This is a genomic window from Amycolatopsis lurida (genome assembly GCF_900105055.1).
GTDB classification, from domain to species: domain Bacteria; phylum Actinomycetota; class Actinomycetes; order Mycobacteriales; family Pseudonocardiaceae; genus Amycolatopsis; species Amycolatopsis lurida.
In genome coordinates, this window is sequence record NZ_FNTA01000004.1 from 7,735,297 (window position 1) to 7,823,100 (window position 87,804).

Annotated in this window: 72 protein-coding genes and 2 pseudogenes (1 of these 74 only partly in view); 47 read left to right on the top strand and 27 right to left on the bottom strand. The window is 69.3% G+C overall.

All coding sequences use genetic code 11. From position 1 onward, the window contains the following. The 4 genes from BLW75_RS41700 to BLW75_RS41715 form a co-directional block, all read left to right on the top strand. Positions 1–496 carry the 3' end of an aldehyde dehydrogenase (NADP(+)) gene (locus BLW75_RS41700; RefSeq protein WP_034322377.1) on the top strand. Its footprint begins 962 nt before the window's first position, so the window shows 496 of its 1,458 coding nt (coding positions 963–1,458); the start codon falls outside the window, past its left edge; the stop codon is at positions 494–496. Positions 497–603: 107 nt separating this feature from the next. After that, complete coding sequence (locus tag BLW75_RS41705) at positions 604–2,946, top strand: polysaccharide lyase 8 family protein (RefSeq protein WP_034322379.1); 2,343 nt, start codon at positions 604–606, stop codon at positions 2,944–2,946. A gap of 152 nt (positions 2,947–3,098) precedes the next feature. Further along, positions 3,099–4,247, top strand: a complete 1,149-nt coding sequence (locus BLW75_RS41710) for an epoxide hydrolase family protein (protein WP_034322382.1) — start codon at positions 3,099–3,101, stop codon at positions 4,245–4,247. 57 nt (positions 4,248–4,304) lie between these two features. Next, positions 4,305–5,114 carry an alpha/beta fold hydrolase gene (locus BLW75_RS41715; protein ID WP_034322385.1) on the top strand — a complete coding sequence of 270 codons (810 nt, stop codon included), beginning with the start codon at positions 4,305–4,307 and terminating at the stop codon, positions 5,112–5,114. On the opposite strand, the gene BLW75_RS41720 is transcribed toward BLW75_RS41715, so the two are convergent. Continuing rightward, positions 5,107–7,812, bottom strand: coding sequence for an AfsR/SARP family transcriptional regulator (locus BLW75_RS41720; RefSeq protein ID WP_091599533.1), 2,706 nt, complete (start codon positions 7,810–7,812; stop codon positions 5,107–5,109). The two genes, BLW75_RS41715 and BLW75_RS41720, sit on opposite strands and share 8 nt — an antisense overlap. 123 nt (positions 7,813–7,935) lie before the next feature. On the opposite strand from BLW75_RS41720, the gene BLW75_RS41725 reads away from it, so the two are divergent. The 5 genes and pseudogenes from BLW75_RS41725 to BLW75_RS41745 all read left to right on the top strand — a co-directional run bounded on the left by BLW75_RS41725 (position 7,936) and on the right by BLW75_RS41745 (position 14,711). Further along, the gene (locus tag BLW75_RS41725) at positions 7,936–8,424 is read left to right on the top strand and encodes a hypothetical protein (RefSeq protein WP_034323592.1); all 489 of its coding nucleotides are present in this window, start codon (positions 7,936–7,938) and stop codon (positions 8,422–8,424) included. A gap of 59 nt (positions 8,425–8,483) precedes the next feature. After that, positions 8,484–8,969 (top strand): annotated as a pseudogene (locus BLW75_RS41730) (alpha/beta hydrolase); the annotation flags it as partial. 105 nt (positions 8,970–9,074) lie between these two features. Further along, complete coding sequence (locus BLW75_RS41735) at positions 9,075–11,189, top strand: EAL domain-containing protein (protein WP_034323595.1); 2,115 nt, start codon at positions 9,075–9,077, stop codon at positions 11,187–11,189. Positions 11,190–11,385: 196 nt separating this feature from the next. After that, entirely contained in the window at positions 11,386–12,957 is a 1,572-nt protein-coding gene (locus tag BLW75_RS41740; protein WP_034323598.1) for a substrate-binding and VWA domain-containing protein, read from the top strand. An 8-nt stretch (positions 12,958–12,965) separates the two neighbouring features. After that, on the top strand, positions 12,966–14,711 hold the full coding sequence (locus BLW75_RS41745) for a hypothetical protein (protein WP_091599536.1): 1,746 nt from the start codon (positions 12,966–12,968) through the stop codon (positions 14,709–14,711). On the opposite strand, the gene BLW75_RS41750 is transcribed toward BLW75_RS41745, so the two are convergent. Further along, on the bottom strand, positions 14,705–15,409 hold the full coding sequence (locus BLW75_RS41750) for a class I SAM-dependent methyltransferase (RefSeq protein ID WP_034323601.1): 705 nt from the start codon (positions 15,407–15,409) through the stop codon (positions 14,705–14,707). The two genes, BLW75_RS41745 and BLW75_RS41750, sit on opposite strands and share 7 nt — an antisense overlap. 40 nt (positions 15,410–15,449) lie before the next feature. Here BLW75_RS41750 and BLW75_RS41755 point away from each other — a divergent pair, with 40 nt between their 5' ends. The 3 genes from BLW75_RS41755 (at position 15,450) to BLW75_RS41765 (ending at position 20,972) form a co-directional block, all read left to right on the top strand. Beyond that, on the top strand, positions 15,450–19,388 hold the full coding sequence (locus BLW75_RS41755) for an alpha-(1->3)-arabinofuranosyltransferase (protein ID WP_034323603.1): 3,939 nt from the start codon (positions 15,450–15,452) through the stop codon (positions 19,386–19,388). A gap of 229 nt (positions 19,389–19,617) precedes the next feature. Next, positions 19,618–20,112, top strand: a complete 495-nt coding sequence (locus BLW75_RS41760) for a SigE family RNA polymerase sigma factor (RefSeq protein ID WP_034323606.1) — start codon at positions 19,618–19,620, stop codon at positions 20,110–20,112. An 11-nt stretch (positions 20,113–20,123) separates the two neighbouring features. Next, complete coding sequence (locus BLW75_RS41765; protein WP_034323608.1) at positions 20,124–20,972, top strand: hypothetical protein; 849 nt, start codon at positions 20,124–20,126, stop codon at positions 20,970–20,972. A gap of 75 nt (positions 20,973–21,047) precedes the next feature. On the opposite strand, the pseudogene BLW75_RS44125 reads toward BLW75_RS41765, so the two are convergent. Continuing rightward, positions 21,048–21,386, bottom strand: a pseudogene (locus BLW75_RS44125) (alpha/beta fold hydrolase); the annotation flags it as partial. A gap of 86 nt (positions 21,387–21,472) precedes the next feature. Continuing rightward, entirely contained in the window at positions 21,473–22,672 is a 1,200-nt protein-coding gene (locus tag BLW75_RS41770) for a lipopolysaccharide biosynthesis protein (RefSeq protein ID WP_034323670.1), read from the bottom strand. A 68-nt stretch (positions 22,673–22,740) separates the two neighbouring features. On the opposite strand from BLW75_RS41770, the gene BLW75_RS41775 reads away from it, so the two are divergent. From BLW75_RS41775 to BLW75_RS41785, 3 genes are read left to right on the top strand one after another with little or no spacing between them, the layout of a single operon-like run. After that, a complete protein-coding gene (locus BLW75_RS41775) occupies positions 22,741–24,432 on the top strand; it encodes an MmpA family trehalose lipid delivery protein (RefSeq protein WP_034323611.1) in 1,692 nt (563 codons plus the stop codon). Positions 24,433–24,435: 3 nt separating this feature from the next. Then, a complete protein-coding gene (locus BLW75_RS41780) occupies positions 24,436–24,615 on the top strand; it encodes a hypothetical protein (RefSeq protein ID WP_016335312.1) in 180 nt (59 codons plus the stop codon). 4 nt (positions 24,616–24,619) lie between these two features. Further along, positions 24,620–25,684, top strand: a complete 1,065-nt coding sequence (locus BLW75_RS41785; RefSeq protein ID WP_034323616.1) for a hypothetical protein — start codon at positions 24,620–24,622, stop codon at positions 25,682–25,684. A 43-nt stretch (positions 25,685–25,727) separates the two neighbouring features. Here BLW75_RS41785 and BLW75_RS41790 read toward each other — a convergent pair whose 3' ends face one another. Beyond that, positions 25,728–26,945: a glycosyltransferase family 4 protein gene (locus tag BLW75_RS41790; protein WP_338400017.1), complete on the bottom strand. Its 1,218-nt coding sequence runs from the start codon at positions 26,943–26,945 to the stop codon at positions 25,728–25,730. A gap of 163 nt (positions 26,946–27,108) precedes the next feature. On the opposite strand from BLW75_RS41790, the gene BLW75_RS41795 reads away from it, so the two are divergent. Further along, a complete protein-coding gene (locus BLW75_RS41795) occupies positions 27,109–27,807 on the top strand; it encodes a class I SAM-dependent methyltransferase (RefSeq protein ID WP_034323619.1) in 699 nt (232 codons plus the stop codon). Here the strand turns inward: BLW75_RS41795 and pgfA are convergent. Beyond that, complete coding sequence (pgfA, locus tag BLW75_RS41800) at positions 27,801–28,835, bottom strand: cell envelope lipid trafficking protein PgfA (protein ID WP_158005447.1); 1,035 nt, start codon at positions 28,833–28,835, stop codon at positions 27,801–27,803. The two genes, BLW75_RS41795 and pgfA, sit on opposite strands and share 7 nt — an antisense overlap. Positions 28,836–29,060: 225 nt before the next feature. Between pgfA and BLW75_RS41805 the strand changes: the two genes are divergently transcribed. Next, on the top strand, positions 29,061–29,444 hold the full coding sequence (locus BLW75_RS41805) for a hypothetical protein (RefSeq protein ID WP_034323624.1): 384 nt from the start codon (positions 29,061–29,063) through the stop codon (positions 29,442–29,444). Here the strand turns inward: BLW75_RS41805 and BLW75_RS41810 are convergent. Beyond that, positions 29,441–30,616, bottom strand: coding sequence for a PucR family transcriptional regulator (locus BLW75_RS41810; RefSeq protein ID WP_034323626.1), 1,176 nt, complete (start codon positions 30,614–30,616; stop codon positions 29,441–29,443). The genes BLW75_RS41805 and BLW75_RS41810 overlap by 4 nt on opposite strands. Positions 30,617–30,676: 60 nt before the next feature. Next, positions 30,677–31,114: a MarR family winged helix-turn-helix transcriptional regulator gene (locus BLW75_RS41815; RefSeq protein ID WP_034323629.1), complete on the bottom strand. Its 438-nt coding sequence runs from the start codon at positions 31,112–31,114 to the stop codon at positions 30,677–30,679. Between the two features lie 38 nt (positions 31,115–31,152). Here BLW75_RS41815 and BLW75_RS41820 point away from each other — a divergent pair, with 38 nt between their 5' ends. After that, positions 31,153–31,674, top strand: a complete 522-nt coding sequence (locus BLW75_RS41820) for a hypothetical protein (protein WP_034323632.1) — start codon at positions 31,153–31,155, stop codon at positions 31,672–31,674. On the opposite strand, the gene BLW75_RS41825 is transcribed toward BLW75_RS41820, so the two are convergent. From BLW75_RS41825 to BLW75_RS41835, 3 genes are all read right to left on the bottom strand, one after another. After that, positions 31,664–32,434 (bottom strand): SH3 domain-containing protein, encoded by a 771-nt coding sequence (locus tag BLW75_RS41825; RefSeq protein WP_034323635.1) that lies wholly within the window; start codon positions 32,432–32,434, stop codon positions 31,664–31,666. The two genes, BLW75_RS41820 and BLW75_RS41825, sit on opposite strands and share 11 nt — an antisense overlap. A gap of 95 nt (positions 32,435–32,529) precedes the next feature. Then, positions 32,530–33,219, bottom strand: a complete 690-nt coding sequence (locus BLW75_RS41830) for a sigma-70 family RNA polymerase sigma factor (RefSeq protein WP_034323638.1) — start codon at positions 33,217–33,219, stop codon at positions 32,530–32,532. A 137-nt stretch (positions 33,220–33,356) separates the two neighbouring features. Beyond that, positions 33,357–33,860, bottom strand: a complete 504-nt coding sequence (locus BLW75_RS41835; RefSeq protein WP_034323641.1) for a hypothetical protein — start codon at positions 33,858–33,860, stop codon at positions 33,357–33,359. A gap of 177 nt (positions 33,861–34,037) precedes the next feature. On the opposite strand from BLW75_RS41835, the gene BLW75_RS41840 reads away from it, so the two are divergent. The 3 genes from BLW75_RS41840 (at position 34,038) to BLW75_RS41850 (ending at position 36,653) form a co-directional block, all read left to right on the top strand. Continuing rightward, positions 34,038–35,069, top strand: a complete 1,032-nt coding sequence (locus BLW75_RS41840; RefSeq protein WP_034323643.1) for a hypothetical protein — start codon at positions 34,038–34,040, stop codon at positions 35,067–35,069. A gap of 175 nt (positions 35,070–35,244) precedes the next feature. After that, entirely contained in the window at positions 35,245–35,721 is a 477-nt protein-coding gene (locus BLW75_RS41845) for a glycine-rich domain-containing protein (protein WP_034323646.1), read from the top strand. Between the two features lie 203 nt (positions 35,722–35,924). Beyond that, the gene (locus BLW75_RS41850) at positions 35,925–36,653 is read left to right on the top strand and encodes a hypothetical protein (protein ID WP_241784132.1); all 729 of its coding nucleotides are present in this window, start codon (positions 35,925–35,927) and stop codon (positions 36,651–36,653) included. On the opposite strand, the gene BLW75_RS41855 is transcribed toward BLW75_RS41850, so the two are convergent. Beyond that, positions 36,592–37,461 carry an alpha/beta fold hydrolase gene (locus BLW75_RS41855; protein ID WP_034323648.1) on the bottom strand — a complete coding sequence of 290 codons (870 nt, stop codon included), beginning with the start codon at positions 37,459–37,461 and terminating at the stop codon, positions 36,592–36,594. The two genes, BLW75_RS41850 and BLW75_RS41855, sit on opposite strands and share 62 nt — an antisense overlap. 121 nt (positions 37,462–37,582) lie before the next feature. Here BLW75_RS41855 and BLW75_RS41860 point away from each other — a divergent pair, with 121 nt between their 5' ends. Further along, complete coding sequence (locus tag BLW75_RS41860) at positions 37,583–40,666, top strand: ATP-binding protein (RefSeq protein WP_034323649.1); 3,084 nt, start codon at positions 37,583–37,585, stop codon at positions 40,664–40,666. A 1-nt stretch (position 40,667) separates the two neighbouring features. Here BLW75_RS41860 and BLW75_RS41865 read toward each other — a convergent pair whose 3' ends face one another. From BLW75_RS41865 to BLW75_RS41875, 3 genes are read right to left on the bottom strand one after another with little or no spacing between them, the layout of a single operon-like run. Beyond that, positions 40,668–40,958 carry a hypothetical protein gene (locus BLW75_RS41865; protein ID WP_034323652.1) on the bottom strand — a complete coding sequence of 97 codons (291 nt, stop codon included), beginning with the start codon at positions 40,956–40,958 and terminating at the stop codon, positions 40,668–40,670. Continuing rightward, entirely contained in the window at positions 40,955–44,350 is a 3,396-nt protein-coding gene (locus BLW75_RS41870) for a TM0106 family RecB-like putative nuclease (protein ID WP_034323653.1), read from the bottom strand. Before BLW75_RS41870 ends, BLW75_RS41865 begins: the two co-directional genes overlap by 4 nt. Before the next feature lie 52 nt (positions 44,351–44,402). Beyond that, the gene (locus tag BLW75_RS41875; protein ID WP_034323656.1) at positions 44,403–45,113 is read right to left on the bottom strand and encodes a GntR family transcriptional regulator; all 711 of its coding nucleotides are present in this window, start codon (positions 45,111–45,113) and stop codon (positions 44,403–44,405) included. Positions 45,114–45,234: 121 nt separating this feature from the next. On the opposite strand from BLW75_RS41875, the gene BLW75_RS41880 reads away from it, so the two are divergent. The 3 genes from BLW75_RS41880 (at position 45,235) to BLW75_RS41890 (ending at position 48,494) form a co-directional block, all read left to right on the top strand. Next, a complete protein-coding gene (locus BLW75_RS41880; RefSeq protein ID WP_034323659.1) occupies positions 45,235–46,149 on the top strand; it encodes a glycoside hydrolase family 16 protein in 915 nt (304 codons plus the stop codon). Positions 46,150–46,158: 9 nt separating this feature from the next. After that, entirely contained in the window at positions 46,159–47,022 is an 864-nt protein-coding gene (locus BLW75_RS41885; protein WP_034323661.1) for a sigma-70 family RNA polymerase sigma factor, read from the top strand. A 125-nt stretch (positions 47,023–47,147) separates the two neighbouring features. Further along, positions 47,148–48,494, top strand: a complete 1,347-nt coding sequence (locus BLW75_RS41890; protein WP_034323677.1) for a deoxyguanosinetriphosphate triphosphohydrolase family protein — start codon at positions 47,148–47,150, stop codon at positions 48,492–48,494. 54 nt (positions 48,495–48,548) lie between these two features. On the opposite strand, the gene BLW75_RS41895 is transcribed toward BLW75_RS41890, so the two are convergent. Beyond that, positions 48,549–49,793 (bottom strand): HNH endonuclease signature motif containing protein, encoded by a 1,245-nt coding sequence (locus BLW75_RS41895; RefSeq protein ID WP_091599545.1) that lies wholly within the window; start codon positions 49,791–49,793, stop codon positions 48,549–48,551. 470 nt (positions 49,794–50,263) lie between these two features. Here BLW75_RS41895 and BLW75_RS41905 point away from each other — a divergent pair, with 470 nt between their 5' ends. Beyond that, complete coding sequence (locus BLW75_RS41905; protein WP_034316900.1) at positions 50,264–51,040, top strand: cyclase family protein; 777 nt, start codon at positions 50,264–50,266, stop codon at positions 51,038–51,040. Beyond that, positions 51,037–52,647, top strand: a complete 1,611-nt coding sequence (locus BLW75_RS41910) for a thiamine pyrophosphate-binding protein (protein WP_034316898.1) — start codon at positions 51,037–51,039, stop codon at positions 52,645–52,647. Before BLW75_RS41905 ends, BLW75_RS41910 begins: the two co-directional genes overlap by 4 nt. Positions 52,648–52,652: 5 nt before the next feature. Here the strand turns inward: BLW75_RS41910 and BLW75_RS41915 are convergent, their stop codons facing one another. Genes BLW75_RS41915 through BLW75_RS41925 form a run of 3 tightly spaced genes read right to left on the bottom strand, consistent with a single transcriptional unit; the run spans position 52,653 to position 56,587 of the window. Beyond that, entirely contained in the window at positions 52,653–53,915 is a 1,263-nt protein-coding gene (locus BLW75_RS41915) for a class I SAM-dependent methyltransferase (protein ID WP_034316894.1), read from the bottom strand. A gap of 26 nt (positions 53,916–53,941) precedes the next feature. Further along, positions 53,942–55,327, bottom strand: a complete 1,386-nt coding sequence (locus BLW75_RS41920; RefSeq protein ID WP_034316891.1) for an FAD-binding oxidoreductase — start codon at positions 55,325–55,327, stop codon at positions 53,942–53,944. Positions 55,328–55,378: 51 nt separating this feature from the next. After that, on the bottom strand, positions 55,379–56,587 hold the full coding sequence (locus BLW75_RS41925; protein WP_034316889.1) for an SGNH/GDSL hydrolase family protein: 1,209 nt from the start codon (positions 56,585–56,587) through the stop codon (positions 55,379–55,381). A gap of 110 nt (positions 56,588–56,697) precedes the next feature. On the opposite strand from BLW75_RS41925, the gene BLW75_RS41930 reads away from it, so the two are divergent. The 4 genes from BLW75_RS41930 (at position 56,698) to BLW75_RS41945 (ending at position 61,917) form a co-directional block, all read left to right on the top strand. Beyond that, the gene (locus BLW75_RS41930) at positions 56,698–57,069 is read left to right on the top strand and encodes an MmcQ/YjbR family DNA-binding protein (protein WP_034316886.1); all 372 of its coding nucleotides are present in this window, start codon (positions 56,698–56,700) and stop codon (positions 57,067–57,069) included. A 119-nt stretch (positions 57,070–57,188) separates the two neighbouring features. Continuing rightward, a complete protein-coding gene (locus tag BLW75_RS41935) occupies positions 57,189–58,355 on the top strand; it encodes a sensor histidine kinase (protein ID WP_034316883.1) in 1,167 nt (388 codons plus the stop codon). Beyond that, positions 58,352–59,014 carry a response regulator gene (locus tag BLW75_RS41940; protein ID WP_034316880.1) on the top strand — a complete coding sequence of 221 codons (663 nt, stop codon included), beginning with the start codon at positions 58,352–58,354 and terminating at the stop codon, positions 59,012–59,014. Before BLW75_RS41935 ends, BLW75_RS41940 begins: the two co-directional genes overlap by 4 nt. Beyond that, positions 59,014–61,917: an AfsR/SARP family transcriptional regulator gene (locus BLW75_RS41945; protein WP_034316877.1), complete on the top strand. Its 2,904-nt coding sequence runs from the start codon at positions 59,014–59,016 to the stop codon at positions 61,915–61,917. Before BLW75_RS41940 ends, BLW75_RS41945 begins: the two co-directional genes overlap by 1 nt. On the opposite strand, the gene BLW75_RS41950 is transcribed toward BLW75_RS41945, so the two are convergent. Together BLW75_RS41950 and BLW75_RS41955 are read right to left on the bottom strand one after the other, a co-directional pair. Beyond that, on the bottom strand, positions 61,889–62,329 hold the full coding sequence (locus BLW75_RS41950; RefSeq protein WP_034316874.1) for a hypothetical protein: 441 nt from the start codon (positions 62,327–62,329) through the stop codon (positions 61,889–61,891). The two genes, BLW75_RS41945 and BLW75_RS41950, sit on opposite strands and share 29 nt — an antisense overlap. Before the next feature lie 646 nt (positions 62,330–62,975). Next, positions 62,976–63,629 (bottom strand): TetR/AcrR family transcriptional regulator, encoded by a 654-nt coding sequence (locus tag BLW75_RS41955; RefSeq protein WP_034316871.1) that lies wholly within the window; start codon positions 63,627–63,629, stop codon positions 62,976–62,978. A 116-nt stretch (positions 63,630–63,745) separates the two neighbouring features. Between BLW75_RS41955 and BLW75_RS41960 the strand changes: the two genes are divergently transcribed. The 8 genes from BLW75_RS41960 to BLW75_RS41995 all read left to right on the top strand — a co-directional run bounded on the left by BLW75_RS41960 (position 63,746) and on the right by BLW75_RS41995 (position 74,149). Continuing rightward, entirely contained in the window at positions 63,746–66,439 is a 2,694-nt protein-coding gene (locus BLW75_RS41960; protein ID WP_034316868.1) for an MMPL family transporter, read from the top strand. After that, complete coding sequence (locus BLW75_RS41965; RefSeq protein WP_034316865.1) at positions 66,439–68,499, top strand: YhgE/Pip domain-containing protein; 2,061 nt, start codon at positions 66,439–66,441, stop codon at positions 68,497–68,499. Before BLW75_RS41960 ends, BLW75_RS41965 begins: the two co-directional genes overlap by 1 nt. Positions 68,500–68,674: 175 nt before the next feature. Then, entirely contained in the window at positions 68,675–68,881 is a 207-nt protein-coding gene (locus BLW75_RS41970) for a heavy-metal-associated domain-containing protein (RefSeq protein WP_034316862.1), read from the top strand. Positions 68,882–68,926: 45 nt separating this feature from the next. Further along, entirely contained in the window at positions 68,927–69,835 is a 909-nt protein-coding gene (locus tag BLW75_RS41975) for a hypothetical protein (RefSeq protein ID WP_034316859.1), read from the top strand. Then, positions 69,835–72,078 (top strand): heavy metal translocating P-type ATPase, encoded by a 2,244-nt coding sequence (locus BLW75_RS41980; protein WP_034316856.1) that lies wholly within the window; start codon positions 69,835–69,837, stop codon positions 72,076–72,078. Before BLW75_RS41975 ends, BLW75_RS41980 begins: the two co-directional genes overlap by 1 nt. A 72-nt stretch (positions 72,079–72,150) precedes the next feature. After that, the gene (locus tag BLW75_RS41985) at positions 72,151–72,984 is read left to right on the top strand and encodes a class I SAM-dependent methyltransferase (protein WP_034316855.1); all 834 of its coding nucleotides are present in this window, start codon (positions 72,151–72,153) and stop codon (positions 72,982–72,984) included. Beyond that, positions 72,984–73,595: a TetR/AcrR family transcriptional regulator gene (locus BLW75_RS41990; protein WP_034316850.1), complete on the top strand. Its 612-nt coding sequence runs from the start codon at positions 72,984–72,986 to the stop codon at positions 73,593–73,595. Before BLW75_RS41985 ends, BLW75_RS41990 begins: the two co-directional genes overlap by 1 nt. A 92-nt stretch (positions 73,596–73,687) precedes the next feature. After that, the gene (locus tag BLW75_RS41995) at positions 73,688–74,149 is read left to right on the top strand and encodes an ATP-binding protein (protein ID WP_034316847.1); all 462 of its coding nucleotides are present in this window, start codon (positions 73,688–73,690) and stop codon (positions 74,147–74,149) included. A 6-nt stretch (positions 74,150–74,155) separates the two neighbouring features. On the opposite strand, the gene BLW75_RS42000 is transcribed toward BLW75_RS41995, so the two are convergent. Further along, positions 74,156–75,511 (bottom strand): MFS transporter, encoded by a 1,356-nt coding sequence (locus tag BLW75_RS42000; RefSeq protein ID WP_034316949.1) that lies wholly within the window; start codon positions 75,509–75,511, stop codon positions 74,156–74,158. Positions 75,512–75,600: 89 nt separating this feature from the next. Next, entirely contained in the window at positions 75,601–76,203 is a 603-nt protein-coding gene (locus BLW75_RS42005) for a TetR/AcrR family transcriptional regulator (RefSeq protein WP_034316844.1), read from the bottom strand. Between the two features lie 88 nt (positions 76,204–76,291). Between BLW75_RS42005 and BLW75_RS42010 the strand changes: the two genes are divergently transcribed. Continuing rightward, the gene (locus BLW75_RS42010; RefSeq protein WP_034316841.1) at positions 76,292–77,341 is read left to right on the top strand and encodes an NAD(P)-dependent alcohol dehydrogenase; all 1,050 of its coding nucleotides are present in this window, start codon (positions 76,292–76,294) and stop codon (positions 77,339–77,341) included. A gap of 79 nt (positions 77,342–77,420) precedes the next feature. Here the strand turns inward: BLW75_RS42010 and BLW75_RS42015 are convergent, their stop codons facing one another. Together BLW75_RS42015 and BLW75_RS42020 are read right to left on the bottom strand one after the other, a co-directional pair. Further along, complete coding sequence (locus BLW75_RS42015) at positions 77,421–78,290, bottom strand: CPBP family intramembrane glutamic endopeptidase (RefSeq protein ID WP_034316838.1); 870 nt, start codon at positions 78,288–78,290, stop codon at positions 77,421–77,423. 52 nt (positions 78,291–78,342) lie between these two features. Beyond that, positions 78,343–78,912 (bottom strand): TetR/AcrR family transcriptional regulator, encoded by a 570-nt coding sequence (locus tag BLW75_RS42020; RefSeq protein ID WP_034316835.1) that lies wholly within the window; start codon positions 78,910–78,912, stop codon positions 78,343–78,345. A 74-nt stretch (positions 78,913–78,986) separates the two neighbouring features. Between BLW75_RS42020 and BLW75_RS42025 the strand changes: the two genes are divergently transcribed. Then, positions 78,987–80,726 (top strand): ABC transporter ATP-binding protein, encoded by a 1,740-nt coding sequence (locus tag BLW75_RS42025; RefSeq protein WP_241783847.1) that lies wholly within the window; start codon positions 78,987–78,989, stop codon positions 80,724–80,726. A 4-nt stretch (positions 80,727–80,730) separates the two neighbouring features. Here BLW75_RS42025 and BLW75_RS42030 read toward each other — a convergent pair whose 3' ends face one another. Beyond that, on the bottom strand, positions 80,731–81,486 hold the full coding sequence (locus BLW75_RS42030; RefSeq protein ID WP_034316829.1) for a zf-HC2 domain-containing protein: 756 nt from the start codon (positions 81,484–81,486) through the stop codon (positions 80,731–80,733). An 88-nt stretch (positions 81,487–81,574) separates the two neighbouring features. Here BLW75_RS42030 and BLW75_RS42035 point away from each other — a divergent pair, with 88 nt between their 5' ends. The 6 genes from BLW75_RS42035 (at position 81,575) to BLW75_RS42060 (ending at position 87,230) form a co-directional block, all read left to right on the top strand. Further along, positions 81,575–82,258: a TetR/AcrR family transcriptional regulator gene (locus tag BLW75_RS42035; RefSeq protein WP_034316826.1), complete on the top strand. Its 684-nt coding sequence runs from the start codon at positions 81,575–81,577 to the stop codon at positions 82,256–82,258. A gap of 55 nt (positions 82,259–82,313) precedes the next feature. Continuing rightward, positions 82,314–82,994: a GNAT family N-acetyltransferase gene (locus BLW75_RS42040; protein WP_034316822.1), complete on the top strand. Its 681-nt coding sequence runs from the start codon at positions 82,314–82,316 to the stop codon at positions 82,992–82,994. Positions 82,995–83,064: 70 nt separating this feature from the next. Next, positions 83,065–84,096, top strand: a complete 1,032-nt coding sequence (gene tdh / locus BLW75_RS42045; protein WP_034316818.1) for an L-threonine 3-dehydrogenase — start codon at positions 83,065–83,067, stop codon at positions 84,094–84,096. Next, the gene (locus tag BLW75_RS42050; RefSeq protein ID WP_034316815.1) at positions 84,096–85,277 is read left to right on the top strand and encodes a glycine C-acetyltransferase; all 1,182 of its coding nucleotides are present in this window, start codon (positions 84,096–84,098) and stop codon (positions 85,275–85,277) included. The genes tdh and BLW75_RS42050 overlap by 1 nt, the downstream gene beginning before the upstream one ends. Then, positions 85,274–86,188, top strand: a complete 915-nt coding sequence (locus BLW75_RS42055) for a LysR family transcriptional regulator (RefSeq protein WP_034316813.1) — start codon at positions 85,274–85,276, stop codon at positions 86,186–86,188. The genes BLW75_RS42050 and BLW75_RS42055 overlap by 4 nt, the downstream gene beginning before the upstream one ends. 40 nt (positions 86,189–86,228) lie before the next feature. Continuing rightward, positions 86,229–87,230: a TerC/Alx family metal homeostasis membrane protein gene (locus BLW75_RS42060; RefSeq protein ID WP_034316947.1), complete on the top strand. Its 1,002-nt coding sequence runs from the start codon at positions 86,229–86,231 to the stop codon at positions 87,228–87,230. Here the strand turns inward: BLW75_RS42060 and BLW75_RS42065 are convergent. After that, positions 87,227–87,790: a TetR/AcrR family transcriptional regulator gene (locus BLW75_RS42065; RefSeq protein ID WP_034316810.1), complete on the bottom strand. Its 564-nt coding sequence runs from the start codon at positions 87,788–87,790 to the stop codon at positions 87,227–87,229. The two genes, BLW75_RS42060 and BLW75_RS42065, sit on opposite strands and share 4 nt — an antisense overlap. Positions 87,791–87,804 lie beyond the last annotated feature (14 nt).

Consider the following 87,804-nt stretch of genomic DNA (forward strand, 5'->3'; position numbering starts at 1 on the left):
GCTGTCGGAATCCGGTGGCGCGGAAGGGATCTCGCACGGCGCGACGCTGCTCGCCACCACCGCCAAGGCCTTCCTGGCCGACGCCGACACCGTCCGCGAGGAATGCTTCGGTCCGGCGTCACTGATCGTCACCTACGCGGACCAGGACGAACTGATCAGCCTGCTCGGCGTGATGGAACCCGGCCTCACCGCGACCATCCAGGGTGAAGAGTCCGATGTGGACTGGATCCGCCCGGTGCTCCCGTCGCTGACCCGGGTCGCCGGCCGTCTGCTGTGGAACGACTGGCCGACCGGCGTCACGGTCACCTGGGCACAGGAACACGGTGGTCCCTACCCGGCGACCACTGCGCCGACCAGCACCTCGGTCGGCACCGCCGCGATCGAACGCTTCCTGCGACCGATCGCCTGGCAGGGCTTCCCCGACGCGCTGCTGCCGGAACCGTTGCAGGAGAACAACCCGTGGGACCTGCCCCGCAGGACCGACGGGAAACGCTAGAAACCTCGTGAGTGGTAAGGACGGTTCTAACCGTCCTTACCACTCACGAGCCCCACCACCCGCCGCCGCCCTTGATCCCGTCTCTGACCCCCTTGGGAGGCACCGTCATGTCCGGATTCGGTCACTTCGACAGGAGAACGGCTTTGCGGGGAGGCGCGGCCGCGGCCGCTTCGGTGGCGCTCACGACCGCACTCGCGAGCCCTTCGTCAGCGCGGCCCGCGGCGCCGGGTGCGTCGTCCATCGTCACCGGCTATCGCGAACTGCAGACCGGGATCGACCGGCCGTCGACCGAACGCGCCGCCGCCCTGGCGAACCTGGACCGGGTCGCGAAGTCCTACCACGACAGCATGACGGTCGGCGGCGGTCCACTGTGGAAGGACCTCCCGCTCGGCCCCGGCAGCGAGTTCACGACGTCGATGTACGCCCGGCTCCGCGCGATCGCGGTCAACTGGGGCACCCCCGGTGGCGCGCTCGCGGGCGATCCCGCCGTCCTCGCCCGGATCAAGGGCGCGCTGGAACTGCTGTACACCAGCGACCAGTACAGCGAGAAGACCGCCGAGATCGGCAATTGGTACACCTACGAGATCGGCATCCCGCTCTACCTGCTGCACATCCTCGCGACGGTCGCCGACGAGCTCACCCAGGACGAACTCGCCAAGTACCTCAAGCCGGTGCTGAAGTTCTCCGGCGATCCGAACCGCCGCACCAACAACCCGAGCGTCGTCGAGACCGGCGCCAACCGCGCGGACAAGTCGATGATCTCCGTCGTGTCCGGCGCGATGCTCGGCGACGTCGAACGGATCAAACGGGGCGTCGGCGCGTTCACCGACGTCGAAGGCGGGGGAGCGGCGAGTGTCATCGCCAAACTCCACCGCGCGGCGGGCGACGGCTTCCACACCGACGGCTCCTTCCTGCAGCACGACTCGGTGCCGTATCCCGGGCACTACGGGATCATCCTGCTCACTGCCGTCGCGTCCGCTATCCACGTCACCCAGGGCACGGAGTTCGCACTGCCCGCCGACGTGCGCGACGCGACGTACGCGTTGGTCTCCGACACGTTCGCACCGTTCGTCTACGCGGGCGCACTGATGGAGTCGGTCCGCGGCCGGTTCCTTTCGCGGCAGGGGGAATCCGCGCACGACATCGGGCACCAGCTCACCGGCGCCGTGGTCCTGCTGGCGCGGTCGGCGAGCGGGAAGCGCAAGGACGAACTCGGCGGTCTCGCCGCGAAGTGGATCACCGAAGACACTTTCGCGCCGTACCTGGAGATCCCCGATCCCGAACGGTTCGCGCCGGGGCCGGACCTCGTCGGCATCCCCGGCATCGAGTTCGCGCAGGAGCTGCTGGCGACGAAGATCCGGCCTGCGCGGACGGTCGCGACGCATCGCGTGTTCGGCCAGCAGGATCGGATGGTGCACATCACCGAAGGCTGGTCGGCCTCGCTCGGCGTCGCCTCGACCCGGATTTCGCGGTACGAGTCGATCAACTCCATGAACCTGCACGGCTGGTACGTCGGCGACGGTTCGCTGTATCTGTTCCTGCCCAAGGCGAAGGGACACTTCACCGACGCCTACTGGCCGACGGTGGACCCGCTTCTGCTGCCGGGCACGACCGCCAAGACCGGCCCCACCCCGAAACTGGAGTCGGTGCCGCTGACCAGCAAGGATCACTGCGGTGGGGTCCGCTGGGACGCGCGGCACGGCGCGCACGCCCTCGACTTCGTTTCCCAGGATGGCACCCTGACCGCGAAGAAGTCGTGGTTCTTCACGCCGACGGGTGTGCTGTGCCTCGGCGCCGGGATCACCGACTCGTCCGGTGAGCGTGTCCGCACCACGATCGAGAACCGCAACCTCGGGGAGAACGGCTCCGGTGTCCTGCTGGCCGACGGCCGTCTCGTCGGCGGCTCGGAGTCCTTGCGGCGCAAGCGATGGCTGCACCTGGAGAAGGTCGGCGGGTACATCCTGCTCGACGACGCGGAGGTCACCGCGCTGCGCGAGGACCGGACGGGCACCTGGCGCGACATCGACAAGGGCGCCAACACCAAGGGCACGACCGTGCCGTACACCCGGCGCTATCAGAAGCTGGTCATCGAACACGGAGCCAAGCCCTCGAACGCGAGCTACGCCTACGCCGTCCTTCCCACCGCGTCGGTGCTGGAGACGATCGCCTCGGCCTGGTCGTGGCGCGTGCGGTCCAACACCGCGACCGTGCAGGCCGTCCGGCTGTGGGACGCGACCCTGCTGGCGAACTTCTTCGCCGCCGGATCCGTCGACGAGGTGTCGGTGTCCGGTCCGGCGTCGGTGGCGCTCGGCCGGGCCCGCGACGGCTGGCGGCTGGCCGTTTCGGACCCGACGCAGCGGCAGGAGGTCCTGCGCGTGACCGTGCGGCGCAAGACCGTCGAGGTGCCGGTGAAGGACACCTTCGGCGCCACGCAGGTCGTCCGCATTTAGGTGACGGATTGCGGGGCCGGAGGGATCGCCGAGTGTCGACGGGGTCGTGAGTGATAAGTGTCGTTCTAACGCTACTTATCACTCACGACCCACGGGACCGGCTCGGCCATTCAGGTCAGGATCTGGCCTGAATGGCCTTTACGGTCACCCTCATGACCGACATCGAGCAGTTCCGCATCGACATCCCGCAGTCCGAGCTGGACGACCTGACCGACCGGCTGGCGCGCACCCGCTGGCCGTCGGCACTGCCCGGTGCCAAGTGGAGCAGAGGCGTTCCGGTCGTGTACCTCAAGGAGCTGGCCGAATACTGGCGAGACGGCTACGACTGGCGCGCGTACGAGAAGCGGCTCAACGACTTTCCGCAGTACACCACCGAGATCGACGGACAGCTGATCCATTTCCTCCACGTCCGGTCGCCGGAACCGGACGCGATCCCGCTGATCATGACGCACAGCTGGCCGAATTCGATCGCCGAGTTCCTCGACGTCCTGGGGCCGCTCACCGATCCGCGGGCCCACGGCCTCGACCCGTCGTGCGCCTTCCATGTCGTCGCGCCTTCCTTGCCGGGCTTCGGCTTCTCCCCGTTCCCCGAGCCTGCCGACAAGCGGCCGTGGGACATCGCGCGGGTGGCGCGGACCTGGGCGGAACTGATGAGCCGTCTCGGTTACGAACGCTATGGCGCGCACGGGAACGACGCCGGAGCGCTGGTGACGCCCTGTCTCGCGGTGTACGCGCCCGAGCATGTCATCGGCTCGCACATCACGTCCGGGCTCGGCGTGCCGACCGGCGATCCGGCCGAGTTCGAAGGGCTCACCGAACGGGATCAGGCGGAGCTCGCGAGTCTGCTGGAGCGCTTCGCGGGCGGCAGCGGATACGCGCCGTACCTGACGAACCGGCCGCAGACGCTCAGTTTCGGCTTCCTCGATTCGCCGGTCGCGCAGCTGGCGTACCTGGTCGAACGGTTCAAGGAGTTCGACGGCTGGCCCGAAGGCGCGGCGCCCGCCGAGCCGATCGACCGCGACCTGCTGCTCACGAACGCGACGTTGTACTGGCTGACCGGGACCGGCGGCACGTCGCTGTGGCCTTATTACGAGGGAGCGGCCGCGATGCCGATCGACCAGACCGCGGTGCCGACCGGCGTCTCCCACGGCGGGCCGTCCGCGCTGCGCACGATCGCCTCCCGCAAGAACGACGTCGTGCGCTGGGCGGAGCACGAGAGCCCGAGCCATATGGTCGCGATGGCCGTCCCGGACGACGTGGTGGCCGAGCTCCGGGAATTCTTCGGAAATCTCCGGAAGTGATGTCGAGCGGTGGTCGTCGGCTCCGACCCAGGGACGAAGCTAAAGTACGAGCGACCCATGGAGGACCTGATGACCACCTCGTTCGAGACCGTCACCTCGGCCGACGGCACCTCGATCGCCTTCGATCGCACCGGGCAGGGCGCGCCGGTGATCCTGATCGGCGGCGCGTTCAACGACCGGACGACCGTCGCCGGGCTGGCCGCGACCCTGTCGCCGGAGTACACCGCGATCGCCTACGACCGTCGCGGCCGGGGCGACAGCGGCGCCGGCGCGGTCTATTCGGTCGAGCGTGAGGTCGAGGATCTCGCCGCGTTGATCGAGCACGTGGGCGGTTCGGCGGCGGTGTTCGGGCACTCGTCGGGTGCGGTGCTGGGGCTGGAGGCCGCGGCCAGAGGCGTCGCCATGACCACCCTCGCCGTGTACGAGCCGCCGTATGTCGTCGACGACAGCCGTACGCGGCCCGCGGCCGACCTCTTCGATCGTGTCCGGGCGTTGATCGCCGACGGCGACCGCGACGGCGCGGCCGAGCTCTTCCTGGTCGAAGGGACGGCCACCCCGGCCGAGGTCGTGAAGGGCATGCGGGACGACGCGTTCTGGGCCTGGTTCACCGGACTCGCCCACACCTTGCCCTACGACCTCGCGCTCTGCGGTCCCGGCAACGTGCTGCCCGCGGACCGGCTGGCCAAGATCGCGATCCCGACGCTCGTCATCGACGGCGGGGACAGCGACGCCTGGATGCGGGCAGGTGCCCGCGCGGTCGCCGACACGATTTCCGGTGCCCGCTACGCCACCGTCGAGGGGCAGGACCACGGCATCCTCCACCAGCCGGACACCCTGCGCGACCTGCTCACCGGATTCCTCAGGTGACGACCTTCAGCGGTTCGGGGGACAGGCCCATCGCGGCGTAGTGGTCCCGTGCGGCGCGGGTCTGTCCCAATCCGGCCAGCGCACGGGCCTCCTGCAGCCGGTAGCCGATCCGCCTCGCCGTTTCCAGCGCGAGCCGGTGATGTCCGAGGCCCGTCGTCGTCTCGCCGAGAGCGAGGCAGGCGGTGCCGAGGCTGTTCGCCGCCATGGCCAGCAGCAACGGATGGTTGAGCCGGGCGAGGATCGCGCACGCGCGCTCGGCCTGCTCGCGCGCGGCGCCCGGCCGGTGGGCGAGCAGCAGGGCTTCGGCGAGGTCGATCCGGCTCCACGCCTCGCCGAACGGGTAGCCGAGGTCCCGCGAGGCGGCGATCGAACGTTCGATGGTCTCGAAGGCTTCGTCGAAGTGACCGAGCCTCGCGAGGACGAGGCCGAGCTGGGCCGAACTCAGAATCGTGCCGCGGCCGTCCTCGCGCAGCGCCACCGATCGGCGGGCCGACGTCAGCGCGTCGTCCAGGTTGCCGAGGACTTCTTGGGTGTTGCTGAGGTTGGTCCACAGCGTCGCGGCGGCGTCGGTGCTGCCGTCCGCGACGGCCAGGCCGTCCCGATAGAACCGGATCGCTACGGCGTAGTGGCCGAGCATGCTGTGCAGGGCGCCCACCCGGGACAGCGCGATCGCTTCGGCCCCGCGATCGCCGGACGCCCGGATGACGTCCAGCCGCTCCATGGCGCAGTCCATCCCCTCGGTGAGCCGCCCGTTCTCCCAGAACGCCAGGGTGAGGTTCGCCAGGCTCAACTGGAGCGCGTGCGGATCCCCGATCCGGCGGGCGGCGGCGACCCCGGTCCGCGCCACGGCGAGCAACTCGTCGAGATGTCCGCTCTCCCGAAGGTGTTCCGTGGTGTCCTCGGCGATCCGCCAGGCGTGCTCGTCGAGACCGGCGTCGAGCGCGTGGCGTGTCACCGCGACCAGGTTCGCCCGCTCCTCGCGGTACCAGCCGGCGCCGCCGCCGTCGCGGTAGTGATCGAGCAGCCTGGTCGTCGCCGGACCCGATTCCTCGTCGCACGCGAGGGTGCGGGCGTGTTCGGCGATCAGGTCGTGGAACGCGTAGCGGCCGAGCGCGGGCTGCCTGAGCAGGTGGGCGTCGAGCAGGTCTTCCAGCAGCCGTTCGGCCTCGTGTTCGCCGGTGCCTGCCAGCGCGGCCGCCGCGGGTATCCCGATGTCGGTGCCGGGATTCCGCCCCAGCAAACGGAACATGCGCTGCTGTGCGGCGTCGAGTTCCCGATAGGACAGTGCGAAGGCCGCTGCCACGTCGCGTCCGGCGACCTTCAGCTCGGCCAGCCTGTCGTGTTCGGAGCCCAGTCGTTCGGCCAGGTGCGCCACGGTCCACTGTGGACGATTCTGCAATCGTGCCGCCGCGATCCGGATCGCCAGCGGCAGGTTCCCGCACAACGCGGCCACGCCCGAGTCGGGTCGTCCGGACGCCGCCGCGAACAGGGCGCCCGCCTGTTCGTCCGGCAGGACTTCGAGACTGATCGACGCGGCACCGTCGACCGCGGCCAGGCGGCGCCTGCCGGTGATCACGAGTGCGACCGTGGCGGAACCCGGCACCAACGGCCTCAGCTGTTCGGCGGTCGCGGCGTTGTCGAGCACCACGAGCAGTGACCGGCCCGCCGTTCTGGCGCGCCAGAGCTCGGCCCGCCGATCCACGCCGCCGGGAAGCCTGCTCGCCGGGATGTCCAGCTGGCCGAGCAAGGCTTCGAGCGCGGCCTCGGGCGAGAGCGGTTCTCGGGCGGGGGAATGCCCGTGCAGATCCACGAACAGCTGCCCGTCGGGGAAATCGGCGGCGAGCCGGTGCGCGACATGGACGGCGAGCGCGGTCTTGCCGACCCCGGCCATCCCGTCGACGGTCACCGGGCGGCCGAGCCGGACGGCGTCGAGCAGGCGGCCGATCTCGGCTTCCCTGCCGGTGAAATCCGGGACGTCGTAAGGGAGGAAGCACCGGGTCTTGCCGTACTCCGGTTCGTCGCGGAGGATCCGTTCGTAGAGTTCGCGGAGCTTCGGCCCGGGTTCGATCCCGAGTTCCTCCACCAGCCGCGTCCTCGCCTGGCGGTAGACGTTCAGCGCGTCGGCCTGTCTGCCCTGCTGGTGCAGCGCGCGCATGAGCAGCCCGGCGAACGGTTCCCGGAGCGGGTGTTCGGCGACCAGTGCCGTCAGTTCCGCGACGGTGTCCTCCCCGGCGGAGATCTCCTCGTCGAGGCAACGCTCCACAACGGACAGACGACGCTCGTCGAGTTCTTCGGCCTCGCCACGCAGCGCCATACTGTCCACACCGGACAGAGCCGGTCCGCGCCAGCATCCGAGCGCTTCACGGAACTCACCGCGCGAGACGAGCTCCTCGAACGTGTGCAGATCGAAGGCGCGTGGGCGCAGGACGAAACCGGGCCCTTCGGCGGTCAGGATGTCGCCGGCGGCGCCCTCGGCGACGAGTGCGCGTTTCAGCGCGGTGGTGAGATTGCGGATCTGCCGGGTGGCCGTGGCGGGTGGGTCCTCGTCCCAGACGACGTCCACCAGCCGGGAGACCGAGACGACGCGATCGGCGCCGAGCAGCAGCGCGGCCAGGATCCGCTCCTGCCGCGAGCCCGCCAGCTTCAGCGCCCGCGCGCCGCTGCGGCACTGCACCGGACCCAGTATCCGAAACTCCATCACACCCCCTCCCGCGAGGTTAACCGCCCGCTCGCCCGCCCCGGTGCGGAAGTGATGCAGCTGTGATGCGCCGCCGGGCGAACCTGCTGGGGACGGAATACGGGACGTGATGAGGAGAACCCCATGCGCAAGCGGTATTACGCGGCGTTGGCCGGGCTGGTCGTGGCCGCGGCGGGAATCGGCGTGCCCGCCGCGGCGGCGGCCGGCGAGCAGCAGGCCGAGGCGGAGCGGCAGGCCTGTCAGCGCGCGTTCGACCGCGCGGTCTGGGAGGACATGGACAGCTTCAACAAACGCGACGCGGCCCGCTACCGGGCGATCATCCACCAGAACATGGTGACCATCGGCCGCAAGGGCCAGACGATCATCGGCTACGCCGCCAACGTGGATCCGGTGGTCGACGTGCAGTTCAAGCTCCCGTACGAGTGGAGCATGCCGTGGACGGTGACGCACACCGTCGTCGAGGACTGCAAGATGGGCTACGCGATCCTCGACGCCTACTACAAGGCTCCGTCGCAGAACATCGACCGGCACTACACGATCAGCCTGACCCTGGTGCGTGAGCACGGCAAGTGGCTGGTCATCAAGGACACCGTGACCGACGTACTGCCCTGAGGGGGTCGTGAGTGGTAAGGACGGTTCTAACCGTCCTTACCACTCACGAGGACTGCCTCAAGGGGGTGCTTTTCGGCCTGCAACCCGCGTTCACGGACGGCACGCTCGGTTCGCTCGGTAGCGATCCGCTGTATTTCACGACGAAACCGGGAGCACGTGCCGGACTGTTCTACGCGACGGAAAATACCGACCCACGGGTCATCGAAGCCGACGAGGCGACCAAGGATCAGGTTTCGGTCCCGGGAATGGGAACGGTCGCCGTGTTCGGGATCGTGCTGCCCGCCACGAAAGCGATCCGCGTGCCGGTTCTCCAAGCGGTCGGATCGAAGGACGTCCTGTTCTGCGGCCTTTTCGCTCTTCGGGACTGTTCGAGCGGCGAGACGTTGCGTCCGGCGGAAGCGCCGTTCTACCGGCCCGAGGCCCGGCTTTCCACGTATGTTCTGTCCGGTGCCGGACATTCGCTGGCCTTACACCGCAACGCGTCCGAATATCGGGACGCCACCCGCGTTTGGCTGAGGGAGAAGGTGGGAGTTGCAGTACCGTAGGGTGACCACCCGATTGGATGATCGGTGAACCGTGAGTACGGTTAGAGAATCGTGGAAGATGGTTCTCCACCCCGAAATACGAAAGCGACCCCAGGACCGGCGGACGTGACTGCCCCACTTCCGGACGGCGATGAGTTCCCCGTATCGCCGGACGCCCCGAAGAGAACTTCATCCTCCGCATCCCCGAAGCGGAAGAACACCGCGCCGACCCGTGCCACGCTGGCCCGCAAGTGGGCCTACCTGGTCACCGGTACGGCGTATCTTCCGTATACCCACGCCCAGATCGAAGAGCATTTCGCCGCTCTCCTGGACGAGGTCTTCGCGGCGGTGCTGAGTGAAGACGCCGAGCCCGCGCAGGCCTCCGAAGCCGGCGCGCGGCTCGTCGCGCTGAGGTGCGTCGGCCCGGACAGCCTCCGCCGCACGATGGAGGTCCTCGGCAAGGGACTCTTGCACGAACCGGAGTTGCGGAGCCTGAAGTCGCTCCCCGAACGGGTGTTGCAGGTGCTCGGCGCGCTCGCGGCCGGCTATGGCGAGGCGTTGCGCGAGAGCATCCAGACACAGCAGGAGGATCTGAGCCGCACCCTGGTCACGCTCGAACGCGAGACCCGGCGTGAACTGGCGCTGACCCAGGCACGTTTCGAGCAGCTTTTCACCGGTTCGGCCACCGGCGTGGCCGTCACCAGGGTCGACGGCCGCGTCCAGCGGGTGAACCCCGCGTTCGCCGAAATGCTGAACCGGCCCGTGGCGGACCTGGTCGGGCTCAACTTCTACGACCTCTTGCACCCGGACGACGCCGAGGAACTGCGCGAGGGCTATCGGAAGCTGCTCGAAGGCGAGAGCCAGCGGCTCGAGCTGTCGCGAAGACTCGTGGCCGAGGACGAGGAACCGACGTGGGCGGCTTTCACCGGCGCCGTCATCCGCGACCCGGCCGGCGAGGCCCAGCAGCTGATCACCCTGGTCGCCGGCGACACGGACGTCTCGTTGCTGCAGCGGCAGCTGAGCCGTCAGGCCCTGCACGACCCGCTGACCGGCCTGCCGAACCGGCAGTGCTTCGGCACCCGGCTGGAACGGGCGCTGCGGCACGCCGACCCGTCGTTCGGCGTCACCGTCTACCACCTCGACCTGGACGGTTTCTCTCTGATCGCGGGCGGGCTCGGCCAGAAACAGAGCGACGACCTGCTGAAGAACGTCGCCGCGAAACTGCGGGCGGTCGTCGGCGGCGAGGACGCGCTCGTCGCCAGGATCGGTGGCGACGAATTCGGCATCCTCATCCAGAACACCGCCGCCAGCCCGGACGTCGCCACCGTCATCGGCATGATCAACCAGGAGCTCTCCGAACCGGTCTACCTCGAAAGCGGCAGCGGGGTGGCGGTCTCGGCCTGCATCGGCGTCGTGCACCGGCCACCGAGGGACATCGCGCCGAACGAGCTGCTGCGCGTCTCGGGTATGACACTGCGCCGGGCGCAGGCCAACGGCTACCGCCAGTGGGCGCTGTCCGACTCCGTGCTCGACACCAGGGAACGGCACGAGTTCGGCCTGGCCGTTTCCATGGCGGGCGCCTGGGAGACGGGCCAGATCGAGGTCGGCTTCCGGCCGCTGACGTGGCTGGCGGACAGCAGGCCGGCGGGTATCGAGGCGAGGCTCGCGTGGAACCACCCGCGCCACGGCCGGATCGGTCACGACACCTGCGTGCGCTTCGCCGACGAGACCGGTCTCATCGCGCCGCTGGGCGAATGGCTCATCCGCGCCGCCTGCGAGGAGGCGGACGACAGGCTCCCGATGGTCGTGGGGCTGACCCCGCACCAGGCCGCGGACCCCGATCTCGTCGGGTCGGTGCGGAACATCCTGACCGCGACCGGAATCGGGCCGTCACGGCTGCGGCTCGGCTTCCCCGCCGGAGCCGTGCTCGCCGAACTCGGCGAGACCGTCGACAACCTGCATCTCCTCGCCGAGATCGGGGTGGACGCGGAACTGCAGGACTTCGGCGCCGCCGGTGACGTCGTCTGTCTCGTCGACGTCCCCGTGCGGACGGTCCGGATCGCGCCCCGGCTGGCGGAGCGGCGGACGGAACCACTGGCGGAACGTTCGCTGCGGAATCTCATCGACACCGCGACCATGGCTGGCGCGACGGTGATCGCCGACGGGATCGACTCCACCGGCGACGCCGGATGGTGGCGGACCGCCGGTGCCCACATCGGTGCCGGACGCTACTTCGGTTAGGCCGTTCTCGCGTGCTCAGAGACGTAACTCGCGTGATTGGAGCCGTAACTCGCGAGTTACGCCTTTGATCACGCGAGTTACGGGTTCGGTTAGGCCGTTTGCCGTAGCGGAGCGCGCTAAGTTACCCGAGGGTTGACGTTCGCGGGCGGATTGGGCAACATCCCAGGTCCTCACCCCGCACCTCGGAGGCATGCACATGCAGTTAGGCCCGAGGCGTGGCGGGCGTTTCAACGCGCCCGTCGTCGTCTTGAGCCTGTTGCTGGTGATCGCGCTCGGCGCCTGGTGGGGCGTGGACTATCTGCGGGCCCGGTTGGCGGGCAACGGTTGTGACGCGCTGACGCCGGTCGAGATCACCGCGGCGCCCGACGTGGCGCCGGTGCTCACGCGACTCGCGAAGACCGTGCCGCAGGAAGAATGCTTCAGTGTCAACGTGACCGCGCGCGAGTCGGCCGAGGTCGCCGATCTGCTCGGGACCACCGCTTCCGGCGGGCCCGACGTCTGGGTTCCCGAGTCGAGCACGATGTTGTCGCAGGCCAGGGACGCCGGGGCGTGGAACCTGCCGGAATCCGGTCAGTCGGTGGCGAATTCCCCGGTGGTGCTGGGACTTCCCGACGAAACCGCGCGGCGGTACGGCTGGCCGGGGAAGGCTCCGTCCTGGCAGGAGATCCTCGACGGCTCCCAGGTCGGGATCCCGGACCCGGCGCGCGATCCGCTCGGCGTCGCCACCCTGCTCGCCCTGCGGAAGCTGACCGAGAAGGAGCCCGATCCGGCCGCGGCCTTCACCGCCGTCATGCGAAAACTGAACCCCGCGTCGGGTCAGGCCCCGGCGACCGAACAAGCGGTACTCGCACGGAACCTGGTGGCCGCGTACCCCGGTGTCCCGGTGCAAGGGTTCGACTACCCGTATGTCGTGCTGCCCAAGGCATCCGAAGCGTCGAGGACGGCGGCGGAACGTTTTCTGCGGCTGCTGCTCGATCCGCTCGCCGGGAGCATCTTCGCCGACGAGGGATTCCGGGCCCCCAACGGTCAGTTCGCCGTGCCGCGGGCGCAGGACAGCCGGACCGATCCGGCGCCGCATCCGCCGGGGCCTCCGCCGGTGACGGACCTGTACGCCGCGCTCCAGGCTTGGGCGGGGACGAACCTGAGCGCCCGGGTCCAGGTGCTGCTCGACGTTTCCGGATCGATGGCCGCCGCCGTGCCGGGCACGGGGAAGAGCCGGATGGAGCTCACGCTGCAGGCCGCGACGCAGGGGCTCGGGCTCTTCAAACCCTCCACGGAGCTGGGGTTGTGGCTGTTCTCGACCAAATTGGACGGTGACAAGGACCATCGGGTCCTGTTGCCGATGAAGACGATCGCCGAGCAGAAGTCGTCGGGCGGGGTCGAGCGGCTTCAGGCCGTGCGGCCCAAAGCCGGCGGCGCGACCGGGCTCTACGATTCGATCCTCGCCGCCTACCAGAACGCCAGGCAGAACTGGAAACCCGGCCGGATCAACCTGGTCGTCGTCCTCACCGACGGGCGCAACGAGGACGGCGACACGATCGGGTTGCCGAGGCTTTCGGAGGAACTGGGTAAACTCCAGGACCCGAGGAAACCGTTGCCCGTCATCGGAATCGGCATCGGGCCGGATATCGACGCCTCCGAACTGCGGCAGGTTTCCACCGCCACCGGCGGGGATTCGTTCACCACCCCCGATCCGAGGAAGATCTCGGACGTCTTCTACCAAGCGCTGAGCAAGATCATGTGCCAGCCGCCGACCTGCAAGAATTGAGGCGACCCTTGGCTCTCCGGGGGAAAAGACCTTCGCCGGTCACGTCGGCCGCGTTCGCCGCCGGTGTGATCCCGTTCGTGCTGCACGCGTGGGCGGCACTACGCGGCAGCCTCGCGCAGGACGATTTCGTCATCACCTACCACGCCGCGAAGTCGGGGCCGTTCGACTTCGGCTACTTCTTCCAGGACTACCACGGTCATTTCGCGCCGGGCGGATTCCTGCTCGCCGACGTGCTGACCGCGTGGGCGCCGCTGAACTTCGCCGTGCTGATGGCACCGGTCCTGGTGATGCAGGCGGCGTCGTCCGTGCTGTTGTGGGCGGTACTGGTGCGCTGTTTCGGGCGCCGGTGGGGGATTCTCGTCCCGTTCGCGATGTTCACGACGTCGACCTTGCTGCTCGTCCCGACGTTGTGGTGGGCGTACGCCATCCAGATCGCGCCCGTGCTGCTGGCCGCCACCGCCGCCCTCCACGCGCACGTGCGGTATCTCGCCGACGGCGGGCGCTGGGCGATCGCCACCGTGGCTTGGACCGTGTTCGGGCTGGCCTTCTACGAAAAGGCCGTGTTCATCCCGGTGCTGATCGCCGGGATCACCGTGCTGCTCGGGATTTCCTTGCGCCGCCACCTCGTGCTGATGGGGGTCCTCGCCGCTGTCGTGGCGGGCTACGCCGTCGTTTTCCTGGCCTTGACCACGAGCCAGGTCGGGCAGGGCGGCGGTGCGGTCACCGTCGGCACGGTCGCGGACATGACGGGCCGGATGCTCGGCGACACCCTGATCCCCGGACTCGTGGGCGGGCCTTGGTCGGGCCCGGGCCCCGGTGCGACGTTCGCCGCTTCGCCCGTGGCCGTGCGGATTCCGCTGCTGCTCCTGGCCGTCGTGGTGCTGGTCGCCGGGATCCGCGTGGGCGGGCTCCGGGCCAGGAAGGCGTGGCTGCTGCTGGGGCTGGTGTTCGTGGCGGACATCGGGCTTTCGGCGGCCACCCGGCTGACCGAGGTCGGCCCGGAACTGGGCAGCGATCCCCGCTACGTCGCCGACCTGGCGCTCGTCGTCGCGCTGTGCCTCGCTTTCGCCTTCCTGGAACCCAGACCGCTCGACCGGCCTTCGGATACTGTGCCATCCACGGCGAAACGTCCGGTCGCCCTGGCGTTGTGCCTTGCCCTGATCGCGAGCTCCGCCGTGGGATTCTCCCGGCTGGCGCCCGGGCTGCGGTTCGACCACTCCCGGGAGTTCCTCGCCAACGCGCGGGCCTCGATCGAACGGGAGCCCGATCTCGTCCTGTTCGACACGACGGTACCGAACGACGTGCTGCACGGCTGGTTCGGTGAAAACGCCCGCACGTCCAGGGTGGTCGGCCTGATCCCAGGCTTCCAGTTCGATCAGCCGACGAGCCAGATGTCCCTTTTGGACGATACGGGCACCGCGCGGACGATCACCGGGGTGGAGCCGGTTTCCCGTGGCGTTCCCGGCCCCGTGGCAGGCTGCGGGTACACCGTCGGGGAGCACCTGGTCCGCGTGCCGTTGGACACGCCCGTTCTCGGCCGCTACCTGCTGCGGATCGACTACTTCACCTCGGACGGCGGCGAGGGGTTCGTGGACCGCGACGGGACCCGCGTGCCGGTGTGGTTCCAACCCGGCCTGCACACCATGTACCTGCCGATCGAGGGCTTGTTCGACAAGATCGGCTTTCAGTTGTCCGCGAAGGGGGCTCCCGTCTGTCTCGCGAAGGTCGACGTCGGCAAGCCGCTCACTCAGTAGGGGTCGTACGGGCTGTCGTGGCCGAAAACCCTCGCGACGGGCGCCAGCCGGAGCCGCAGCAGGATCTTGATCCCGACGTTGCGCAGGAACCACGGCATCTGGGCGAGCACGCGCAGTCTGTCCTTGAACGACGGTGGGGAGAGCCGGAACCGCGCCAGCGACGTCGCGCGGTCGAGATAGGTGTAGCGCCGTCCGAAGAGGACCTTCGCGATCGTGCCGAGGGTGACGCCGATCGACGAAAAACAGTCGTGGACCAGGATTTCCCGGCCTTCGGTCAGGTTGGCCGACCAGCGCAGGTCGTCGGTGTAGGTCCAGTAGTCGTGTTTGCCGTCGATGTAGAGCAGCTGGATCGGACGGTCCCAGCTCGGCCGCAGCTTCGTGCTGTACTCCGCCACGAGCTCCACGACGTCTTCGACGCCCGCCTTCCGCAAGTTCGCCTCGAACCGTTGGCGTGTCGGAGATCCGCCGAACAAGCGGCCGTCGACGAACGGGTCGACGGCGACCACCCGTGCGCCGACCGTGCGGGCGGCACTGGCGAGCACGATCGTCGAACGGCCCTGGTGGCTGCCGATTTCGACGATGAGGTCGCCCTTGTCCAGGCGGCACGCCGCGTTCCACAAGGACAGGCCCTGCTCCCGCGTCATCCAGCCCTTGACGGGTTCGGCGAGCGACCACGCATCTTCGAAACCGTCTGCCATAGGGCGCATAGTAGCCACGTTTCCGCCTAGTATCTACCGGATGGTAACCCCCGGGGCGCTTGTGAAACGGCCGAGCACGTGGATCGTGCTGGTGCTCACCGTGCTGTCCTTTGTGCAGCGTCCCGGCAGGACTACGTTCGACACGAAACTCGATCTCGCCGTGGATCCGCTCGCCTTCCTCGGCAGGGCGCTGCACCTGTGGAATCCCCAGGCGACGGCGGGGGAGCTGCAGAACCAGGCGTACGGCTACCTCTTCCCGATGGGGCCGTTCTTCGCGCTGTGCCAGGCAGTCGGGATCCCGGTGTGGATCGCGCAGCGGTTGTGGTGCGCGATCCTGCTCTCGGTCGCCTTCGGTGGCGCGCTGCTGGTGGCCCGCGCGCTGAAAATAGGGAACGAACGGACTCGGCTGATCGGAGCAGTCGGTTACGCCCTCGCGCCGAGGATGGTCACCGAAATCGGTTCGCTGTCGTCGGAAATGCTGCCCGCCGTCCTGCTGCCTTGGGTGCTGCTGCCGTTGATCCTCGCCGATCGCATCGGCTCACCGCGTCGTGCCGCCGGGTTGTCCGCGCTCGCCGTGCTGTGCATGGGCGGGATCAACGGCGCGATGGTCGTGATGGCGCTCGTGCTCCCGGGGTTGTGGTTGCTGACCCGGAAGTGGCGGAGCACGCACGTCACGCTGGTCATCTGGTGGTTCGTCTTCGTCGTCGGCGTGGTGCTGTGGTGGTTCCTGCCGCTGGTGCTGCTCGGCCAGTACAGCCTGCCGTTCCTCGACTACATCGAATCCGCGACCAACACCACGGCGCCGATGTCGTTGTTCGAGGTGCTACGCGGCACGAACCAGTGGGTCGCCTACGTCGTGCAGGGCACGCCGTGGTGGCCGTCGGGCTGGGCGCTGATCGACAACCCCGTGCTCATGGCGGCCACCGGGCTGGTGGCCGCGGTGGGACTGCTCGGCCTCGCGCGGCGGGGCCTGCCCGAACGGCGTTTCCTGGTGCTCGGCGTCCTGACCGGGCTGACGCTGCTGACCGTCGGCTATGTCGGGACGCTCGACAGCCCACTGGCGGAACCGGTGCGGCAGCTGCTCGACGGACCGCTCGCGCCGCTGCGGAACGTGCACAAATTCGAACCGGTGCTGCGGCTGCCGTTGATGCTGGCGTTCGTGCACGGCATCACGAGCGCCGCGCCCGCGCTCCGGCGGAATCTGCGTCCGGCGCTGGGTGCCTTGCTGGTGGTGGCGATGGCCGCGCCGGTATGGCTGCTGACGTTGCGGCCCGGGCCGGGCTGGGACGAAGTGCCGGGATATTGGTACGACGCGATGGGTCACGTCGCCAAGACCGACGCGACCGCACGTACGCTGCTGCTGCCCGCGACAGGCTTCGGTGAGTACGACTGGGGCCGCACGGTGGACGAACCGGCGCAGGCCATCGCGGACAGTCCGTGGGCGGTGCGCAACCAGGTCCCGTTGGGCTCGGAAGGCAACACCCGCCTGATGGACTCCATTGACGCGGCATTGGCCGATGGCCGAGGGGATCCCGGGCTCGCGGCGCTGCTCGCGCGATCGGGGTACCGGTTCCTGGTGCTGCGCGGCGACATCGACCGCGCCAAGGTCGGTGCTCCCGATTTCACGACGCTGCGCGCCGGGCTGGCCGGATCGCCGGGGATCGAGAAGTCCGCCCAGTTCGGGCCGCTGGAGATCTTCGAGGTGAAACAGCCGGTGCCGCTCGTCACCGCGACATCCGCGAAGGACGTCCCGACGGTGAGCGGCGGTCCGGAGAACTTGCTGCCGCTGATGAACTCCGGGCAACTCGACCCCGGCACGCCGACGGTGCTGACCGGGGACGGCGGTTCGCCGTCCGGGCCGAGACTGGTCACCGACGGGCTGCGTCGTGCCGAACGCAACGTCGGCGGCGTGCGGGACAACCTGAGCCAGACCCTGACCGCCGGGGAATCCGCGCGGCAGCAACGAGCCGCGCTGGACGTCTTGCCGTTTCCCGGTGAGCAGCACCAGACCGTGGCCGCCTACCGGGGGATCCGTTCGGTCGACGCGTCGACGGCGGCTTCGTTCGCGGACGCGTTCGGCGGCTCGGACCCGAGCCATCAGCCGTTCGCCGCGCTGGACGGGGATCCGCGCACCGCTTGGCATTCGTCGAGTTTCACCGGTCCGATCGGCGAGTGGCTCGAAGTCGAACTCGATACGCCGAGGCTGGTGAACTCGGTCGATCTCGCGATGGTCGACGACATCCGCGTCGGCTGGCCGCCGACCCGGATCCGGATCACCACCGACAACGGTTCCGTCGATCACCAGGTCGTCCGGGGTGCGGGAGCGCACACCTACCCGGCACCCGCGGGGGTGACCCGCAAGGTGCGGATCACGTTGCTGTCGCTCGTGGTGGGCAGACAGGACGGCAACGTCGGGATCTCGGAGCTGAAGATTCCCGGCGTCGACCCGCAACGCGCGCTCGAAGTCCCCGCCGATCTCGGTCCTGGCCCGGCGCCGGGCTTCGCGTTCACGCGGGGTGCGCAGCCGCGTTACGCGTGCGTGCCCGACGGCGGGCACATCCGCTGTGATGCCAACGCGGGTCGCGATGGTGAAGAGCCGGACGGCATCCGGCGGCTGTTCTCGACGACGTCGCCGAGCGCCTACGAGTTCGGCGGCACCGTGCTGCCCGCCGGCGGCGGCCGGTTCCCGGTGACCCTGCCCGGCGTGCAGGTGTCGGCGACTTCGCAACTGGGCGGGGATCCGTCGGCGAGCGGATTCGCCGCGGTGGACGGGAATCCCGCGACCACCTGGCTGCCCGACGTCACCGACCTGCGGCCGACGTTAACCCTGGACTGGGCGAAACCCCAGACGATCTCCGGGATCCGCGTCGCCGCCGACCCGGGCGCGCCCGCGCGGTTGGAACTGACCACACCGACGTCGAGCCGCTCCGTCGAACTCGACGCTTCCGGCGCGGCGACGTTCCCGCCCCTGGACACCTCGCAGCTGAAGATCGCGTTCGCCGGCCTCGACGACGACCAGCGGACCCGGAACTCGCTGGGTATCGGGAGCCTGTCCCTGACCGGCGCCGAACTTCCCGCACCCGCTGCGGAATTCACGCTGCCCTGCGGATCCGGTCCGAACGTCCGCCTGGACGGCTTCGACTACGACACGTCCGTCCGCGGCACAGTCGCCGACTTCGTCGCGCACCGGCCGCTGACGCTCTCCGCGTGCCCCGATTCGGCGGGCGGCGTCGACCTGGCGGCGGGCGGGCACGAACTGCGGACCGACCGGTCCGAGTCCTTTGTGGTCCAAGACCTGTGGCTGAAACCCGCCGGACAGGCCGTTTCACCCGCTGCGCATCGCGCCGTCACTGTGGACTCCTGGGACGCGACATCCCGCTCGGTCACCGTTGCGGGCGGCGACGAGTCCATTCTGGCCGTTCCGGAGAACGCGAACGCGGGCTGGACCGCTTCGCTGAACGGGACTCCGCTGGAGAAGACGCGTGTCGACGGCTGGCAGCAGGCGTGGATCCTGCCCGCCGGCTCCGGTGGCGTCGTGAAGCTGGAGTTCACCCCGGACTGGAAGTACCGATCGGGCCTGCTGATCGGAGCGGTCGCGATCCTGCTGGTGCTGATCGGCGCCCTGTGGCCGGTCCGTCGGCGGCGCGTTTCGGTGGAGGCGGGCTCCGGGCGAGTGGTGCCGGTGGTGCTCATCGGACTGCTGGCCGTCCTGGGCGGCATGCTGCCGATCGTGCTGCTGATCGCCGTCCTGCTCGCCCGCCAGTTCAGCGAACGCGCGCCACGGTACCTCGCTTTCGGCGGCATGGTCGTGGGAACGGTCGCCGCGGTGGTCGGGCGGCTGCTGGGGCACGGTCAGGAGTGGGCCTATGGTCCGGTGACCCAGGCATCGCTGCTGCTGGCGGCCGCGGCGATGGTGGCGACGTGTGTGCCTTGGTTCGCCGGACGTTCACCTGAGACGGATGTCGGGCCGAGGTCGTAGGCGGGCACTGTCCAGCGCCGCTCGGAGTTCGGCCGCCGGGCGAGGCTGTCCCGAAAGCCCGCCGCTCCCACGCGCCACCAAGTCTCACGATCTCACGCTGGTCGCCGCGTCCGGCTTCCCGGAGATGCTCCGCACCGGGATCTGAGTCATGAAGTGCTCGCGGCCGGGCAACCCGGGCGCGCGTTCTCCCGGTTGTAGGAGTTGTGAGCGAAAACCACGGGAGGCCTGGGTGAAACGGTCCGACGAAACGGAGTACCGGGAGTACGTCACGTCCCGGATGGAGACGTTGCGGCGGACGGGCTATCTGCTCTGCCACGACTGGCATCTCGCGGACGACCTGGTGTCGATCACGATCGCCAAGCTCTACCGGCATTGGAGGCGGGCGAGTGGCGTCGAGCATCTGGACGCGTATGTGCGCCGGATCTTGGTGCGCACCTGGCTCGACGAGCGCGGCAGATCATGGCGGCGTGAGGAGCTGTCGGGTGACCTGCCCGAACCGGCGGTGGAGCTGAACCCGAGGGTGCTCGACAGGGCACAGCTGTTCGCCCTGCTCGAAGCCCTGCCGCCGCGGCGCCGGGCCGCCGTCGTGCTGCGTATCTACTGCGACCTCTCGGTCGAGGAGACGGCCGCGATTCTCGGCTGTTCGGCGGGAACGGTGAAGAGCCAGACCGCCCGGGGCCTCGACACGTTGCGTGCGCGGCTGGCCGAAACCACCCTGAGCTGAAGGAGACTGGGATGACCAAGGAACGGATCGACGAGATCATCGGCGCGGCCCCGCTGTCCACTGTGGACGTCGAGGCGATCGTGGCGCGGGAACGGAAGACGGCCTGGCTCCGGCCGAACCCCTGGGTGGCGACGGCCGCGGGCGTGGCGGCGGTCGCCGTCGGGGCGGCCTTCGTCCTCGCGCCTGGAACGCCCGGGGCGGTGAGTCCGGCGGCGGCCACGTCCTCGGCGCCGGAGCTGCCGGAGCCCTGCAAGATTCCCACGTTGATGGGCCCGGTGCCGACGGAGAAGCCGGTCGATGCGGCGACGCGGCTCACCGGTGTGCTGACCACCGCGGTGACCACCCGGCTCGCGACGGGCACGACCTTGACCCCCAACGCGGCGAACTACCCCACCGGAGATCCCGGGCGCGGGCCGCTCCAGGTCGTCCATTCGGCAAGGCCGGTGACCAACGATGGTGGGACGTGCAGTGGCGGCGAAGACGAATTCGTGGCGGGGGCGGCCACGGTCCGGTCGGGTAAGAAGGGGAGCGTCCAAGCGACCCTGGGGCGGATGGGCGGCCGCCTGAACATGCCCGCCGACTGCGTGGACCAGACCCCGGTAGGGATGGAACAGGTGTGTCACCGGTCGTTCGGCCCGAAGGGGGAGGTCATCGTGGCGACCACCTTGACCGGCAAAGGCGGGGGACCGTCGATCCATCGGGTCGAGGTAGCCCGCGCCGACAGGATCGGCGTGATTCTCGAGGCCTCGAACGCCGTCGACGCGAAGCATGACCGGAAACCGGACAGCCCGGTACCGCCTCTGACCCTGGAGCAGCTGGCCGAGATCGCCCTCGATCCCGGGATGACGCTCTATCCGTGAGCTGCCACGAGTTCCGTTCGGCGCCGGTGAAGCCCGCCGCCCAGATGGGGCGGCGGGCTTCACCGTGCGGGGGTGTCAGCGTTCGGTCGCTGTGATGATGAGACGGGCGATGGTTTCGGGCGCGCCGAGCATGGCCAGGTGGCCGGTGGGAACCTCGACCATGTCCGCGTTCATCCGTTCGGCCATGAAGCGTTGCCCGGCAACGGGAATCATCTGATCCTCGGTGGCGACCACGTAGTAGCGAGGGTGCCGCTTCCACGCCGGCGCACCGGCCGGTTCGAGCATCGCGGCCAGCGCGAGCGGGCGCTGGCCGGCGGCGAGCGCGGCTGCTCGACCTACGGTGGACTTTCGAGGGTGGCCTGGTCTGCTCCGGGCAGGGGGCGTGCGGTGGTGACCTGCTGGGCCACCCCGCCGAAACGCTGGTCGAGTTCGCCGGCGGCCTCGTCTCTACGCGCCGGGTCAGCATGGAGCGGATGACCGGAAATCCGCACAGTTCCCGGTCACCTCCGCCGCGACCGCCACTCCAACACAGCGCCGGACAGAGCCAAACCCCCGGCGCAGCAAGCGGCGACGGTCACCACCTGAACAGCCGACGAATGCAGCCAAGCGGTCACCAGCACCGTTTCCACCACGACGGTCGCCCACATCAGCACGGTCACCCGCCGGTCACCGGCGGCGAGGCGCGAGAACAGCAGGATCTGCACCAGCGCGAGCATCGACCCGGCGAGGGCGAACGGCCAGACCGGCATGGTGCTGGCGGCGTAGCCGGAGCCGCCGATGAACGAGAGCAGACGGGGGCCGGCGACCACGGAGACAAGAAGGACGAAGGCGTCGAGAGCGGCGCAGACGGCCAAGGCGGCGGGCAGGATGCGGCGCCGGTCGTCGCCGTTCGCGAAGCGGGGGAGCACCAGGACACCGACGGCTTGGGGGAGCCAGTAGGCGATCTTCGTGACGATCGCGCCGAGCGCGTACTCGCCGGCTTCGGTCGCGGGGAGGGTGTGGCGCGCCAGCACCAGGTCGAGGTTCACCAGCAGGACCAGCGCCAGCATCGCCTGTGCCGCGTGCAGGACTTCGCCCGCGTGCCAGCCCGCCTTCCGCGGGCGCTGCCGTCCACAGAGGACCCAGCCGCAGAAGATCACCAGGTACGAGCCGATCGCGGTCCCGGCGAGCGCGCCGGTGGCGTCGCCGCCGATCAGCAGGCCGACCAGCGAGCCGCCGACCTTGCCCGCGCCTTCGAGCGCCATGAGGCCGGCCAAGCGGGCGAAGCGGCCGCTGCCCTGCAACAGGCCGTGGAAGAGGCCGAGCAGCGTCAACGGGCCGAGCGTGACGGCGAGCAGCAGCGCGGGCACGACGGAATCCAGGTGCAGCACGAAGACCAGCACCGGCGCCAGGAGCAGCCCGATGGCCGCGACGATGGCACTCGTCGTGAGGCCCAGCGCGAGGAGTGTCCCACTGTCCTGCGGCTTGCGGGCCACCCGCAGCGCGACCACGGTCTGCAGCCCCATCGCGGGGACGACGCCGATCACCAGCACCGCCAGCAGCGAGCTCAGCTCACCGAACGCGCTCGGCGCGAGCAGCCGGGCGGCGATGATGCTCAGCACGTAGGCGCCGGCGTTGTTGGCCGCCAGCACGAGGGAAATGAGGATCGCCGCGACACGCTTGTCGGTCCTGGTCTCCTCGACCTCGACGTCTACGCTCAACGGTGCTCCCATTACCGGCGAGTAATCGAGCGACCATAACCGTGATCGCGGCGGAAAGGAAAGGGCAGTTGGACGCACGGCGCGAACGTCTCGTCCTGGCCGCGGTGTCGGCCGGGCTGGCTTCGCTGGTGTTCCTGCCCGTGCTCGGACGCGGCTTCGTCCTGAGCTACGACATGGTGTTCGCCCAGCGTCAGTCGCTGATCCCGGACGCGCTCGGGCTCGGTTCCGCCCTGCCGCGATCGGTTCCCGCCGACGCCGTGATCGCGCTCGCGACGGCGCTCGTGCCCGGCGACGTCGTCCAGAAAATCGTTCTGCTGCTCTCACTGTTCTTTGCGGCATACGGCGCAGGGCGGCTGGTCCCGACGGAGCAACTCGGTACGCGGATCGTCGCGGCCACCGGGTACGCGTGGACGGCCTATTTCGCGGAGCGGTTGTTCATCGGGCATTGGCCGCTCCTGCTCACTTACGCCTGCCTCCCTTGGATCGTGCGCGCCGCGCTTTCCCTGCGCCGGAACGCACCGAGGGCGCTCGCGGCGCTGGTCCTCGCCTGCGCCCCCGCCGTGCTCACGCCACCCGGCGGGGTGCTGGCCGCGCTCACCGCGATCGCGCTGGCCGGACCGCGGAAACTCGGCCACACCCTCGGTCTCGCCGTCGTGCTCAACCTGCCGTGGCTCGTCCCGACACTCCTGCACGACGGTGGCACGTTGTCCGATCCCGCCGGGGTGGCCGCCTTCAGCGCCCGCGCGGAAAGCTGGGGTCCGGCGATCCTGAGCGTGCTCGGGCTGGGCGGGATCTGGAACGGCGACGTCGTCCCCGGCAGCCGGGGCGCGCCGATGGCCCCGGTGCTGATCCTCGTCACGGTCGCCGTGGCGCTGTCCGGGCTCCGTCCTCTCGCGCGAAGGTGGGGGACGCCGCCAGCGAGAGCGTTGCTGCTGCTGGGAGTTCTCGGTGTCGTGCTCGCCGTCCTGGCGACGCTGCCCTACGGCGAACCCCTGCTCTCCTGGGCGATGGGGCACGTTCCCGGCGCGGGACTGCTGCGGGACGCGCAGAAATGGGTGGCCTGGTGGGCGCTTCCGGTCGCGCTCGGGTTCGCGCTGGCGGTCGAAGCCGCCGCCGCGCGCCTGCGGACCGGGGCGGCACGCAGGGCGCTCCTCGTGGCTTCCGCGCTCTTTCCCTTGCTCACCATGCCCGATCTGGCCTGGGGCGGCTGGGGAAGACTCGAAGCGGTCCGTTATCCGGATGACTGGAACGCGGTCCACCGCGTGCTGGCGGACGACGACCGTCCCGGCGACGTCGTCACGCTGCCGCTGTCCACGTTCCGGAGTTTCGCCTGGAACGACCACCGGACTCAGCTGGACCCGGCGCCGCGTGCGCTGCCCGAGACCGTATTCGTCGACGACACCCTGCGCGTCGGCGGCGAAGAGATCGCGGGCGAGGATTCCGGAATGGACCGTGTCCGCGCCGCGAAGTCGCCGGAAGACCTGTCGGCGGCGGGAATCGGCTGGATCCTGGTCGAACACGGGACGCCGGGGCGGGTCGACCCGCGGTTGCTGACCGGCGCGGAACGGGTGTGGTCCGGTGATTGGCTCACGCTTTACCGCACTCCCGGTGAGCCCGCCGTGACCGGGACGCGATCATCGATTCCCGTGGTGCTGGCAAACGGAGTAGCGCTGCTCTCGATCGCCGCCGCACTGTTGTGCCTCAAGTTACCGGTGCGTACATTGAGCCGACGCAGGAATTCCCTGTCTCGGAAGGAGTAGGTCTTGGGCACCCTCATCGGCGCGGCAGCCGCCGTCATCATCGGGCTCGCGACGGCCGCGGGCGGGAGTTACGCGCTGACGAACACCGCGGACCCGGACGCCGCACCCCAGGTGCAGGCGAAGATCAAGGAGCAGTTCAACCCGAACTCGAGCCCCGAGCACGTCATTTACGGCAACCGCTGAGCCGGTGTCCGAGCTCGCTTCCGACCACGCCGTCCGGGTCGTCGGGCTCTACGGCGACCCCACCGTTTCCTGGAGCATCCTCCTGGAAGCGAAGCTGTCTTCGTTGCTGACGCCGGAAAAGGCGCGGATGCGGCTGGCGGTCGCGGTCGAAGAACGGCCGTGGCTCGGAGCCGCTCCCGAAGTCGTGGCCGTCTCCGGCGAAGAACTTCCGGCCGTTCGCGATCGGTTCGCCGAGACGTCGTACGAACGCGGCGCGCCGTTGCTCCGGGTCGCGGTTGGCGTCGACGAACCCGTCGTGCTGATCGCCGCGCACCACGGCGCCCTCGACGGTCTCGGCCTGCTCGCCGTCCTCGGGCTGGCCCTCGACATCCCGATCTCTTCCGCCGCCAAGGGAATCGGTGCGCGCACGGCCGATCGGTCGTTTCTCGTGTCCGCCTTCCAGCGTCTCGCTGAAGCGCTTTTCGCGCCTCCGGCGAGAATCACCCCGGAACGGGCCGAAAGTCGCTCAGGAGACGTGTTCAGCGCGCGGATTCTCCCCCGCTCACGGTTCGGTTCTTCGGCCTTCGCGGCGGCCGCCGCCAACCTGACCGAGACGTGGAACGCCCGGCACGGTGAGGAAGCCGCCAGGGTGGTGGCCGCGGTCGGCGCGTCCTGGCGAAGTGGGGCCGCGCCCGAACCCTTGCACGACAGCGCATTCTTCCGGTTGCGGCTCGGCGGGAAACCCACGGTCGCCGAAGTGGGCGCGCTGCTGGCCGCTCAGCCACCGGAACCCGATTTTCCCGCCCGCAGCAGCAGGATCGCCCGGCTGGGCACCCGGCTGCTGGCGAGCAGGCTCGGTTCGACCTATCTGGTTTCCAATCTCGGCGTCGTTTCGGCGGCGGACGCGGTCACGTCGATCGCGTTCTATCCCGCCGCCAGCGGCCGCTCAGGCGTGGCGTTCGGCGCGGTGACCGTCGGCGAGACGAGCACCGTCACCGTGCGCGCACGCCGCAAGGACTTCGACGACGCCGCCACGGCCGACCTGGCCGACGGGCTCGTGGATGCCCTGTGGCGTCTTGTTCTTAGGTGAACCCGCGTCCGCGATCGACGTCGGCAGGGCGCGAGCTGGCCTTTCAGGTCGCGAGATCGTGAAGGCGCCCTGCCACCGCGATGGCGGGGCCTTCGGCCGGGGCGGGTTCACGCCTATGGTCACTTTGCGGACGAACCTCAGCTCCGCCAACAGGCGTCAGTACCCTGGGATGGGGGATGGCCACCCCGGCCACGTCGCGCACGAGTGATTCGAAGCGGTTCACGCTGTGCTCCCAGTCGAACAGGCTCGCCCAAGTGATACCGGCCTTGCCCATTTCCGTCCGCCGTACCCGGTCGGCGAGCAGCCCTTCCACCTGCACGGTGAAATCGGCGAAATCGTCGGCCAGTAGGCCGGTCTTGCCCTCCACGATGGACTCGGCCACCCCGCCCGCCGCCCGGTAGGCCACCGACGGAACACCGTGCGCGGCGGCCTCCATGATGACGATTCCCCAGCCTTCCTTGACCGACGGGCAAAGGTGCAGCCAGGAGCGTTCCAGGATCTCGTGCTTCTCGGCTTCGTCCACCCAGCCGTGCAGCCGCACCCGGTCTTCGACGCCCCGGTCGCGGGCGTGCTTGCGCAAGACCTCTTCCCATGGGCCCTGGCCCACGATCTCCAGCTTCAGCGTCGGCCAGCGCCGGCTCAGTTCCGCGACGACGTCGATCGCGTGCTCGATCCGCTTGTGCGGCACCAGCCTGCTGACCGCGACCAGCGTCGGCTCGGTTTCGCGGACCGCCTTGCCACGCGGGGGAGTGTCCAAGCCGTTGGGGACCACGGTGATCCGTGAGCCTTCGATGCCGAGTCCGGCCAGTTCGCCCTTGGTGATCTCGGAAACCGTGGCGTAGCGGCAGTGCCGGAACAGCCACGGCGCCAGCCGCGACTCGATCCACCAGCCGACGCGGCCCAGTGTCTCGCCGAGCGCGCTGATCCACTGTTCCTTGTGGACGTGGTGCACCAGCACGAGAACCGGACAGGCCGCGACGAGCCTGGCGAAGAACGGCATCCCGTTCTGGACGTCGACGACGAGGTCGGCGTGCGCCTTCCGGATCGCCCGCAGCGCGTGGAGATAGACACCGAACTTGTTGCCACGGCGGCGATAGCGGACACCGTCGCGCCATTCCCCGGCGTTCGCGCCCGGGTACGCGGCGCACTGGATTTCGACCCGGTATCCGGCTTTGGCGAGCCCCTCGGCCATCCGCTCGACGTACCGCTCGGAGCCGCCGCCCTCCGGATGCCCGGTGTCGCGCCAGTTGACGAGCAGCACACGTGGCCTTTCCATCGTGGTTCTCCCAACCTGTTAGCGACAATGCTAGGTTACCGGTGCGTACACGGTAGAGGAATCATTCTCGGAAAGCGATGGTTCGATGGTCGGTAATCGGTCGGTGACCCCAGAAACGATGCCTCATCGCGCCACTTTGCGCAGATCGGTGACGTTGTTCCGGGCCTTTCTCACCGAACAGACGGATCCGGACGGTTTCTACTCGGTGCTCGCCGAAGACTCGGTCCGGCAAGTGGCGCAGCACACTCCGTTGAACGGCCGAACCATCGTCGACGTCGGTGGTGGGCCCGGCTATTTCTCCGACGCGTTCCGTGCCGCCGGAGCCACGTATCTCGGCATAGATCCCGACGTCGGAGAGCTGACGGCGCGGGGAGAGGCCGGTGAGAACATGGTCCGCGGCAGCGGCACGAAACTGCCGGTGCGCACCGCGTCCGTGGACGTCTGCTATTCGTCGAACGTCCTCGAGCATGTTTCCGAACCCGAGGTCATGCTCGCCGAGATGTGCCGGGTGGCCAAACCCGGCGGCACGATTTTCGCCTCGTTCACGCCGTGGTATTCGCCGTGGGGCGGTCACGAGACGGCACCATGGCATTTCCTCGGCGGTCACTACGCCCGGCGCCGGTATCTCGAAAAGAACGGCAAGGAGCCGAAGAACAAATTCGGGGAGAGCCTTTTCGCCTTTTCGGCGGGCGCGGCCATCCGGTGGGGGAAGGCCGCGCCGTACGCCGATCTGCAGGAGGTCTACCCGCGCTACCACCCCTCCTGGGCCCAGTGGATCGCGCACGTCCCCGGTATCCGGGAAGTCGCGTCGTGGAACCTCGTGATGGTGTTGCGCAAGCGTCAGTGACGCGAGGGGGCGGGGCGCCGCTTCACCAGCAGGAAGACCCCGAGCGCCAGGAAGGCCGCACCGCCGATCCCGAGCACGATCGGCCCCGTGCTCCCGATGAAGTCCAGCTTGCCCTTGTTCTCGTCGACCTGCTTGACCATCGCGTCGACGGTCGCGTCGGTGAAGGCGAGCGTGCCGTCGAAGACGACGGTGGGCGTGGGATTCGCGGCCGACCGCAGTTCCTGGTGCGACCGCTGTTCCTGCTTGACCTGGATCCCCGTCACCGGCTCGATCCAGCTAGTGATGGTGCCCTGGTAGAACTGCCCCGCCTCGACGGAGTCGCCGGTGGCGCCGATGAGCGAGCCCGGCACCTTCTTCGTCGAGATCTTCGTGGCGGGGATCTCCTGGACGAACTTGTAGACCTCGACGCCCTTGATCTCCTCGACACCCTTGAACCGGGCCTGGACGGCGCGGCCGGTGTTGTCGTCGTAGACCTGGTAGTCCTTCTGTTCGGTGCCGAAGGGGAACTTGAAGTTCAGGCCGGGCTGCGGCTTGTACTCTTGGACCTCCTCGGGCTTCTCGCCCTCTTTTTCGGGCTTCTCCTTGAGTTTGGTGACGAAGCTGCTGTTGGCCGAGCACTTCGCCTCCTGGTCGCCGCCCGGCGGGACGTAGCCCTCCGCGGTGCGGCGGTCGAAGCAGACCTGGCGTTTGCTCGCGCTGACCACGGTCTGATCACGGGTGTCGACCACCGAGACGGCCATCAGCCATACGGCGACGTCCGTGCCCTCCCGCATCTCCGGTGGCGAGAAGTTCGCCACCACGCGGGCGGTCGCCTTCAGCTTGGCGTTGTCACGGATCTCCGTGACGGTCTTGCCGCCTTCGGTCTTCACCGCGAGCACCTTGGACGCCGTGCCTTCGAGGACGGACGTCGATTCCTGGTTCAGTGGCACCTTGGCGAGTTCGGGCTTCACGTAGGTCGGCAGCAACACCGCGCCGGCGACGGCGAACACCCCTAGTGCCAAGAAGATCAGGCTCAACGCTCGACGCAACGGTCCTCCTGGTCAGTACACATTACCCATCGGTAATCAGTCGCCAGATACTGGCTCCTCGGCAGGGCAGCGTCAAAGGTGTGACCGACGGTCACAGGCACCACGTGCGACCGGAAGGCGGTACGCGTGCCGCCATTCGGCCCAGGCAGCCAAACATGTTTGTTCCCGGGAACAACGTGAGCGGGACCACCATCGGACGACTTCCGGTGCGTGGAAAGGAACTTTGTGCCGCAGGACCCGAACGATCCCCGCGCGCTGGACATCGGCGCGTACTCGGATTCGATCACCGACGTCGAGCTCCGCGACGCCGTCGCCGACGTCGCCGCGCTGCTTTCGTCGCACGGCAACGTGATCCGTGATCTCGACGCCAGGAGATCACGGTGGCGCCCCGGACGGCGGTCCCCGCATCCCGACATCGTCCTGTCTGCGGCCGGAAGACGTCCACAGTGGACGAGATCCGCGAACCCCGAGGTGACCCTGCCGGTCGCCACGACCGCGCGTGGCCGGACCCTCGCGGTGCGGCTCACCGCGCGTCCCGGTCTCGGGCACACGCTGCTGGACCTCGCGAGGATCATCGACGCCGACATGGCGCCGGAACGGAAAAGTTAGGCGTCGTCCGCCAGCCGGACCGCCTCCAGCGCGACATAGAGCTCGCCGACGTCGACCGGGTCGGACAGGTCGCGTCTGGTCAGTTCCTGGACGCGGCGCAGCCGGTACCGGACCGTGTTCGGGTGGACGATCAGACGGTCCGCGGCCTCCTTGGCCGAGCCGTGTCCGGCGAACCACGCGACCAGCGTGTCGAGCAGGACCTGCCGCTCCGGCTTGGGCAGCACCATGAGCCCGGCCAGTACCGAGCGCAGGACGTCCCGCGACGTCTCCGGCGCGCTCGCGACCAGTGTGGTGACCGGGGAGTCGCCGAAGACGGCGACCCCGGCGGCGCCGGTGGTCAGCGAGCGGCGGGCGATCCGGGCCCGGTGGACCGCGTCCGGTACTTCGAGGAACCCGTTGAACGGTCTGCTCATGCCCACCGCCAGCGGCAGAGTGCCCAGCACGTCGCGCAGGCGCCGGACGTCCTCGACGCGGTCGATCACGACGAGGCCGACCTCGGCGCCGGGCCGCCAGGCCGACTTCCAGCGCCGGGCTCGCAGCAGGGCTTCGACGCCGGGCCGTTCATCCGGCTCGATGGGTTCGGTCACGACGGCGACGAAGGTGCCCGCAGTCGGAAGGTCGAGTTCTTTGGCGGCGTTCTCCAGCTCGGCCTGGGTGGCGAACCGGCCGTGCAGCAGACCGTCCAGCAGGGCGAGCTTCTCGTGGGAGAGTTCGGCGGCGACCTCGCTGTACGCGGTGGTCAGCGCGTCGGAGTAGAGGTCGATGGTCTTCCACACGTTGGAGTTGATCTCGACCGTGCGGGCGGGATTGATGAAGCCGGGGCCCGCCAGCTCCAGCAGACGCTCGTAGACGAAGATCCCGCCGATGCGGAACGCGCGGAGCACGGACGGCAGCGGGATACCCCGCCTGGCCTGGGCCAGCCCGGTCTTGCGGGCCGCGTCGAGTGGTAGCCCCCGTCCCTCGACGAGCGCGGTCAGCGCACGTTCGAGATTGGCCCGGCAGACCTTGCGCAACTCGTCCGGCGCGGTGCTGTCCACCTGGTGGTAGAACTCGTCCTCGTCGCTGAGGAGCTGTGCCAGACGGTCACTGAACTCGGGCAGCCGGGTGAGCATCGCCTGCATGAGCACACGCTGCTCCCGGGGTGCGGGAGTAGCGAGAGCTTCGGTGCCCATCCGTCAACTCTAACCCGCATCCGTGGCCGCTTTTTATCACGATGCGACGAAAGGGCGGTTTCAGGAGCTGAGCGCGGTTGACAACCTGCGGAGCGTGTCCCGGGCCTGCCGCAGCTCATCGGGGGTGACACCGCTGTCGTCGAGCACGTCGCGACGCCGGGATTCACTCACGTCCCACAGCCGCTCCAGCAGTCGTGAACCCTCGGGCGTGATGGCGTACAGGGGCGAGCGGCGATGGGCGGGATTCGGCTCCGCGCGAAGCTGGCCCGCCTCGGTGAGGTCGTCCGCGACGCGTTGCACGGCCTGGCGGACCTGGCCGAGCCGTCGCGCGATGGCGGGGACGGCGAGCGGTTCTTCGGACACCGTGCTGAGCACGTGCCAGCGGGCGACGGTCGTGCCCTGCCCGGCGGCCTCCCGCTCGCTGATCCGGCGGCTCAGTCCCGCCAATTCGTAGACGTCGGCGATCAGCAGCCGGTAGTCGCGGACGAGGTCGGTCATATTTGACAGCATACTGTCAAATAGTCATCCTGGCCCGTATGGACGTCACGGAACGGCTCGCCGCTGTCTTCACCGCACCGGGGCCGCGCCCCGAACTCGCCGGACGGCTGGGCGTGTTCGAGCCGCTGATCGGCAGCTGGGATCTCGTGGTGCACAACTACGCCGAGGACGGGACCGTCCGGACCGTCGACGGGGAATGGCATTTCGGCTGGGCGCTCGACGGCCGCGCGCTGGCCGACGTGTGGATCAGCCCCGCCCGGACGAGCAGGGGCGGCGGGGTGGACGGGGAGTGGGGAATGAGCCTGCGCTTCTACGACGAGAAGATCGGCGCGTTCCGGTCGACCTGGCTCGGCCCCGGCAATGGCTGGGTGATCCCGTTCCTCGGCAAGCGGACAAAGGACGGCTTCGAGATCGAGGCCGACACCGGGGGTGTCCGGCGCCGGTGGATCTTCTCCGAGCTGACCCGCGAGAGTTTCTCCTGGCGGGCGGAGGAAACGCTGCCGGACGAGGACCCCTTCGTCCGGCAGCGTTTCGAGGCCACTCGCGCGGTCAGTGGTTGATCTTGAACCACGGCTGCGACCAGCCGAGATAGGTGTAGCCCCACGCGTTCTTGATCTCCGCGATCGTGGTCTCGGTGAAGCTGCCGGGGCCGTGGATGTCGTTCGACAGGAACTTGCCGCCGCCGATGGAGAACATCGCGTGCCCGGTACCGCCGTTGCTGAAGAAGGCGAGCCCGCCCGCGGGGACCTGGGTGTCACCGGGGTGTTTGAACGAACCGGGGATCTGGGTCCAGTGGACGTAGGCCGTTTCCGAGCCGCTCGCGTTCCAGCCGTAGGCCCACGCGTTGATCCGGTCGCACCAGCGGTAGTAGTCGGGGTCGTTGTGGGTGTGCACGTGCGCCTTCGCCCACGCGATGGCTTCGGCGCAGGTCCGCGGGTTGCCCGTACCGGCGGTGGAACAGGAGAGGGTGCTGCCGGCGCAGTCCGGGGCGACCCGGCCGTCCGAACCGGTGTAGACGTAGGCGTCGCTGATGTAGCCGCCCTTGGACGGCACGTAGTCCCAGATGTCGGTGGTGCCGTACTTCCCGGTCACCGTCGAGCCGTTCGTCTGGCAGTCGATCGTGACGGCGGTGCCGCTCGCGACGGTGCCGACCGAACTCGCGCTGGTGCTCGGGCTCGACCGCACGGTCACCGCCGTCCCCGAGTCGGTGTTCACCGTGCCCGTCGCCGCGAGCGCCTCACCCGCGCCGCCGAGCATGATCGCCCCGGCCAGGGCGATCGTGCCCATCGCGCCTCTGGCGATCCTCGATCGGATCTTCATCTCTGTCCTCCAGTGGGTTCCCCGAATAGGGGGACAGGATGGTGGATCCCCGTACAAGGCGCGTACAAGAAGACGATCGTCCGAAGTGGACGGTTCTATACCGGGACCAGCTCCGGTTCGGCGACTGGTCCGATGATCGGGACATCGCTCGCGTACCGGGCGTTCCGCTCGGTGAGGAGCGTCCGAAGTCGCGCCAGCGCGCGGAACTGGGCCGCGCGGACCGCTCCCGCGCTCGGCAGGCCGAGCCGTTCGGCGGTCTCCTCGGCCGAAAGCCCGAACACGAACCGGAGCGCGAGCACCTGCCGGTGCGGCATCGGCACTTTTGCCAGCAGGACGCCTGCCTGCAGCCGGTGTTCCAGGCGTTCGATCTCGTCCGGGTCGCGGCGGGCCCAGAGCGGCAGCCCGTCGCCGATCTCCGGGACGGAGGTGACCGGTTCGCGGGAGCGGCGCCGATGCAGATCGGCCACCTTGTGCCCGGCGATCCCGAGGACGAAGGCGAGGAACCGGTCCGGGCGGTACCGGTAGCGGGGCAAGGCGATCAGGACCGCCTGCAGCACCTCCTGCGCGCAGTCCTGTGCGTCGCAAGCACCCGTTCCGCCGCTCCCGAGCCTGCTCGCGCAGTAGCGGAACACGTGCGGGGAAAGGAAACGGCTCAACTCGCGGATCGCGTCCGGATCACCGGCCACGGCCGCCCGGACCACTCGGCTGTCCGGGTTGGGCAGCCGTCCCGCCGTCGCCGCGGCACGGGAATCCGCGGGGACCGTCGATGGCGCTACCTCGTCCAAGTCTGCACTCCTGGTTCAGGGGAACTGGTCACCAAGGTGCGCCCGTCATCAGGGGCCGGGACTTCGTGCGCGGTTGTCCAGCTTGCCGTTACCCGCTGGGGATGTCCACACGACGGGCCGGAAGTCATCCGAACCGCTCAATGTCTACTGTGGACACCGGCGGAAGCGACCTTGAAGCAGGACAGCACCGGGGGATAGGCGGTGGTGTCGGTGCTGAGGAGATCCGACGTCCAGACCAGGCAGTGCGCGAGAACCCGGATCCGCTGGTCGAGATCGGCGTTCTCGCAGGCCTCGCCGATCTGATCGGCGCAGGTGTCCCGGTCGTCGCGGACGCTGGCGGCGATGGCGCGGACGATCGCGGCCACGCCGGGATCGAGCCGGTCCGGCCGCACCGTCCTGCCCGCGTGATCCCGCAGGCGCAGGGTGAACGGTTCACCTATCCGCAGCGATCGGCGACGATCCTTGGCGGCCAAGGAGAACGTGTCGACCAGTCGTCCGACGACGTCGCCGAGCGCCGGTGCCCGCCGGGTGGACGAAGCGGTGGACACCAGCGCGGTGGCGAGCTGGTCGGCTTCACCCGATCTGGTGAGTGACAAGAGATCGCGGGCGACGGTGTGCGCGCGTTTGGCAGTGGGTGTCATGGCGGGCCCCTCGTTCGTCGTGCCGACTCCCGATACCCCGGGTAACGAGCGTTAAACCCGGATTGACGCGGGTAGCGCTCCGGATTGCGCCGTTCGGCTCAGGCCAATGGGTTTCTGTAACGGCGAGCGACCGGAAGACGACGCCTGGTGCGACCGGTCGTCGGCGGGCGGAGGGCCATGCTGTCGAGTCTTCTCCCCGGGCTGCGGGAGCTCCGGGCACCGCTCGCCGCGGGGTACGTCTGGCTTCTCGGCCTCTGGCTCGCCCTGCGGCCGGGCCTGCCTCCACCGGGTCAGGCGTCCGGCGTCTACCGGGACCTGCTGGACCTCGGCACCTGGGCGGGAAAGGCCGCGGTCTTCGCGGCCGCCACCTTCGCCGCCTACCTGCTCGGCACCATGTCGCTCGCCGTGACGCACTGGCTGGACACCGTCGTGACCCCGCTGTTCCGCGCGCCGAGACTCCAGAGCGTCGCCTGGCTGGAGCCCAAGTACCGTGGCAGACGCCGGATCCTGCGCGCCCTGCGGGATGCGGTGGTCAACAAGCTGTCCGACCGGTTCCTCACGGACGAGGACTTCCGCGACAAGGTGCTGACCCACATCCGAGGTCTTCAGGAGTTCGCCCGCCGGGTGGGTCAAGAACCGCCGCGGATCATCGCCGGTGCCCGGAGTGACGAACACCGGCGCCGGGCCATGGACGACTACCTTCATCGGTGGCATCTCCTCGGAACGGTCGTGCGGACCGACGTCTACGTCGAGTCGGTCAAGGAAGATCTGGATTACGTCGGGCCCAGGCTGCTGGGGAAAGAGGACCAGCTCTACGGCGAATACGACCGGCAGAACGCCGAAGGCTCACTGCGCATCGGCCTCTTCCTGCCGCTGGTGTTCCTCATCGCTGTCCTGGCGTGGCGAGTCGGCCCTTGGTGCCTGGCGGCGTTGGCCGTGCCGGTGAAGCTCCTCTACCTCGGCTCGTCGTCCTGGGCGGCGGCCGAGCAGAACCTCGCCGTGGCGCTTGCCGCAGAACGAGTCGACAGCCCGACGCTGGAGCGGCTCAAGTCGGCCGACGTGGAGTTCGTGCCCTTCGAAGAGCTGATGGTGGGGCGGGTTGTGCCTGGCTACTACGCCGGTTACCCGAACGCTCGGGCACCGAGGGAGACGCAAGGGCGGATCGCTACGGTGGCGCCGAGCAAGTCCATGCCGAAGCCCAAGTTCTAGCCGGTGGTCCGACCTCGCCTTATAACGACATGGCCATCTGACGGGGCCACCCAGGTGGAGTTGCCTGCCGGGCGGCCGACCGGGCCGACGATGTGCGGCAGCCTGATCTCGACGGACTCGTTCCGCGCCCTGACCGCGGGCTTGGCAATGACCACAGAGCCGAAGAGGAGTGGGCATGACAATCGCCGTTGAGGATCTTGCGGGCCGAAGCCTCGTCCCTGACGAGCTGTTCGAGCGGCTCGTGAACCGCATCGCCAAGGAGAACGACCTGCCGCATGAGTTCGCAGCGCGCATCATGGACCAAACGCTGGCGTTTCTGCGTGCTTGCGGCGAAGATCGCCGCGCGCCGCTCGCCCCATCGGAGCCGGTGGACATCGGGTGGCACACCTTCCTCCTCTACACCCGTGAGTACGCGTCCTTCTGCGAACGGGCGGCGGGCCGGTTCATCCACCACGTCCCCAACGACGACGGCGAAGGTCCGGCCGATCCGCAAGACCTGATCGCCCGGACCACCGAGGCTGTTCGCGATCTAGGTTTCGCGGTCGACACCGACCTTTGGTTGACTTCCAAGGTCAAGTGCAGCGACGGCGACGACGGTTGCCGGGCGTCGGGCAAGGACGGCAACGAGAACACCGACACCAACGGCAAATAGCGCCAGGACGGGACGATCAAGTGAAGCGGTACGGCTGGGGCGAGCTCCCGGAACCCGTCAGGCGAGCCATTCAGGAGCATGCCGGTGTTGTCGACAGGGTCGGGGAGATCGGGGTCGGTCAGAGCAGTAATTTCGCCGCGGTCGTCCATCGTGACGAAGGGACGCCCTTGTTCGTCAAGGGGGTGGAGGGGGTATCGCCTGCGATGCGCTGGCTTCGGAACGAGGCCGAACTCGGCACACTCGCGGCCGGGATCGCTCCAGCCGTGCACTTCGCCGCCGACATCGACGACTGGCTGGTCGTCGGATTCGAATACGTGCCCGGCCGGCGAGCCTCGCTCCGGCCGGGCTCGCCGGATCTCAGACGAGTCGCGGACACGCTCGACAGTATCGGCGAGATCGCGGCGCCCGGCCTCAAACCGCTGGAACAGCGCTGGAAGTCGGCGTGGTGGCCCAGACTCGCCCGGGAGCGGCCGGAGATCGTCGGTGCTTGGGACATCGACGAGTTGACGGCGTGGGAGAAGAAGGCCCCGGCGCTCACTGCCGGGGTCTCCCTGCTCCATACAGATCTTCACGCCGACCAGTTCCTCATCTCCGGGAACGGCGACGTCCGCGTCGTCGATTGGGGATGGCCCGCTCAAGGCGCGGCCTGGGTCGATCCCGCCTTCATGGTGCTTCGCCTGATCAGCGCGGGCCATCGGGTGGCGGACGCCGAAGCCTGGGCGTCGGCGAACACACGCTGGCAGGAGGCCGCGGAGGAAGAGGTCACCGCGTTCGCCGTGTACGTCGCTGGGCTTTGGAACTACAAGGCCGCCACGACCACCAGGCTGGCGCGGATCGCACGTGACTACGTCGGATGGCGGCTGCGGCTGCCTAGCGCGCGAGCAGGTCTCGCAGCGCCTTCACCACCTCCGCCGGTGACTCCTCCGCCATGAAGTGCCCCGCCGTGACCGTCCGGTGGTCCAGGTCCGTCGCCCACGCCTGCCAGAGCGCGACGGCGTCGTAGCCCAGCGCGGCGCCCCAGTCCTGCTGGAGCACGGTGAGCGGCATCGTGAGCCGGTTGCCCGCCGCACGGTCCGCCTGGTCGTGCTCGACGTCGACGCCGGCCGACGCGCGGTAGTCGGCGACGATCGAGGTCACCGCGTTCCGTGACGCCTCCAGGTACGCGGCCCGGACGTCGGCGGGGATCGTGTCGCCGCGCTGCGTCCACGCGTCGAGGAAGTGCCCGAAGAACGCGTCGGGCGCGGCGCCGATCAGCTGTTCGGGCAGGCCGGGCGGCTGGGCCATCAGGTAGAGGTGGAAGCCGACCGCGGCGGTGGTGCCGTGCAGGACGTCCCACATGTCCAGCGTCGGCAGCACGTCGAGGATCGCGAGATGGCTGACCTTGTCCGGGTGGTCGAGGCCCGCGCGCAGCGCCACCAGCGCGCCCCGGTCGTGCCCGGCGAGGGCGAACCGGTCGTGGCCGAAGGCCTTCGCGACGGCGACGATGTCGGCCGCCATCGACCGCTTCGAGTAGGTCTCGCCGGTGTCGGCGGGCTTGTCGCTCCCGCCGTATCCTCGCAGGTCAGGGCAGAGGACGGTGTGGTCGGCCGCCAGATCCGCCGCGACGTGCCGCCACATGAGGTGGGTCTCGGGGAAGCCGTGCAGCAGCACGATCGGGCTGCCCGTCCCGGCGACGGCGACGTTGAGGGCCACGTCGTCCGCGACGGGCACACGCTGGTAGTCGAATCCGGTGATGCGCATGGGTACCTTCCTGGTCGTTCAGTGACGACCGTCAGCGTCCCCGGCCCGAATCAGCACCCGGTCAGCGGCGACCGAGCGGCCGGGGCACGATGATCACCGTCCGTGAAGCGAGGAGGTGACGATGCGGTTCGGGGTGCTCGGCCCGCTCGTGGCCGAGGACGCGCGCGGCGAAGTCGGGCTCAAGGGCCCGCGGCATCGCGCGGTGCTGGCCAGGTTGCTGATCGCCCGTGGCCGGGTCGTGCCGGTGGAACGCCTGGTCGACGACCTGTGGGAACGCCCGCCCCAGGGCGCGGTCGGCGCGGTCCAGACGTTCGTCGGGGCCTTGCGCCGCGCCCTCGAGCCGGACCGCGCTCCCCGTGAGCCCGCGCGGCTGCTGGTCACGGTCGCCCGTGGCTATGCCCTGCGCGCCGATTCCGTCGACGCGTGGGACTTCGAGGCCGCCGTCGCCGCGGCTCGTGAACTGCTCGACGCCCACCGGGCGGACGCGGCACTGTCGCAAGTGGACACCGCGCTCGGGCTCTGGCGCGGTCCCGCGTACGCCGAATTCGCCGAAGAGGGCTGGGCCGTCGGCGAAGTCTCCCGCTTGACCGAACTCCGTTCACTGGCGGGAGAACTGCGTGCCGAAGCGCTCCTCGCGCTCGGGCGCGCCGCCGAGGTGATCCCGGAACTGGAACCGCTGGTCCGCGAGCATCCGTTGCGGGAGAACGGTTCCCGGCTGCTGGCGCTCGCGCTTTATCGCTCCGGGAGGCAGGGTGACGCGCTGGCAGTGCTGCGCACGACGCGTGAACATCTCGCCGACGAACTCGGCATCGATCCGAGCGCGGGCCTGCGGGACCTGGAGGCCGGCATCCTGGCGCAAGCTCCCAGCCTGGAGCCGTCCGCGCCCAAGATGGCCGAGCGGCCACTGATCGGGCGCGACGCGGAGCTGGCCGAGCTCGAAGAAGCCGTGACGCGGTCGCGGCTGGTGCTCGTTTCCGGCGACGCCGGGGTGGGGAAGACGGCGCTCGCTGAAGCGTTCTCCGCCCGTCTCGCCGCGAGGGGCTGGACCACGGCCTGGGGAAGCGATCCCGACGACGAGGGCGCGCCGCCCGCCTACGCCTGGACCCGGATCCTGGCCACGCTCGCCGAAGCCGGGTACGGCCCGGCGCCGGCGGCGGAGCCAGGAACCGAAGACCCACTGGCCGCGCGCTGGCGCTGGCATCGCGCCGTCGCGGCTCATCTGTCCGGTGCCGCGCCGCTCCTGCTCGTCCTCGACGACCTGCACTGGGCGGGCGAAGAGACCTTGGCGCTGCTGACCTCGGTGCTGGCCGAGCCGGTGTCGATCATCGCGACCTATCGCGGGACCGATCCGCCCGCCCGGCTGACCGACTTCCTCGCCAGGGCCGCTCGCCACGAGCCGGCGCGGATCTATCTCGGCGGCCTGCCCCAGACCGAAGTCGCCGGACTGGTCCGGGCCACGACCGGAGAAGAGATCGATCCGGAAACCGCCGCGGTGCTCCATCGGCGCACCGGTGGGAACGCGTTCTTCGTCCGTGAACTCGCCCGCCTCCTCGCAGCCGAAGGCGTGGGAGCCTTGACCGCGGTGCCGCCGGGTGTCCGCGACGTCGTCCGCCATCGGGTGGACGCGCTGCCGGACGACGTCGGCGGCGTGGTGCGGCGGGCGGCGGTGCTCGGGACGGACGTCGATCTGGACGTTCTCGAAGCCCTGGTGGGGAAAACCGCGCTCGACGCCGCCGAGACCGCGGTCCGGCGCGGATTCCTGACCGAGCAGGCGCCGCGCCGGTTCCGGTTCGCGCACGCGCTCGTGCGGGAGACGCTCTACCACGATCTCTCCCGTTCGCGGCGGGCCCGCGAGCACGGCGAGATCGCCGAGGCGCTGGAACATCTCCGCCCGGACGACGTCGATGCCCTGGCGCACCATTTCCTCCTGTCCGAGGAGCACGACGACCGTGCCGCGCGGTACGCGCAGGCCGCCGCCGAACGGGCCGAAAGTCGTTTCGCGTCAACGGAAGCGGCGCGTCTCTGGGACGCCGCACTCACCGCGTACGACCGCTCCGGCGCCTCCGGCACGGCGAAGCGGCTGGAGCTGATCATGGGCAAGGCCCGGGCTTCGGCCGTCGCCGGCGGGCTCGACCGGTCACGGCGGCATCGCGCCGAAGCGTTGGAACTGGCGGAAAAACTGGACGATCCCCTGCTGACCGCGCGGGTGATCGGTGCCTTCGACGTCCCCGCCAGCTGGACCGAAAGCGATGACCGGGAACTCGCTTCCCGGATCGCGGAAGCCGTCGAGCGCACCCTCGCCGCCTTGCCCGCCGAACACGTGGCCGAGCGGTGCCGCCTGCTGGCCACCCTCGCCGTCGAAGTGCGGAACGCGGGCGGGCAGCGGGCACGCGAGGCTGCCCGAGAAGCCGAAGCGATCGCGCGGACGCTGGAAGATCCGGCTTTGCTGGCGTTCGCGCTCAACGCCCGGTTCCTGCAGTCCTTCGACCGCGCCGGTCTCGCCCCCGAGCGGGCCGGGATCGGCGCCGAACTGGTCGACCTCGCCGCGCGGCACGGGCTCGTGACGTTCGAGGTGCTCGGGCACCTCGTGCTCCTGCAGGCGAAGAGCGCGCTCGCGGATTTCGCCGCCGCGGATCGGCATGCGGTGGCCGCGGACGAACTCGGCGACCGATACGGCCTTCCGCTCGTCGGCGTCTTCACCCGGTGGTATCGCGCGATGCGGACCGCGATGACCGGTCCCGGTGGGGAAGCCGCCTATCGCGCCGCCGCGGCGGGTCTCGCGGGAACCGCCATGTCCGGTGTGGACAACGGGATCCTCGCGCTCGCCCTGTACTGCGACCGGCTCCAGCGTGGTTTGCCGCCCGAAGCACTGGAGGACCACTACGGCGCTTACGAAAGCTGGTGCCGCCCGGTGCTCCCTATCCCGGATTCGCCACGGGATCTGCTGTTCGAGGCTCGCACCTGTCTGCACGCCGTCGTCGCGATCGAACTCGGTGACCGGACGACGATGGAACGCCTCTACGCCGAGCTCCTACCTGCGGAAGGAGAGATCGCCGGTGCCGGGAGCGGGATGCTCACCCTCCGCCCGGTCGCGTACTACCTCGGCGAGCTGGCCACCGCCCTCGACCGCCGAGATGCGGCCGCCGGGCACCATCGGAAGGCGCGGGCCATCGCGGTGAAGGCCGGTTCACCGCACTGGAATTAGCTCACTGCTCCCGCATCGCGCGGCGGATCTCGGCCAGCTTGTCCTTGGCTGCCTTGTCCCGGTCGGCGATCTTCTTGTCGAGCGAGGCGACGTCTTCCTTGCCACCGAGCCCGGCGAGCTCGGTCGAGCCCAGCGACGTCGTGTACCGCTGCTCGATGCGGTCCCGCACGTGGTCGAACGAGGGCACGCCGCCCTCGCTGTAATCCGGCTCCGGGACCTCGACGGGCGCCGTCGGGGACTCTTCGACGATCTCGGCGTCGAGGATTTCCTTGTCCGGGTTGTTCTCGGTCATCGTCCACTCCGTCCTGCGTGCCACGGCACGGCTTCGGTCATCAACCCGAGCATGCCCGAAACCAGCCGCATCTGGTCGACCGTGCGGATGTCGGCTTCGACCAGCCGCGGCGAGCAGACCACGATCGCGAGCGCCTGTGCCCGCGAGAGCGCCACGTTCAGCCGGTTGCGGGAGAGCAGGAAGTCCAGGCCACGCGGCAGATCGACCGCCGAGGACGAGGTCATCGTGGTGATCACCACCGGCGCCTCTTGCCCCTGGAACCGGTCCACGGTGCCCACCCGGACACCGGGGTGCCCGGCCTGCTCCAGCGCGCGGGCCACGACCCGGGCCTGCAGGTTGTACGGCGCCACGACCAGGATGTCCTCGTCGCCGAGCGGCCGGGGTTCGCCGTGATCGGTCCAGGCGCGGCCGTGGAGTTCGGTGACCAGGGCGGTGACCGCCTCGGCCTCCTCGACCGACCTGGTCGTGTTGCCGTGGTGGTCGACCTCGGCGAGGTACAGGCCCGCCTCGATCCCGTCGATCGCCCGCTCGGCGGCCGAGGGATGCGAGTGCAGGCGGCCCGCGTAGGACAGCCGCGACACCGGCGCGCAGACGGCCGGATGCATCCGGCGGGTCTCGTCGAGGAAGTACCCGAGCTCGGCCGGGATGATGTCCGCCTCGCCGATCAGATGCCCGAGCGCGGAGGCTTCGGCGCCCGCGGGATGCGTTCCCTGCACGACCTGCGGCAGCTGCTGCGGATCGCCCAGCAGCAGGAGATTCTTGGCGCACATCGACACCGCGAGCGCGTCGGCTAGGGCGAACTGGCCCGCCTCGTCGATGATCAGCAGGTCGAAGGGCTCTTCCCGGATGGCGGCATTCGCGAACGTCCAGGCCGTCCCGCCGACCAGATGGCCGGTGTCGTGCTCTTCGCGCCATTTCACCAGCGCGGGATTGGTCTTCGGCTGCTCCCACGGCGCCGCCGGATCCGGGGTCCGCTTGGCGCGTTTGGCACACGGCAGATCCGGCGCGTTCTTGAGCGCGGCGGACAGCACGTTCTCCACGGCCTTGTGGCTGGTCGAGGTGACGGCGATCGTCTTGCCCGCGCGCACGAGTTTCGCGATGAGCCTGCCCGCGAGGTACGTCTTGCCCGCGCCGGGCGGGCCCTGGACGGCGAGCGTGGAGCCGTCGAGCGCCTCGACGGCCTCGATCACCGTGCTCACCAGATCCGACCCGGCTTCGGGCAGGCTCCGGTCGTCGCGCAGCCGCGGCGTCGTACGCCGGAGGAGATCGACGCCGGGATGGGCGGGCAGCACCGGCAGCGTGTCGACGACGAGGCGCGCGAGATCCGCGACCGCGTCGTCCTTGGGCGAGGGGCGGACCGGGCTCCCCGGCAGCACCGCCACCGGCCGGTCGGCGGTGGTCTCGTCGGGCGGGCAGCTTTCTTCCAGGGTCAGCTCGACGGCGGTCGCCGAGACGACCTTCGCGTCCCGTGCGGCCGCTCCATACCGCAGGCGGACGTCGTCGCCGGGGGCGAAGGGATGCGGCCGGTCCGGGTCGCAGCGGAGCATCAGCGAGCGTTTCGCCTTGCGGACCCGGCCCGACGGCGGCACCCATTCCCCGGCCTCCAGCGAGACCGGGACGGTGCAGGCGTTGTCGGTCTCCAGATCGCCGAGCGGGGCGGCCAGCTGGCGGAAGTACTCCCACCACGCCGGATTCGTCTCGCGGCGGTGGTAGCCGACGGACGCGGCCAGCAGCGCGCGGGCGCGATCCTCGCCGGTGAACTCGCCAGGGTCGTCGGGAAGCCCGTCCAGCAGCGGATCGACCAGCGCGGCCAGCTGCGCGGCGCGTTCGGCGCGTTTCTGCGCGGCGACGTCCTCCTCGGTCTGGCGGAGTAGAGCGTCCACATCGGACTCTTCAGGTGGCTCGGCGAGCGCGATTCCTTCGTCCACGCGGACTTTGTGGAGGAATTCGAAAAGCCGCAGCGTTGAGACGCAGTCGTATTCGTTGTAGTCGCTGATCCCGCGCAGCACCTCGTCCGCGTGTTCGGTCTCGCCGGAGGCCGTTAGCGTCAAGTACTCCTCGTAGGCCTCGATGCTCGAAACCGCCGTCTTGACGTCGCCATCGCGGGCTTCGGGCATGTAGAGCGGTTCGAGGTACTTGATGGAGTACGACCGCTGGGAGACCCGGAGTGCCTTGCGCACCACGGAATACAGGTCCACCAGGCCGCCGCTGCGCAGCAGATGGTCGACGGCGTCCTCGCGGGTCCCGTGCACGGCGGCGAGCCGCTTGATCGCGGTGACCTCGTACGGGGCGTAGTGGTAGACGTGCGAGCCGGGATGCTCCGCGAGCCTCGCCGTGGCGAAGTCGACGAACTCCTCGAAGGCCCGTTTCTCCTGCGACCGGTTGTGCGCCCAGAACGGCGTGAACTTCGTCCCCTCTTCGGCGGTCACGGCGCCGAAGAGGTATTCGAGCCCTTCGCCCGCCAAGGCGTACGGGTCGCCTTCCATGTCGAAGAAGACGTCGCCGGGCGCGGGCGGCGGGAGTTCGGCCAGCGCGTCCGGATCGATGACCTCGTAGGCGACCTGCCCGGTGGCGTCCTGCCGGACCTGGATCGCGGCCTGGGCTCGCAGCGTGGTGAACGACATCGTCGAGATGTCACGCGGCCGGTCTTCGGGTGCGGCGGCCGCGAGCGCGTCGATCGTGCCGAGACCCGCGGCGACGAGTTTGCGCCGCTGGTCGCCGCGCATTCCCGCGACCAGCGAAAGATCGCGATCGGCCTCGCGGGCGCTCGCGCAGTGCGCGGCATAGGAGCAGCCGCCGCACGCGGGCCGCTCGTCGGCCCACAGCGGAACCGGCAGTGTCGGCGGCCGGTTCCGCAGCCGGGCGCGGAGCCGGTCCACCAGCGGGAGGAAGTCGTCGACGCGGAACGACCGCGTGCTGTGATCACCCAGCAGCAGATGCATCTGCGGCCCGGCGGGCCAGCCCGCCCGGCGCAGCGCGTCGGCGTACGCGGTCAGCTGGACGACCGCGGCGGGCTTCGCGTGCCTGGCCAGCTTTGTGTCGTAGACCTCGTAGCGGCCTTCGTCGTCCCGCATCAGGAAGTCGGCGCGGCCGGAGAACTCACCGTCGTGGAAGACCGCCTGGTAGATCACCGGCGCACCGGCCCGTAGCGCCTCTTCGGTGGCCTTCGCGGCGACGACCGGGTCGCGTTCGTCGATCTCGACGACGGTGCTCCGTTCACCGCGCAGCTTGTCCAGCGTCGCGGCCTCGTGCGCGCGCCCGTGCGTGACCGCCAGCTGATCCGGCCCGGAGCCCGGCCGCGGCGCTCCCGGCAGGCCGGCGGCCAGCGCCTGGTTCAGGAGGCTGCGGTGCTCGCATTCGAGCAGGTCGGCGAGATCGGACGGGGTGTACATCGCCCGGGAGTCTCGCACGGACTCCCGGATGGACGGTCCCGGCGCGCCGGAGTCAGCCGGAGGTGTGGTCGAACTTCAGATGCGAGGTGATCCGGTAGCGGTCGCCCCGGTAGATCGAGCGGGTGTACTCGATCACGCGGCCGCTCGCGTCGCGGGTGGTGCGTTCGAACAGCAGCGCGGGCGAGTGCTGCGGGACGCCGAGCAGGCCGGATTCGTCGGCGTCGGTGACGGTCGGCTCGATGATCTGCACAGCCGTCGCGGGTAGGACCTCGTACCGCGTGCGGAGCAGTTCGTAGAAGGAACCGGACTCGAAGCCCGCGGCCGTGATGTCCGGCACGAGGTCGCGGGGGACCAGGATCCGTTCGATCGCCATCGGCGCGTCTTCGACCACGCGGACGCGGGTGACCGCCACCAGCGTGTGGCCGGGCGAGACCTCGAGCCGCTTGCCGAGCCGGGCGCCCGCCGTCGTGGTGGCGAAGTCGATCACCCGGCTGGTCCAGTGCCCCTCGGCGGGCGGGGCGAACTGCTCGCCGCCGGTCGCGGGAACGAGGTCCTGGGAGATCTTGCGCGGTGCGGTGAACGTGCCGCGGCCGTGCTCGCGGACCACGAGTCCGTCGCGCTCCAGCTCGTCGATCGCGGCCCGCAGGGTGGGGCGCGAGACGCCGATTTCACTGCTCAGCGCGCGTTCCGAAGGCAGGACCTCGCCCGGCTGCCGCCGCTCGATGAGCTGGCGTAGCCGGTCCTTGACCTCTGTTCGCCGCATGACCACAGCCTACCCAGTGGTCAGGGTGAATTGGCTGGTGGACAAGTTGTCTAGACCTATTGACTTTACCACTTCGCGGGGAGACGGTGGAAGAAACTGACCAGTGGTAAAGGAGACGACGATGTCGACCTCAGGGAAGTTTCGCGTCGCCGCCATCGCGGCGTTGTCGGTCGCCGCGCTGGCGGTGGCGCCGGGTGCCGTGGCCGGAGCGGCCGCTTGCGGGGCACTGTTCGACGATTTCCACTACGGCTCGCACGCCGACGGACTCCTCGCCCAGCACGGCTGGCAGGTGCGATCCGGAGCCGGCGGCCCCGGGGTCGCCGGCGCGCGCTGGGCTCCGGAGGGCATCACCTTCCCGACGTCCGGCGGGGACAAGGTGCTGCAACTCGCCTCCACCACCGACGGCACGCCCACGGGCACGACGCAAACCGAGATCATGCAACCCGACCGGCGCTTCTTCGAAGGGACCTACGCCGCCCGGATCCGCTTCTCCGACGCGCCGGTGTCCGGCCCGGACGGTGACCGGATCAACCAGACCTTCTTCACCATCAGCCCGCTCCGATACGACAACGACCCGATCTACAGCGAGCTGGACTTCTCGGAGTACCTGCCCAACGGCGGCTGGGGCGAGGCGGGACCGGTGAACTTCCAGACCAGCTGGCATACGTACACGCCGGATCCGTGGTACGCCGAGAACGAGAGCGACAGCCAGCGCCGCAGCATCGACGGCTGGCGTTCCGTCGGGGCGACCGTGTCCGGCGGCCATGTGCGGTACTACATCGACGGCGCGCTGGTGGCCGACCACGACCGGAGCGGCCCGCTCGACGTGTACCCGCGGCAGAACATGTCCCTGAACTTCAACCAGTGGTTCATCGACCTCACGCAGCACAACGGTGGTACGAGCACCTACCTCGAACAGGTCGACTGGGTCTACTACGCGAAGAACGAGGTCCTGACGCCGCAGGCCGCCGCCGGACGGGCCGCGTCGTACCGGTCTTCGGGCGTGCGGTTCGCCGACGATCTCGGTGGCTGTTAGACATAAGCAGTGGATCGGCTGACTGAGCGTTTCGAGGAGCACCGGACCAGGTTGCGTGCGGTGGCGTACCGGATGCTGGGTTCGGCCAGTGAGGCCGAAGACGCCGTCCAGGAGACCTGGCTGCGGCTCGACCGCACCGATGCGGGGGAGATCGAGAACCTCGGCGGCTGGCTGACCACGGTGGTGGCGCGGGTGTGCCTGAACGTGCTGCGCTCGCGCGGCCATCGTCGGGAAGAACCGCTCGACGACCAGCTCGCCGAATCGGCCGACTCGTCGGCCGATCCCGCCGCCGACGCGGTGCTCGCCGACTCGGTCGGGCTGGCGATGCTGGTCGTCCTGGACACGCTCGCGCCGGCCGAACGGCTCGCGTTCGTCCTGCACGACATGTTCGCGGTGCCGTTCGACGAGATCGCTCCGCTGATCGACCGCACCCCGGCCGCCGCCCGGCAACTCGCGAGCCGCGCCCGGCGCCGTGTCCAGGGCCGATCCGCCGCAGCGGAACCGGACGTCGCACGACGACGCCAAGTCGTCGACGCCTACCTGGCCGCGGCCCGCGGCGGCGACTTCGACGCGCTCCTCCAGCTCCTGCACCCCGACGTCGTCCTCCGTGCCGACAAGGCGGCAGGCCCCTCGCGCGCGCCGATCTTCCTGCGGGGCGCAGGCAAAGTGGCTCGTGGTGCGGCCGCTGCTTCGGTGCGGGCGGCGGTCACTCAGCTCGCGCTGGTGAACGGCGGTATCGGTCTCGTGATGGCCGACGAGGGACGGCCTTCGGTGGTGCTCGCGTTCGCCTTCGTGGACGGGAAGATCAGCGAGATCGACGTCATCGCGGATCGGGAACGCTTGCGGGGGCTGGATCTGGTGATGGTGGACTGACCCGGGTTGCGGTTCGGTCGCGAACGAGTACCGATGGCCCCGTCCCTTCGCCGGATTCGTTAACGGTCTTCTGACGTGGTCCGCCTTCTTTTCGAAGCTCTTTGAGCCACGACGAGGAGGAGACCATGTCGGAAGGAACTGCCCGGCGCCATCCGGTGAAAGAACAGGACACCGCGTATCGGGACGACTATCAGCGGGATCGGGACCGGGTTCTCTATTCGTCCGCGTTCCGGCGGCTCGCCGGGGTTGCGCAGGTCGCCGCGGTCAACGAGCAACTGGTGTTGCACAACCGGCTCACCCATAGTTTGAAGGTCGCGCAGATGGGGCGAAGACTTGTGCAGCACCTGCGCTATCAATTGGACGATCCGAAGCGTGGCTTCCCGGAAGGGTCGCATCTGAACGAGGACGTCGTCGAGACGGCGGGACTCGTGCACGACATCGGACATCCACCGTTCGGTCATATCGCGGAGGAGGTACTCGACCAGCGGCTGGCTCAGATCGAAGGGCTGGAAGGCTTCGAAGGGAACGCGCAGTCCTTCCGGGTGGTGACCAAGCTCGCCCGGCGGAAGATGGAGCACCCGGGCCTCAACCTGACCCAGGCGACGTTGAACGCGATCCTCAAGTATCCGCGTCTCAAGTCGGGTGATTCGCCCGCGGCCTTGTGGACCGCCCGCGGCTACGGGGACAAATGGGGCGCGTATCAGACCGAAAAGGTGGACTTCGACTGGGCGAGGGAAGGCAGCCGCCGTGACTTGAGGTCCGCGAACGCGGTCTTGATGGACTGGGCGGACGACATCAGTTACGCGACGCATGATCTGGAGGACTACTTTCGTGCCGGTCTTATCCCACTGCACAGTTTGTCGGTGGACAAGGAGCGCATACTCAAGCATGGCCTCCGCCGACTGAAGCAGCAGAGGGGATTCGACGAGTTCCGATTTCGGAACGAGCTCGAAACGATCATCGCCGAGTTCGGGGGACGCCTGCATTCCCAGTGTTGGGAGACCCGTAAGAACCGGGTGCAGATGAACAAGATCAGCAGCGGCCACCTCACCCGGTTCGTGAAGGCGGTCCGGCTACTCGGCGAACCACCCTATGTCGAGATCGAGCAGGGCAGTCAGTACCGGGTCGCCGCGCTGAAGGAACTCACGTGGTTCTACGTGATCAACAGGCCTCCGCTTGCCATCCAGCAGGAAGGTCAGAAGCGGATCATCGGTTCGCTCTTCGATCGGTTGATGGTGTGCTTGGAGAAGTCTCCGAATAGTCCGAAAATCCCCATCCAACTCCGGGGGATCTATCGCGATATCACGCATGACGACACGGCGGAATCGATGTCGGAGAGCGGCAAGAGAGCCGGATGTGCCCGGGCTGTCACCGACTACATCTGTCTGCTCACCGAAGCGCAAGCGGTCGATCTTGGCGAGCGGCTGGCGGGGCGGTCGCAGAGCTCGATGTTCGGAACCTGGTTCAACTGAACGTGGGCATGCCGAAGGGCCCGTCGCCGGTGATGGTCGGCGGGCTCTTCGGCGTCAGCGGTGGTTATGGCGGGGTGTTTGTAGTGGGTCGAGGTATTGGGGCGGAATGAATTCGGGTCGTCCGTTGGTCATCTGGACTTTCCAGCCGGATTGGCCGTGGATGACCATGTGGTGGTAGCGGCAGAGCAGACAGAGATTGTCGAGGTCGGTATCGCCGAGTCGGCCCCACGGCAATATGTGGTGGGCTTCGCAGTGTTTGGGTCGTCGATGACATCCCGGAAAGGCGCAGCCGTGGTCACGGAGGTTCAGCGCTCGTCGTTGTGCGGGACTGATGGACCGGGTGGCGCGGCCGATGTCGAGGGGTTCGCTCTCGGAGCCAAGGACTGCGGGGATGATCTTCGCGTCGCAGGCCAGCATCCGCGCATGCCGTGCGGTGATCTGGGTGACCTCGTCGATGCAGGCGGATCCCAGTCCGGAGGTCAGAGACTCCAGGGGGATGGTGACGACGATGGTGGTGCGGTCCCCGGACAGGGTCGGGGCTTTGTCGTTGGTCATGGCGTAATGGATGGCGTCGAACAACGCGTCACCATGACGTTCGCCGGGAGTGCGGGGGTCGCGGTTGCCGTCCTCGTCGACGGGTCTTCGTTGTCCCCAGGTTTCGAACAACGCGTTGGCGCGGGCTCCGAATTCGGGGTCCAGCAGGCCGTTGAGGCGCCACCAGCCGTCGTCGCGTTTGCGTAGATGGACCTCGCGTGAGGGTGGTTTGAGTTCTTCGTCTTTCGGTTCGTTCCCGTCGGGGTCCAGGTGTGCGAGGAGATCGGCGCCGACGTTGGTGATCTCTTGTGGCCCGGCGTGGCGGGCGAGGTTGACCAGGATTCGTTCCGCGCCGGAGCGGTCCTCGGCGGAGACCTCGGCGGGGATTTTCTTCAGTACGGTGAGGATGGGGTCGAGTTGCTGGTGCCCGAGGTCGCCTTCCGCCGCGGCGGCTCCGGCGATGGGTGCGAAGGCGGGTGCGGGCGTGCCGTCGAGGTTGCGGCTCTCGTTCACCGCCAGCGCGCGTGTCACGGTGTCACGGGCTTCATTCGGGCTGATGCGGGCGGTTTCGGCGAACCACCCCGCGGTCGAACCATGCCCGAACAACTCCATCGGGCCGCGGGACTCGATCTCGACCAGGAACTGCCCGACCTCCGCCAAAGCCTGACGTGCCACCGACAACCGCTCGACCACGCCGTGCGCGAGCTCGCGCGCACCGGCGCGCCACAGCTCGTGCGGTGGTTCGAGGATGCGTTGGCCGGACACCCCACAAGAATACCAGGAATCGAACAAGTGTACGAATGTGAAAAGTGCTCCGGAATTGGCTTCGCATTCTGTTGATGGGCGAGATGGGACACCTGGATATTGTTGAGCAGTAAGGGAAACGTGAAGGCCGGCAGCGCGAGATCGTGAGTCGGAAAGCGACCCGATGTCAAGGCCGTCCACGAAGAAACCTGCCGATGGAATCGCCCGTCACCGCGCGCACGATGAGATCCGGAGAAGTCCTCAACCTCACCATGTGGAGGTCGAACGCTTCGCGAGGTCCCTGGCGACGAACGCGGCCATCCGGTCCGACTCGGGGTCACGCATCAGCTCGAACGAGGCCACGATCCTCGACCGGTCACCGCCCCACCTCGACCCTCGATTTCCTCCTCACCGTACCGGTGACGTCGCCGCAGCCCTCGAAACCCGCCTAAGGTGACCGAGGACGCCGCAGTCACTCCCGGGAGGCACGCATGTCGTTGTTGGCCCAGCTGAACGCCGCGATCACCACGGGCACGATCGAGGTCGTCGACCTCACCGCCCCGTTGAGCGCGAGCACCCCGATCCTCCAGCTGCCCGAGCCGTTCGCGAACACGATCCCGTTCGGTCTGGAGGAGATCAGCCGCTACGACGAACGCGGGCCGCGCTGGTACTGGAACAACATCCACACCGGCGAGCACACCGGGACCCATCTCGACGTTCCCGTGCACTGGGTGTCGGGAAAGGACGGACACGACGTCTCCGAGGTGCCGCTGCGCACGCTGGTCGCCCCGGCCGTGGTGCTCGACGCGACGGCCCGTGCGGCCGAGGACCCGGACTTCCTGCTTTCCAGAGAAGACATCCGTGAGTGGGAACGCGTGAACGGGCCGCTGCCCGACGGTGGCTGGCTGCTCTACCGCACGGGCTGGGACGCCCGGTCGCATGATCAGGAGACCTTCCTCAACAACGACGAGAACGGTCCGCATTCGCCGGGCGTCTCGGCGGAGTGTGCCCGCTGGCTGGCGGAGGAGGCGCCGATCACCGGGTTCGGGGTGGAGACCGTGGGCACCGACGCGGGGCAGGCGCTGGCACTCGAACCGGCCTTCCCTTGCCACGAACTTCTTCTGGGCGCCGGAAAGCACGGCCTGACCCAGTTGCGAAACCTCGCGAGCCTGCCGCCCACCGGATCGCTGCTCGTCGTCAGCCCGCTGCCGATCGTCGGCGGTTCCGGCAGCCCCGCCAGGGTGTACGCGCTGGTCGAACGGGCATGAACGTCGCGGAGCTGGTCGGCCGCACGCTGGCGGAGCTCGGGGTGGGCGCGGCGTTCGGGGTGGTGGGCAGCGGCAATTTCGAGGCCACCAACGGATTGCGCTCCGGCGGGGTGCGGTTCGTCGCCGCACGGCACGAGGGCGGCGCGGCGAGTATGGCCGACGCGTACGCGCGGATGAGCGGCCGTGTGCCGGTGCTGAGTGTCCATCAGGGCTGTGGGCTGACCAACGCGCTCACCGGGATCACCGAGGCCGCCAAGAGCCGGACCCCGATGATCGTCCTGGCCGGGGACACCGCGGCGTCGTCGGTGCTGTCGAACTTCCGGGTGGACCAGGACGCGCTCGCGTCCGCCGTCGGTGTCGTGCCGGAGCGCGCGCACGGTGCGGCCACCGCGATCGCCGATACCGTCCGCGCTTATCGGACGGCGGTGCAGCAGCGCCGCACCGTCCTGCTCAATCTGCCGCTCGACGTCCAAGCCCAGAAGGCGCACGAAGCGGTCCCGGTTCCGGAAATCACCGGCCCGGCGCCGATTCGGCCGGACGGCGACGCGGTCGCGAAACTGGCGGATCTCCTCGTCGAAGCACGGCGGCCGGTGTTCATCGCCGGTCGCGGTGCCCGGGCGAGCGCCACGTCCCTCAAGGCGCTCGCGGAAGTGTCCGGCGCGCTGCTGGCGACTTCGGCGGTGGCGCACGGACTCTTCCACGACGATCCTTTCTCGATCGGGATCGCGGGCGGCTTTTCTTCACCCCGGACGGCGGAACTCATCAGGGACGCCGACCTCGTGATCGGCTGGGGCTGCGCGCTGAACAGGTGGACCACCCGGCACGGCACGCTCCTCGGCCCGGACGCCAGGCTGGTCCAGGTCGACGTCGAGCAGGCCGCACTCGGCGCGCACCGGCCGATCGACCTCGGCGTCGTCGGCGACGCCGCCGGCACGGCCGTGGACGTGCGCGCCGAACTCGAAAAACGCGGCCACCGGAGGAGCCGCGAAGCCCTCGAAAGCACACAATGGAACGACGTGCCGTATAACGACCTATCCGGCGACGGCAGGATCGATCCGCGCACGCTCAGCCGCCGTCTCGACGAGATCCTGCCCGCCGAACGCGTGGTCTCGATCGACTCCGGCAACTTCATGGGCTACCCGAGCGCGTACCTGTCCGTCCCCGACGAGAACGGCTTCTGCTTCACCCAGGCGTTCCAAAGTATCGGGCTCGGTCTCGGCACGGCGATCGGCGCGGCGCTGGCCCGGCCGGACAGGCTGCCGGTGCTCGGAGTCGGTGACGGCGGCTTCCACATGGCCATCTCCGAGCTGGAAACCGCCGTGCGGCTACGGATCCCGCTCGTCGTCATCGTGTACGACGACGCGGCGTACGGCGCCGAGATCCACCATTTCGGCGACGCGGACATGACGACGGTCCGGTTCCCCGACACCGATATCGCGGCGATCGGGCGCGGTTTCGGATGCGCCGGGATCACCGTGCGGACGGTCGAGGATCTGGCCGCCGTCACGGAATGGCTCGGCGGGCCACGGGACGCACCGCTCGTCGTCGACGCCAAGATCGCCGACGACGGCGGCTCGTGGTGGCTCGCCGAAGCCTTCCGGCATTGAGTCCGCTAAACGCCCCAGTCCGGCCTCAGCGGCATGCCCGAGTCACCGTCCGGACCGACCTTCACCCCGAGCACCTGGTGCAGTTCGATCTCCCGCCGTTCGAAGGCGAGTCGGCACGCGGCCATGTACAGCGCCCAGACGCGGCTCCGCCCGGCGCCCGCTTCGGCGACGGCCGCGTCCCAGTTCGCGTCGAGGTTGGCGCACCACGCGCCGAGGGTGGTGGCGTAGTGCTCGCGGAGATTCTCCGAATGCCGCACCTCCAGCCCGCTGTCGTGCATCGCGGTGGCGATCTCTCCGACGGATTCCAGCTCGCCGTCGGGGAAGACGTACCGGTCGATGAACCCGCGTGACCGGTGCGCGACGGAGGTGTCCGGGTTGGTGATGCAGTGGTTCAGCAAACGCCCGTGCGGCTTCAGTTTCCCGGCGAGGAAACGGAAGTACGACGGCAGGTTGCGGGCGCCGATATGCTCCGTGAGCCCGATGGACGACACCGCGTCGAACCCCGTTTCGGTGACGTCGCGGTAGTCGAGGTGCCGTACTTCGGCCTTGTCCGCGAGCCCCTTGGTCACGATGTCCTTCTGCGCCCATTGCGCCTGTTCACGCGAAAGGGTCACGCCCAGCGCCTCGACGCCGTAGTTCGCGACGGCGTGCTCCACCATCCCGCCCCAGCCGCAGCCGACGTCCAGCAGCCGCATCCCCGGCCGGAGGCCGAGTTTCCGGCATACCAGGTCGAATTTGTGCGCCTGTGCCTCTTCCAGAGAGGCGTCGGCGGACGGATACGCGGCGCAGGTGTAGGCCATCGACGGCCCGAGCACCAGCTCGTAGAACCGGTTCGAAACGTCGTAGTGGTTGGAGATCGCGCTGCTGTCACGTGCTTTCGAGTGCCGCAGCCCGTCGACGGTGCGCTTGAGGCGGCTCGGCAGCTCCTCTGCGGGCGGGGCGACGCGGCGCAGGTGCGTGGGGCCGAGTTTCCGCAGCAGCCACAACCGGTCGGCGGCGCTGAGCTGGTCGACCTGGGAAACGAGCGCACGCAACGCCGTGTAGAGGTCACCGTCGACGTCGAGCGCGCCGGCGACGTAGGCCCGTGCGAGACCGAGGTCTCCTGGGGAGGACATCAGATACGTCAAGGCCAGCGGTGATCGCACCTCGATCGACACGGGTGCGTCCGCGGGCCCGCTCGTGCTGCCGTCATAGGCGGTGATGGACACTTCGGCGCTCGGGCCGAGCAACCGCTCGAAGATCTTGCCGACGGTCGTCGTCTCAGCCATGGTCGTCTCTCTTCTTCCGGCCCGGGTCACCGCCGCCGCACGCATTTCGCGTACAGGTCGAGCAGTCGGCCGTCGGGGTCGTAGGCCGTCTTGAGTTTCCGGTAGGCGTCGCCGTTGTACAGCCGCCAGAACTCGTCTTCGGTATAGAAACTGTCGGAATACAGCGACTTCCGCCCGCCGAGCCGGGTCACTTCGGCCTCGATCAGCCGATTGTGCGTATCCGGCTCCTCGCCGGGGTCCAGCGGGACCGCGGACCAGAACCCGAAGTTGACGTACAGCGTTTCGGGGTCCAGTTCGTACAGCGGCGAGTTCACGCCACCCGGCCGCTGCTTCAGCGGGCAGATCCACACCGGGCTGATCGGGATCTCCCGGCGGAAGAAGTCCAGGAACTCCGCTGCCCGCGACAGCGGTACCTCGATGTCCTGGACGATGGTCTCTTCCGGGGGAAGCCTGCGCAGCTTGAGCAGTTTCGCGGCGATCCCGAACCGGCGGTCGAGCGCCACGACCTTCCAATAGACCGACGATCGCAGCAGCCGCCTGCCCAGCAGCAGCCGGGGGAGCCGGTGCTGCACGCCGAACGCCCGCGAGCACCAGAACCAGTCCGTGTCCCAGCGCCACAGGTAATCGCGGACGCTCAGATGATCCGTCTCGCGCGAGCGGATCGACTTGTAGTAGATGTCGAGCCAGGTGTAGTCGCTGGTCGCGGGCGCCGAGGCGGTGAACGTGCCCAGCGTCAGGTACTGCTCGCCCGGCCCGAAGACCGTGCCGTCCACGAAGTCGGCCGACCCGTTACGGCAGGCTTCACCCAGCGCCGCGAAGTACTCCTCGGTGTCGTCGTAGCGGACGTGCTCGAGCCGCACGTACGGTTTGACCGGTTCCAGCTCGATCTTCAGCCGCAGCGCGTAGCCGAGCGTCCCGTACGAGTTCGGGAAGCCGTGGAACAGGTCGCTGTGCTCGTTGTCCGGCCGCGCGACGACGATCCTGCCGTCGCCGGTGAGCAACTCCATCTCCAGCACCGACTCGTGCACGAGCCCGCTGCGGAACGAGGACGACTCGATGCCGAGACCGGTGACCGCGCCACCGAGCGTGATCGTCTTGAGCTGCGGTACGACCAGCGGCATCAACCCGTGAGGCAGGGTCGCGTCCACCAACTGCTCGTAGGTGACCATGCCTTCGACGTCGGCCGTGCGCGCCAGGGGATCGACGTCGAGGACATGCGTGAATCCCGAGACGTCCAGACCCGGTGTGGTGGTCGCCGTCCGTGCCCGGAACAGGTTCGACGTCCGCTTCGCCAGCCGGATCGTCCCGTGGAGATCCGCGAGCTGTGCGCGGAGCGTTTCGGCGCGCGCTTCGTGTTCGGCGAACCGGACCAGCCGCGCCGTCGTTCGGGTACCGCTGTCTCCGCTAGTCATTCCTGATCGCCATCAGTTCATCGTGCCCCACGGAACCGCCTGGCGCAGCCCTTATTCGTGCCGGAGTCCGGGCAGCGGGACGGCGTTCGCCATGGCGGTGAAGCCCTTGTCACCGGGATGGAGGTGATCGCCGGAGTCGAATTCGGGTTTCAGCCGCTGCGGGTCGGCGGGATCGCGGACCACCGCGTCGAAGTCGATGTAGCCGTCGAAGAGCCTGCTGGTCCGGATGAACCGGTTCACCGCCTGCCGCGTTTCCTCGAGCTGCGGAGTGTACGAACCCCAGCCCTTCCACGGCGTGATCGTCGCGCCCAGTACCCGCAGGCCGCGGTCGTGCGCCCTCGTCGCGATCTGCTTCAACGCCGAGATGATCTTGTTCGGATCGGCCTGGTGCGGGGTCTGCTGGATGTCGTTGATGCCTTCGAACACGATCGCCGTCCGCACACCGGACTGGTTCAGGACGTCCCGGTCGAGCCTGGCCAGCGCGTTGACCCCGTAGTTGCCACCGTCGAGCAGCAGGCGGTTCCCGCTGATCCCGGCGTTGAGCACGCCGAGGCGTGCGCTGATCTTGTCGGCGAGCTGATCGGGCCAGCGCACGTTCGCGCCCCAGGTCGAATTCGCCCCGTCGGTGATCGAGTCGCCGATCGCGACGACGCTGCCCCGCAACCCGGTCCCGCGGACGTCCACTCCGGACACGTAGTGCCAGACCGCGGTCTTCTCCGGGAACGCGGCCGCCGACTCGTCGGCCGCCTTGTCGCCGTTCCGGGTGAAGTACGAGTTCTGCAGCGCGAGCGGGTGGTAGGTGACCGGTCCCGACGGCGTCGGGGTGTACGTGGTGACCAGCAGGTCGCCGTCCCTCGGCACGGTCAGCGCCGCGCCGTCGCTGACGATGTCGGCGCCCGCCGGCACGGTGACCTCGCGATCCCCGCCGAAGGTCAGCGTGCGCATCGTGTCGGGCACGGCCTGCGGGGTGTCCGGGCCCGCGGCGACCGCGACGGTCACTCGGCCGAACAGCACCGGAGCGCGGCCGAAGGCGTTGGACAGCCGTACGCGGACCTCGTGCCCGCCGGCGCTGGTGTGCACGATGTTGCGGATCGAGAAGTTCGGGTAGCCGTTGTCGGTCCCGGCCACCCCGGCCGCGGGCGCCGCCGCCCAGGTGCCCACCCAGCCGCTGGTGGCGGAGCCCTCCATCGGGGCGGCCGCGGCACTCGGCATCGAGCCCAGCGCCAGGATTCCCGCTACGGCGAGATACTTCACGCGCATGTCGGTTCACCTCCAACCGGTCGGCTCCACTCATCGTCAAGGAATCACCGGCAACCGGTCAACGCCCTGGACAGGACAGGTTTCTGTCGGGGGCCGTTAGCCTGAACGCCATGAAACCTGCTGCTCTCCGGAAGATCTGCCTCGGCTTCCCCGGTGCCCGCGAGGAGTTCCCGTTCGGGGAGGACAACAGCGTGTTCAAGGTTGCGGGCAAGGTGTTCGCGCTCAGCCCGCTCAAGGCGAAGCCGCTGCGGATCAGCCTCAAATGCGAGCCCGACCTGGCCGTCCGGTTGCGCGCCGAGCATCCGGCGATCATTCCCGGCTACCACCTGAACAAAAGACACTGGAACACCGTCGAACTGGACGGCTCGCTGACCGACGCCTTCGTCCGGGAGATGATCGAAGACTCCTACGACCTGGTCGTCGCGGGCCTGCCGAAACGGGAACAGGAGAAGTTGGACTGGGTCGCGCTCAGCCAGGAGTGAGCGCCTGGGTTTCATCCGGATTTCATCCGACCATGCTCGTCCGGCCTCCTACCGTGGGCGGAGACGGGTGCCGCCCGCCGCACGATGACGCACTCAGCGGGACTTCCTAGGCTGATGCCGTGCTGAGGATCTTGCGGGACCGGTTCCGGGCACGGGTGCAGGCCAGTCTCACCCGTGCCGGGCTGACCCTGCCGTGGTGGGGGGCGTTGTGTGCCAGCGCGGTGAGCTTCGTGTTCACGGTGGTCGCGTTGGTGCAGCGGGACGCGCTGCTACCGCCCGAGCCGATCGCGCTGGCAGGCCTGATCGTGATCGCGCCGTCGGTGATCTGGACGATCACGAACTGGATCATGCCGTGGGTGCGGATGACGGCGCTGATCATCGCCGCCTCGGTGCTGCTCATCGAGCCGGTGCTCCCGGATTTCGCGCCGTTGCTGCTGTTGGTCGCGGCCACCGAAGCGGGCAGTGTCCTGCGGACGACGTGGGGTATCGCCATCGTCACCATCGCGGGCGAGGCCGTTCTGGTCGCGGCGGGGATCTGGGGCGGGCTGATCGGCGGGCCGGTGTACATGGTCGCGATCCTGCTCGGCCTCAGCGGCGGGCTCATGGTCCGCTGGTACACCAGGGTGCTGGACGCCGAACGCGGCAACCGGGACGCCTCCCGCGACAAGGCCCTGCTCGCCGAACGCCAGCGCATCGCGCGTGAGGTGCATGACGTCGTCGGCCATTCGCTCAGCATCACGCTGCTGCACCTGACCGGTGCCCGGCACGCGCTGCAGCAGGACCGCGACGTCGACGAGGCGATCGAAGCGCTCACCGAAGCCGAGCAGGTGGGACGGGCCGCGATGGCCGACATCCGCCGCACGGTCGGCCTGCTCGCCGACTCCCCGTCGGGCAGCGCCCCGCTGCCGGGGGTGGAGGACATCGCGACGCTGGTGGAACGCACTCGCAGCGCCGGGCTGGCGGTGCGCTATACACAGGAAGGCGACCTCGGCCGGGTAGGCGCCTCGGACGGATTGGGCCTCTACCGGATCGTGCAGGAATCATTGGTCAACGTCGTCAAGCATGCCCCCGGAGCGACCGCCGAGGTCCGGCTGAACGCCGGCCGCTCGGGGTTGAAGCTCATCGTCAGCAACACCCTTCCCGCGACCGTCCGGCGCGCGGCGGAGGACGGTTCGGGACTGGCGGGGATGGCCGTCCGCGCGGCCCAGCTCGGCGCCGATCTCAGCGCCGGTCCCAGCGGCAGGCAGTGGGTCGTGCAGGTCACCGTGCCGGGGGCCAAGCCATGATCGCCGCCGAGATCCCGGTGCTGCTGGTCGACGACCAGGAGCTGGTCCGGTCCGGGCTGCGGCGCATCCTGCGGCGCCGCGACGGGTTCGTCATCGCGGGGGAATGCGGTGACGGTTCGGAAGTGCCGGCGGCGCTGGCCGCGCACGAGGTCGACGTCATCGTGATGGACCTGCGGATGAAGAACGTCGGCGGGGTCGAGGCGACCAGGCGGCTGCGGCGGTCCGGTGGGCATCCGCCGGTGCTCGCGCTGACCACCTTCGACGACGACAACCTCTTGGCCGACGCGCTGCGTGCGGGCGCGGCCGGGTACGTCCTCAAGGATTCCCCGGCCGAGGACCTGATCCGGGCCGTGCGGGCGGTCGCCGCGGGCGACGCGTGGCTCGACCCCGGCGTCACCGGGCGGGTGCTCGCCGCGTACCGGCAGGCCGCCGGGAACGGCAGCGGCGGACGCTCGCCGGAACTGCTGACCCCGAGGGAACAGGATGTGCTCAGGGCGATCGGCCGCGGGCTGACCAACGCGGAGATCGCCGCGTCCCTCGTCATTTCGGAGGTGACCGTGAAAAGCCATATCGGCCGGATCTTCACCAAACTCCAGTTGCGGGACCGGGCGGCGGCGATCGTGTACGCGTTCGACCACGGGATCGTGGTGCCGGGCTGATGCTCAACGATGGGGGGAACATGCCGGACTCGCGACTTCGCTTCGAACTACTCGGTCCGTTGCGGGCCTGGCACGGGGAGACTCGGCTGGACCTGGGGCCGGTCCGGCAGCAGGCCGTGCTGGCCGCGCTGCTGCTGCGCCCGGACGTGACCGTCAGCCACTACGAACTCACCGATGGGCTCTGGGAAAAGCCGCCGGAGTCCAACGTGTTGCCGGTGTACGTCCGGCGGCTGCGGCAATGCCTGGACACCTCGGGCCAGAAACCCCGGGACTCGGTGATCGTGTCCGATCGCGGTGGCTACCGGTTCGCCAGCGGCGAGGTCCGGCTGGACGTGGTACGGCTGGAGGAGATCGCCGCCGTCGCGGGCGCCGCCGAGGAGTCGGGCGACCTCGTCGCCGCGGTGGACACCTTCGCCGACGCCCTCCGGCTTTTCCACGGCGAGCCGTTGACCGGGCTGCCCGGCGCGTTCGTCCAGGGAGAGCGGCGACGGCTGGAGGAACGCAGGCTTCTGTTGCTGCGCCGGAAACTGCGGGCCCAGCTGAAACTCGGGCGGTTCGACGAGGTGATCGGCGAGCTGTCGGCGCTGGTGTCCGCCGATCCGCCGAGCGAGCCGCTGGCCGCGTTGCTGATGCGGGCGCTCTACGGCGGCGGGCGGCAGGCGGAGGCGCTGGAGGTGTTCACCGACGTCCGCGAGCGGCTGATCGAGCAGCTCGGCGTCGAACCGGGTGAGGAACTGCGGCAGGTGCAGGAAGCGGTGCTGCGCGGGGACGAGACGCGGCTCGGTGTCGCGCCGCGCCGCGAGCCGTCCCGCCGGATCCGTAACGAACTGCCCGCCACCAACGGCGAACTCGTCGGCAGGGATCGGGAACTCGCGCTGCTCGTCGAAGACGGCGATCCGGAGTCGGTCTCGGTCGACGCCGTCGACGGTGTTCCCGGAGCGGGGAAGACCACGCTCGCGGTGCGCGCGGCCCACCGGATCCGCGAGTCCTGTCCGGACGGTGCGCTGTTCGTGGATCTCCACGGCTACACCGAAGGCCGCGAGCCGGTGACGCCGGAGCGAGCGCTGCGGCGGTTGCTGCGCGCGGTCGGTGTCGAGGACGGGGCGATGCCGGACGATCTCGACGAGCTGGCCGCGTCATGGCGGGCGGCGACCGCGCAGCTGCGGTTGCTGCTGGTCCTCGACAACGCCGAGTCCGCGGGCCAGGTGCGGCCGCTGTTGCCGTCCGGGCCGGGCAGCCGCGTGCTGGTGACCAGTCGCCGCCGGCTGTCCGGATTGGACGCGGACCGCCGCGTTTCCCTTGGCGCGCTGGGCCTCGAAGCCGCCGAGCGACTGCTCAGCCGCATCGTGGGAGCGCCGAGGGCGGAGGGGGAGCGGTTCGCCGTGCGTGCGCTCGCCGGGCTGTGCGGGCGGCTGCCCCTCGCGCTGCGGATCGCGGGCGCCCGGTTGCAGAACCGTCCGATGTGGACGTTCAAGGACCTGGTCGACCGGATGTCGGACGACGAGCGCAGGCTCGGCGAACTGACGGCCGAGGATCGCAGCGTCGAGGTGGCGCTGCGCCTGTCCTACGACCAGTTGCGACCCGCCGAGCAGGAGGCGTTCAGCGTGCTCGGCCTGTCGCCGACGACGGAGTTCGACCGGCTGTCGGTCGCCGCCCTGCTGGACTCCTCGCCCGCCGAAGCCGAGCGGCGGCTGGAAAGCCTGGTCGACGCGAGTCTCCTGCAGGAGCCCGCGAGCGGTCGCTACCGGTTGCACGACCTGGTGGCGGTCTATGCCCGCCGGCTCGCCGGGGAGATGCCCGAAGACGCCGCCGACGCGGCTCGGAAACGGGTGTACCGGCTCTACCTCAGCGCCGCTCGCCGGGCGAGCGAGTGGGGCGTCGCACGATTCCCGGTGGAGACCGGGGGACCGTTCACCGGGCAGCGTGACGCTTCCGCCTGGCTCGACGCGGCCGGCGACTTGCCCGAGGTGGTGTCGCAGGCGGCCGAAGCCGGGCTGGCCGGACTCGCGTGCTCGGTCGCCGAGGGGCTGGTCGACTATCTCGCGCGCCAGCAGCGGTACCACGAATGCCGGACGGCGTTGCAGGTCGCGCTGCCGCTGGCCGAACAGGCCGAAGACGGACGCCTGGTCGCGTCGCTGCGGTTCTGCCTTGGCTACGCCTATGCCATGCAAGGTCAACTCGACCGGGCGCGCGGCTGGTTCGACGACGCGCTCCAGGCGGGCCAGGCATCCGGAGACCGCGGGGTGGAGGCGCGGGCACTGGGCGGGCTTGCCATGGCGGACCTGATCGCCGGCAGGCACGATCTCGCGATCCCCGGCACGCGGCGGGTGATGGTCCTGGCCGAGGAGGTGGGGGATCAATGGCTCGCCGAACGGTCACTGTCCGCACTCGGCTATCTCGCTTACCTGCAGGGCGAGCACGAGGAAGCACTCACCCACCTCGGCCGGGCTCGTGAGCTGAGCGAGGAGATCGGCAGCCCGGGGATGCTGGCCAGGGTGCTGTGCCACTGTGGCACGGTCCGGCTGGAGACCGGCAGTTTCGCCGAAGCGGCGTTGGATTTCCGGCGCTCCGTCGAACTCGCCGAGGAGACCACGGACGGCCTGCTGATCGCGACCGCTCTCGCCCGCCTGGGCGCCGCGGAACTGGAGCTGGGGAACCTCGACGCGGCGTTCGAGCTCCAGCGGCGGGCGCTGACGGCGGTCACCGAGGAGACGATCATCGGGATGGAGTCCGAGATCCGCAACCGGCTCGGCCGTACCCATCTCGCCGCGGGCGATCCGGTGGCGGCAAGGGAACACTTCGAGTGGGTGCTCACCACCATCGGCCCCGACGGTGATCCTCTCCAGCGCACTCTCGCGCTGGAAGGTCTGGACCTCACCAGACAGTCGGTACGCCGGCGTTGACGATCGTGAAGCGGTGCCCCGCCATGCTCGTCCGCCAGCGCGCGAAGTAGGCGTCGGCCGCGTCGGCCAGGTGCACCCCGGCGCGGACCTCGTGGACGACGCAAGCCCACTCCGCGCCGTCGCACAGCACCAGTTCCCGCGGTGCCCCGCGCTTGCGGAGCACGGACGCACAGAGGGCGCCGCGCCTACCGACGGTCCCGTCGTCGAGGCAGCGACGGAGGTCTTCGACGGCGTGAGCGGCGGTCTCGAACAACGTCCACCGGTACTTCGGCGACGGGCGGCCGTCGGCCCACGGCGTGGAGAACGCGGCCCAGCTCCAGCCGGGTCCGACGAGCCCGTCCCGTTCCCCGGGACTCGGCGCGTCGTCCCTGGGGAGCACCATGTTGTACGGGGTCCGGCTCGCCGGGCTCATGCACGTCTCCTCGTGGACCTCCGGCCCGCGGCTGCGGACCGGTGCCGGAACCGTAAAGCGGGGCCATGAAATCCCGATGAAACGAGGCTTGCGCCTCGAGAGTGGTTCTCGAGGGGCCAGGGTCTCGGCGAAGTCGAGATAGCGCAGGCCGGCTCTGAACGCTGGCGGTCCAAGGCCCCGGTCGTGAGTGGTGAAGCGTCTTCGCCGGCTTCGGGATGAGATCGCCGTTCTGGACGGCAAGTTCCGGACTGACTTGCGGGCTGACCCCGGTGCGAGGTGTCCACAAGGGACACCTGCCATCGATTGAGCGCCCGATTCAAGTCCTAATGTCCGTTTCTCATGCCGGTCGTGAGTGGTAAAGAGGGTTAGAACGACCATTGCCACTCACGACCCCTGGGTAAAGCGCCCAAACAGGCCGCCAGCGGGCCTGGGTGTCCCTTATGGACGGTCAAGATCCAAGCCTCTTGGTGGTGTCCGCTTCCGTGATCCCGCCACGATCCGCCTCTGTGGCGCAGGCCAGCGGCTATGCGCAGCCGCGACGCCGGCCGTCCAGTGAGCGACTGGGCAGGGCTCGGCGTTGCCGTCGTCGAACCGGCGCTGGAACCGCGATCGTCGCCGGTCACGCCGTTTGCTCGGACGTGACGGATCAGCTCGCCGGGACGATGAGCGAGGCCATCACCTTCGGGATCAGCTCACTGACGAACCGGCCGTCGGCGGGGAGTTCGCTGTCGTCCAGCAGGTAGTTCTGCAGTCCCTGCTCGTACAGCGCGACCAGGACGAGTACCGCGTCGTCCGCGGAGATCGTCAACCGCCTGCCGAGCCGGTCGAGCGTGCCGACCAGGATCGCGCCCAGTTCGGTGTGGAAATGCCGGAACGCGGCGCCGATCCGGTCGCGGATCTCCGGCTGCCGCAGGCCCTGCGTGCGGAATTCCGCGCACAGCAGGTACCAGTCCTTGTCCGCGTTGAGCGCGACCATGAACAGTTCGGCGATCCGTCCGAGCGTGGGGGAGAGGTCTTCGTGCTCGCCGACGGTGGCCGAGCCGAGCACGCTCTCCGTGGCCTCGCGGAACCGTTCGAGCCGGAGGGTGTTCTCCTCCTGGAACAGGGCGAGGAAGAGGTCTTCCTTCGAGCTGAAGTTCGAGTAGAAGGCGCCGCGGGTGAACCCGGCGCGCTCGCAGATCAGCTCGACCGGGGTGTCCCGGATGCCGCGTTCCGAGAAGGCCTCGTACGCCGCGTCGATCAGCCGTCGGCGGGTGTCCGCCCGGCGCCTGGTCATGGTGGCGCCCCGCTCCTCGGTCATCTCGCCATTCTTTCGCATCGGCCCGGTTCACCCGGCTGTGGGACAGGATACATCGTGAATCGGATACACCGTGCATTACGATACGCCATGTATCCAACGACTGCCGGGAGCCGATCGTGTCGTCATTCCTCTATCGCCTCGGCAGGCTGGCCGCTCGCGGGCGCGTGCTGGTCACCGCGTTGTGGCTGGTCATGCTGTGTGTCGCGGGCGGCGCGGCGCTGCTGTTCGGCCAGGGGACCGACGACACGTTCGCGATCCCGGGCTCGGAGTCCCAAGAGGCGCTCGACCACCTCGGGCGGGTCTTCCCTCAGGTGAGCGGGACTTCGGCGCAGTTGGTCGTCCTCGTTCCCGAAGGGCAGCGGGCCGATTCCGCCGTCGTGCGCGACTCCGTCTCCGCCGTGGTGCCGGAGCTGACCGGGGCACCGCAGATCGCGACGGTCGTGGATCCCTTCGACCCGAACGTGCACGACGCGGTGTCGAAGGACGGTCGCGCCGCGCTGGTCACCGTGCAGCTCGACGTCGGGCTCGCCGACATCCAGCCGTCGACGAGGACCGCGCTCGCCGGGATCGCGCAGGACCTCGAGAGCCGGATCGGCCACGGCACCGAGGTGCTCACCGGAGGTGACGCGTTCTCGGACAAGGTGCCGAAGCTCAGTCCCACCGAGGGCATCGGCCTCGTCATCGCGCTCGTGGTGCTGCTGATGGTGTTCGGTTCGTTCATCGCGGCCGGAATGCCTTTGCTGACGGCGATCCTCGGCGTCGGGGTCTCGGTGGCGCTGGTCTACGCGGCGACCTCGGTGGCGACCGTGTCCTCCACGGCGCCGATGCTCGCGGTCATGCTCGGGCTCGCCGTCGGCATCGACTACGCGCTCTTCCTGCTTTCCCGGCACCGGGATCAGCTCGCCGAAGGGCTCGAGGTCGAGGAGTCCATCGCGAGGGCGACCGCCACCGCGGGATCCGCGGTCATCTTCGCCGGGCTCACCGTGGTGATCGCCCTGCTGGGCCTGTTCGTCGCGGGGATCCCGTTCCTGACCACGATGGGCGTCGCGGCGGCGGGCGGTGTCGCCGTCGCGGTGATCGTGGCCATCACGCTCATCCCCGCGCTGCTGGCGTTCGCCGGCGAGCGGCTGCGGCCCAAGAAACCGAAGAAGAGCAAGCGTAAGAAGAAGACGCGCTTCAGCCTCCGCTGGGTCCGGCTCGCCACGAAATCGCCGTGGGTCACGATCGCGCTGATCGTCGGGGTGCTCGCGGTGGCGTCGGCGCCCGCGCTGGATCTCCGCCTCGCCTTGCCGGACAACGGAACCGACGAGGACGGCACGCCTGCCCGCATCGCCTACGACGCCGTCGCCGAACATTTCGGGCCCGGCTTCAACGGCCCGCTGGTGGTCACCGCGGACATCCTGTCGACCACCGACCCGATCGGGATCACCAACGGCATCGCCGACGACATCCGGAAGGTGCCCGGCGTCGCCGTCGTCCCGCTCGCCACGCCGAACCCCAAGGGTGACACCGCGATCATCCAGGTCGTGCCGACGACCGGCGCCTACGACGAGGCGACCGACGACCTCGTCGAACGGCTGCGCGCGATGGAAGGGCAGTTCCAGGAGCGGTACGGCGTGCGGACCGCGGTCACCGGGTTCACCGCCGTCGGCATCGACGTGTCCACACAGCTCGGCGACGCGCTGCTGCCCTTCGGCATCCTGGTCGTCGGGCTTTCGCTGGTGCTGCTGGCGATGGTGTTCCGCTCGATCCTCGTCCCGCTCAAAGCCACCTTCGGGTATCTGCTGTCGATCGGTGCCGCGTTCGGCGCCACGTCGTTCGTGTTCGGGCAAGGACATCTGGCCGAGGCGTTGGGGGTGACCCGAACCGGCAGCGTGATCAGCTTCCTGCCGATCATTCTCATGGGTGTCCTTTTCGGACTCGCCATGGACTACGAAGTGTTCCTGGTGTCCCGGATCCGGGAGGACTACGTCCACCACGGCGACGCGCACAAGGCGATCGAGACGGGTTTCGTGTCCGCGTCGAGGGTCGTGACCGCGGCGGCGGTGATCATGCTGGGCGTGTTCGCCGCGTTCGTGCCCGACGGCAGCGCCACGATCAAACCGATCGCGTTCAGTCTCGCCGTCGGCGTGTTCGTGGACGCCTTCCTCGTGCGGATGACCCTCGTCCCGGCGATCCTCGCGCTGCTGGGCCCGCGCGCCTGGGGCCTGCCGCCCTGGCTGGACCGCAAGCTCCCGGTGTTCGACGCCGAGGGCGACGGTCTCGTCCACGAACTCCGGCTCGCCGACTGGCCCGCGCCCGGCTCGGCGGAAGTGATCAGCGCCGCCGGGCTCCGCGTCGACGACGACCGCGGGCGCACCGTCTTCCGTGACATCGAGCTGCACCTGCGCCCGGGGGAGATCCTTGCCGTGCACGGTTCCGGTCCGGCGGGCAAAAGTGCCCTGCTCTACGCGCTGGCCGGCCGGGTCCCGCACGTGCGCGGCGACTTGAAGGTCCTCGGCCGGGTGCTGCCACAGCACGCGCACGCGGTCCGCCGGAACGTCGCCTTCGTCGCCTGCAAGGAGACCGACGACCCGGCCGGGGAGGTCCGCCGCGCGATCGAGGACGGCGTCGGACTCGTGTTCGTCGACGACCTGGACACCGTCGTCGCCACCGCGCAGCGTGCCGGGTTGAGATCGGCGTTCGCGAGCAGGGCCACGACGTTCGCCGTGTCCTGCCAGAGTCTCGCGATCGTGCGGGATCTGCTGCCCACCACCGCCGTCGCGGGCCTCGCCATGGCGCCCGCCCCCGTCCCCGCCGAGGTCCGCTGATGTCCCGCTTCTTCACCGGCTCCGCCCGTGCGACCGCCTTCGGCCCGCTGACCTGGAAGACCTGGCTCGGGATCGTGCTCGTCCCGGTGATCGTCGCACTCGGTCTGGCGTGGGCGTTCTGGTCGCCCGACGGCGACCACGGCGCGGCCAAGGCCGCCGTGGTCAACAACGACGAGCCGGTGACGGTGAACGGCCAGGTGATCCCGCTCGGCCGGGAACTGGCCGGAAATCTCGTGCACGGCGAGGATTCCGCGTACACCTGGGTGCTCACCGACGCCGAGGACGCGAAGGAAGGCATCTCCGACGGGACGTATTCGGCGGTCGTCACCATCCCGCCGGACTTCTCCGCGCAGGCCACGTCGACGACCGGGAAGCCACTCGACGCGAAGCAGGCGATCATGCGCGTCGAGACATCACAGCGCACCGGCCTCGTCGACCCGGTGGCGAGCCGGGAAGTCGCGAACGCGACGCTCACCGCGCTGAACCGCCAGATCGTCGAGACCTATGTGGACAATCTGTACGTCGGATTCTCTTCGATCCATCAGCAATTGGTGACCGCGGCCGACGGCGGTGACCAGCTCGTCGTCGGGCTGCGCCAGTTGTCCGACGGAACCGGGAAACTGGCCGCGGGAGCGGGAGAACTCGCCGGTGGGGCGGGAAAGCTCAGCGGCGCGGCCGGTCAGCTGGCGGACGGCGCGCGCAAGCTCGCGAACGGGACCGGGCAGCTCGCAACCGGATCCGGCCAGTTGTCGTCGGGGCTGACCAAGGCGGAGAAGGACACCGCGCAACTACCTCGGTTGACCAGGGAACTCGCCGACGGGGCGCAGCAGGTGGCGAACGGCAACAAGCAGCTGGCCGACAAGATCTCGCCACTGGCGGACAAGGTCGTGCGGATCATCGACGCGCTGCCCACGGCGGGCGATTCGGCACGGAAGTTCGCCGAGCTGGCGCGGAAATGCGATCAGGACACCAGGTTCTGCGCCGATCTGAAGGCCGCTTCGGAAAAGCTCACGGCCGATGCCGTGATCCTCGACGGCAAACGCGCCGAGATCCGCGACGCCGTCGTGCGGACGAAGAAGGCGGTGCAGGATCTTTCGGCGGGCTCCCAGAAGGTCGCCGACGGGAACAAGCAGCTCGCGGACAGGTCCACGGAACTCGCGGGCGGCATCGGCACGGCGGCCGACGGCGCGCGGAAACTCGACGCCGGGGTCAAGGCCGCCGACTCCGGGGCCCGGCAGCTTGCCGACGGTTCCGGTCAGCTCGCCGGGGGCGCGACCACCCTGTCCACCGGCGCGGGGGAACTCGCCACCGGCGCCCGCACCGCCGCCGACGGCGCGGAGCGCGCCGAATCCGGCGCTTCGGAGCTGGCCAAGGGCCTCAACGACGGCCTGGGCAAGGTGCCCGACTACACCCAGGCCGAACGCGATCACCTCAAACAGGTCGCCGCCACCCCCGCGATCGCCGACACGGCGGGTTCGGGCACGTTCGGCGAAGGCGCGGTGGCGCTGATCCTCGTGCTGGCGCTGTGGGTGTGCGCGCTGGCGACGTACCAGGTGATCCAGGCGGTGCCGCCGAGCGTGCTCACCACCCGCGAACCGAGCTGGCGGATCATCCTCGCCGCGGCCGTCCCCGGTGCGACGCTGGCGGTGCTGACCGCCTTGATCCTGACCGGGGTGTTCTGGGTGTTCCTCGGCCTGAGCTTCGGAAAGGCCGTCGCCCTGCTGGTGCTTCTCGTCCTCGCGGCGGGGACGTTCACCGTGGTGAACCAAGCACTGGTGGCGATCTTCAAACGGCCTGGCCGCTTCGCCGCCCTCGCGATTCTCGTGCTCACTGTCGGCGCTTCGCTGGTTTCGACCGTGCCCGGCTTCTTCGGGACCGCGCTGGGGATCCTGCCGACCAACGGCGCGCTGGTCGCGTTGCGCTCGCTGCTGACGGGGTCGGACGGCCTGACGTCGGGGATCGTGCAGTTGGTGGTGTGGCTCGGAATCGGGACGCTGGCGATGATCCTGGTGACGGACCGGCGGCGTTCCTTGCCGGGCAGGGAACTTCGGCTGGCGTAGGCCGGTCGTGGTGCCCTGACGGCTCTGCCCAGACTTACCCCCGCCCCGTATGTGACGCACGTCGCTGCCCCATACCCCCTCCAGGTACCGTCAGGCGCTTGCGGTACCCCCCTGGGGTATGTACGTTGGGTCCAGGAGCGGCGCACGGGCCGCCTGGACCACGAGGAGTGTCACGATGAGCGAGAAGACCTACACCGTCACCGGGATGACCTGCGGCCACTGCGCGACTTCGGTCACCGAAGAGGTCTCCAAGATCGACGGCGTCACCGACGTCCGGGTCGATCTGCCGACCGGTGCCGTGACCGTCATCGGTTCCCGTGAACCCGCGGTGGCCGACGTCCGCGCCGCCGTCGAAGAAGCCGGATATCACCTGACCGCCTGAGCGGCTCCACGACCGCGGGTGGCACCCGCACTAAGGACTCCCACGATGAACACAGCAGCGAAGCTTTCCGCTTACGGTGCGGTGCTCGCCCTGGTCGCCGGTGGCGGCTGGGTGACGGGCACGGCTGTCGGTCCGTTCGCCGGCGCGGCCGGCGTGCCCGGTGGCGAGGACGCCGGGCACTCGGACACTCACGGCGGCACCGTCGCGGAAGCGGCGCACGGCAAGCAGGAGCACGAGCCCGCCGGGCTCGCGTCGTCGAAGGGCGGCTACACCCTCACGCCCACCACCGCGACGCTCACCCCCGGGAAGACCGCTCCCTTCACCTTCCGGATCCTCGGCGCCGACGGCGCGCCGGTGACCGCCTACGACGTCGAACACGAGAAGCGGATGCACCTCATCGTCGTCCGCCGCGACACCGCGGGTTTCCAGCACATCCACCCCGAACTCGGGGCGGACGGAACCTGGTCCGTGCCATTGGCCGTCGGGGACGCTGGGGTTTACCGCGTCTTCGCCGACTTCAAGCCCAGCGGCGGCGAGGCGATCACCCTGGGGGCGGACCTCTTCGCCGGCGGGGACTTCCGCCCGGCCGAGTACCGCAGCGCGCACGTCGCCGAGGTCGACGGCTACCAGGTCCACCTCGACGGCGATCTCAAGCCGGGAACGTCGTCGAAGGTGACCCTCACCGTCACCAAGAACGGCCGTGAAGTCACCGATCTCCAGCCGTACCTGGGTGCTTACGGGCACTTGGTCGCGCTGCGCGGCGGCGACCTCGCGTACCTGCACGTCCACCCGGACGGCGAACCCGGTGACGGCCGGACCCCGGCGGGTCCCGCGGTCACGTTCTTCGCCGAGGTCCCGACGGCGGGCACCTACCGGCTGTTCCTGGACTTCCAGCACGAGGGCAAGGTCCGCACCGCCGAATTCACCGTCACGACAGGGGAAGGGAGCCACTGATGAGCACGGACACCACCTCGGTGGCCAAGTCGGAGGTCGAACTCGCGATCACCGGGATGACCTGCGCCTCGTGCGCCATGCGCATCGAGCGGAAGCTGAACAAGCTCGACGGTGTCACGGCCACGGTCAACTACGCGACGGAGAAGGCGACGGTCAGCTACCCGGACGGCATCGAGCCGCGGCAGCTGGTCGAACAGGTCGAGGCGGCCGGGTATTCGGCCGCTTTGCCCGCGGTGGAAAAGGAAGAACCTGCCGAGGAGATCGATCCGATCGCGCCGCTGCGGCAGCGGCTCATCGGTTCCGCCGTGTTGTCGGTGCCGGTGATCGTGCTCGCGATGGTGCCCGCGCTCCAGTTCACCTACTGGCAGTGGATCTCGCTGACGCTGGCCGCGCCGGTGCTGGTCTGGGCGGCGTGGCCGTTTCACAAGGCGGCGTGGGCGAATCTGCGCCACGGCGCGGCCACAATGGACACTCTGATCTCGATGGGCACGCTCGCCGCGTTCCTGTGGTCGTTGTACGCCTTGCTGTTCGGCACCGCCGGAACGCCGGGGATGACGCATCCCTTCGAGCTCACCGTCCAGCGGATGGCGGGCGACGGCAACATCTATCTCGAGGTCGCCGCCGGCGTCACGACGTTCATCCTCGCCGGACGCTATTTCGAGGCGCGGTCCAAGCGGCGGGCCGGTGCCGCGTTGCGGGCCCTGCTCGAACTCGGCGCGAAGGACGTCGCGGTGCTTCGCGACGGCAAGGAAGTGCGTGTCCCGATCGGTGAACTCGCGGTGGGCGAGGAATTCGTGGTCCGGCCGGGGGAGAAGATCGCGACCGACGGCGTGATCACCGAAGGCGCGTCGGCGGTCGACGCGAGCATGCTGACCGGGGAAAGCGTTCCGGTGGAGGTCGTCCCCGGTGACACGGTGGCGGGCGCGACGGTCAACGCGGGCGGCAGGCTCGTCGTCCGGGCCACGCGGGTCGGCGCCGACACGCAGCTGGCGCAGATGGCGAAGCTCGTCGAGGCGGCGCAGACCGGGAAGGCACAGGTTCAGCGGCTGGCGGACCGGGTTTCGGCGGTCTTCGTGCCGATCGTGATCGCGCTCGCCGTCGGCACGCTGATGTTCTGGCTCGGCACCGGCGGTTCGGTGGCGGCGGCGTTCACCGCGGCGGTCGCCGTGCTGATCATCGCCTGCCCGTGCGCACTGGGCCTGGCGACCCCGACCGCGTTGCTGGTGGGCACCGGGCGGGGCGCGCAGCTCGGAATCCTGATCAAGGGCCCGGAAGTGCTGGAATCGACCCGTGCGGTCGACACGGTCGTCCTCGACAAGACGGGCACCGTCACGACGGGGCAGATGTCGCTGGTGGCGGTCCACGTCGCCGACGGTGTCGACGAGGAGAAGACGCTGCGGCTGGCCGGGGCGTTGGAGAACGCGTCGGAACACCCGATCGCGCAGGCCATCGCCCGCGCGGCTCGGGAACGCACCGGGGAGCTCCCGGCCGTCGAAGAGTTCGCCACTCTCGAAGGCCTTGGCGTGCAAGGAATCGTCGAGGGTTCGGCGGTGCTGGTCGGCCGGAGCGCGTTGCTGGAGCAGTGGAGTCACCACCTGACGCCCGAGCTGGCGGAAGCCAAGGCGGCGGAGGAGAAACTCGGCCGCACGGCGGTCGTGGTCGGCTGGGACGGCGAGGCCAGGGCGGTCCTGGTCGTCGCGGACACCGTGAAGCCGTCGTCCGCCGAGGCGATCTCCCGGTTGCGTGAACTGGGGCTCACCCCGGTCCTGCTGACCGGCGACAACGAAGCCGTGGCCAAGGCGGTGGCCGCCGAGGTCGGGATCGACACGGTGATCGCCGAGGTGCTGCCGAAGGACAAGGTCGACGTGGTCAAGCGGCTCCAAGGCGAGGGCAAGGTCGTGGCGATGGTGGGCGACGGCGTCAACGACGCGGCCGCGCTGGCACAGGCCGACCTCGGCCTGGCGATGGGCACCGGTACCGACGTCGCCATCGAGGCCGGTGACCTGACCCTGGTCCGCGGTGACCTGCGGGCCGCGGTGGACGCGATCCGGCTTTCCCGGCGGACGCTGCGCACCATCAAGGGCAACCTGTTCTGGGCCTTCGCCTACAACGTCGGCGCGCTGCCACTGGCGGCGGCGGGCCTGCTCAACCCGATGATCGCCGGCGCCGCGATGGCCTTCAGCTCGGTCTTCGTGGTGTTCAACAGCCTGCGCCTGCGCGGGTTCCGGAGCATCACCGCTTGACGAGCGGACCAGACCTCCTCCAGTATGAACAAGCGTTCATGAACGCACGTTCATAACGGAGGAGGTTCTGGTATGTCCGGCATCGTCAACACCGCGCAGTCGGAGGCGTGGAACGGCTACGAGGGACGGCATTGGGCCGAGCACGACGAGCGCTACGACGCGGTGAACAGCGGGTTCAACGAATTCCTGTTCGACGCCGCCGGAATCGGCGAGCGGGACCGGGTGCTCGACATCGGCTGCGGCAACGGTCAGGTGACCAGACTCGCCGCCGTCCGTGCTCCGCTCGGGGGAGCGACCGGGATCGACCTGTCCGCGCCCATGCTCGCGACGGCGCGGGCCCGCGCGGAGGCCGAAGGCGTCACGAACGTGCTGTTCGAACAGGGGGACGTCCAGGTCTTCCCGTTCGGGGACGGGGTTTTCGACGTCGCGCTCAGCCGGTTCGCGGTGACGTTCTTCGCCGATCCAATCGCCGCTTTCGCCAACGTGCACCGCGCGCTGCGGCCGGGTGGGAAGCTCGCGTTCCTGTGCATGACCGCACTCGCCGGAACCGATCTCGGTGCCGTTTTCGGTGCACTGGCACCGTTTCTGCCGACCCCGACCGGTGAGGACGGCACGGGGCCGACGGCGTTCGCCGACCCGGCGCGGGTCCGCTCGGTGCTGACCGGTGCCGGATTCGCCGACGTCGCCTGCGACCGTGTCGAGGCGGACCAGGTCTGGGGAAGCGATGTTCCCGACGCGGCCGGATTCATCGCGGACTGGGGGCCGGTGAAGTACCACCTCGGCCAAGTGAGCGCCGAAGCGGCAGAGAGTGCGCGAGAAGCGCTTTCGGCCGCACTGCGGCCATTCGAGGGGCCCGGCGGTGTCCGGTTGCGCGGCGCCGCCTGGCTGGTCAGGGCGAACTCCTGATGTCACCGAGAAAAGCGGCGGCCCTGCGGCACACGGAGGACGGCCGGAGTCTGCGCGAGCACTTGATCGATACCGCCGCGGACCTGATTTCCGCGCACGGCACCGCGGAACTCACGGTGCGGGCGATCGCGCGGGCGGCGGGAGTCGCCGATGGTGTGCTGTACAACCATTTCGCCGACAAGGAGGAGTTGCTGGCCGACGCCTTGGCAGAGCACGTACGGAGAGCGGAAGCCGGGCTCGGCGAGCTTCCCGAGCCCGGTTCGGCCACGGTCGAGGCCAACCTCCGCGCCCAGCTGGCCTATGGATTGGCTCTGCACAAGGAGATCCTGCCCGCTTTCGTCGGCCTCCTCGCCCGTCCCGTCGTGCTCGCGCGGTTCGGCGAACGGGCGGGCGGCGGCGAGACCTGGCGCGATCGTCTCGCCGGATACCTGCGGGCGGAAAAGGAACTCGGCAGGCTGGGCGGCGATGTCGACGCGGCGGCGGCCATGCTGGTCGGCGTCTGCCATGAGACGGTGCTCTCCGGTCTGCTTCCGCACGGCCCGGCGGTGACCACTTCGCCGGAGGTGGAAGCCGTGGTCAGGACGGTGCTAAAAGGTATCGCGGCCCGATGAGCTCCGGCACGGGTTGATCGGCGGGCGTTCTGGGTAACTCGGATGTGCGACTTCAGCAGGGAGGCCGCGCGCGCGACGGGAAGGGTGGCTCCATGATCAGTATCGCGGAGCATCCGGTGCCGGGGACCTGGGTGCTTGACCTGCGAGCCACGACGCCACGGGCGTTGCCGGACATGCGTGCCTGGGTGGTCAGATGCCTTCCCGATCTCGGTGAGAAACACCTCGACGACGTCCTGCTCGCGGCGACGGAACTCGTCGCCAACGCCTATGTGCACGGGGGTGGCGCACGCCACATCCAGTTGTGGCGTGGCGTGACTCCCTGCGCGGTGCGGATCGAGGTCGCGGACGTCAGTGTCGAGCAACCCCGGGCGCGGTGTTCGCAGATCGAGGATCCTCGCGGACGGGGGCTGCTCGTGGTCGACGGGGTGGCGGTGCAGTGGGGCGTCCGGCGCGAGTCGGTGCGGGGCGGGAAGATCGTCTGGGCGCACATCCGGTGCGGCGGCGGCTGTCCGGAAGCGCTCCCGCGCGTGCGCACGAGGCGCTCCCGGAACTGACCGGACTCAGACCGCGCGGCGTGCGGTGAACAGGCCGAGCGCGGAGATGGTCGCGAAACCGAACAACAGCCACCTCGCCGACGTCACCACCGAAGTACCGCCGAAGTTGACCAGCAGACCGGCGACCGCCGCGCCGAACGCGGTCGACATCGTCAGGATGGTCGCGATCGCGGCCGCCGCCTGCCCGCCCTCGCCGTCCGGGGCGGAGGTCATCGCCGCGACGGACAGATGAGGCATCGCGATGCCGATTCCGGTGCCACCGAGGAAGAGCACGGGCAGCCAGGCGAGGACGACGGGCAGCGACGGCTGCTCGGTCTGCAGCAGCCCCAACAGCGCGAATCCGGCGGCCAGGCAGGCGGGCCCGGCGACCACGAGCCGTCGTGTCTTACGCGACGAAGCGCTGACGAGCTGGCTCACCGACCAGCCCATCGACAGCGCGGCGGCGAAGAATCCCGCCGCCGCGGGCGGAAGCCCGCCCAGCCGCTGGCCGAAAAACGGCAAGAACGTCTCCACCGCGACGCCGGACGCCAGCACCATGATGGTCAGGTAGATCCACCGCAGCCGTGAGCCCCGCCGGTACACCGAACCGGGCAGCACGCTCGTCGCCGCACGGTTTTCCGTCACCAGGAACGCGCACACGAGCACGAGACCCAGCGCGAGGAACCCCGCCATCGCGAGGACGTCGGACAGGATTCCGGCCACACTCACCGCCCCGGCGGCGCCGACGATCAGAGCCAGCGGAACGGCCGGGACCGGCGGCGACTGTTCCGGGCGTTCGCCGGTGGGAAGCGCCCGGGGCACGAAGATCGCCAGTATTCCCGCCACCACGGCGAGGATCGCGAACGCCGACCGCCACGAACCGAACTGTGCCGAGAACCCGCCGAGCGCGGGGCCCGCGAAGTTCCCCACCCCGAACATCGCGGAGATCAGGGCGCTGCCCCGGCTCCAGAGCCGTGGCGGCAACGCCGAATGGATCAGCGCGAAGCCCAGCCCGGTCAGCAGGCCGGCGCCGAGCCCCTGTGTCCCGCGCCCGACCAGGAGGATCGGCATCGACGGGCTCGCCGCGCACAGGACCGAGCCCGCGGCGAAGACAGCGAAGCCGAGCAGATAAGAAGCCTTGCCACCGAAGCGGGAAAGGGTCTGGCCCACCAGCATGGTCGCGACGACCTGGGCGACCAGGAACGCCGTCATGGTCCAGGCGTACAGCGAACGCCCGCCGATGTCCTGGACGGCGGTCGGCAGCAGGCTCGCCGCCACGTAGATGGTGATCGCGCCGACGAGCACACCACCCGCCAGTACCGCCGCCGTGCTCGTATGGCGGCCCAATTCCCGCCATGACCCGACTTCTTGCCCGATGCTCACGCGGTTCTCCCTGTTGTCGAAAGGATTGCGCTTCGCATCCTGTCGGCGCGGGACACCCCGGTAATCGGACAAATCAGACGTGAATCACGTCACATTCTCGTGCGGCCTTCGATGGCGGCACGGGCGGCCTCGACCGACTTCCGGACGACGACTTCCGTGGAGTAGCCCTGTTTCTTGAAGACGCCGTCGAGGTAGAACGTGCCGTAGCCGTGCGCCTGGGTGAACAGCTGCTCCATCAGTTCGAGCCCGTCCTGCGGCCGGTCCGAGACGGTCAGGCAGAGCATGACGAACTGGTCGGTCAGGCGGCGGGTCTGCTCGTGCAGGCTGGCGTGCTCGGGCCCCTGCAAGCCATCCGAGTAGATGATGTTCATCCCGGCGCGGCGTTCGATGAGGTACTCCGTGTACGCGCCGGCGGCCGCGGCGAGCGCGGCGACAGGTTCACTCTCGGCCTCGATGGCTTCCTGCACCCTGTCGGCCAGTTGGCAGGCGACGGTGGCCGCGAGCGCGGCGAGCAGGCTCTCCTTGTCCGGGAAGTGCCGATAGGGCGCGCCTGGGCTGACTTTCGCGCGCCTTGCGACCTCGGCAACCGAGAAGGCGCCGAGCCCTTGCTCGGCGATCAGGTCCAGCGAGACCCGCACGAGTTCGGCGCGAAGGTCGCCGTGATGGTACTTGCCGCCCATGTCGTGGATCACACCGTCCCGGTCGCGGAATATGTAAGAGCCCTCTTACGCTCGTTGTAAGTGACCTCTTACATGGTCTCACTGTTTCTCGGAGGGTTTCATGACGACGACCACGCACGCCATCGCCGCGCCGTCCCCGGGCGCCGCTCTGTCGCCGACGACGATCGAGCGTCGCGACCTGCGTCCGGACGACGTGCTGATCGACATCGCGTACGCGGGGATCTGCCACAGCGACATCCACCAGGTGAAGGAGGACTGGGGCAGCGCGATCTTCCCGATGGTCCCCGGTCACGAGATCGCCGGCGTCGTCGCCGCGGTCGGCTCCGACGTGACGAAGTACCAGGTGGGCGACCGCGTCGGGGTCGGCTGCATGGTCGATTCCTGTGGTGAGTGCGAATACTGCGTGGCGGGCACCGAGCAGTTCTGCGTCAAGGGCAACATCCAGACGTACAACGGTGTCGGCTTCGACGGCGAGAACACCTACGGCGGCTACAGCCGCCAGATCGTCGTGAAGGACTCCTTCGTCTGCCGCATCCCGGAAGGCATCGGCCTCGACGTCGCCGCCCCGCTGCTGTGCGCGGGCATCACCACCTACTCCCCGCTGAACCGCTGGGGTGCCGGGCCGGGCAAGAAGGTCGCCGTCGTCGGCCTCGGCGGGCTCGGCCACATGGCGGTCAAGATCGCGGTCGCCATGGGCGCCGAGGTCACCGTGCTCAGTCAGAGCCTGAAGAAACAGGAGGACGGCCTGAAGCTGGGTGCGAAGGACTACTTCGCGACCGGCGACGCGTCGACGTTCAAGCAGCTGCGCGGTCGCTTCGACCTGATCCTCAACACCGTTTCCGCGACGCTGCCCGTCGACTCCTACCTTGGCATGCTGCGCGTCGGCGGGGCGATGGTGAACGTCGGCGCCCCCGGCGAACCGTTGTCGTACAACGCCTTCTCGCTGCTCGGCGGGAACAGGGTGCTCGCCGGTTCGATGATCGGCGGGATCGCCGAGACCCAGGAGATGCTCGACTTCTGTGCCGAACACGGGATCGGCGCGGAGATCGAGACGATCTCGGCCGACCAGGTGAACGTGGCCTACGACCGCGTCGAGAACAGCGACGTCCGGTACCGGTTCGTCATCGACGCGGCCACCATCGGCGCGTGACCGCCTGACCGTCTCGTGAGTGGCAAGGACGGTTCTAACCGTCCTTGCCACTCACGAGACCCGGCGGACGGGCGCGGGCTCACATCAGCAGCAGGGGCACGGTGTTCATCGCGGTGTGCGCGGCGATCGGCGCCCACAGGTTGCGGTAGCGCGACCACAGGTAGCCGGTGAACAGGCCGAAGAACCCTTGGAAGGCCACGATCACGCCCAGGGTGAGCGGGAGCGATCCCTGTCCGTGCGTCGGCAGGTGCAGCCACGCGAACAGCAGGGCCGCCAGCAGGATTCCCGGCCACCGCCCGAAAAGCGCCTCCAGCCGGGTCTGCAGCATGCCGCGGAAGAAGACCTCTTCGAGGACGTTCGCCGTGAAGAAGGTCAGCGTGGCGCCGACGGCCAGATACACCGGGTCGGGATAGTCCTCCGAGGTGGGGAGCGGCGGCGCGAGCGGGCCGAGGACGTAGAGCCAGCCGAACACGAGCACGGCCGGGAGCGGCGCGAGCCATCGCCAGGCCTGCCGGGGCAGCCACGTGAGCCGGAACGGATCGGGTTCCCCTCGCGTTCGCAGGAGAAGCAGCGGCAGGATCAAGAACACGAGCGGCTTGGCGAGCCCCCAGATGTCGCGGACCAAAGCCTGCTGTCCCGCCGCCGAAACCAGGAACAACGCCAGCGGCCACAGGAAGGCGATGAGCGCCAAGGCCGTCGCCTGCTTCCGGAGCCTGCCCCGGTCGGTCGGTTCGGGGAGCAGTTTCGGCGCGTGGAGCGGTATCCCGCGGATCAGCAGCATCCCGGCCAGCGCCGGAACCAGGGCTCCGGCCAGGGAAAGCGCCTTGTCCGAATCCGCGGACGGCTTGAGCGTGTCGTGCCCGGTCGCCAGCAGCAGTGCGGGTGCGGCCACGAACACCGCGAGACCGCCGAAGAGGATTCCCCAAACGGGCACTCGTTTTTCTGTCACCGGGACAGGATCTTCGAAGCGGCGCGAGTCCGCGTCATCACTTCGGAGGACTTCAGCCGACCGCGATGACCTTTTCCAGGCTGCGCAGGCACAACGTGAGTGCTTCGTGCTTCGGTGTCTTGTCGCGCACCAGTTCCCACGCCGTGTAGAGCATGCTCCAGAGCAGTTGCAGCAACCACTCTTTCGTCATCGCCGGATCGATCGTGCCCTCGGCGTGCCCCCGTTCGATGAGCCGAAGCAGGCGACGGTCGTCGTCGCTCTCCTCCGTCCATTCAGGCCGGGTCACCAGATCGGGCATGGTGAACAGCAACTGGAAGATGTCGGCGTGCTCGAAGTACTCCTGGCACAGCCGGGCGAGCACCGCCGGGACCGGGCCGTCGTCGAGCCGGGCCCGTTCGGTGCTCTGGGAGATCTTGTCCAGCGCGTCGTGACTGATGGCGTCGATCAGATCCGAACGCTCCGCGAAGTACCGGTGCACCGTGGTGCGCCCGACGTTCGCCGCCGCCGCGATGTCGGCCAGCGAGGCGCCCGGTTGCCTCGTCAACGTCTCGATGGCCGCGTCCAGGATCGCGCGCCGGGTCCTCGCCCGGACACCCGTCTCGGTGACCACACCCTCACTCATGGCCGGTACCGTACCTCGCTCCCGGTATGGAACTCGTTTGACGATTTTAGAACACTCGTGTTCCATTGAGAACCATGAATACTCCACGATTGAAGGTGCTGTGGTCGTTCGCGCGACCACACAAGGGGGCACTCGCGATCGGTTTGCTGCTCGCCCTGCTCGGTTCGGCGGCCGGTCTCGCCACACCCATGGTCACGAAGTGGGTGCTCGACTCGCTCGGTTCGTCGGCGTCGCTGGCGGGTCCGGTGCTGGCGTTGGCGGGCCTGATGGTGATCGGCGCGGTGATCTGGCTGGCGCAATGGATCCTGCTCGGCACCGTCGGCGAGCGAGTGGTGCTGAAGGCACGGGAATCGATGGTGCGGCGGTTCTTCCGCGCGACGATCCCGGCGATCACGAAACGACCGACGGGGGAGCTGGTCACCCGCGTCACCTCGGACACGGTGCTGCTGCGCGAGGCGGCGTCGTCCAGCGTGATCGGCCTGATCAACGGCGTGGTGATGCTCGTCGGCACCCTGGTGCTGATGAGCGTGCTCGACCCGGTGCTGCTGGCGACGACGGTGGCGGCGGTGCTCGTGGTGATCGCGTTGTTCACGTGGCTCATGCCTGCCATCGCGAAGGAACAGGAGAAAGCACAGGACCGCGTCGGCCGTCTCGGTGGCGTCCTCGAAGGCGCGCTGCGGGCGATCCGCACGGTGAAGGCCAGCCGCGCCGAAGCCCGGCAGTCCGAGCGGATCCTGGTCGACGCGGAAGCCGCCGCCGCGCACGGTGTCCGCGCGGTGCGACGGGAGGCCGTCGCCTGGGTGGTGGCCTGGACGGGTATCCAGGCCGCGACCCTGGTGATCCTCGGCCTCGGCGCCTGGCGGGTCGACGCGGGCCTGCTTGAAGTGTCGAGCCTCATCGCGTTCCTGCTGTACGCGTTCGCGCTGATGGAGCCGATCACCGAACTGAGCCAGAACATGACCGCGTTGCAGGCGGGGATCGCCGCGGCCGGGCGGATCCGGGAGATGGACGCGCTCGAGGTGGAAGAGGACCGGGTGCCCACCCGGACGAAGCCGTCGGGTGAGCAGAGCGGCCCGGTGCTGGAACTGCGCGGGGTGACCGCGGGCTACGGCGGCGATCCGGCACTGCGGGACGTGTCGCTGGAGATCCCGAGACGCGGGCACACCGCGATCGTCGGGCCGTCCGGTGCGGGCAAGACCACGATGCTGTCGCTGATCATGCGATTCGTGCGACCGGAGTCCGGTTCACTGCTGCTGGACGGACGCGAGTACGCGGACCTGCCGTATGCGGATGTGCGGGCCCGGCTGGCCTACGTCGAACAAGAGACGCCGATCGTGCCGGGGACGATTCGGGAGAACCTGCTCTTCACCCATCCCGACGCGACCGAGGACGAGGTGCGGCGGGCGCTCGAAGAAGTCCGGCTGAGCGACAAGATCGCCGCGCTGGACGACGGACTGGACACGCCGCTTTCGTCGACGTCGGTGTCCGGTGGGGAACGCCAGCGGATCGCGCTGGCCAGGGCGATCCTGCGCACGCCGGACGTGGTGCTGCTGGACGAGGCGACCGCACAGGTCGACGGCCGGACCGAGAGCGCGATCCACGACTGCATCCGGCGACTGGCGCGCGAGGGCGCCGTGGTCACCGTGGCGCACCGGCTGTCCACGGTGATCGACGCGGACACCATCGTGGTGATGGAGGACGGCCGCGTCCGGGCGAGCGGCAGCCACGAGCACCTGCTCGCCACCGACACGCTGTACCGGGAACTGGTGGAGGCGCTGCGGATCGCGGGGGAGGGCGCTCCGGTGCCCGGCTGATCTTCTAGGCCGGGACGGCGCGGACCCCCGGCGGCATCTCGCGGTTGACCTCGTCGAGCCGGGTGGCGACGGTGCGGCAGGGCTCGCAGTCCGCCAGATGCGCGGTGATCCGGTCCGCCCGGCGGCCCGGTACGCCGCCGCGGAGCCACGCGCCCATCCGGCGCCGTGCCTCCTGGCAGCACCGCGTTCCCGCTTCGGGGACCTGCGCCTGCAAGAACGCCTGGCGGAGACCTTCGCGGGCCCGCAGTGCCAGGACGGAGGCGCCGTTGGGCGAGACTCCCAACAGCGGAGCGACCACTTTCGGCGAGTCGCCTTCCGCTTCGGTCCGCCAAAGCACCGTCCGCCAGCGACCGGGGAGCGCGCAATAGGCGGTCCAGGCCAGCCGGGCGTTCGAGCGGAGGATGAAAAGTTCCTCCGCGCCGATCGTCCCGGCGGCCTCTTCGACCGCCGGGGTCGTGCCGTACAACTCGACCCGCTTGTGGTGGTGACTCCACTTGGCCGCGAGATTCCGGATGGTGACCGCGAGGTAGGGGCGGAGGTTCTCCCGCGGGCCGCCGCCGTCGCGGATGACGCTCAGGACACGTACGAAGGCTTCGGCCACGAGGTCGTCCCGTTCGGCGGGTTCGGAGACCCAGCCCGCGGCGATCCGGCGGAGCGGCCCGGCGTGCCGCCGGAAAAGGGCTTCGCCGGCGGCGATGTCACCGGCGCGGAAGGCGTCGAGCAGGGTGGCGTCCGCCGTGGTGTCGACGTCTTCCCTCATCGCGGTCTCCCGGACGGGCCGATCTGCATACTCAAAGTAACGGGTACGGCAGTGTACCTGCTAACCGGCCGCCGATAAACTCTGGGGGATGACGCCTGAAGCCGACGCGCCGCGGCCGGACGGCCGCGCGGCGCGCTGGGCGGGACAGCGTGAGCGCCGTCGACGGGAGTTCGTCGACGCGGCACTGCGCGCGATCGCCACGCACGGTCCGGAGGTCTCCACCGAACAGATCGCCGACGAGGCGGGGGTGGCGAGGACGCGGGTGTACAAGCATTTCGACGACGCGTCCGACCTGCAGCGCGCGATCGCCGACCGCGCCGTCCGGCTCATCACCGCCGAACTGGCCCCGCTGTGGGATCCGAGCGGCACGCCGATGCAGCTGATCACCGTCGCGGTGGGCGCGCACACCGGCTGGCTCGCCGAATACGGGAACCTCTACCGCTATCTCGCCAGGCACTCTCAAGCCGGGCGGCGCGGCGGCGACGCCATCACCGACGTCAAAACCGCGATCGCCGGGCAGCTCTCCACCCTGTTCGAGCACTACCTCGACACCTTCGACCTGGACGGCCGGATCGCCGAACCGCTCGCCTTCGGGCTGGTCGGACTCGTCGACACGAGTGCCGCGCGCTGGCTGGAGAACCCGGGAGGCATCGAGCTGCCGGAGCTCGCGGCACTGCTGGTGCGATGGATCTGGCGGGTCATCGACGACACGCTCCGTGAACGCGGGATCGAACTCGATCCGCACTCGCCGCTGCTGGTGCCGGGCGCCTGAGCGCTCAGGATGCGGGAGCGGGAATGAAAACCCGCCACCCGATGTCGGAGCCGTCATGGTCACCCCTTTCGACGACCCGGCGTGGGCTTCGCTGACCGGGCCGCACGCCCACTTCGCGGAACGCCGCGGCCAGGTGTTGCGCTATCAGGTCGACGTAGCGCCCTTCATCGCCCTGCCGCCCGAGCCGGACGACGGCGTGTGGGCCGATGTCGCCGCGCTGGCGGGACCCGGCCAGACGGTCATCGTCCACAACACGTTGCCCGTCCCGGCGGACTGGGAAGTCCTCGGCAGGGTCGCCGGGGTCCGGCTGGTCGACGTCGCGCTCGAAGCCGCCGCAGATCCCGAAGCCGTCGTGCTGGGGCCGGACGACGTGCCGGAGATGCTCGACCTCGTGGAGCGGACCAAACCGGGGCCGTTCCGGAAGCGGACCATCGAATTGGGGACATATCTGGGTTTCCGGCGGGATGGTGACCTCATCGCGATGGCGGGGGAGCGAATGCACCCACCCGGCTGGACCGAGATCAGCGCCGTCTGCACCGACCCGGCGTATCGCGGCCGAGGACTGGCGACGCGGCTCATCCGCGCGGTGGCGGCGGGGATCCGGGCTCGCGGCGAACATCCGATGATGCACGCGGCGGCGGCGAACACTTCGGCGATCCGGCTCTACCGGTCGATCGGTTTCGAAGTGGTGCCGCGGCCGGACTTCGTGTCGGTCCGCGTGCCGGGTTCCTTGTGAAGTTGCTCTAACGAGGGATTTCAGAAACTCGCGATGGACTGAACAGCACGGGCGGACCAGACTTCGCGCCATGAAGGCATTGGTCAAAGCCGACCGAGCACCCGGGCTGGAACTCACCGACGTGCCGGACCCCGCCGTCGGCCCCGGCGACGTCGCCGTCCGCGTGCTGCGCGCCGGGATCTGCGGCACCGATCTGCACATCGACTCCTGGGACGACTGGGCGGCGCGCACCATCGCCGCGCCGCTGGTGATCGGGCACGAGTTCGTCGGCGAGGTGGTCGAGATCGGCCGGTCGGTGACGACGGTCAAGGTCGGCGACCTGGTCAGCGGCGAGGGGCACCTCGTCTGCGGAAGCTGCCGCAACTGCAAGGCCGGGCGGCGTCACCTGTGCGCCAGGACCAAGGGCCTCGGCGTGCACACCGACGGCGCCTTCGCGCAGTACGCCGTCCTGCCCGAGATGAACGCCTGGGTGCACCGCACCAAGGTCGACCTCGACATCGCCGCGATCTTCGATCCGCTCGGCAACGCCGTGCACACCGCGCTGTCCTTCCCCGTCATCGGCGAGGACGTGCTGGTCACCGGCGCCGGCCCGATCGGCATCATGGCCGCCGCCATCGCGCGCCACGCGGGCGCGCGCAACGTCGTCGTCACCGACGTCAGCGAGCACCGGCTGGAACTGGCCCGCAAGGTCGGCGTCGACCTCGCGCTCGACGTCTCCTCCTCGACCATCGCCGACGCGCAGGAGCGGCTCGGCATGGCCGAAGGCTTCGACGTCGGCATGGAGATGAGCGGGCGGCCAGAGGCGCTGCGCGACATGATCGCGAACATGTCGCACGGCGGCCGCGTCGCGCTGCTCGGCCTCCCCGCTTCCGACGTGTCGGTCGACATCGCGTCCGTGGTGCTGAAGATGATCCAGATCAAGGGGATCTACGGGCGCGAGATGTTCGAGACGTGGTACTCGATGTCCGTGCTGCTGCAGGCCGGGCTGGACATCTCGCCGGTGGTCACCCACCGGTTCGGCTACACCGAATACGAGAAGGCGTTCGCGACGGCCAGGGAAGGCCGCTGCGGCAAGGTCATTCTGGACTGGACGGAGAACTGATGTACGGCGCGATGCGCGACGACCTCAAGGCCGGGCTCGCCGAGATCCGGGAAGCCGGGCTGTACAAGGGCGAGCGGGTGATCCAGGGGCCGCAACGGGCTTCGGTCAGTGTCGGCGACGGCGACGTCCTCAACTTCTGCGCCAACAACTACCTCGGCCTCGCCGATCACCCCAAGCTGATCAAGGCCGCCCAAGAGGCGCTGGACCGCTGGGGCTTCGGCATGGCGTCGGTGCGGTTCATCTGCGGGACCCAGCAGCCGCACAAGGAGCTCGAGGCGAAGCTGTCGGAGTTCCTCGGCACCGAGGACACGATCCTCTACAGCTCCTGTTTCGACGCCAACGCCGGGCTTTTCGAGACACTGCTGACCGACCAGGACGTCATCATCTCCGACGAGCTCAACCACGCGTCGATCATCGACGGCGTCCGGCTGTGCAAGGCGAAGCGGATGCGCTACCGCAACCGTGACGTCGCGGATCTGGAAGCCCGCCTGCAGGAGGCGTCCGGCGCGCGTTACCGGATGATCGCCACCGACGGCGTGTTCTCGATGGACGGTTACCTCGCGCCGCTCGACGAGATCTGCGAGCTGGCCGAGCGCTACGACGCGCTGGTGATGGTGGACGACTCGCACGCCGTCGGTTTCACCGGCCCGACCGGTCGCGGCACGCCCGAGCTGTTCGGCGTCCAGGACAAGGTCGACGTGCTGACCGGCACGCTCGGCAAGGCGCTGGGCGGCGCGAGCGGCGGCTACACCTCCGGCCGCGCGGAGATCGTCGAGATGCTGCGGCAGCGCTCGCGGCCGTATCTGTTCTCGAACTCGCTGGCGCCGTCGATCACCGCGGCCGCGCTCGCCACCCTGGAACTGCTGGACTCCTCCGGCGAGCTGCTGGACAAGCTGCGCGCCAACACGGAGCTGTTCCGGCGCCGGATGACCGAGGCCGGTTTCGACCTGCTCCCGGGTGAGCACCCCATCATCCCCGTGATGATCGGCGATGCCGCCAAGGCGGGCAAGATGGCGGATCTGCTGCTCGACCAGGGCATTTACGTGATCGGTTTCTCCTACCCGGTGGTGCCCCACGGCAAGGCCCGGATCCGGACCCAGATGTCGGCGGCGCATTCGACCGACGACGTCAACCGGGCCGTCGACGCGTTCGTGACGGCAAGGTCCATGATGGACGAATGATCGATCCGCGACGGCTGCGCGTGCTGCGCGCCCTCGCCGACCACGGCACCGTGACGGCGGCGGGCCAGGCACTGCACCTCACGCCGTCCGCGGTCTCCCAGCAGCTGGCCGCACTCGAAGCCGAGTGCGGCCAGCAGCTGCTTCGCCGCCGGGGCAGGCGGGTTTCGCTGACCCCCGCCGGCGAACTGATGGTGGTGCACGCCAACGCCGTCGCCGCCGAACTCGAACGGGCGCGGGCGACGCTGGCCGCGCTCGATTCCGGCGTCCAGGGCCTGGTGCGGCTGGCGAGTTTCGCCTCCGCGATCACGATGGTCGTCGCGCCGGCGATCGCCTCCCTGCGTGCCGGTTCGCCCGGGGTCAGCATGCAGGTTCAGGACGTCGAGGGGCATGCGAGCATCCCGCTGCTGCTCGACGGCGAGGTCGATCTGGCGATCACCGAGGAGTACCGGCTCTCGCCACGGACGGATGAAAGCAGGCTCACCCGGTTCCCGCTGTACGTGGAGCCCTTCGACGTCGTGCTGCCCACCGCGCACCGGCTCGCGGAAGCGTCCGAAGTGGACATCGACGCGCTCGCCGACGACGAATGGATCGCGCCGAAACCCGGGAATCCGTGCCGCGACGTGCTGATGATCGTGTGCGCCAACCCGGCGATCCGGCACGTCTCCGACGATTTCCACGCGATCACCACCCTGGTCGCCGCCGGCGAGGGCGTGGCACTGGTGCCGCGCAACGCTTTCGCCGCCGTACCCGGCGCTGTCGCCGTCCCGTTGCGCGGCGAGCCACCGCTGCGCCGCGTGTTCGCCGCCGTCCGGCGGGGGAGCGCCGACCATCCGCTGCTCAAGACCGTGCTCGCCGCACTGCTGGACGCCGCGCCGGGTCATGCGAATGCGGGGCGGGGGAGTCGCACTTAGGATCGTCCTCACCTGCCGTCGAAGGAAAGACAGGGTGCGGATGCTCCAGATCGATGCCCTCACCTGGATCGTCACGATCGGACTGGTGCTCGGGCTCCTCGCACTCGATCTCATCCTCGCGGCGGTGCGGCCGCACAAGGTCGGCTTCGGCGAGGCGGTGGCCTGGTCGGTCGGCTACATCCTCGTCGCGGTGGCGTTCGGTGTCTGGCTGACGCTCGCGCACGGTGGCGACTTCGGGCAGCAGTACTTCGCGGGGTACATCGTCGAGAAGAGCTTGTCCGTCGACAACCTCTTCGTCTTCGTGATCATCATGAGCACCTTCGCGGTACCCGAAGAACATCAGCACAAGGTACTCACGTTCGGCATCGTCGTCGCGCTGATCATGCGCGCGATCTTCATCGCACTCGGCGCCACGCTGCTTTCCTTGTTCTCCTTCATGTTCCTGTTGTTCGGGCTGCTGCTGATCTACACCGGCGTCCAGCTGTTCCGGCATCGCGACGAGGATCCGGACGTCGAGAACAACGTGGTGGTGCGGTCCGCGCGGAGGCTGCTGCCGCTGTCCACCGAATACGACGGTGGCAAACTCGTCACCCGCTTGGACGGGAAGCGGGTGGGCACGCCGCTGGTCGTGGTGCTGCTCGCGATCGGCGGGATCGACCTCCTGTTCGCACTGGACTCGATCCCCGCGGTCTTCGGCGTCACCGACGAGCCGTACCTGGTCTTCGCGGCCAACGCCTTCGCCCTGCTGGGCCTGCGTGCGCTGTACTTCCTGGTGAAGGGCCTGCTCGATCGCCTGGTGTACCTGTCGGCCGGGCTCGCGGTGATCCTCGGGTTCATCGGGGTCAAGCTGATCCTGCACTGGGCACACGTGGACATCGACGAGAGCGTTCCGGAGATCTCGACGCCGGTCAGCCTCTCGGTGATCATCGGCATCCTGGTCGTGGTGACGGTGGCGAGCCTGCTCAAGACCCGCAAGGATCCGTCCGCCAAGGCACATCCGGGCTCGCTGCGCGGATCCCGCCACGCTTCCGAGGAGGATTAACGCCAGCCTCGTTCGAGGAGGCCGAAGATCCGCTCGACGTCCTCCCTCGGGTCCGGGCGGCCCCTGGTGAGGGCCGGAATGTCCAGCACGAAGCGGGCGAGGGCGTGGCAGGCGATGTCGTCGGAATCCGCGCCGGTCTCTTCGGCGATGGCAGTGCCGAGAGCCGCGGCGTGCCGGGTCCACATGCGCTCGCCGTACTCCTGCAGTGCGGGGGTGGAGGTCACCAGCGCGGTGAACTCCGCGTACTGGGGATGCGTCGTGAGCGGAAGCCAGGTGGCGAGCACGTACGCACGCAGCGCCTCGACGATGCCCTGGCCCTCTGCCCGCTCCCGGACGGCGGCGACCAAGCGTTCTTCGCGGTCCTGGGACTCGTCGAAGACCAGCGCCTCCTTGCCGGAGAAGTGCTTGAACAACGTCGTCGTCGAGACGTCGGCCGCCTCCGCGATGTCGCGGATGCTCACCTGGTCGTAGCCCCGCGCCAGGAACAGGTTCAGTGCGGCGTCCGCCAGGGCCTGGCGAGTGGCCGCCTTCTTGCGTTCACGCCGTCCCGGTGTCTCCATGACCGCACCCTACC

Coding starts and splice junctions, on each gene's coding strand:
- BLW75_RS41705 (WP_034322379.1), top strand. CDS start 604: ATGTCCGGATTCGGTCACTTCGACAGGAGAACGGCTTTGCGGGGAGGC.
- BLW75_RS41710 (WP_034322382.1), top strand. CDS start 3,099: ATGACCGACATCGAGCAGTTCCGCATCGACATCCCGCAGTCCGAGCTG.
- BLW75_RS41715 (WP_034322385.1), top strand. CDS start 4,305: ATGGAGGACCTGATGACCACCTCGTTCGAGACCGTCACCTCGGCCGAC.
- BLW75_RS41720 (WP_091599533.1), bottom strand. CDS start 7,812: ATGGAGTTTCGGATACTGGGTCCGGTGCAGTGCCGCAGCGGCGCGCGG.
- BLW75_RS41725 (WP_034323592.1), top strand. CDS start 7,936: ATGCGCAAGCGGTATTACGCGGCGTTGGCCGGGCTGGTCGTGGCCGCG.
- BLW75_RS41740 (WP_034323598.1), top strand. CDS start 11,386: ATGCAGTTAGGCCCGAGGCGTGGCGGGCGTTTCAACGCGCCCGTCGTC.
- BLW75_RS41750 (WP_034323601.1), bottom strand. CDS start 15,409: ATGGCAGACGGTTTCGAAGATGCGTGGTCGCTCGCCGAACCCGTCAAG.
- BLW75_RS41755 (WP_034323603.1), top strand. CDS start 15,450: ATGGTAACCCCCGGGGCGCTTGTGAAACGGCCGAGCACGTGGATCGTG.
- BLW75_RS41765 (WP_034323608.1), top strand. CDS start 20,124: ATGACCAAGGAACGGATCGACGAGATCATCGGCGCGGCCCCGCTGTCC.
- BLW75_RS41810 (WP_034323626.1), bottom strand. CDS start 30,616: ATGGGCACCGAAGCTCTCGCTACTCCCGCACCCCGGGAGCAGCGTGTG.
- BLW75_RS41815 (WP_034323629.1), bottom strand. CDS start 31,114: ATGACCGACCTCGTCCGCGACTACCGGCTGCTGATCGCCGACGTCTAC.
- BLW75_RS41820 (WP_034323632.1), top strand. CDS start 31,153: ATGGACGTCACGGAACGGCTCGCCGCTGTCTTCACCGCACCGGGGCCG.
- BLW75_RS41825 (WP_034323635.1), bottom strand. CDS start 32,434: ATGAAGATCCGATCGAGGATCGCCAGAGGCGCGATGGGCACGATCGCC.
- BLW75_RS41835 (WP_034323641.1), bottom strand. CDS start 33,860: ATGACACCCACTGCCAAACGCGCGCACACCGTCGCCCGCGATCTCTTG.
- BLW75_RS41840 (WP_034323643.1), top strand. CDS start 34,038: ATGCTGTCGAGTCTTCTCCCCGGGCTGCGGGAGCTCCGGGCACCGCTC.
- BLW75_RS41845 (WP_034323646.1), top strand. CDS start 35,245: ATGACAATCGCCGTTGAGGATCTTGCGGGCCGAAGCCTCGTCCCTGAC.
- BLW75_RS41850 (WP_241784132.1), top strand. CDS start 35,925: ATGCGCTGGCTTCGGAACGAGGCCGAACTCGGCACACTCGCGGCCGGG.
- BLW75_RS41855 (WP_034323648.1), bottom strand. CDS start 37,461: ATGCGCATCACCGGATTCGACTACCAGCGTGTGCCCGTCGCGGACGAC.
- BLW75_RS41860 (WP_034323649.1), top strand. CDS start 37,583: ATGCGGTTCGGGGTGCTCGGCCCGCTCGTGGCCGAGGACGCGCGCGGC.
- BLW75_RS41865 (WP_034323652.1), bottom strand. CDS start 40,958: ATGACCGAGAACAACCCGGACAAGGAAATCCTCGACGCCGAGATCGTC.
- BLW75_RS41870 (WP_034323653.1), bottom strand. CDS start 44,350: ATGTACACCCCGTCCGATCTCGCCGACCTGCTCGAATGCGAGCACCGC.
- BLW75_RS41875 (WP_034323656.1), bottom strand. CDS start 45,113: ATGCGGCGAACAGAGGTCAAGGACCGGCTACGCCAGCTCATCGAGCGG.
- BLW75_RS41880 (WP_034323659.1), top strand. CDS start 45,235: ATGTCGACCTCAGGGAAGTTTCGCGTCGCCGCCATCGCGGCGTTGTCG.
- BLW75_RS41890 (WP_034323677.1), top strand. CDS start 47,148: ATGTCGGAAGGAACTGCCCGGCGCCATCCGGTGAAAGAACAGGACACC.
- BLW75_RS41905 (WP_034316900.1), top strand. CDS start 50,264: ATGTCGTTGTTGGCCCAGCTGAACGCCGCGATCACCACGGGCACGATC.
- BLW75_RS41910 (WP_034316898.1), top strand. CDS start 51,037: ATGAACGTCGCGGAGCTGGTCGGCCGCACGCTGGCGGAGCTCGGGGTG.
- BLW75_RS41915 (WP_034316894.1), bottom strand. CDS start 53,915: ATGGCTGAGACGACGACCGTCGGCAAGATCTTCGAGCGGTTGCTCGGC.
- BLW75_RS41920 (WP_034316891.1), bottom strand. CDS start 55,327: ATGACTAGCGGAGACAGCGGTACCCGAACGACGGCGCGGCTGGTCCGG.
- BLW75_RS41925 (WP_034316889.1), bottom strand. CDS start 56,587: ATGCGCGTGAAGTATCTCGCCGTAGCGGGAATCCTGGCGCTGGGCTCG.
- BLW75_RS41930 (WP_034316886.1), top strand. CDS start 56,698: ATGAAACCTGCTGCTCTCCGGAAGATCTGCCTCGGCTTCCCCGGTGCC.
- BLW75_RS41940 (WP_034316880.1), top strand. CDS start 58,352: ATGATCGCCGCCGAGATCCCGGTGCTGCTGGTCGACGACCAGGAGCTG.
- BLW75_RS41945 (WP_034316877.1), top strand. CDS start 59,014: ATGCTCAACGATGGGGGGAACATGCCGGACTCGCGACTTCGCTTCGAA.
- BLW75_RS41950 (WP_034316874.1), bottom strand. CDS start 62,329: ATGAGCCCGGCGAGCCGGACCCCGTACAACATGGTGCTCCCCAGGGAC.
- BLW75_RS41955 (WP_034316871.1), bottom strand. CDS start 63,629: ATGACCGAGGAGCGGGGCGCCACCATGACCAGGCGCCGGGCGGACACC.
- BLW75_RS41965 (WP_034316865.1), top strand. CDS start 66,439: ATGTCCCGCTTCTTCACCGGCTCCGCCCGTGCGACCGCCTTCGGCCCG.
- BLW75_RS41970 (WP_034316862.1), top strand. CDS start 68,675: ATGAGCGAGAAGACCTACACCGTCACCGGGATGACCTGCGGCCACTGC.
- BLW75_RS41975 (WP_034316859.1), top strand. CDS start 68,927: ATGAACACAGCAGCGAAGCTTTCCGCTTACGGTGCGGTGCTCGCCCTG.
- BLW75_RS41980 (WP_034316856.1), top strand. CDS start 69,835: ATGAGCACGGACACCACCTCGGTGGCCAAGTCGGAGGTCGAACTCGCG.
- BLW75_RS41985 (WP_034316855.1), top strand. CDS start 72,151: ATGTCCGGCATCGTCAACACCGCGCAGTCGGAGGCGTGGAACGGCTAC.
- BLW75_RS41990 (WP_034316850.1), top strand. CDS start 72,984: ATGTCACCGAGAAAAGCGGCGGCCCTGCGGCACACGGAGGACGGCCGG.
- BLW75_RS41995 (WP_034316847.1), top strand. CDS start 73,688: ATGATCAGTATCGCGGAGCATCCGGTGCCGGGGACCTGGGTGCTTGAC.
- BLW75_RS42010 (WP_034316841.1), top strand. CDS start 76,292: ATGACGACGACCACGCACGCCATCGCCGCGCCGTCCCCGGGCGCCGCT.
- BLW75_RS42020 (WP_034316835.1), bottom strand. CDS start 78,912: ATGAGTGAGGGTGTGGTCACCGAGACGGGTGTCCGGGCGAGGACCCGG.
- BLW75_RS42025 (WP_241783847.1), top strand. CDS start 78,987: ATGAATACTCCACGATTGAAGGTGCTGTGGTCGTTCGCGCGACCACAC.
- BLW75_RS42030 (WP_034316829.1), bottom strand. CDS start 81,486: ATGAGGGAAGACGTCGACACCACGGCGGACGCCACCCTGCTCGACGCC.
- BLW75_RS42035 (WP_034316826.1), top strand. CDS start 81,575: ATGACGCCTGAAGCCGACGCGCCGCGGCCGGACGGCCGCGCGGCGCGC.
- BLW75_RS42040 (WP_034316822.1), top strand. CDS start 82,314: ATGGTCACCCCTTTCGACGACCCGGCGTGGGCTTCGCTGACCGGGCCG.
- tdh (WP_034316818.1), top strand. CDS start 83,065: ATGAAGGCATTGGTCAAAGCCGACCGAGCACCCGGGCTGGAACTCACC.
- BLW75_RS42050 (WP_034316815.1), top strand. CDS start 84,096: ATGTACGGCGCGATGCGCGACGACCTCAAGGCCGGGCTCGCCGAGATC.
- BLW75_RS42055 (WP_034316813.1), top strand. CDS start 85,274: ATGATCGATCCGCGACGGCTGCGCGTGCTGCGCGCCCTCGCCGACCAC.
- BLW75_RS42060 (WP_034316947.1), top strand. CDS start 86,229: ATGCTCCAGATCGATGCCCTCACCTGGATCGTCACGATCGGACTGGTG.
- BLW75_RS42065 (WP_034316810.1), bottom strand. CDS start 87,790: ATGGAGACACCGGGACGGCGTGAACGCAAGAAGGCGGCCACTCGCCAG.